118 protein-coding genes and 2 tRNA genes (2 of these 120 running past the window's edge) are annotated in these 110,352 nt (G+C 68.3%); 57 read left to right on the top strand and 63 right to left on the bottom strand.

Annotated features, from left to right (window positions below; genetic code table 11):
- Window positions 1-415 carry the end of a methionine--tRNA ligase gene (gene metG, locus LT970_RS02515; RefSeq protein WP_232687395.1) on the top strand. 1,673 nt of this gene lie to the left of the window's left edge, so only the last 415 of its 2,088 coding nucleotides appear in the window; the start codon falls outside the window, past its left edge; its stop codon occupies window positions 413-415.
- Between the two features lie 408 nt (window positions 416-823).
- On the opposite strand, the gene LT970_RS02510 is transcribed toward metG, so the two are convergent.
- Entirely contained in the window at window positions 824-1,111 is a 288-nt protein-coding gene (locus LT970_RS02510) for a GYD domain-containing protein (protein ID WP_232687394.1), read from the bottom strand.
- 99 nt (window positions 1,112-1,210) lie between these two features.
- On the opposite strand from LT970_RS02510, the gene pyk reads away from it, so the two are divergent.
- The 5 genes from pyk (at window position 1,211) to LT970_RS02485 (ending at window position 5,940) form a co-directional block, all read left to right on the top strand.
- Window positions 1,211-2,944 (top strand): pyruvate kinase, encoded by a 1,734-nt coding sequence (gene pyk, locus LT970_RS02505; RefSeq protein ID WP_232687393.1) that lies wholly within the window; start codon window positions 1,211-1,213, stop codon window positions 2,942-2,944.
- A 59-nt stretch (window positions 2,945-3,003) separates the two neighbouring features.
- Window positions 3,004-3,192, top strand: coding sequence for a DUF7312 domain-containing protein (locus LT970_RS02500; protein ID WP_232687392.1), 189 nt, complete (start codon window positions 3,004-3,006; stop codon window positions 3,190-3,192).
- 50 nt (window positions 3,193-3,242) lie between these two features.
- Entirely contained in the window at window positions 3,243-3,884 is a 642-nt protein-coding gene (locus LT970_RS02495; RefSeq protein WP_232687391.1) for an NfeD family protein, read from the top strand.
- Between the two features lie 114 nt (window positions 3,885-3,998).
- Window positions 3,999-5,123: an SPFH domain-containing protein gene (locus LT970_RS02490; protein ID WP_232687390.1), complete on the top strand. Its 1,125-nt coding sequence runs from the start codon at window positions 3,999-4,001 to the stop codon at window positions 5,121-5,123.
- Between the two features lie 217 nt (window positions 5,124-5,340).
- A complete protein-coding gene (locus LT970_RS02485) occupies window positions 5,341-5,940 on the top strand; it encodes a winged helix-turn-helix transcriptional regulator (protein ID WP_232687389.1) in 600 nt (199 codons plus the stop codon).
- A 244-nt stretch (window positions 5,941-6,184) separates the two neighbouring features.
- Here the strand turns inward: LT970_RS02485 and LT970_RS02480 are convergent, their stop codons facing one another.
- On the bottom strand, window positions 6,185-6,424 hold the full coding sequence (locus LT970_RS02480; protein WP_232687388.1) for a DUF7123 family protein: 240 nt from the start codon (window positions 6,422-6,424) through the stop codon (window positions 6,185-6,187).
- Window positions 6,425-6,748: 324 nt separating this feature from the next.
- On the opposite strand from LT970_RS02480, the gene LT970_RS02475 reads away from it, so the two are divergent.
- The gene (locus tag LT970_RS02475) at window positions 6,749-8,608 is read left to right on the top strand and encodes a flippase-like domain-containing protein (RefSeq protein ID WP_232687387.1); all 1,860 of its coding nucleotides are present in this window, start codon (window positions 6,749-6,751) and stop codon (window positions 8,606-8,608) included.
- A 49-nt stretch (window positions 8,609-8,657) separates the two neighbouring features.
- Here the strand turns inward: LT970_RS02475 and LT970_RS02470 are convergent, their stop codons facing one another.
- Both LT970_RS02470 and LT970_RS02465 read right to left on the bottom strand, forming a co-directional pair.
- Window positions 8,658-9,170, bottom strand: coding sequence for a DUF84 family protein (locus tag LT970_RS02470; RefSeq protein ID WP_232687386.1), 513 nt, complete (start codon window positions 9,168-9,170; stop codon window positions 8,658-8,660).
- Window positions 9,171-9,737: 567 nt separating this feature from the next.
- A complete protein-coding gene (locus LT970_RS02465; protein WP_232687385.1) occupies window positions 9,738-10,463 on the bottom strand; it encodes a cobalamin-binding protein in 726 nt (241 codons plus the stop codon).
- A 174-nt stretch (window positions 10,464-10,637) separates the two neighbouring features.
- Here LT970_RS02465 and LT970_RS02460 point away from each other — a divergent pair, with 174 nt between their 5' ends.
- From LT970_RS02460 to LT970_RS02445, 4 genes are all read left to right on the top strand, one after another.
- Window positions 10,638-11,597, top strand: coding sequence for a transcription initiation factor IIB (locus tag LT970_RS02460; protein WP_232687384.1), 960 nt, complete (start codon window positions 10,638-10,640; stop codon window positions 11,595-11,597).
- A 514-nt stretch (window positions 11,598-12,111) separates the two neighbouring features.
- Window positions 12,112-12,780: a type I 3-dehydroquinate dehydratase gene (locus tag LT970_RS02455; protein WP_232687383.1), complete on the top strand. Its 669-nt coding sequence runs from the start codon at window positions 12,112-12,114 to the stop codon at window positions 12,778-12,780.
- 77 nt (window positions 12,781-12,857) lie between these two features.
- Window positions 12,858-13,421 (top strand): hypothetical protein, encoded by a 564-nt coding sequence (locus LT970_RS02450; protein ID WP_232687382.1) that lies wholly within the window; start codon window positions 12,858-12,860, stop codon window positions 13,419-13,421.
- Between the two features lie 142 nt (window positions 13,422-13,563).
- Window positions 13,564-13,992 carry a zinc ribbon domain-containing protein gene (locus LT970_RS02445; protein ID WP_232687381.1) on the top strand — a complete coding sequence of 143 codons (429 nt, stop codon included), beginning with the start codon at window positions 13,564-13,566 and terminating at the stop codon, window positions 13,990-13,992.
- A 28-nt stretch (window positions 13,993-14,020) separates the two neighbouring features.
- Here LT970_RS02445 and LT970_RS02440 read toward each other — a convergent pair whose 3' ends face one another.
- Window positions 14,021-15,196, bottom strand: coding sequence for a 3-dehydroquinate synthase II (locus tag LT970_RS02440; protein WP_232687380.1), 1,176 nt, complete (start codon window positions 15,194-15,196; stop codon window positions 14,021-14,023).
- 138 nt (window positions 15,197-15,334) lie between these two features.
- Between LT970_RS02440 and LT970_RS02435 the strand changes: the two genes are divergently transcribed.
- Window positions 15,335-15,637 carry a hypothetical protein gene (locus LT970_RS02435; protein WP_232687379.1) on the top strand — a complete coding sequence of 101 codons (303 nt, stop codon included), beginning with the start codon at window positions 15,335-15,337 and terminating at the stop codon, window positions 15,635-15,637.
- A gap of 116 nt (window positions 15,638-15,753) precedes the next feature.
- Complete coding sequence (locus LT970_RS02430; RefSeq protein WP_232687378.1) at window positions 15,754-16,176, top strand: zinc ribbon domain-containing protein; 423 nt, start codon at window positions 15,754-15,756, stop codon at window positions 16,174-16,176.
- Window positions 16,177-16,196: 20 nt separating this feature from the next.
- Here LT970_RS02430 and LT970_RS02425 read toward each other — a convergent pair whose 3' ends face one another.
- From LT970_RS02425 to trpC, 4 genes are read right to left on the bottom strand one after another with little or no spacing between them, the layout of a single operon-like run.
- Entirely contained in the window at window positions 16,197-16,991 is a 795-nt protein-coding gene (locus tag LT970_RS02425; protein ID WP_232687377.1) for a 2-amino-3,7-dideoxy-D-threo-hept-6-ulosonate synthase, read from the bottom strand.
- Between the two features lie 24 nt (window positions 16,992-17,015).
- Window positions 17,016-17,948, bottom strand: coding sequence for a tryptophan synthase subunit alpha (gene trpA, locus LT970_RS02420; RefSeq protein ID WP_232687376.1), 933 nt, complete (start codon window positions 17,946-17,948; stop codon window positions 17,016-17,018).
- Window positions 17,945-19,225, bottom strand: a complete 1,281-nt coding sequence (trpB, locus tag LT970_RS02415; RefSeq protein WP_232687375.1) for a tryptophan synthase subunit beta — start codon at window positions 19,223-19,225, stop codon at window positions 17,945-17,947. The genes trpA and trpB overlap by 4 nt, the downstream gene beginning before the upstream one ends.
- The gene (gene trpC / locus LT970_RS02410) at window positions 19,222-20,007 is read right to left on the bottom strand and encodes an indole-3-glycerol phosphate synthase (RefSeq protein WP_232687374.1); all 786 of its coding nucleotides are present in this window, start codon (window positions 20,005-20,007) and stop codon (window positions 19,222-19,224) included. Before trpC ends, trpB begins: the two co-directional genes overlap by 4 nt.
- A gap of 83 nt (window positions 20,008-20,090) precedes the next feature.
- Between trpC and LT970_RS02405 the strand changes: the two genes are divergently transcribed.
- Window positions 20,091-20,549 (top strand): MGMT family protein, encoded by a 459-nt coding sequence (locus tag LT970_RS02405; RefSeq protein WP_232687373.1) that lies wholly within the window; start codon window positions 20,091-20,093, stop codon window positions 20,547-20,549.
- A 29-nt stretch (window positions 20,550-20,578) separates the two neighbouring features.
- On the opposite strand, the gene LT970_RS02400 is transcribed toward LT970_RS02405, so the two are convergent.
- The 3 genes from LT970_RS02400 to lonB all read right to left on the bottom strand — a co-directional run bounded on the left by LT970_RS02400 (window position 20,579) and on the right by lonB (window position 25,006).
- Entirely contained in the window at window positions 20,579-21,256 is a 678-nt protein-coding gene (locus LT970_RS02400; protein ID WP_232687372.1) for a CPBP family intramembrane glutamic endopeptidase, read from the bottom strand.
- A gap of 39 nt (window positions 21,257-21,295) precedes the next feature.
- The gene (locus LT970_RS02395; protein ID WP_232687371.1) at window positions 21,296-22,543 is read right to left on the bottom strand and encodes an MFS transporter; all 1,248 of its coding nucleotides are present in this window, start codon (window positions 22,541-22,543) and stop codon (window positions 21,296-21,298) included.
- A gap of 318 nt (window positions 22,544-22,861) precedes the next feature.
- Entirely contained in the window at window positions 22,862-25,006 is a 2,145-nt protein-coding gene (gene lonB, locus LT970_RS02390; RefSeq protein ID WP_232687370.1) for an ATP-dependent protease LonB, read from the bottom strand.
- 227 nt (window positions 25,007-25,233) lie between these two features.
- On the opposite strand from lonB, the gene LT970_RS02385 reads away from it, so the two are divergent.
- From LT970_RS02385 to LT970_RS02375, 3 genes are all read left to right on the top strand, one after another.
- Window positions 25,234-25,752, top strand: a complete 519-nt coding sequence (locus LT970_RS02385; RefSeq protein WP_232687369.1) for a nicotinamide-nucleotide adenylyltransferase — start codon at window positions 25,234-25,236, stop codon at window positions 25,750-25,752.
- A gap of 61 nt (window positions 25,753-25,813) precedes the next feature.
- A complete protein-coding gene (locus tag LT970_RS02380) occupies window positions 25,814-26,623 on the top strand; it encodes an SAM hydrolase/SAM-dependent halogenase family protein (RefSeq protein ID WP_232687368.1) in 810 nt (269 codons plus the stop codon).
- A gap of 52 nt (window positions 26,624-26,675) precedes the next feature.
- On the top strand, window positions 26,676-27,302 hold the full coding sequence (locus LT970_RS02375) for a trimeric intracellular cation channel family protein (protein ID WP_232687367.1): 627 nt from the start codon (window positions 26,676-26,678) through the stop codon (window positions 27,300-27,302).
- Here the strand turns inward: LT970_RS02375 and LT970_RS02370 are convergent.
- From LT970_RS02370 to LT970_RS02360, 3 genes are all read right to left on the bottom strand, one after another.
- Entirely contained in the window at window positions 27,286-28,632 is a 1,347-nt protein-coding gene (locus LT970_RS02370; RefSeq protein ID WP_232687366.1) for an APC family permease, read from the bottom strand. The genes LT970_RS02375 and LT970_RS02370 overlap by 17 nt on opposite strands.
- Before the next feature lie 79 nt (window positions 28,633-28,711).
- Entirely contained in the window at window positions 28,712-30,031 is a 1,320-nt protein-coding gene (locus tag LT970_RS02365) for an MFS transporter (protein ID WP_232687365.1), read from the bottom strand.
- The gene (locus tag LT970_RS02360; protein WP_232687364.1) at window positions 30,031-30,657 is read right to left on the bottom strand and encodes a TetR/AcrR family transcriptional regulator; all 627 of its coding nucleotides are present in this window, start codon (window positions 30,655-30,657) and stop codon (window positions 30,031-30,033) included. Before LT970_RS02360 ends, LT970_RS02365 begins: the two co-directional genes overlap by 1 nt.
- An 84-nt stretch (window positions 30,658-30,741) precedes the next feature.
- Between LT970_RS02360 and LT970_RS02355 the strand changes: the two genes are divergently transcribed.
- Window positions 30,742-31,560, top strand: a complete 819-nt coding sequence (locus LT970_RS02355) for an amidohydrolase family protein (RefSeq protein ID WP_232687363.1) — start codon at window positions 30,742-30,744, stop codon at window positions 31,558-31,560.
- 37 nt (window positions 31,561-31,597) lie between these two features.
- Here LT970_RS02355 and LT970_RS02350 read toward each other — a convergent pair whose 3' ends face one another.
- Together LT970_RS02350 and LT970_RS02345 are read right to left on the bottom strand one after the other, a co-directional pair.
- Window positions 31,598-32,518 carry a glycosyltransferase family 2 protein gene (locus LT970_RS02350; protein WP_232687362.1) on the bottom strand — a complete coding sequence of 307 codons (921 nt, stop codon included), beginning with the start codon at window positions 32,516-32,518 and terminating at the stop codon, window positions 31,598-31,600.
- 146 nt (window positions 32,519-32,664) lie between these two features.
- A complete protein-coding gene (locus tag LT970_RS02345; protein WP_232688668.1) occupies window positions 32,665-33,369 on the bottom strand; it encodes a class I SAM-dependent methyltransferase in 705 nt (234 codons plus the stop codon).
- Window positions 33,370-33,494: 125 nt separating this feature from the next.
- Here LT970_RS02345 and LT970_RS02340 point away from each other — a divergent pair, with 125 nt between their 5' ends.
- Window positions 33,495-33,632, top strand: coding sequence for a hypothetical protein (locus tag LT970_RS02340; protein WP_232687361.1), 138 nt, complete (start codon window positions 33,495-33,497; stop codon window positions 33,630-33,632).
- Between the two features lie 42 nt (window positions 33,633-33,674).
- Here the strand turns inward: LT970_RS02340 and LT970_RS02335 are convergent, their stop codons facing one another.
- Complete coding sequence (locus LT970_RS02335) at window positions 33,675-34,067, bottom strand: PPOX class F420-dependent oxidoreductase (protein WP_232687360.1); 393 nt, start codon at window positions 34,065-34,067, stop codon at window positions 33,675-33,677.
- A gap of 123 nt (window positions 34,068-34,190) precedes the next feature.
- On the opposite strand from LT970_RS02335, the gene LT970_RS02330 reads away from it, so the two are divergent.
- The 4 genes from LT970_RS02330 to LT970_RS02315 all read left to right on the top strand — a co-directional run bounded on the left by LT970_RS02330 (window position 34,191) and on the right by LT970_RS02315 (window position 36,839).
- Window positions 34,191-34,460, top strand: coding sequence for a MarR family transcriptional regulator (locus LT970_RS02330; RefSeq protein ID WP_232687359.1), 270 nt, complete (start codon window positions 34,191-34,193; stop codon window positions 34,458-34,460).
- Between the two features lie 143 nt (window positions 34,461-34,603).
- Entirely contained in the window at window positions 34,604-35,425 is an 822-nt protein-coding gene (locus LT970_RS02325; protein WP_349292230.1) for an MBL fold metallo-hydrolase, read from the top strand.
- 40 nt (window positions 35,426-35,465) lie between these two features.
- Window positions 35,466-36,185, top strand: coding sequence for a YkgJ family cysteine cluster protein (locus tag LT970_RS02320; RefSeq protein WP_232687358.1), 720 nt, complete (start codon window positions 35,466-35,468; stop codon window positions 36,183-36,185).
- Between the two features lie 234 nt (window positions 36,186-36,419).
- A complete protein-coding gene (locus LT970_RS02315) occupies window positions 36,420-36,839 on the top strand; it encodes a TRAM domain-containing protein (protein WP_232687357.1) in 420 nt (139 codons plus the stop codon).
- Between the two features lie 123 nt (window positions 36,840-36,962).
- Here the strand turns inward: LT970_RS02315 and LT970_RS02310 are convergent, their stop codons facing one another.
- The 4 genes from LT970_RS02310 to LT970_RS02295 form a co-directional block, all read right to left on the bottom strand.
- Window positions 36,963-38,717: a site-2 protease family protein gene (locus tag LT970_RS02310; RefSeq protein WP_232687356.1), complete on the bottom strand. Its 1,755-nt coding sequence runs from the start codon at window positions 38,715-38,717 to the stop codon at window positions 36,963-36,965.
- A gap of 118 nt (window positions 38,718-38,835) precedes the next feature.
- Entirely contained in the window at window positions 38,836-40,530 is a 1,695-nt protein-coding gene (locus LT970_RS02305) for a radical SAM protein (protein ID WP_232687355.1), read from the bottom strand.
- Window positions 40,531-40,564: 34 nt separating this feature from the next.
- Window positions 40,565-41,815: a glycosyltransferase family 87 protein gene (locus LT970_RS02300; RefSeq protein ID WP_232687354.1), complete on the bottom strand. Its 1,251-nt coding sequence runs from the start codon at window positions 41,813-41,815 to the stop codon at window positions 40,565-40,567.
- Between the two features lie 57 nt (window positions 41,816-41,872).
- A complete protein-coding gene (locus LT970_RS02295) occupies window positions 41,873-42,961 on the bottom strand; it encodes an AI-2E family transporter (protein ID WP_232687353.1) in 1,089 nt (362 codons plus the stop codon).
- Between the two features lie 219 nt (window positions 42,962-43,180).
- Between LT970_RS02295 and LT970_RS02290 the strand changes: the two genes are divergently transcribed.
- Together LT970_RS02290 and LT970_RS02285 are read left to right on the top strand one after the other, a co-directional pair.
- On the top strand, window positions 43,181-43,339 hold the full coding sequence (locus LT970_RS02290) for a DUF7559 family protein (RefSeq protein WP_232687352.1): 159 nt from the start codon (window positions 43,181-43,183) through the stop codon (window positions 43,337-43,339).
- Entirely contained in the window at window positions 43,336-43,803 is a 468-nt protein-coding gene (locus LT970_RS02285) for an Hsp20/alpha crystallin family protein (protein ID WP_232687351.1), read from the top strand. The genes LT970_RS02290 and LT970_RS02285 overlap by 4 nt, the downstream gene beginning before the upstream one ends.
- Here the strand turns inward: LT970_RS02285 and LT970_RS02280 are convergent, their stop codons facing one another.
- On the bottom strand, window positions 43,804-44,946 hold the full coding sequence (locus LT970_RS02280) for an NAD(P)/FAD-dependent oxidoreductase (protein ID WP_232687350.1): 1,143 nt from the start codon (window positions 44,944-44,946) through the stop codon (window positions 43,804-43,806).
- 169 nt (window positions 44,947-45,115) lie between these two features.
- On the opposite strand from LT970_RS02280, the gene LT970_RS02275 reads away from it, so the two are divergent.
- Window positions 45,116-45,289 (top strand): hypothetical protein, encoded by a 174-nt coding sequence (locus LT970_RS02275; protein ID WP_232687349.1) that lies wholly within the window; start codon window positions 45,116-45,118, stop codon window positions 45,287-45,289.
- 28 nt (window positions 45,290-45,317) lie between these two features.
- Here LT970_RS02275 and LT970_RS02270 read toward each other — a convergent pair whose 3' ends face one another.
- The 5 genes from LT970_RS02270 to LT970_RS02250 all read right to left on the bottom strand — a co-directional run bounded on the left by LT970_RS02270 (window position 45,318) and on the right by LT970_RS02250 (window position 49,833).
- On the bottom strand, window positions 45,318-46,103 hold the full coding sequence (locus tag LT970_RS02270; RefSeq protein ID WP_232687348.1) for a DUF7388 family protein: 786 nt from the start codon (window positions 46,101-46,103) through the stop codon (window positions 45,318-45,320).
- Between the two features lie 191 nt (window positions 46,104-46,294).
- Window positions 46,295-46,888, bottom strand: coding sequence for an NUDIX hydrolase (locus tag LT970_RS02265; protein WP_232687347.1), 594 nt, complete (start codon window positions 46,886-46,888; stop codon window positions 46,295-46,297).
- A gap of 122 nt (window positions 46,889-47,010) precedes the next feature.
- Entirely contained in the window at window positions 47,011-47,448 is a 438-nt protein-coding gene (locus tag LT970_RS02260; protein ID WP_232687346.1) for a DUF7109 family protein, read from the bottom strand.
- Window positions 47,449-47,554: 106 nt separating this feature from the next.
- On the bottom strand, window positions 47,555-48,649 hold the full coding sequence (locus tag LT970_RS02255) for a glycosyltransferase family protein (RefSeq protein ID WP_232687345.1): 1,095 nt from the start codon (window positions 48,647-48,649) through the stop codon (window positions 47,555-47,557).
- A gap of 26 nt (window positions 48,650-48,675) precedes the next feature.
- Window positions 48,676-49,833, bottom strand: a complete 1,158-nt coding sequence (locus LT970_RS02250; RefSeq protein WP_232688666.1) for an MFS transporter — start codon at window positions 49,831-49,833, stop codon at window positions 48,676-48,678.
- Between the two features lie 122 nt (window positions 49,834-49,955).
- Here LT970_RS02250 and LT970_RS02245 point away from each other — a divergent pair, with 122 nt between their 5' ends.
- Entirely contained in the window at window positions 49,956-50,123 is a 168-nt protein-coding gene (locus LT970_RS02245) for an HVO_0758 family zinc finger protein (protein ID WP_232687344.1), read from the top strand.
- 104 nt (window positions 50,124-50,227) lie between these two features.
- Here LT970_RS02245 and LT970_RS02240 read toward each other — a convergent pair whose 3' ends face one another.
- From LT970_RS02240 to LT970_RS02190, 11 genes are all read right to left on the bottom strand, one after another.
- Entirely contained in the window at window positions 50,228-51,316 is a 1,089-nt protein-coding gene (locus LT970_RS02240; RefSeq protein WP_232687343.1) for an aldo/keto reductase, read from the bottom strand.
- 91 nt (window positions 51,317-51,407) lie between these two features.
- A complete protein-coding gene (locus tag LT970_RS02235) occupies window positions 51,408-52,301 on the bottom strand; it encodes an SDR family oxidoreductase (RefSeq protein WP_232688665.1) in 894 nt (297 codons plus the stop codon).
- Between the two features lie 28 nt (window positions 52,302-52,329).
- Entirely contained in the window at window positions 52,330-52,761 is a 432-nt protein-coding gene (locus tag LT970_RS02230) for a DUF5791 family protein (protein ID WP_232687342.1), read from the bottom strand.
- A 67-nt stretch (window positions 52,762-52,828) separates the two neighbouring features.
- A complete protein-coding gene (locus LT970_RS02225; RefSeq protein ID WP_232687341.1) occupies window positions 52,829-55,903 on the bottom strand; it encodes a DUF7286 family protein in 3,075 nt (1,024 codons plus the stop codon).
- Window positions 55,900-56,358 (bottom strand): DUF7284 family protein, encoded by a 459-nt coding sequence (locus LT970_RS02220; RefSeq protein ID WP_232687340.1) that lies wholly within the window; start codon window positions 56,356-56,358, stop codon window positions 55,900-55,902. The genes LT970_RS02225 and LT970_RS02220 overlap by 4 nt, the downstream gene beginning before the upstream one ends.
- Complete coding sequence (locus tag LT970_RS02215; protein WP_232687339.1) at window positions 56,355-56,753, bottom strand: DUF7285 family protein; 399 nt, start codon at window positions 56,751-56,753, stop codon at window positions 56,355-56,357. Before LT970_RS02215 ends, LT970_RS02220 begins: the two co-directional genes overlap by 4 nt.
- Window positions 56,731-57,201, bottom strand: coding sequence for a DUF7283 family protein (locus LT970_RS02210; protein WP_232687338.1), 471 nt, complete (start codon window positions 57,199-57,201; stop codon window positions 56,731-56,733). The genes LT970_RS02215 and LT970_RS02210 overlap by 23 nt, the downstream gene beginning before the upstream one ends.
- A 32-nt stretch (window positions 57,202-57,233) precedes the next feature.
- Window positions 57,234-58,883: a type II secretion system protein gene (locus tag LT970_RS02205; protein WP_232687337.1), complete on the bottom strand. Its 1,650-nt coding sequence runs from the start codon at window positions 58,881-58,883 to the stop codon at window positions 57,234-57,236.
- Entirely contained in the window at window positions 58,880-60,709 is a 1,830-nt protein-coding gene (locus tag LT970_RS02200) for a type II/IV secretion system ATPase subunit (protein ID WP_232687336.1), read from the bottom strand. The genes LT970_RS02205 and LT970_RS02200 overlap by 4 nt, the downstream gene beginning before the upstream one ends.
- On the bottom strand, window positions 60,675-61,145 hold the full coding sequence (locus LT970_RS02195) for a DUF7311 family protein (protein WP_232687335.1): 471 nt from the start codon (window positions 61,143-61,145) through the stop codon (window positions 60,675-60,677). The genes LT970_RS02200 and LT970_RS02195 overlap by 35 nt, the downstream gene beginning before the upstream one ends.
- Window positions 61,142-61,612, bottom strand: a complete 471-nt coding sequence (locus tag LT970_RS02190; RefSeq protein WP_232687334.1) for a DUF7310 family coiled-coil domain-containing protein — start codon at window positions 61,610-61,612, stop codon at window positions 61,142-61,144. Before LT970_RS02190 ends, LT970_RS02195 begins: the two co-directional genes overlap by 4 nt.
- Window positions 61,613-61,691: 79 nt before the next feature.
- Here LT970_RS02190 and LT970_RS02185 point away from each other — a divergent pair, with 79 nt between their 5' ends.
- Window positions 61,692-62,765, top strand: a complete 1,074-nt coding sequence (locus LT970_RS02185; RefSeq protein ID WP_232687333.1) for a tubulin/FtsZ family protein — start codon at window positions 61,692-61,694, stop codon at window positions 62,763-62,765.
- 256 nt (window positions 62,766-63,021) lie between these two features.
- On the opposite strand, the gene LT970_RS02180 is transcribed toward LT970_RS02185, so the two are convergent.
- Entirely contained in the window at window positions 63,022-64,368 is a 1,347-nt protein-coding gene (locus tag LT970_RS02180; protein ID WP_232687332.1) for an alkaline phosphatase family protein, read from the bottom strand.
- A 185-nt stretch (window positions 64,369-64,553) separates the two neighbouring features.
- On the opposite strand from LT970_RS02180, the gene LT970_RS02175 reads away from it, so the two are divergent.
- The 5 genes from LT970_RS02175 (at window position 64,554) to LT970_RS02155 (ending at window position 66,148) form a co-directional block, all read left to right on the top strand.
- Entirely contained in the window at window positions 64,554-64,844 is a 291-nt protein-coding gene (locus tag LT970_RS02175) for a 50S ribosomal protein L37ae (protein ID WP_232687331.1), read from the top strand.
- Between the two features lie 2 nt (window positions 64,845-64,846).
- Entirely contained in the window at window positions 64,847-64,981 is a 135-nt protein-coding gene (locus tag LT970_RS02170; RefSeq protein WP_232687330.1) for a DNA-directed RNA polymerase subunit P, read from the top strand.
- 22 nt (window positions 64,982-65,003) lie between these two features.
- Complete coding sequence (locus LT970_RS02165) at window positions 65,004-65,270, top strand: KEOPS complex subunit Pcc1 (RefSeq protein ID WP_232687329.1); 267 nt, start codon at window positions 65,004-65,006, stop codon at window positions 65,268-65,270.
- Window positions 65,271-65,518: 248 nt separating this feature from the next.
- Window positions 65,519-65,896 (top strand): prefoldin subunit beta, encoded by a 378-nt coding sequence (locus LT970_RS02160; protein WP_232687328.1) that lies wholly within the window; start codon window positions 65,519-65,521, stop codon window positions 65,894-65,896.
- Between the two features lie 3 nt (window positions 65,897-65,899).
- On the top strand, window positions 65,900-66,148 hold the full coding sequence (locus tag LT970_RS02155; protein ID WP_232687327.1) for a DUF3194 domain-containing protein: 249 nt from the start codon (window positions 65,900-65,902) through the stop codon (window positions 66,146-66,148).
- A gap of 87 nt (window positions 66,149-66,235) precedes the next feature.
- Here LT970_RS02155 and LT970_RS02150 read toward each other — a convergent pair whose 3' ends face one another.
- The 5 genes from LT970_RS02150 to LT970_RS02130 form a co-directional block, all read right to left on the bottom strand.
- Window positions 66,236-68,098 (bottom strand): DUF2070 family protein, encoded by a 1,863-nt coding sequence (locus LT970_RS02150; protein ID WP_232687326.1) that lies wholly within the window; start codon window positions 68,096-68,098, stop codon window positions 66,236-66,238.
- Window positions 68,099-68,102: 4 nt separating this feature from the next.
- Window positions 68,103-68,654, bottom strand: coding sequence for a GMP synthase subunit A (locus tag LT970_RS02145; RefSeq protein WP_232687325.1), 552 nt, complete (start codon window positions 68,652-68,654; stop codon window positions 68,103-68,105).
- A gap of 95 nt (window positions 68,655-68,749) precedes the next feature.
- A complete protein-coding gene (locus LT970_RS02140) occupies window positions 68,750-69,187 on the bottom strand; it encodes a VOC family protein (protein ID WP_232687324.1) in 438 nt (145 codons plus the stop codon).
- Window positions 69,188-69,245: 58 nt separating this feature from the next.
- Window positions 69,246-69,761: a DUF7097 family protein gene (locus LT970_RS02135; protein ID WP_232687323.1), complete on the bottom strand. Its 516-nt coding sequence runs from the start codon at window positions 69,759-69,761 to the stop codon at window positions 69,246-69,248.
- A 108-nt stretch (window positions 69,762-69,869) separates the two neighbouring features.
- The gene (locus tag LT970_RS02130; protein WP_232687322.1) at window positions 69,870-71,918 is read right to left on the bottom strand and encodes an immune inhibitor A domain-containing protein; all 2,049 of its coding nucleotides are present in this window, start codon (window positions 71,916-71,918) and stop codon (window positions 69,870-69,872) included.
- A 178-nt stretch (window positions 71,919-72,096) separates the two neighbouring features.
- Between LT970_RS02130 and LT970_RS02125 the strand changes: the two genes are divergently transcribed.
- A complete protein-coding gene (locus LT970_RS02125; RefSeq protein WP_232687321.1) occupies window positions 72,097-72,444 on the top strand; it encodes a DUF192 domain-containing protein in 348 nt (115 codons plus the stop codon).
- A gap of 480 nt (window positions 72,445-72,924) precedes the next feature.
- On the opposite strand, the gene LT970_RS02120 is transcribed toward LT970_RS02125, so the two are convergent.
- Window positions 72,925-73,009: transfer RNA gene (locus tag LT970_RS02120), tRNA-Ser, on the bottom strand.
- Between the two features lie 103 nt (window positions 73,010-73,112).
- On the opposite strand from LT970_RS02120, the gene LT970_RS02115 reads away from it, so the two are divergent.
- Complete coding sequence (locus LT970_RS02115) at window positions 73,113-74,081, top strand: AAA family ATPase (RefSeq protein WP_232687320.1); 969 nt, start codon at window positions 73,113-73,115, stop codon at window positions 74,079-74,081.
- Window positions 74,082-74,133: 52 nt separating this feature from the next.
- Here LT970_RS02115 and LT970_RS02110 read toward each other — a convergent pair whose 3' ends face one another.
- Genes LT970_RS02110 through LT970_RS02095 form a run of 4 tightly spaced genes read right to left on the bottom strand, consistent with a single transcriptional unit; the run spans window position 74,134 to window position 77,435 of the window.
- Window positions 74,134-74,631 carry a DUF7519 family protein gene (locus tag LT970_RS02110; RefSeq protein ID WP_232687319.1) on the bottom strand — a complete coding sequence of 166 codons (498 nt, stop codon included), beginning with the start codon at window positions 74,629-74,631 and terminating at the stop codon, window positions 74,134-74,136.
- Entirely contained in the window at window positions 74,628-75,890 is a 1,263-nt protein-coding gene (locus LT970_RS02105) for a DUF58 domain-containing protein (RefSeq protein ID WP_232687318.1), read from the bottom strand. Before LT970_RS02105 ends, LT970_RS02110 begins: the two co-directional genes overlap by 4 nt.
- Window position 75,891: 1 nt before the next feature.
- Window positions 75,892-76,467, bottom strand: coding sequence for a DUF7269 family protein (locus tag LT970_RS02100; RefSeq protein WP_232687317.1), 576 nt, complete (start codon window positions 76,465-76,467; stop codon window positions 75,892-75,894).
- Window positions 76,467-77,435, bottom strand: coding sequence for a DUF4129 domain-containing protein (locus LT970_RS02095; RefSeq protein ID WP_232687316.1), 969 nt, complete (start codon window positions 77,433-77,435; stop codon window positions 76,467-76,469). The genes LT970_RS02100 and LT970_RS02095 overlap by 1 nt, the downstream gene beginning before the upstream one ends.
- 137 nt (window positions 77,436-77,572) lie before the next feature.
- Between LT970_RS02095 and LT970_RS02090 the strand changes: the two genes are divergently transcribed.
- Genes LT970_RS02090 through LT970_RS02060 form a run of 7 tightly spaced genes read left to right on the top strand, consistent with a single transcriptional unit; the run spans window position 77,573 to window position 84,360 of the window.
- Window positions 77,573-79,735, top strand: a complete 2,163-nt coding sequence (locus LT970_RS02090) for a type II/IV secretion system ATPase subunit (protein WP_232687315.1) — start codon at window positions 77,573-77,575, stop codon at window positions 79,733-79,735.
- On the top strand, window positions 79,732-81,573 hold the full coding sequence (locus tag LT970_RS02085) for a type II secretion system F family protein (protein ID WP_232687314.1): 1,842 nt from the start codon (window positions 79,732-79,734) through the stop codon (window positions 81,571-81,573). Before LT970_RS02090 ends, LT970_RS02085 begins: the two co-directional genes overlap by 4 nt.
- Window positions 81,570-82,310 carry a DUF7289 family protein gene (locus LT970_RS02080; protein ID WP_232687313.1) on the top strand — a complete coding sequence of 247 codons (741 nt, stop codon included), beginning with the start codon at window positions 81,570-81,572 and terminating at the stop codon, window positions 82,308-82,310. The genes LT970_RS02085 and LT970_RS02080 overlap by 4 nt, the downstream gene beginning before the upstream one ends.
- Complete coding sequence (locus tag LT970_RS02075; protein WP_232687312.1) at window positions 82,307-82,756, top strand: DUF7266 family protein; 450 nt, start codon at window positions 82,307-82,309, stop codon at window positions 82,754-82,756. Before LT970_RS02080 ends, LT970_RS02075 begins: the two co-directional genes overlap by 4 nt.
- Complete coding sequence (locus tag LT970_RS02070; RefSeq protein ID WP_232687311.1) at window positions 82,753-83,439, top strand: DUF7263 family protein; 687 nt, start codon at window positions 82,753-82,755, stop codon at window positions 83,437-83,439. The genes LT970_RS02075 and LT970_RS02070 overlap by 4 nt, the downstream gene beginning before the upstream one ends.
- Complete coding sequence (locus LT970_RS02065) at window positions 83,432-83,845, top strand: DUF7262 family protein (protein WP_232687310.1); 414 nt, start codon at window positions 83,432-83,434, stop codon at window positions 83,843-83,845. The genes LT970_RS02070 and LT970_RS02065 overlap by 8 nt, the downstream gene beginning before the upstream one ends.
- Entirely contained in the window at window positions 83,842-84,360 is a 519-nt protein-coding gene (locus LT970_RS02060; RefSeq protein ID WP_232687309.1) for a DUF7261 family protein, read from the top strand. Before LT970_RS02065 ends, LT970_RS02060 begins: the two co-directional genes overlap by 4 nt.
- A gap of 52 nt (window positions 84,361-84,412) precedes the next feature.
- Here LT970_RS02060 and LT970_RS02055 read toward each other — a convergent pair whose 3' ends face one another.
- From LT970_RS02055 to LT970_RS02035, 5 genes are all read right to left on the bottom strand, one after another.
- A complete protein-coding gene (locus LT970_RS02055; RefSeq protein ID WP_232687308.1) occupies window positions 84,413-84,976 on the bottom strand; it encodes an NAD(P)/FAD-dependent oxidoreductase in 564 nt (187 codons plus the stop codon).
- Window positions 84,977-85,053: 77 nt separating this feature from the next.
- Window positions 85,054-85,626 (bottom strand): DUF8054 family protein, encoded by a 573-nt coding sequence (locus tag LT970_RS02050; protein WP_232687307.1) that lies wholly within the window; start codon window positions 85,624-85,626, stop codon window positions 85,054-85,056.
- Window positions 85,623-86,396, bottom strand: a complete 774-nt coding sequence (locus LT970_RS02045; protein WP_232687306.1) for a nucleotide-binding protein — start codon at window positions 86,394-86,396, stop codon at window positions 85,623-85,625. The genes LT970_RS02050 and LT970_RS02045 overlap by 4 nt, the downstream gene beginning before the upstream one ends.
- Entirely contained in the window at window positions 86,389-86,871 is a 483-nt protein-coding gene (locus LT970_RS02040) for a hypothetical protein (RefSeq protein WP_232687305.1), read from the bottom strand. Before LT970_RS02040 ends, LT970_RS02045 begins: the two co-directional genes overlap by 8 nt.
- 252 nt (window positions 86,872-87,123) lie before the next feature.
- A tRNA-Tyr gene (locus LT970_RS02035) sits at window positions 87,124-87,197 on the bottom strand.
- 112 nt (window positions 87,198-87,309) lie between these two features.
- Between LT970_RS02035 and LT970_RS02030 the strand changes: the two genes are divergently transcribed.
- From LT970_RS02030 to ftsZ, 3 genes are all read left to right on the top strand, one after another.
- Window positions 87,310-87,828: a double zinc ribbon domain-containing protein gene (locus LT970_RS02030; RefSeq protein WP_232687304.1), complete on the top strand. Its 519-nt coding sequence runs from the start codon at window positions 87,310-87,312 to the stop codon at window positions 87,826-87,828.
- 179 nt (window positions 87,829-88,007) lie between these two features.
- The gene (gene cdrS / locus LT970_RS02025; protein ID WP_232687303.1) at window positions 88,008-88,175 is read left to right on the top strand and encodes a transcriptional regulator CdrS; all 168 of its coding nucleotides are present in this window, start codon (window positions 88,008-88,010) and stop codon (window positions 88,173-88,175) included.
- A 3-nt stretch (window positions 88,176-88,178) separates the two neighbouring features.
- The gene (gene ftsZ, locus LT970_RS02020) at window positions 88,179-89,354 is read left to right on the top strand and encodes a cell division protein FtsZ (RefSeq protein WP_232687302.1); all 1,176 of its coding nucleotides are present in this window, start codon (window positions 88,179-88,181) and stop codon (window positions 89,352-89,354) included.
- 85 nt (window positions 89,355-89,439) lie between these two features.
- Here the strand turns inward: ftsZ and ncsA are convergent, their stop codons facing one another.
- On the bottom strand, window positions 89,440-90,408 hold the full coding sequence (gene ncsA, locus LT970_RS02015; protein WP_232687301.1) for a tRNA 2-thiolation protein NcsA: 969 nt from the start codon (window positions 90,406-90,408) through the stop codon (window positions 89,440-89,442).
- A 198-nt stretch (window positions 90,409-90,606) separates the two neighbouring features.
- Between ncsA and LT970_RS02010 the strand changes: the two genes are divergently transcribed.
- Window positions 90,607-90,987 (top strand): hypothetical protein, encoded by a 381-nt coding sequence (locus tag LT970_RS02010; RefSeq protein ID WP_232687300.1) that lies wholly within the window; start codon window positions 90,607-90,609, stop codon window positions 90,985-90,987.
- 494 nt (window positions 90,988-91,481) lie between these two features.
- Here the strand turns inward: LT970_RS02010 and LT970_RS02005 are convergent, their stop codons facing one another.
- Window positions 91,482-92,855, bottom strand: a complete 1,374-nt coding sequence (locus LT970_RS02005) for an HD domain-containing protein (RefSeq protein WP_232687299.1) — start codon at window positions 92,853-92,855, stop codon at window positions 91,482-91,484.
- A gap of 72 nt (window positions 92,856-92,927) precedes the next feature.
- Complete coding sequence (locus LT970_RS02000) at window positions 92,928-94,325, bottom strand: MFS transporter (RefSeq protein ID WP_232687298.1); 1,398 nt, start codon at window positions 94,323-94,325, stop codon at window positions 92,928-92,930.
- A 99-nt stretch (window positions 94,326-94,424) separates the two neighbouring features.
- Here LT970_RS02000 and LT970_RS01995 point away from each other — a divergent pair, with 99 nt between their 5' ends.
- Window positions 94,425-95,072 carry a DUF7095 family protein gene (locus LT970_RS01995; protein ID WP_232687297.1) on the top strand — a complete coding sequence of 216 codons (648 nt, stop codon included), beginning with the start codon at window positions 94,425-94,427 and terminating at the stop codon, window positions 95,070-95,072.
- A gap of 88 nt (window positions 95,073-95,160) precedes the next feature.
- Here LT970_RS01995 and LT970_RS01990 read toward each other — a convergent pair whose 3' ends face one another.
- Complete coding sequence (locus tag LT970_RS01990) at window positions 95,161-96,252, bottom strand: aminopeptidase (protein WP_232687296.1); 1,092 nt, start codon at window positions 96,250-96,252, stop codon at window positions 95,161-95,163.
- A gap of 168 nt (window positions 96,253-96,420) precedes the next feature.
- On the opposite strand from LT970_RS01990, the gene LT970_RS01985 reads away from it, so the two are divergent.
- A complete protein-coding gene (locus LT970_RS01985; protein ID WP_232687295.1) occupies window positions 96,421-97,362 on the top strand; it encodes a hypothetical protein in 942 nt (313 codons plus the stop codon).
- Between the two features lie 30 nt (window positions 97,363-97,392).
- Here the strand turns inward: LT970_RS01985 and LT970_RS01980 are convergent, their stop codons facing one another.
- The 3 genes from LT970_RS01980 to LT970_RS01970 form a co-directional block, all read right to left on the bottom strand.
- On the bottom strand, window positions 97,393-98,247 hold the full coding sequence (locus LT970_RS01980) for a winged helix-turn-helix domain-containing protein (protein ID WP_232687294.1): 855 nt from the start codon (window positions 98,245-98,247) through the stop codon (window positions 97,393-97,395).
- A gap of 78 nt (window positions 98,248-98,325) precedes the next feature.
- Entirely contained in the window at window positions 98,326-99,117 is a 792-nt protein-coding gene (locus LT970_RS01975; protein WP_232687293.1) for a class I SAM-dependent methyltransferase, read from the bottom strand.
- A gap of 527 nt (window positions 99,118-99,644) precedes the next feature.
- Entirely contained in the window at window positions 99,645-100,481 is an 837-nt protein-coding gene (locus LT970_RS01970; protein ID WP_232687292.1) for a deoxyribonuclease IV, read from the bottom strand.
- A gap of 84 nt (window positions 100,482-100,565) precedes the next feature.
- Between LT970_RS01970 and LT970_RS01965 the strand changes: the two genes are divergently transcribed.
- On the top strand, window positions 100,566-101,093 hold the full coding sequence (locus LT970_RS01965; protein ID WP_232687291.1) for a redoxin domain-containing protein: 528 nt from the start codon (window positions 100,566-100,568) through the stop codon (window positions 101,091-101,093).
- Window positions 101,094-101,102: 9 nt separating this feature from the next.
- On the opposite strand, the gene LT970_RS01960 is transcribed toward LT970_RS01965, so the two are convergent.
- Window positions 101,103-101,903, bottom strand: a complete 801-nt coding sequence (locus LT970_RS01960) for a lipoate--protein ligase family protein (RefSeq protein ID WP_232687290.1) — start codon at window positions 101,901-101,903, stop codon at window positions 101,103-101,105.
- A 317-nt stretch (window positions 101,904-102,220) separates the two neighbouring features.
- Here LT970_RS01960 and LT970_RS01955 point away from each other — a divergent pair, with 317 nt between their 5' ends.
- From LT970_RS01955 to LT970_RS01920, 8 genes are all read left to right on the top strand, one after another.
- Window positions 102,221-103,123: a serine/threonine-protein kinase RIO2 gene (locus LT970_RS01955; RefSeq protein ID WP_232687289.1), complete on the top strand. Its 903-nt coding sequence runs from the start codon at window positions 102,221-102,223 to the stop codon at window positions 103,121-103,123.
- Between the two features lie 345 nt (window positions 103,124-103,468).
- On the top strand, window positions 103,469-105,205 hold the full coding sequence (locus LT970_RS01950) for a DUF7282 domain-containing protein (RefSeq protein ID WP_232687288.1): 1,737 nt from the start codon (window positions 103,469-103,471) through the stop codon (window positions 105,203-105,205).
- A 118-nt stretch (window positions 105,206-105,323) separates the two neighbouring features.
- Window positions 105,324-106,304, top strand: coding sequence for a restriction endonuclease (locus LT970_RS01945; protein WP_232687287.1), 981 nt, complete (start codon window positions 105,324-105,326; stop codon window positions 106,302-106,304).
- A gap of 219 nt (window positions 106,305-106,523) precedes the next feature.
- Window positions 106,524-107,111, top strand: a complete 588-nt coding sequence (locus LT970_RS01940; RefSeq protein ID WP_232687286.1) for a 50S ribosomal protein L15e — start codon at window positions 106,524-106,526, stop codon at window positions 107,109-107,111.
- A 171-nt stretch (window positions 107,112-107,282) separates the two neighbouring features.
- The gene (locus tag LT970_RS01935) at window positions 107,283-107,447 is read left to right on the top strand and encodes a DUF1059 domain-containing protein (protein ID WP_232687285.1); all 165 of its coding nucleotides are present in this window, start codon (window positions 107,283-107,285) and stop codon (window positions 107,445-107,447) included.
- A 104-nt stretch (window positions 107,448-107,551) separates the two neighbouring features.
- A complete protein-coding gene (locus LT970_RS01930) occupies window positions 107,552-107,881 on the top strand; it encodes a 4Fe-4S dicluster domain-containing protein (RefSeq protein ID WP_232687284.1) in 330 nt (109 codons plus the stop codon).
- A gap of 3 nt (window positions 107,882-107,884) precedes the next feature.
- Window positions 107,885-108,739, top strand: a complete 855-nt coding sequence (locus LT970_RS01925) for an electron transfer flavoprotein subunit beta/FixA family protein (protein WP_232687283.1) — start codon at window positions 107,885-107,887, stop codon at window positions 108,737-108,739.
- 2 nt (window positions 108,740-108,741) lie between these two features.
- Window positions 108,742-110,352, top strand: the 5' portion of a protein-coding gene (locus LT970_RS01920) for an electron transfer flavoprotein subunit alpha/FixB family protein (RefSeq protein WP_232687282.1). It continues 48 nt past the right edge of the window; the window shows 1,611 of its 1,659 coding nt (coding positions 1-1,611); it begins with the start codon at window positions 108,742-108,744; the stop codon falls past the right edge of the window.

Genomic DNA, 110,352 nt, shown 5'->3' with positions numbered 1-110,352 from the left:
GGAGGCGAAGATCGAATCGTCCAGTAGCGATGGTGACGCTGACGGGGACGACGCCGACGCTGACGGCTCCGCCATCGAACTCGAACCGCTCGTCGAGGACCGCATCGGTTTCGAGGAGTTCCAGGCCCTCGACCTCCGCGTCGGCCGTGTCGAGTCGGCCGAAGGAATCGAGGGCGCGGACGACCTCGCGCGCCTCGAGGTCGACATCGGCCACGAGGTTCGACAGATCGTCGCCGGCATCAAGCAACTTCACGACCTCGACGACCTCCCGGGAACGAAGGTCGTCGTCGTGGCAAACCTCGAGAAAGCGGAGCTGTTCGGCGTAGAATCCAACGGCATGGTGCTCGCCGCTGGCGAGGATGCGGACCTGCTGACGACACACGGCGACAGCGTCCCGGGCACTCGCGTCAAGTAGTCCTGCGTCTGCTCGGCGTCGAATAGGGGCTTGCAGGCGGCGAACTGCTCCGGCGCGCGTCGCCGCGCTCACATCATCCGAGCGCACCGGACGATTTTCACGTCACGCACCGGGTTGGTCCCGGCTTGCTATTTGAATCTACGCAGCCAGGGGTATCGGCAGTTGAATCAGCAGACAGCCACTAGCATTCGCGGTGCGAACGGCTCGGAGAGCCTGAGCACCGCGATTCACCGCGAGCCAAGGCTCGCGGGCCGACGACTGAACGGAGTGCCGGAGGCACGAAGTGAGGGAGGAGTGCTTTTTCCGCAAATTTTTGCCAGAGCGCGCCGGAGTCCTCGTGAGCGAAGCGAACGAGGGCACGGGAGACCGTCGGTCTCCCGGAGGCGCGCTCGCAGCAAAAAGTGCGTGTTAGAGTTCGTCGACGAGTTCGCCGAGTCGGTCGACGTTCATGGCTTCCATGGTGTCCATGCTGATGCCGTATCGCTGGACGGCGATGGAGGCCTGGAGGGCGTCCTCGCGGCTGTCGGCTTCGAACAGGAGGAGGACGTCGCGTTCGCCGAGGAGGACGTAGGCGTCGATGAGGTGGCAGTTCTTGTCCTCGAGGTCGGTCTGGACGTCTCCCCAGATGGAGGCGAGTTCCTGGGCGTTCTGGAACCGTCCCGTTTCGACCGTGGCGATTGCGGCATACGTTGGCATGACACGAGATACGCACGGGGGGTGGAAAATGGCTGTGGCCGGTCGGGTGCCGCGGTCACTCACCTGGGTTTTTGATGCGTGACTGCGTACCCCGGCGCAATGAGGAATGCGAAGATCGTCTGCACGCTCGGGCCGGCGACGTCTGACGTCGATTCGGTGCGCGCGCTAGCGGACGCTGGGATGACGGTTGCTCGCATCAATTCGAGTCACGGAACGCTTTCGGACCGAGCGGACCTCGTCGACACGGCGCGGCGCGTGGACGACGCTACGGAGAAACCGGTCGCGGTGATGCTGGACATGCAGGGGCCGGAGGTCCGGACCGCAGAGACCGATGGTTCCGTCCATCTGGCCGAGGGAAGCGTGGTTCGGTTCGAGCCGGGCGAGACGTCTGACGCGGAAACGGTCGGACTGTCGACGAGTATCGCGGCGGCCGAACCCGGTGACGACGTCCTTCTGGACGACGGGCGCATCGAGGCGGTGGTGGTGGACGTGGAGGGCGACGCAGTGCTCGGTCGGGTGGAGTCCGGCGGCGACCTCGGCAGTCGGAAGGGCGTGAACGTGCCGGGCGTGGAACTCGGCCTCGACGTGGTGACCGAGAAGGACCGCCGGGACCTGGAACTCGCCGCGGAGAAGGGCGTGGATTACGTCGCTGCGAGTTTCGTGCGGAACGCCGAGGACGTCCTGGAGGTCGGTCGCGTGCTGGAGTCCTTCGGCGCGGACATCCCCATCGTGGCGAAAATCGAGCGCGCGGGAGCGGTGGAGAACCTCGAGGGCATCGTAGAGGCGGCCAGCGGCGTGATGGTGGCTCGCGGCGACCTGGGCGTGGAGTGCCCACTGGAGGACGTCCCGATGATCCAGAAGCGTATCATTCGGCGGTGTCAGCGCGCGGGCGTGCCGGTCATCACGGCGACGGAGATGCTGGATTCGATGGTACACTCGCGGCGGCCGACGCGCGCGGAGGCCTCCGACGTGGCGAACGCGGTGCTCGACGGCACCGACGCGGTGATGCTCTCTGGGGAGACGGCGATCGGCGACCATCCGCCGCGGGTCGTGGACGCGATGGACAGCATCGTCCGGGAGGCCGAAGAGAGCGAGGAGTACGCGGAGTTGCGCGAGCAGCGCGTCCCGGAGGCCGACGGCGAGGCGAAGACGGACGCGCTCGCGCGGTCGGCGCGGTATCTCGCCCGGGACATCGATGCGAGCGCGGTTGTGGTGGCCTCGGAGTCCGGCTACACCGCGCGCAAGGCCGCGAAGTTCCGGCCGGGCGTACCGGTGATGTGCGCGACGCCGAGTCACCGCGTTCGCCGCCAGTTGGCGATGAACTGGGGCGTCCACGCGGAGCACGTGGAGGTCTCAGAGGGGGACGCGACGCAGGTCGTGGAGCGGGCGGTGCGGGCCGCGGTGGACTCGGGCGTGGTCGCGAGCGGGGACACCGTGGTCGTACTGGTCGGCATGATGGCCGACCTGAAGGGCGCGAGCACCACGAACACGCTGAAGGTCCACGTCGCCGCGGAGACCCTTGCTGTCGGTCGGTCGGTGGTGGCCGGGCGCGCGGTCGGCCCGGCCAGGGTACTGACTGACGGCGACCTCTCGGACGTGCCCGAGGGGAGCGTGCTAGTGCTCCCCGAGGAGTTCGACGACGAATTCAGCGGCGACCTCGACCTGATCGCGGGCATCGTGACCGAGCAGTCCGGGATGACGGGGTATCCGGCGATGATAGCACGCGAACTCGACGTGCCGCTGGTGGGCGACGCGGACATCTCCGACATCGAGACGGGGGACGAAGTGACCGTGGACGGCGAGCGCGGGGTCGTGTACGCGGGCAGCCTCTGAGGACGCGATCCAGCGAGTGCGACCCACGGACTTTTGCCCGTCAGCCCCGAACACATCGTATGAGCGAGAACCGCGAGCAGGGAGACGAGTCCGAGTGGCGGTTCGACGTCGACGAGGTCGGGGAGGACGGCGAACGCGTCGAGACGCACTCCATCGAACCGGGGTCACCGCGATTCGAGAACGTCGCGTTCTTCGCGCTCGGCGTCTGTGCGATGCTGGGCGTGATTGGGCTACTGATCTTCGGGTGAGCGTCGCGCTTCGGGTAATGGTTTAGACCCCACCGCCCCAAGTTCCGCATATGATCGAGGTGTTCGGGCTGTCGCTGTCGCTACTGCTCGTCGTCGCCGGCACCGCGCTCTGCGTGCTGGAGGCGTTCGCGCCGGGTGCGCACTTCGTCGTCATCGGTGTGTCGTTGTTCGTCGCGGGTCTCGTCGGCCTGTTCGTGCCGGGCGCGGCGACGCCGTTCGTGCTCGCAGGCCTGGTGTTCGCCACGGGTTTCGGCGCGCTGTACGTCTACCGTCGCTTCGACTTCTACGCGGGGAGCGGGCGCGGCCAGACCAGCACCTCGAGTGACCTCCGGGGGGTCCGCGGCTACGTCCTCGAGCGCGTCACGGAGCGCTCCGGGAAGGTGAAACTCGAGGCCGGCGGCTTCGACCCGACGTACGCCGCGCGAACCATCTCGGGATCCATCGACGAAGGGGAGGAGGTGGTCGTCGTGGACCCGGGCGGTGGGAACGTGGTGACAGTGGAGGCTGTGGACGGCGTGGACGACATCGACCGCGCGCTGGCGCGGGAGCGCGAGCGCAGGACGGAGAGTGACGCCGGAACGCCGTCGTCTCCGGACGCCAGGTCGAGTGAGGACGTCGAGTCGAACGCGGACACCGAGTCGACCCTGGACGACGAGTCGGACACGGAGTCGGAGGCCGACGAAACCGCGTGAGACGAAGCGAATCCCGATAGCCGAGGCAGCACGCAGACACGGGTAGACAACCAGTCCGCAGAGACTGATAGACGCGGCAACACTTATTGTCCGCCTGTCGAAACGTCAAGTAGGATGTTCACTCCCCTCCAGGTAGCTGGTCCCGTGGTGACGTTCGTGGGACTGCTGTTGTTGCTGTTGCTCGCCGTCGTCGTCTATCAGACGGTGGAGATCGTCGACGCGTACGAGAAGAAGGCGTTGACGGTGTTCGGCGAGTACCGCGGCCTGCTCGAACCCGGCATCAACGTCATCCCGCCGTTCGTCTCGCGGACGTACACCTTCGACATGCGCACCCAGACCATCGACGTCCCCCGGCAGGAGGCCATCACGCGGGACAACTCCCCGGTGACGGCGGACGCCGTCGTTTACATCCGCGTGCGGGACGCCCGGCGCGCGTTCCTCGAGGTGGACGACTACAAGCCCGCGGTGTCGAACCTCGCGCAGACGACGCTGCGCGCGGTGCTAGGCGACATGGAACTCGACGACACGCTGAACAAGCGCCAGGAGATCAACGCCCGCATCCGCACGGAACTCGACGAACCCACGGACGAGTGGGGCATCCGCGTGGAGAGCGTGGAAGTTCGGGAGGTCAACCCCTCCCAGGAGGTCCAGAAGGCGATGGAACAACAGACCAGCGCGGAGCGGCGTCGCCGCGCGATGATTCTGGAGGCACAAGGGGAACGCCAGTCCGCCATCGAGAACGCCCAGGGTGACAAGCAGTCGAACATCATCCGCGCGCAGGGCGAGAAGCAGTCTCAGATCCTGGAGGCCCAGGGTGACGCCATCTCGACGGTGCTCCGCGCGAAGTCCGCCGAGTCGATGGGCGAGCGCGCCATCATCGAGAAGGGCATGGAGACCCTCGAGGGCATCGGCGAGGGCGAGTCGAACACGTTCGTGCTCCCACAGGAACTCTCCAGTCTCGTCGGCCGGTACGGCAAGCACCTCGCTGGCAGCGACGTGGCCGACGACGGCACGCAACTCGACAGCCTGGAGTTCGACGCGGAGACCCGCGAGCTCATCGGCCTCGACGACATCGACGAGATACTCAACCAGATCAGCGAGGAGGCCGACGTCGACCCGTCGAAACTCGAGGAGCAGGCGAAGGCCGTCCAGGAGGGCGCCGACCCCGGGATGAAGTCCGCGGACGAAGTCATCGAAAAGATGGACGCGGAACTCGACAGCGACGACGACGAGAACTGAGTCGCCCGAAGAGCGACTCCGAACCGACCGCCGAGTAGCATCCTCCTCGGCTCGCCGTTCCAGATCCACCCCAGTTGTTCTTCTTGTTGTTCTGTGTCTCCGCCGATGCTAGTCGCCCGCCACAAAACCCGTTCAGTAGCTCTGAACGTCCTCTTCCCGCCCGTATCGGTCGACCGAAGCGAGGGTTTTTCCCGGCTCGCGTCGTACGTTCCCCCGAATGGGTATCGACGAGGACAAGCGCGCGACGCTCCGGCGGTTCGCCGCCGTCGGCGCGGCGAGTCCGCTCGCCCGGTTCGCGGGCGACGAGGACGGCGGGGAGAGCGAGGTCCGCGAAGCCATCGCGGGCTACCTCGCGACGACGCCGGGAGCGCACTTCTCGAAGGTCCGTGACGACCTCAAACTCGGCACGGGCGAGACCCAGCACCACCTCCGGAGGCTCCTCGACGAGGACGCCGTCGAGGGCGCGCGCGACGGCGACTACCGTCGGTTCTACCCCGCGGACGAGTTCACGTCGTTCGAACAGCGTGCGCTGGGCTACCTGCGCCGGGACACGCCCCGCGGGATGGTGCTCGCGCTGCTCCGCGACCCGGACGCCACGGGCAGCGACCTCGCCGACGAACTCGGCGTGTCGCCGGCCACGGTGAGCAAGTACGCCGCCCAACTAGAGGAGGTCGGCGTGCTCTCCCGGGAGAACGGCTACGAGGTCGAGCGCCCGGAGACCATCGTCACGCTGCTCGTTCGGTACGCAGACTCCTTCGACGCGAACACCGTGGCGTTCGCCGCGGAGGCAGCGGAGTTGCTCTCTTACGACCCCTGAGTCCGTTGCTCTCCCGCGAGGTGGGACAGCCAGGGGATCGCAGTGCGCGTTCGGTGCCGGTGGACGCCTAGTGACGAGCGTTCACTGAGCGTGGCCAATGAGCGCGACACGGCCGAACGGGCGAGTTCCTCGCGAACGATTCGGGTTGTACGAGCCATTACGCGTGGTCTTCTGGTCGGACGAGGAACACGCGAGCAGAAAAGGTGGATGACGGACCGATCTGACGACAAACCGAGCGCGCCCCTTACGCGGTGACCTTCCAGGTGGTGCTCGAGGAGTAGCCCCAGCGCTCCACGCTCAGGTCGTGGTCGCCGTCCTCGATGGCGGGCATGTTCGCGCCGACCTCCTTCGCGGAGAGGTCGAGTTCGTCGCCGATGAGCCTGGACTTGAAGTACGTCTGCTGGCCCGCGTGCTGCCGGAGGAACTCGAGGATGCGGTGTTGTTTGGGGGTGAGAGCGTCAGTCGATGCGGCGGTCGCGCTCATACATCACTGTTGGTCTATCACAGTAAGAGGGGTTTGGTACGGGAAGTAAATCGGCCGCCCTCGTGCGGTTATCGTTGCTCCCGCGCCGGCGTGGTCCGGGTGGTAGATAGCAGTTGGTAGGCGCGGTTAACACGCGATTACCGCGAGCGATACACCCAACTTGTTGTCGTTCTGTCGAGGTCCATTTCCAGATTTGCACCCAATTGATTGTCGACTCGATGTGGGTTAGGGCCAGTCGATTCCCGCGGAAAAACCGCCCCACGAGAACGTCGCGAGCCAGTGAGTCAGAAGGTACTTACGATTCGCAAGCGCAGTTTTCCGGCAATGAGCGACCGCGGCGTCGAGGTGAGTGTCGTCCTCCCGGCCTACGACGAGGCGGACACCATCGAGGGGACGGTGCGGACCACACTCGACGCGCTGGCGGCGTTTCTCCCCGAGGACTCCTACGAGGTCGTCGTCGCGGAGGACGGCTGTACCGACGACACGCCCGCCATCGCGGAGCGACTCGCTGCCGAGGACGAGCGCGTACGGCACTTCCACAGCGACGAACGCCTGGGGCGTGGCGGCGCACTGAACGCGGCGTTCCGGGACGCGCGCGGGGACACGCTCGTCTACTTCGACACCGACCTCGCGACGGACATGCGCCACCTCGAAGAGCTCGTCGAGAGCGTCCGCTCGGAGGGGTACGACGTCGCCACCGGGTCGCGCTGGATGCCCGGGCGCGCCGCCGAACGCCCCGTCAGGCGCGGCGTCCCGTCGAAAGCATTCAATCTCGCCGTGCGTGGCCTGCTGGGCTCCGAGTTGCGCGACCACCAGTGCGGATTCAAGGCGTTCAGCCGCGACGCCTTCGAGACGCTCGTGGACGACGTCCAGGACGAACACTGGTTCTGGGACACCGAGATGCTCGTGCGCGCCCAGCGCCGCGGCCTCCGCGTGACGGAGTTCGCGGTCGACTGGACGCCGAAGGGCGACTCGAAGGTCGACCTCGTTCGGGACGTGTTCGGGATGGGGAGCCAGATACTTCGCTGCGTCTGGGAGTTCAACGTGAGTCCGTACGCGAACCGTCGGACGGGGATGCTCGTCGGCACGCTGCTCTCGCTGACGGCGTTCGCGCTGATGTTCGTCTACGTCGACGTGGAGGCGTTCGTCCAGGCGGTATCGAACGCCGACCCCGTGCTCGTCGCCGCCGGCGCGGTCGTCTACCTGTTCTCGTGGCCGATCCGTGGCCTCCGATACCGCGACATTCTCGCGGAACTCGGGTACAGGGAGAGTGTAGGCTTCCTCACGGGTGCGGTGTTCATCAGCCAGACCGGGAACCTCGTCATCCCGGCGCGGGCAGGCGACGCTATCCGCGCGTACGTCGTGAAGGCGCGCCGCGGCGTGCCGTACACCACCGGGTTCGCGTCGCTCGCCGTCGAGCGCGTCTTCGACCTGCTCACCATCACGGTCCTCGCCGGCGGCGTGCTCGTGGCGCTCGCCGTGTTCGCGCCCTCGAGTGTCACCGAACTCGCCGCGACCGCCTCGGGGAGCGGCCTGAGCGGCCAGGAGTCAGCGGCCGTCCGGCAGGCCGTCGTCGTCGCGTCTGTCGTCGGCGTGCTCGCCGTCGGCGCAGTGGTGGCTATCGTCGTCTCCGCTCGCTCGGAGTCGAACTACGTCCGGAGCATCGTGGAGTACACGAGCGACGACTCCTACGTGGAGTACGTCGCCTCCATCGTCGAGCGGTTCGTGGGCGACGTCCAACGCGTCGCCGCGAACGGCCGCGCGTTCGCCGGCATCGGCGGCACGAGCGCGCTCATCTGGACCATCGACGTGGCGACGGCGCTGCTCGTGTTCCTCGCGTTCGGCCTCGACCTCCCACTCCCGCAACTGCTCGCGGTGGGTTTCTTCGCGGTGAGCGTCGGCAACCTCGCGAAAGTGATTCCCGGACCGCCCGGCGGCATCGGTATCTACGAGGCGGCGTTCGCGGCCATCGTCTCGACGCTCCTGCCCGTCGGGTTCGCGACCGCGGTGGGCGTCGCCATCGTCGACCACATCGTGAAGAACGTCGTCACGGTCGCGGGCGGCGCGGTGTCGATGCTCTCGCTGAACGTCTCCCTCACGGAGGCCGTCGAGGGCGCCGACGCCGACGAGATGGTCGACGGTGACAGCGACGCCCCCGCGGAGACGTCGCCGGTCGAGGACTGAACGCGGCCAGAACAGTCGGCAGTCGAACTGTCGGCGAGTCGGCCGACCGTCAGTAGTACTCCGTGACGAACGGGCCGAGCGCGCCCGCCGCAGCGGTTCGGAGTGCTTCCGTTCGGTCCGTGATGGTGCCTGTCAGCACGCCCGCGGCGCCCTGGTTCTCCGCGACAGCTGAGGTATCCAGCAGGTCGTCCATCACGGGACCGAGTTCCGCGCCGTCCTGGAGGCGCGCGGCCACCTCGTCGGGGAGGCGCATCCGCGGACCCCCGCCGACTTCGACGTGCTCGCCGTCCGTCGCGGCCGCCCACATAATCAGGAACAGGTCACCGTTTCGTTCTGCCACCCCGCCCTCCAGTCCGACCCCGAGGTCGTACTCGGCCGCATTGGCGCCGCTCGCCAGCGCGCGCTCGGCGCGGTTCGTCGCGCCCTCGACCGTCTCGTCGTCGCCCCACGGTTGCTCGCTGACGCCGCTTTCGACCGGGACGGCCTCGACCACGGCGTCCGGCAGTGCTGCGGCGATGGCGTCGCGCTTCACGGGGTTTCCGGAGCCGACTGCAACGTGCATACCGAGTGCAGACGCTCGCGGATATTAGTCGTCGCGGAGTAGTCATGGGTGTCAGAAGTCCCTATCAGCGGGGCCTGGCAGGAAGCCCCGGCAGCGAACAATCAACTCACGTCTACGGACACCCAGAAAGCCCCGGCCGTCCTCAGAACGGCTTCGCCGTTCTGATGGGCTGCACGAGACGCCGCAGGCGTCTCGTGAACGTCTGGACTCGGGAGGCTCGCTGCGCGCTTCGCCCTTCGGCCTGCAGTGCTTACGTCGCCTGCCGTCGTCCAGACGGCCGCCCCTTTCAGTCCCACCCTGCCGACTGACCAACTGGCATGGGTGGGACTGAAAGGGGCGGGGTCATCGGGCGCGTAGCGCCCGATTGCTCGGGAGACCGGAGGTCTCCCCCAGCGCTCGCGCATGGCTTGTTCGCTCGCGACGCCAGCACCGCAGGCCGCGAAGTGGCCGAGGAGCGCAGCAAGCGAGCGGACGCGAGCGCCCCGGGGCTTTCTGGGTGTCCGTAGAAGCAGTTCAGTTTACTCCAGTCGGGACTTTCTGGCGGGTCTCATAGAGGAAGTCCTGAACCTAAACGTCTCGAATCACACTCGCCAGTCGTTCCACGCCGTCGAGCAGACGCGGACTCGGCTGGTTCAACAGCGAGTCGTCGAGCACGTGGACGTCCGCGTCTAGACTCCAGCGCGCCGCGGGGTCGACGTCGACGCGGTCGCCCTTCCCGCAGACGTGGACGAAAACGTGGTCCGGGTCGGCGTCCCGAACCGCCTCGGCGTCGACCTGCCGGGAGCGCTCGCCGGGGTCGACGAACGGGTAGCGGCCGCCCGCGGCGCGGACGGCGTCGGCCACCCAGTTGCCGGCGGCCATCGGCGGGTCGTCCCACTCCTCGCAGTAGACAACGGGACGGTCATCCGAAGCGGCATCGCGGCCGGCGGCGTCGCGGACAGCGTCGAGGCGCTCGCGGCTCTGGACTTCCAGTTCGCGTCCGGCGTCCGGCCGGCCAATAGCGTCGCCGACGGCGGCGAACGACGAGAGCGCGTCGTCCAGCGTCGCCGGTTCGGTGTGCGTGACGTCGACGCCGCGGTCGCGGAGGTCGTCCCGGATCTCGCGCTGGAGCGCGTCACTGGTGAGGACAACGTCGGGGTCGTGGTCGAGGACGCGCTCGTAGTCGGGGTTCAGCCAGCCGCCGACCGCGGGCGCGTCGACATCACAGTGGTGCGTGACCCCGTCGAGACGGTCCGACGCGCCGAGCGCGTCGACCGTTGCAGTCGCGGACGGGGCGAGCGAGACGACGTTCACGCGTTCGACTATGGAGGGCGCGGTGAAAGTTCCGGTGGTCAAGAAACCAGTTATCGTGGTATGCCCACCCATGGTACGGTGTTCCTCCCTCGTCGGAGGTTCGGAACGGTTAAGTAACTTTTCTTCCAATGTGTTGCCTACGACTCGTCCGGTTTTCCGGGGGGACTCACGCCGATGACAGACGCACGCATACAATCGAGAGAGCGCGAGCAGGAGCGCACGGAGGAAGAGGAATCAACCGACGGCTGCCCAGAGTGTGGCGGGCTCGTCGTGCAAGACGAAGAGCACGGCGAATCCGTCTGCGCGGACTGTGGGCTCGTCGTCGAAGAAGACGGCATCGACCGCGGCCCCGAGTGGCGCGCGTTCGACTCCGCCGAGAAGGACAAGAAATCCCGCGTCGGTGCACCGACGACGAACACGATGCACGACAAGGGGCTGTCCACGAACATCGACTGGCGCGACAAGGACGCCTACGGCAACTCCCTGTCCTCGAACCAGCGCCAGAAGATGCAACGGCTCCGGAAGTGGAACGAGCGATTCCGAACCCGGGACGCGAAAGAACGCAACCTCAAGCAGGCCCTCGGCGAGATCGACCGCATGGCCAGCGCGCTCGGACTGCCGGACAACGTCCGGGAGACCGCGTCGGTCATCTACCGCCGCGCGCTCGAGGACGACCTGCTGCCCGGCCGCTCCATCGAGGGCGTCGCGACGTCCTGCGTGTACGCCGCCGCGCGCCAGGCCGGCGTGCCGCGCTCCCTCGACGAGATCGCGGACGTCAGCCGCGTCGAGAAGGCCGAGATCGCGCGCACGTACCGCTACGTCGTGCGCGAACTCGGCCTCGAGGTCGCGCCCGCTGACCCCGAGAGCTACGTGCCGCGGTTCGCGTCCTCGCTGGAACTCTCCGACGAGGCCCAGCACCGCGCCCGCGAACTGCTCCAGACCGCCAAGGAGAAGGGCGTCCACTCCGGCAAGTCGCCGGTCGGCCTCGCCGCCGCGTCCGTGTACGCCGCGGCGCTCCTGACGAACGAGAAGACCACGCAGGCGAAGGTCTCGGAGGTCGCGGACATCTCCGAGGTCACCATCCGGAACCGCTACCACGAACTCCTCGAAGCCGAGGACACGATTCCCGTTTAAACGGTATCTCGTTTCTCGACGACTCGTTCTCGCGGTTCTGACGTGGTTTCTCGAGCAGCTTACTGCGAGCAGACCGAGTACAACACCTCGAAAGCCCCCGTTCTCTCGGCTCCCGCGGCTCGCTGCGCGCCTCACTCGCTGCGCTCGTTTCGGTGCTTGCTTCGTCCTCAGAACGCTTCGCGTTCTGATGGGCTGCGGAAGACGCGTAGCGTCTTCCGAACGCCGGGGTTCGCCGAGAGAACGGCCCCTTTCAGTCCCAGCCGATGCCGGCTGACCAACCGGCTGGGTGGGACTGAAAGGGGCTGGCCGTCTCGCGGGCGAAGCCCCTGTTCACTCTGCATCAGGGTTCCCGCGAGAGAGCGGAGCGAACGAGCGGGATGGTGCAGAGCGAACGCGAGACGGTCAGGGGCTTTCGAGGCCACGGGATTCCAACAGCTACTCTCGGGCGTGTACCCTTCCCCCACGTATCACGCACTCCGAAACGGTATTGCGGGAGGCACTCCCAGGACACGCCATGAACTTCGACGACTTCGTGCTCGCGGCGAGCGTGAGCGACCTCGCCGACGAGCGCGAGGCGCGTGAGCACGCCGACGCCGTGGAGCTCCGGATGGACCTCGCGGTCGACCCGCTCGCGGCGCTCGAGTCCTACGAGGGTGAACTACCCGTCATCGCGACGAACCGCGCGGCGTCGGAGGGTGGCGAAGCGGACGACGCGGGGCGCATCGACGCGCTCTCGGAGGCCGCCGGTGTAGACACCGTAGCCGCGATAGACGTCGAACTCGCGGCGCTCACGGACGGCGACGGCGCGGAGGCGCTGGCGGCGGCGCGCGCGAGCGACACCGCGACCATCGTGTCGGCACACGACTTCGAGGGGACGCCGTCGCTCTCCGAGATGGCGAGCACGCTCGGGGAAGCGTGCTCGCTCGGTGACGTGGGGAAACTCGCGGTCACGGCGACCGACCGCGGGGAGGCACTCGACCTGCTGCGCGTCACCCACGAGTACGCGGCAGCGGGCCACACCGTCGCCACCGTGTCGATGGGTGAACTCGGCAGTCACACGCGGTGTGTCGCGCCGCTGTACGGATCCCGCATCGGGTACGCGCCACTGGACGCGAGCGACGCCACCGCGCCGGGCCAGTACGACGCGACGACGCTGCGGCGACTCGTGGACGACCTGCGGTAGTCCGAGGGAGTGGTGCTGCGGAATCGGTCGAGGGGCGTGGGGAATACGTATCCACGTGGCCCTCGTAGAGGGTGACAATGACAGACATGGAGAGCCGTCTGAACACACCCCGGTGGCTCCGTCAGCGACTGGGACCGTGGGTCGACCGGGCCGCCAAGACGCTCGGCCAGCCGACCACGCAGGTGTACCCGAGGGGGTACGTCGCGACCGTCCACCTCCCGATCGGTGACCTCGAAGCGGAACTCCGCGACGGCGGGTTCGCGTGGGACCCGCTGAGTATGTACCACTACACGCCCGAGGGAAGCAGCACAGACGGCAGTTGGGTGTACCGGTCCCGGTGGCTCGGCGACAGACAACTCCACGTCGTGCTGTTCGCACAGCAGTCAGACCGGACTCAGGTGTACGCCCACGACGAGTTCAACTGGCGACGCCACCCCGTCAAACACGCCAGGGAGGTGGGCATCCGGCGAAACGAGGGGGTGGCGGAGGTGCGGCGATGGCTCGCAGAGCGTGGACTGGAGCACGAACGGAACTCGTTGCCCCAGCGAAAGCTCGGCCACGTCGTGGACCGGGCCCGGGAACGCATCCGCGGACGAATCTCGGAGCACGTCGGGGAACGGGGCGGACGTTCTCGGTCGTGATCTGTCGGTTCGCGCAAGGAACACCGCCAGAACCACCGGTTGCGTCCCCGTCCAGTTCCGGGTGAAGCGACTGCGCGACGACGCCCGTCCGGAACGACACTCCGGTGGGTTTAGTAGCGCGGGGTTCCGATACTCGACAACAGTGGTCAATCGACGTGGCGCTCTCGCGGCCGTGCTTGGCTTCCTCTACCCGGGACTCGGACACGTCTACCTCCGAAAGTGGGTGCGCGCGCTGTCGTGGTTCGCGCTCGCGCTCGCCGTCGCGGCGGTCGTCGTGCCGCCGTCCGCCTACGAGGCGTTCCAGTCCGGTGGCCTGGACGGCCTCATCGCTGCGAGCGAGTCGTTCGGACTGGAGGTGACGCTGAGCCTGTTCGTCGTTCGCCTGCTGAACGTCGCTGATGCGTACCTGGTCGCGGTGCGGGAGGCCGCGGCCTCCGCCGCCGAGCGCGTTCCGACCGGCGGCGCACAGGAGACCTGCCCGAACTGCGGAGGCGAACTCGACGACGACATCGACTTCTGTCCGTGGTGTACGGAGCGCCTGGACACCGGGGAGTCGGCAGACGCCAACTGACCAGCAGCGGAGAATCCAGTGGCCGTGCTTACTTCTCGATGATGCGCTCCTCGATGGATTCGCCGAAGTGCCGCGCACCGGACTCCAGATAGACGAGGAGTTCGTCGCCCGCTTCGAGGTCGGTAACGGCGGTACGGCCCTCGCTGGTGGCGACCTTGATGGTCTCTGCGTTCTGGAGTAGCGTCTCGATTCTGTCGCCTGCCTCCGTCTCGGCTTCGACGCGGAACATCGGGCGTTTCTCGATCTTCGCTCGGCCGACCACCGCGCTTCGCGTGTGGCCGTCACGGTCGGCGACCTGCACCTCGTCGCCGCTCTGGAGCTCCGAGAGGTACTTCGTGCCGCCGTCGGGCGTGCGGACGTAGGCGTGGACAGCGCCCGCGTTCACGCGGAACGGACGGGCGGCGACGTACGGCGACTCGGCCGTCTCGGCGTGGACGAAGAAGAGACCTCGCGACATCGACCCGACGAGCATCCCCTCGTCGTCCTCGAGCAGGCTGCCGGTGTCGACGCAGACGCGGTCGGCGCTCCCGGCTTCCTCCACCTCGGTGACCGTCGCCCACGCGAGGTCGAGTCGCTCGCGGTCGGCGGCGTCCCGGACGTTCACCGTGCGCCGGATCTCGTCGGGGTCGTCGCTGTCCAGCAGGACGGCGTCCGCGCCGACGTCCAGCGTCTCGAAGGCCGTCTCGGCTTCGGCCGCGGAGTCGACGCCCGCGACGAGCGTGGTCTCCTCGCCGATGCGCGCGATTAGGTTCTCCAGCGGGATGATCGTCCAGTCCTCGCCCGCGACGAGCGTGAACTCGGCGTTCTCGGCGGCCTGTTCGGCGAACGATTCGTACTCGGGGTCGAGGACGCGGACGTAGGCGGCGTTCGCGTGGCCGCGCCGGAGCGCGGAGAGGTCGGCGCTCCCGGAGAGGTCCGAGGGCAGTTCGACTGTACCGTCCCCCTCGCCGCCCTTGCCGGCGACGTACGCGTCGGGCATCGCGTCGTCGTTCGCCGCGTCGGGGTCGGCTTCCTCGATGACGTCCGCGTCGTCGGATCCGAACGCGGCGACGTTCACGGACCCGAGTTCGCGCACGCGCTCGACGTCTCCCTCGTCCACGAGCACCCAGTCGACGCCCGCTTCCAGTCCCGCGGTGATGCGGCGCTTGCGGGCGTCCCAATCGCCGACGGAGTCGTCGGCCTTCAGCCAGACGGACCGTGTCATTGCCGGATGGTGGCGTGGCGCGGCCTTGAACGTACCGAAGGCGCGGGCTTCTGCCGCCCACCGTCGGCATCGGCGGCTGTGACCCCGCGGCGTGCAGGAACGACACGATTTATGTCCCGGAGCCACCGTCGGTGTGGTATGGCAACACGCGAGCAGGGGCGCATTCTCGCCGACCGCGTCCCGCTCCCGACGGACGACGCACAACGCCTGAGCTGGGACCTGGGCACCGAACTCGCGGGCCGGAAGCCGGAACGCGCGCGCCTCGAACATACGGAGGGCGCGCGTTCGCTCACCGTCTTCGAGGCGACCTCCCACACCGTCATCGCGCGGTTCCGGAGCGCCGTTGGCCGCGAATCCTTCTTCGGACTGGCGACCGATGACCTCCGCGACGCCCTCGAGTCGCTGCCGGCCAGGTGGCGGGTCACGCGCTCTGAGTTCTGACGGCGGTCCGTCCTCCCACGCGACTGGTCAGTTCCCCTCCGACAGGCCCGATTCCGACCGAGTCCTTACCAGTTGATGCTAACAACTATACCAGAGGGAGATAGTCTTCGAGTAGAATGGCCTACTGCAGTAACTGCGGCACGGAACTCGCCACCGAACAGCCGTCGTGTCCAGACTGTGACACGAGGGCCGAAACAGAGGCAGCAACCGATACCGAAACGTCCGAGAAAATCGTCTACGCGGGGGGTGCGCTGAGCATCGTCGGTGCGTTCCTTCCATGGAAGACGCTCCTCGGAGTGACCGTCAGCGGCATCGACGGCAACGGCATCATCACGCTCGTCCTCGGTATCGCAGCAATTGGCGTCGCCTACGGTCGCGAGTGGGACCAGACGACGAACATCGGACTCGCCTCGATAGGTGGTCTCATCGCCTTCGTAGGGCTCGTCTCGATGGGAAGTTTCGCATCAATAGGTGTTTACGTCACGATTCTCGGCGGTATCCTCGTCGCGGCCCCGGCCGCGAAGCAACTGGCGAGTTGAGGTCGACGCCTCGACGCCACCTACACTTCTATCGGCAATCCAGCAACGCGCAGCGCCTCGTCCGGCGTGGCGCCGTCGTGGACGACTGCGACGACCGCCCGGGTCATCGCCTCGGGGTCGTCGTGCTGGAATATGGTGCGACCCATCGAGACGCCTGCCGCGCCCGCGTCCACCGCGTCCCGAACGGTCGCGAGCGTCTCGCGCTCGCTCCTCGGACTGCCGCCCGCGATGATGACGGGGTTGCTCGTCGACTCGACGACGCGCTCGAAACTCTCCGTGCTGCCAGAATACGCAGTCTTCACGAGATCGGCGCCCGCTTCTTCAGCGAATCGGACGGCGTGGCCGAGGTTCTCGGCGTCATGCTCGTCGACGCCGTGGCCTCGCGCGTACGCCATCGCAAGCACGGGCATCCCGAGACGCTCGGCCTCACGAGTGGCCTCGGCGAGGTCCTCCAGTTGCTCGGGTTCGTGCTCGCTCCCGACGTTGACGTGGAGCGAGACGGCGTCAGCGCCCGCCCGGACGGCCTCCTCGACGGTGCCGGTCATGCGCTTGTCGTTCTCGTCCGGGCCGATAGTCGTCGACGCGTTGAGGTGGACGACGTAGCCCGCGTCGTTCTTGTTCGGGTGGACGCGCTCGGCGATGCCCTTCTGCGTGAGAACGGCGTCGGCGCCGCCTCGCGTCACTGCGTCGATTGTCGATTCGATGTCTACGAGACCGTCTACGGCCCCGAGCGTGATACCGTGGTCCATCGGGACTGTCACGAATCGGCCGTCTCGGCTGATTCGTTCCAGTCGCGCTGTCTTCCCTGTGGTCATTGCGAATGAGTAGCAAGCGGGTGTCTATTTGCGTTGCGGTTCGGGCGAATCGTGGTCGGCGGTCGTCCCGCCTTCGCCGTCGGCAGACGCGCCGCGCTCTGCGCCGGTCTTCAGTTCTCGCGCGAGCGACTCGAGTCGGGCCGCGACGTCGGCAGTCGGTTCGTCGTTCTCGACACCGTCGGCTATCTCGTCGACGTACGCGCTCCCGACGATGACGCCGTCCGCACCGCCCGCCACAACCTCCCGGGCGTGCTCGCCCGCGGAGATGCCGAAGCCGACGGCCTTCGGCACGTTGGCCTCAGCGAGGCGGTCGAGGCTGCCGTGGGCGGCCGCGCTGACGTCGTCGCGCGCGCCGGTAGTGCCGACTCGACCCTGCACGTAGACGAACCCCGTCGTCCGGTCGAGCATGCGCTCGAGGCGTTCGTCAGTCGTCGTCGGCGCCACGATGAACACGAGATCGACGCCGTGCTCGCGGCACGCCGCCGCCATCCGCTCGGACTCGTTCACCGGGAGGTCGGGCACCACGAACCCCGAGACGCCGGCGTCCGCGGCCGCCTCCACGAACGCCTCGGGCCCGGGTTCGGAGGCGTCACGCCCCTCGCTGCTTCCGTACCGAAGTATCAGGTTGTAGTACGTCATGCAGACGACCGGCACGTCGACGTCGAGGTCCCGGACGAGGTCGAGGTAGGCGTCGGGCGTCATCCCGGCGTCGAGCGCGCGCTGGAGTGCGCGCTGGATGGTCGGTCCCTCCGCGACGGGTTCGCTGAACGGAAGTCCGAGTTCCAGCACGTCGGTGCCGCCCGCGACGAGCGCTTCGGCGTACTCCTTCGTCGCCGCCGCGCTCGGGTCGCCCGCCGCGACGTACGAGACCAGAGCGTCACCGTCCGCGAACGCGTCTGCGAGGTCGCTCCTGCTCGCGTCGTCGCGCCCCGCGTCCGCGCCGTCGTCTCGGGTCACTGTTCGAACACCTCCATCGACGGCGCCACGTCGAGGTCGCGTTCCGCGGACTCCTCGATGACAGTGTCGAGGTCCTTGTCGCCGCGCCCGGAGACGTTGACGACGACCGGTCCCTCGCCCTCGTACTCCTCCAGGTACGCGATCGCGTGACTGGATTCGAGCGCGGGGATGATGCCCTCCTCGCGGGAGAGGCAGTGGAACGCCTCGAGGGCTGCGTCGTCGCCGACGGAGACGGGCGTGACCCGGCCCTCGTCGACGAGATGCGCGAGCTCGGGGCCGACGCCCGCGTAGTCGAGGCCCGCGCTCACCGAGTGGGATTCGACGATCTGACCCTCGTCGGTCTGGAGCAGTTTGGTGCGCGCGCCGTGGAGCACGCCCTCGCTCCCGGTGGTGAGACTCGCGGAGTTCGGCGCGTACCCCTCGTCGGCGTCGACGCCGAGTTCGGCGCCGCCGGCCTCGACGGCGAGCAGGTCGACGTCCGGCGCTGGCTCGTGTGCGCCAGTCGGCGCACCGAATAGTTCGGCACTCCCGATGAACGCCGAGAACGCACCCATCGTGTTCGACCCACCGCCAGCGCACGCGATTACGGCCTCCGGCAACTGACCCAGTTGCTCCCGTGACTGCTCGCGCAGTTCCTCGCTGATGACCGACTGGAAGTCCCGGACCATCGCCGGGAATGGGTGCGGGCCGACGACGCTTCCGACGACGTAGTGGGTGTCCTCGACGTTCGTCGCCCAGTCCCGCATCGTCTCGTTGATGGCCTCCTTCAGGGTTCCCGACCCCGCATCGACGGGGTTCACCTCGGCGTCGTGGATGCGCATCCGGAAGACGTTCGGCCGCTGCCGGTTCACGTCCGTACGGCCCATGTAGATCTCGCAGGGCATGTCGAGGTACGCACACGCCATCGCGGTGGCGGTGCCGTGCTGGCCCGCGCCGGTCTCTGCGACGACGCGTTCCTTGCCCATGTACTTCGCGAGCAACACCTGCCCGAGCGCGTTGTTGAGTTTGTGCGCGCCGCCGTGGAGCAGGTCCTCACGCTTCAGGTAGACCTCAGTTCCGTATCGCTCGGAGAGGTTCGCGGCGTGTGAGAGCGGCGTCGGCCGCCCGCCGAACTCCCGGAGGTGGCGGCGGAACTCGTCGACGAACCCGTCCTCGTTCTCGAGGACGTAGCGCTCGTAGGCGTCCGCGAGTTCCTCGACTGCCGGCATCAACACTTCGGGAACGTACTGGCCGCCGTAGTCGCCGAACTTCCCGGATCTGACTGGGTCTTCGCTCATGCCTCGACCAGCCTCCGGGTGTTCGCGCGAACGCTTCCCTGGCCGCCGTCTACCACTGCGTTCCCGACGAGCAAGCCGTCGGCGCCCGCCTCACGCATCCGTCGGACGTCCGCCGGCGATCCGATGCCGCTCTCGGCGACGAGCGTGACGTCCTCGGGGACGGCCGGCGCGACCGACTCGAACGTGTCGAGGTCGACGGTGAGTTCCGCGAGGTCGCGGTTGTTCACGCCGACGAGTGTCGCACCGGCGTCGACGGCGCGAGCGAGTTCGTCGCCGTCGTGGACCTCCACGAGCGCCCGAAACCCCCGGTCGCGGGCGGCCTCGAGCATCGGTTCGAGGTCGTCGCCGAGGAAGCGCGCGATGAGGAGGACAACGTCGGCCTCGACGGCGTCGAGGTGGCCCTCCTCGAGCAGGAAGTCCTTCCGGAGCACGGGCACGTCGACGGCGTCGCGGACCGCACGCAGCGCGGCAAGCGACCCGCCGAAGTGCTCCGGTTCGGTGAGCACGGAGACGGCCGCCGCGCCGCCGGCGACCATCTCGCGGGCGGCCGTCGCGGGGTCGTCGATTCGGGTTTCCGAGTCGTCTCGTCGTCCACCACTGGTCGACGGGCTCGTCGGTTTCACCTCCGCGACGACCGGCGTGCGTCCGTCTCGCTCGGCCGATTCGAGCGCGGTAGGAAGCGACCGCGGGGCAACCGACAGGCGCTCTGTGTCGTGGGTTCGGTCGCGCGCGGCGGCCAGGATGGACTGGACCGCCGGCGCGAGCGCGTTCGACTCACTCATTGTTGTACGTTAATGCACTAATCTGTACATAAGACTTGCGTCGGCGGGCGAACGTACAAGACCCTGAGTCGCCACCATTCGGTATGGACGCGGCGGGCATCTACGCGCGCGAATCGAACTACCTCGAACGGTACGTCCAACTCGGCGTCGCTGGCGACCGCATCATCAGCGTCTCCTTCCCCGACGCCGAGCCCGCGGACGCGAGCGCCGACCACGAACTCCTCGAACGCATCGACGCCTACCTCGAAGGCGTCGAGGACGACTTCGCGGACGTCGACGTCGGACTCACCCTCCCAACCAACCAGCGAGCGGTACTCGAGGCCGTCCGGAAGATACCCTACGGCGACCAGATCACCGTCAGGACGCTCACTTCGACGGTGTCCGGACTGGACAGCGACGACGACGAAGACCTCGACCTCGCACGCGAGGCACTCGCAGACAATCCCGTCCCCCTCCTGATTCCCGACCACCGCGTGCGCGACGGGCCCAGCGGCGCGCCGCCCCCCGTCGAGCAGCGACTCCGCTCGCTCGAAGGACTGTAGTCGGGGCGAGCGCTGCTGACCGACGACCACTACCGGCCGTGGACAGCGAACTCCAGGGCGTTCACGACGTAGTGGGCGAGTATCACGGCGAGCAGGCTATCGGTGAGGACGAACACTGCGGCAAGCGCGAACCCGAGCAGCGTCGCGAGCAACACGCCCACGCCGCCCTGCGCGGAGTGCGCGAGCCCGAACGCGACACTCGACACGGCTGCGAGTAGCCACGGCGAGACGCCGAACCCGACGGAGAGCGCGCCGACGAGCGCCCCGCGGAACAGGAGTTCCTCGAACCCCGCGACCAGCGGCAGCGCGACGGCCAGGAGCGCCGCCCATCCGCCGAGCGAGTCCGGCGAGAGCGCGTCGCGCATCGCCTCGTCGTACCCCAGGCCCGCCGCGTCGAGCACCCGCGCGAACCCCTCGTTCGCGGCGTAGAGCACGACGCCGATGGTCAGACCGGCGCCGGCGACGGCCACGGTCGACGTTGCCGTCGTCACGCCCAGCGCATCGAGGGGGATCCGCGTGAGCCACACCGCAGCGACCACGAGCACGCCGAACCCGCCCTGGGTCACGACGACGTTCGCCAGCAGTTCGCCAGTCGTCATCGCGCGAACGTCGTCGCCCGCGAGCGCCGCCGACGCCCGCGCGAGCGCGACGAGTCCGACCGTCAGCAACGCGACTGCGCCGGCGAACAGCGTCCAGCGGGGCTCCATCGAGCGTGAGAACGCGAGGAGACGGGAGAAAACTGGCGGTCAGTCGGTGGCGGGACTCGGCGTGGTCCCCACCGGGGAGTCGGCGTCCTCGCGGACCGGGTCGACGGCGACCCACAGCACGCCCGCGGCAGTCGCGGCGGCAACGCCGGCGCCAGCGAGGAATCGGAACGGCCCGAACGCGTCGATGAGCGGGCCGCTGAACAGGTTCGCCGTGCCGGCGGCCACCGAGAGCAGCATCGACACGCCCGAGAGCACGGTGGCGCGCCCGACGTCTTCGAGGCGGTCGTTTACGTACTGGTTCCGGATGGGGCCCAGCACCGTCTTGAGCCCGCGGTTCAGGAAGAACACCGGGAGGACGAACAGCGGAACGAACGCGACGCTGGCGAACGCGACCCCGTAGACGGGGACGAGAAGCGCCAGCACGCCCCGCGTGCCGAACGCGTCCCGGACCCACCCGGCGCTGGCGGCGGCGCCGGCCGAGACCAGTTTGAATCCCGCGAACAGCGCGCCGAGCGCGGCGACGGGCACGCCCACCTGCTCCGCAATCGGCGACTCGTAGGGCCGCGTCACGGCGAACAACACGTAGAACAGTCCGACGTACACCACCAGCCACCGGATCTCGGGGCGCCGGGCCTGCACGCGGAGCATCCGCACGGCGTCCCGGACGCCGAATACGTCGGCGTCTCCGGGTTTGGGGTCGCCCGCTGGCGGGTCGTCAGCGTCGTTCTCAGTGGTCGCGCCGACGGCGGGAAGCGAGAGCAAAATTGGAACGCCGAGTGCGGACAGCGCGGCGTTCACGAACAGCGGGACGCCCCACCCGAACGTGACGAGGACGCCCGCGAGTACCGCGCCTGCGGCGGACACCAACAGTCGAACGGTTCTCGCGCGCCCGTCGAGGCGCGTGTACGACTCGGTGTCGCCCCGGGACGCCAGGAACTCGTACAGCCACGCTTCGCTCGTTCCCGAGCGGAACCCCCACCCGAGCGCCCACACCGCGTACAGCGCGCAGTACTCCAGGGGCGAATCGAGGAAGACGAACGCGCCGAGCGCGCCCGTCGAAATGACGTTGCCGAGCGCGAGACTGGCGCGCCGCCCGATTCGGTCGCCGACGTACCCGGTGGGAATCTCGGCGGCGACGAGCGCGAAGGAGAACACGCCCTGCGTGAGGCCGACGACCACCCACCCGTACTGCTGTTCGAGGTAGAGCAGCCCCACGGGCAGGTAAAAGCCGTACGCGGTGGTCGCGAGGTACGCGTAGTAGCGGCGGACAGCGTTGAATCCCGCCATCAAGTGAACCGACACACACCCGCCTAAAGGCGGTTTCCGGCAGCGAATTTTGGTAGAATATCCATCAGTTCCGTAGCGGTGCAGTAGCGGTTGCTACGCGGAAGCAGTCGCTGGGCAGTAGCGGTCACTGGACGGAAGCGGAAGCAGTCGCTGGGCAGTAGCGGAAGCGGAAAGAAGCACACTCACCGCGAAGCGAACGCAGTGAGCGAGCGGGCCGAGCGGCGACCACCGCGCCCGGAGGGCGCGACGGGAGCCGCGACGGCTTTTTAGCGTAGCTTTTTGCCAGAGCGGGCGAAGCCCGCTCGCAGCAAAAAGGTACTATTGCGGACTCGGGTTGCCGGTCGCGCCCGAATCCACTTTGCCTTCGAAGGCTTTGCCGGTGATGGATTTGAGGCGGTCGACCAGAGAGTCCTTCTCGGGTTCGCCGACGAGCGCGACGTCGAGGACTTCGCTGATGTGGGAGACGGGGATGATCTCGATCTGGTCCTCGTACTCCTCCTCGATCATGACGTCCTGCTCGTTGGATTTCGGGATGATGACGCGGTCGCAGCCGGCCTTGGCGGCGGCTTCGATCTTGTGGGTGACGCCGCCGACCGGGAGCACGTCGCCCCGGACCGAGAGGCTGCCCGTCATCGCGAGGTTCTGCGAGATGGGCGCGTTCTCGAGTGCGGAGATGACCGCGGTGGCGACGGTGATGGACGCGGAGTCGCCGTCGACGCCCTGCGTCTGCACGAACTGCACGTGGATGTCCTTCTCGGAGATGTCCTCGTCGGAGAACTTCTTGATGATCGCGGAGACGTTGTCGACGGCCTCCTGTGCGTTCTCCTTGAGCTGGCCGGTGGCGATGACTTCGCCGCCTTCGCCCTGGCGGGGCGTGACTTCGGCCATCACGGGGAGGACGATGCCGGAGTCCCCGCCCATGACGGCGAGCCCGTTGACGCGGCCGACGGCTTCGCCGTCCGAGACCTTGAGCTCGTAGTCCTTCCGGCGCTCGATGTAGTCGTCCGCGAACTGCTGTTCGATGGAACGCGAGCGCTTCTTCGCCTGCATCACGGCGTCCCGCGTGGTGAGATCGTCACCGCGAGAGCGGGCGACGTCGCCGGCGACGCGGACGAGTCCGCCGAGCTCCCGGAGTTTCAGCGAGAGCTGTTCCTTGCGGCCGGCGCGGCGCTTGGCTTCGAGGATGACCGCGCGGATGGCGTCCGGTTCGAAGTGCGGGAGTCGGCCGTCCTTCTCGACCTCCTGGGCGACGAAGCGCGCGTACTTGCGGCGCATCTCCGGGGTGTCCTCGATGGTGTCGTCCATGTACACCTCGTACCCGAAGCCCTTGATGCGGGAGCGCAGCGCAGGGTGCATGTTCTCGACGGCGTCCATGTTCCCGGCGGCGACCATGATGAAGTCCGTCGGGACGGGTTCGGTCTGCACCATCGCGCCCGAGGAGCGCTCGGACTGGCCGGTGATGGAGAACTCGCCCTCCTGGATCGCCGTCATGAGTTTCTGCTGGCTGCGGATGTCGAGCGTGTTGATCTCGTCGAGGAACAGCACGCCCTTGTGGGATTTGTGGATGGCGCCGGCCTCGACGCGGTCGTGGCTCGGCGTCTCCATGCCGCCGCTCTGGAACGGGTCGTGGCGGACGTCACCGAGCAGCGCGCCGGCGTGTGCGCCGGTCGCGTCCTCGAACGGCGCGACCTGACGGTCGGCGTTGTTGATGAGGAGCTTTGGCACCATCGAGTCGCTGCCGCGACTGGTGTACCGGAAGCCGAGGTAGATGATACCGGCGGCGAGGATGCCCAGGAGCGGTCGGCTGGCCATCAGGAAGGCGTAGCCGACGACGATGAGGATGATGATCCACATCAGGAACGAGCGCATCTGGTTGCGCTTGCGGGCTTCCTCCTTGTGGGCGCCGACGATCTGTTCGCCCTTTCCGGCGGGGACCGTACGAACCTTCGGTTCGTTAGAGTCGTCGGGGTTGTGGTAGACGAGAACGTCCTGGAGGCGTTCCTTCGGCAGGAGGTGGCTCATCGCCTTCCCGAGCAGGGATTTCCCCGTCCCCGGGGAGCCGATCATCATCACGTGGCGGTGCTGTTTCGCGGCACGGATGATGATGTCGCGGGCTTCCTCCTGACCGATCACCTGGTCGACCAGGCGGTCGGGGACCTCGATGTCCGACGTGTCGTCGATCTCGAGGCCGCCGAGCAGGTCGTCCTCGGCGATGTCTTCGTTGATAGACACGTCGCCCTCTACGCCGACCTCGCTGCCGAGATCTTCGAGATCGCGGTCGCCAGACTCCTCGCTCTCGGGGTCGTCCCGGGGGCGGGGCTCCTGCGGAGCGTCGGTCTGCTCCGAGGAGCTGTCACCGTGGGGGCCGCCAGAGCCACCGTTCTGGGGCTCGTCGCGGGTCTGGACGTCCTCGGATTCGGAGGCGTCGTCGAGGTGCGTGTCCGTGTTCGATTCGTTGCTCATTGAACTGTCTGAACAGTGTAAACCACGGGTGGGCGACTGATATACTTTCTCCCCTTGTCCGATGGCTAATCGGCTATATTCTCCGCTTTCAGCACCTGTACGCCTTGTGTAGCAGATGGGTTCGTGGAGCGGTCTGTGAGCGTAGGGCTGGTCTGAGGGCGTCGTACTGGCGTCACGGCGCGTCTCGCCATTCTTATGGTGGCTGCAAGGGTCAATAGGGGTAAGGAATGACCCGCGGATTCTACATCGGCCGGTTCCAGCCGTACCACAACGGCCACCACCGGGTCGTCGAGCAGATCGCCACGGAGGTCGACGAACTCGTCGTCGGCATCGGGAGCGCGGGCGACTCCCACTCGACCCGGAATCCGTTCACGGCGGGCGAACGCATCATGATGATAACGAAGGCCCTCGTGGACTTCGACCTGGTGACGTACGTGGTTCCCATCGAGGACCTGGAGCGCAACGCGGTGTGGGTGAGCCACGTGCAGTCGATGAGTCCGAACTTCGACGTGGCGTACTCGAACAACCCGCTCGTCATCCGCCTGTTCGGCGAGGCGGGCGTAGAGGTCAGGCAGTCTCCGATGTTCGACCGCGACGTCCTGGAGGGGACCGAGATCCGCGACCGGATGGTGGCCGACGACGACTGGCAGGACCTCGTGCCGCCGTCCGTGGTGGAGGTCATCGAGGAGAGCGACGGCATCGACCGCATCCAGCAGGTCAGCGACACGGACACGAACGGCGAGTGAGGGCTGGCGACCCGGGGACAGCAGGGAGGATTTTTCACCGACGCGCGTCGAGTCTCCATCGATGATAACGCTGAGTTCGGACTTCGGGACGCCGTATCCGGCGTCGATGAAGGGCGTGATACTCCAGCACGCGGACGCCCGACTCGTCGACGTCGCCCACGACTTCCCCCGGCAGGACGTACACGCGGCGGCGTTCTGGCTCCGCGAGGTGCTGCCCCACTTCCCACCGGCGGTCCACCTCGCGGTGGTCGACCCGGGTGTGGGCACCGACAGGAAGGCGGTGGTCGTTCGCGCTGGCGAGCACGCCATCGTCGCGCCCGATAACGGCGTGGCGATGCCGGCCGCTCGCGCGCTCGCAGACGCTGCAACCGGCGCTGCCGACGCCGGGGACGAGGGTGACAGGGAGGACCCGCCGGACGTCGAGGTGTTCGAGATCCGCGTCGAGGACCCCGCGAGTTCGACGTTCCACGGCCGGGACGTGTTCGCGCCTGCGGCGGCGGACGTCCACGAGCGCGGCGTCCGCGTGCTCCACGAGCACGACCGCTACGCGCCGGTGTCCGACCCCGTCGAGTTGTCGTTCCCGGAGCCGTCGCTGGCGAGCGACGTCGCGCGCGGCAAGGTGCTCGTCGTCGACGGGTTCGGGAACGCGGTCACGAATCTGCCGGGCAACCTGCTCGCCGACCGGTTCGGGGAGTACGTCGAGGTAAACGGCGACCGCGTGCCCGTCGAACACACGTACGCCGCCGTGAACCCCGACGAGCGACTCGTCACCGTCGGAAGCCACGGGAACGTCGAACTCGCGGCGAACCGCGGGCGCGGCGACGAAGCGTTCGGCGTGACGTCCAGAAGCCAGGTGGAACTGACGTGGTGAGCACCGCCCCGAGCGTCCGTGGAGCGCGAACGCCACCCGGGGTGACTCACCCGTGGTGACGGCCTTCGACGCGATGAACGCAGTCGGTCTCGTCGCGTTCGCCATGGTCGGGTCACTGAAGGCCGCCGAACGCGAGTTCGACGTCCTCGGCGTCGCCGTGCTCGGCGTGTTGACCGCGCTCGGCGGTGGCGCGACGCGGGACGTGCTCGTCGGGCGAGTGCCCGCCGTGTTGCAGTCCACGGCTGACGTCGGCTTCGCGCTGCTCGGTGTCGTCGTCGCCGTGTTGCTCGCGCGGCAGGTCGGCGGCGGCCTGCTCGACCACCCAGCCGTGATGCTCCCGGACGCAGTCGGACTGGCAGCGTTCGCGACAACCGGTGCGCTCGTCGGGCACAGCGCCGGCGTGTCGCCGTTCGGCGTGGTCGTGCTCGCCACCGTCACGGGCGTCGGGGGCGGCCTGATTTCGGACGTGCTCCTCCAGCGGGTCCCGTTCGTGCTCGCCGAGGACTTCTACGCGACGTGTGCCGTCGCCGGGAGTACAGCGTTCTGGGTGGTCGTCACGGCTGGCTACGGTACTGCAGTCGCAGCGGCCGTCTGTGGCGGTCTCACGCTTTCGCTACGCGTGCTCGCCATCCGGTACGAGTGGCGACTGCCGACGGTGCGGCTCAGAGCCGCGAGTTGACGCGCTCCTCGAACTCGCCGAGTTCTCGCTCGATGTCCCCGCGCTCGAAGTACAGCAGTTCGACGGCGACGGCGACGACAGTGAGCACGACGACCAGCCAGAACGTGTTGGGCTGGTTTGTGTACAGATTGTACAGCATCAGCGGTGCGAATCCGAGCGCACCGATTGCGCCGACTGCGGGCGGCGCGGGATGAATGTCGGCCTGGTCTCGCTCGCGGAACGCGAGAACGCTGACGCCGCCGAAGACGACGATGAACGCGAGTGACGCGAACGACGTGATGGCGCCGAGACTGCCGTAGGCGGTGAACAGAGCGGTGACGGCGCCGAGTGCGAGCACCGTCTTCGAGGGAAGGCCCTGAGCGTCGGCGTCGCCCAATCGGTCTGGAAGCAGGTCGCCGCTGATGAGGCGTTTGGCGAAGTGCCCCGCGGAGAACAGCGTGGCGTTGATGGCGCTCCCCGTGGAGAACAGCGCGGACAGCGAGATGACGACGAACCCGAGACTGGAGAGACCGAACACGGTGAGCATCGCGGAGGCGGCGTCCGCGAGCGCGACGTGCGGGTGCTGTTTGAGCGCCTGCGGCGCGAGGTTCACGGTGACGACGGCGACGAGCACGTAGATGACGACGGCGGCAGGGATGGAGACGTACACCGCCTTCCGAATCGTGTCGACGCTGTCCGTGATGCTCTCCTGGTCGTAGAACAGCAGTTGCCACCCCTGGAACGCGACGAAGGAGATGGCGGCGGCCACGATGGGACCGACGGAGGTGAACTGTCCGAAGCCGTAGGACATCGTGGTGTCGGAGAGCATCGTCGCGTACACCATCCCGAACACGCCGAACGAGAGCAGGACGGCAACCTTCACGACGACCAGTACGTTCTCCGCGGAACCGGTGGTTCGCGCGCCGAGCAGGTTCATCGCGACGAACAGCGTTACTGCGAGGACGGAGACGACCGGGCGAATCGGCAACCCGAGCAACTGGTGTGGGACGAACGAGAAGCCGATGGCGAACTCCGCGAACGCGAACGCGTACATCGCCATCGAACCGACGTAGCCGAACAGCAGCGTCCAGCCGACCATGCCAGCGAGCGTCGAGTTGCCGACGAACTGTTGGACGAACGAGACGGACCCGCCTCGCCGGTCACCGAGTGCGTTCAGCCTGATGTACGAGTAACCCGCACAGAGGGCGACGATGCCCGCGAGCACGAACGCGAACCACGTCGCACCCATCGTTATCCGGGCGGTGACGCCGAGCACGGCATAGATGCCACCGCCGATCATTCCCCCGAGCGCCATCGAGACACATTCAGTGAGCCCCAGTTGCTCACCCATAGTCGCACAGAAACATCGGAGCCCCGTAAGTTTTCGACGAACCATCGAGCGTTGCCGGTGACCGCTCGGCGTCGACACCTCAGTCGGTGTCCACCGTCGATTCGCCGGGAGACGAGCCGTGGTCGCTCGTGCTGGCCTCGTGGTGCGCGCGGCCGAGTGGCTGGAAGGCGGCGACGACGCCGGTGACCGCGACGAACGCGCCGACCCCGATGAGCGTGTGTTGGGCGCTGACCAGACTCACGAGCGGTCCCGTCAGGAGGAGTCCGACGACGAACGCGCCCGACCCAAGCGTGCTCGCGACGGCGGTGTAGCGCCCGCGGCGTTCGTCGGGGACGAGTAACTGGGCGAGCGTCCGCCCCGGAGCGGTCGCGGCGGCGAACCCGAGACCGGCGACGGCGAACAGGCCGACGACGCCAGCGACGGCGACCAGCGACGCGGGAATCACCAGGACGGCGGCGGCGAGACTGACACCGAATCCGAGCATGCCGGCGACGAGGACGTGCCCCCGCGACTCGTCGATGGCGTCCTCGAACCGTCCGATGCCGAGCATGCCAGCCGTCATTCCCGTGAAGAACGCCGAGTACAGCACGCCGAGTGCGAGGCTATCGCGTATCGGAAGGCTGGGGGCGTACACCGGCAGCGCGACGTTCACCGGCGCGACGGCAAACTGTAGGACGACACTCAACACGAGTACGTTCCGGAGCAGGGGTCGTTTCCGAACGAATCCGAGGACGTCGCGAACGTCGTCGACCAGTCGGGACGCGCCGTCGCGCATCACGTCGACGACGTCGTCAGCGTCTCCGCTCTCCTCGCGGTCGGGGACGCCGTACTCGCTCGAGATGGTGGCGACGAACAGCGCTGAGACGAGGAACGTCCCGGCGTCCACGTAGAACGCGGCGAACGACCCGAACGCCGCGACGACGACGCCGCCCGCCGCGAACAACACCTGGGAGAGCGAGCGGGTCATCCCGACGAGCGAGTTCGCGCCGTCGAGGTCCTCGTCGGGGACGAGTCGCGGGACGAACGCGCCCCGAGCGGGGCCGTCCACGGCGTCCGCAACGCCGGTGAAGACTGCGACGGCGAGCACCGTCGGGATGAGCAGGGGGCCGCGCCCGACCAGCGGAATCGCCAGCACGGCAGCGGCGCGCGCGAGGTCGGAGCCGACGAGCACGTACTTTCGGTTCACGCGGTCCACGACCACGCCCGCGGGCAGTGAGAGTAGTACGGTCGGGACAAAACTCGCGGCGAAGGTCAGCGACAGGAGCATCGGGTCGCCGGTCACCTCGTAGACGACCCAGATGAGCGCTATCTCGTGGATGCTGTCGCCGATGCGGGACGCGAGTTGCCCGAACCAGAGTCGGCGGAACGCGCGGTGCGAGAGAGTGCGTTTGAGCGCCATCAGGACTCCTCCGCGAATCCGCGCCACTGTTCGCGCGCGTCGTCGGTGAGGAGGACGTTAGTGACGTACTGTTCGGCGCCCGCTCGGAACAGTGCGGCGTCGTCGTCGCGGCGGAGCGAGACGGTTCGGAGGAGCGCGCCGTCGCTCGCCGACAGGACGAACAGCGCGGCGGCCTCGGGGTCGACGTCGCGGAACGTCCCGTCCTCGATGCCGTCACGGATGGCGTCCTCGACGAACTCGCGGCCGTCCGCCTCGAAGTCGTTCAGCGCGGCGCGGTAGCGGTCGTTGTGTGGCGCCTCGCCGTGGAGGTCGTAGAGCACGTTGACCTGCTGTGAGCCGTCCGGCTGGTGCTCGAAGTCGTCGGTGACGAGCCACTCGATGCGGGCGAGCGGTGGGTCGTCGTCTCGCTCGACGTACTCGCTGCGGACGCCGTCGCGGAGGTACTCGACGTACGCGACGATGAGGTCCTCCTTGGTGTCGTAGTAGTAGTGGACGAGGGACTGCGTGCGCCCCCACTCGTCGGCGATCTTCTGCGTGGTCACGCCCGCGACACCGTGCTTGGCGAGCGCGTCGCCCGTCGCTTCGATCAGTTCTCGTTCCGTGTCGGTCAGATCGACGCCACCCATTGTTGATTGATTACTTAATCAAATAGTGTAAGTGTTTCCCCACTCGACCGTCAGGACGATATACCGGGGCGCGGAGTATGGCGTATGCTCGAACTGGAGCACGGGTTCCGCGTCGTGGACACGCACGCCCGCCTCCACGCCGGCCCCGGGCGACCCATCCGAGGTCGCACCATCGACGGCGAGGACCTCGAACGCGAGATGCACCAGGCGGGCGTGGTGCGTTCGGTCGTGTTCCCCGGCCCGCAGAAGGGCGAACAGGGGTACTTGCGCGCGAACAACGCAGTCGCACGGCAGGCAGTCGAGCGGTCGTTCATCGCGTTCGCGCGCATCGACGGCCCCCGCACGCCCGGCGACGGCGCGACCTCGCGTCTGCGGAACATCCGGAGTTCCCGCCACGAGTGGCAGACCTCGCCGGAGGACATCGAACAGTACGCGTACGACGACCGGTTCCACGGCTTCAAACTCGACCCCGTACAGGACGGGGTACCGGACGACGACGTGCTCGCGGTTCTCGAGGACGTCGACCTGCCGGTGCTGGTCCACGGCGGACGGGGGTTCACGCCGGACGAACTCGCGTCGTCGCTGCTGGAACGCGAGTTCCCCGTCGTGCTCGCGCACTTCGGCGGTCACCCGCTCGAACGTGAGTTGATGCACGAGGCCATCGGCCTGCTCGACGCCCACGACGACCTCTACCTCGACACCGCGACGGTGCGCTACCGCGAACTCCTGGAGCGCGCCATCACGGAGCACCCGGACCGCGTGCTGTTCGGGAGCGGCGCGCCCGCCACGCACCCGAACGTCGCGGCCATGGAGATGCTGACCCTGGACGTTACGGAGGACGCCATGCGGAAGGTGTTCGGGAAGAATGCTGCGCGCGTAATTCCGGGACTCGACCACGAGTAGGACGCTCGAACACTGGCGGTTCAGCAGTCGTCTCGGTTCAGCAGTCGTAGCGGACCATCGCGCGGTCCATGCGCGAGGAGACGCCGTTCGGGTTCCGTCGCGGACTCCGGTCGGCCATCCGGGCGTTCATGCCGTCCTGCGCGCCGAACCACGTCCCCGGAACGATAGTGGCGGCGGCGGCGGCCCACGCCGAAAGTTTCGCGCTCCCGCGGAGCACGTCCGCGCCCAGCGACGCCGCGTCCCCCACTGCGAGTCGCGCGGCGCGGAACGCGACGCGCGCGCTCATCCCGTAGTTCTTCGCGAGCCGGTAGCCGAGCGCGCGGTACTTCAACCCCCACGCGGACTCGTCCGCGTCCTCCGGGAGACGGTGGACGATGTCGTCTTTCTCCTCGCGGAGCACCACCGCGTCGGGTTCCCAGACGACCGACCGACCCATCCCGGCGAGGCGGTGGGCGGCGTCGCGGGCCGCACCCGTCTGGAGGTACTCGTCGAAGCCGTCGAGCGCGTCGACGGCCTGACGCGTGAACGCGACGTTGCCGCCGTCGAAGTACGTCACGTCCCGTCCGCAGATGGTCGACTGCTCGAGCGACTCGGTGGTAACCCCGCCCTCGACGCGCCGGTGGACCGGACCGGTAACCGCGTCCGCGCCGGCCGCGAGAGTGTCCTCGACGCTCTCGAGCCAGCCGTCGCGAACCCGGGAGTCGTGGCCGACGAACGCCACGACGTCGCCGGACGTTACGCCGATGCCCGCGTTCCGGGAGGCGTTGAGGTTGCGCTCGGAAAGTTCCAGAAGGACGTCGGTCGCGTCGTGGTCGCGGGCCAACCCCGACGTGCCGTCCGCCGACGGTCCGTTGGCGACGATGACCTCGGCGTCGGGGGCGTTGGCCGCGAGCGCGTCGAGTGACGCGGCGAGTGCGTCGCGGCCGTTGAGCGTCGGCACCACCACCGAGACATCCATGGTCACCACAAACCAGTTCCCCGGTAAAAACGTCTCGGGTCCCGTACCCCGGTAATTCGTCGGCATAGCAACATAATTTCCGCACGCCGTCAGACGAACGAAATGCGGCCGTCAGTCGGCTCGGGAACGTCCCCCGACTCGAAAGTCTACACCCGCGCGTCCCAGTACGACACCGACGCGAGCGCGTTCCCAGCGAACGACCTCCCGATGGTGATGTCGGCGTTCCGCACCGGATCGGCCACCCAGTCGGGCACCTTCCGGTAGAACCCGTAGGGGACGACGAAGTCGTGGTCGTCGTCCGCGAGGTGGAGACCTGCACCCTCGACGAGTCGCTCGACCTCGCCGGCCGAGTAGAGCCGCGACCCCATCGGCAGCAGCCAGTTGTACAGCGAACGCGTGCTGAACCGGTTGAACGTGTCGAAGAACACCTGGTCCTTGGAGACGCGGGCCATCTCGGAGAGGAACTTCGCCGGGGTGTCTGCGAGGTGGAAGAACCGCATCGCGAACACGGTGTCGAAGTGATCGTCCGGGAACGGCAGGCGGGCGGCGTCGCCGCGCATGAACTCGAGGTGGTCCGCGACGCCCGACTGGTGGGCCTTCTGACGGCCCTCCTGGAGCATCGGCCCCGAGATGTCGAGTCCCGTGACGTTCGCGTCTCGCTCGGCGAGCATCACCGTGAACCGGCCCGTCCCGCACGCAATCTCGAGCACTCGCTTCCCCGCCACTGGCTCGAGGGCGTCCAGCACGGCCTCTTTCTCCCGTCGGTCGATGAGCCGGCCGCCGCGGGAGAATCGCTTCTCGTCGTACTCCTCGGCGACCTCGGAAGCCTGGTACCACTCCTGTCCCTTCACGCTTCTCACGCTCACTACTCGGCGGGGTGATTAAAACCGTACTGGAACAGAGAGACGAGTTCGTGACAGCCTAGCCACATCTTCTGGCGGGAACGCCTATGGACTGTCGCGCCGAAGCGGACAGTATGCCGACGTGCAAGCGCTGTGGCGGGGTGTTCGAAGCGGGGGAGTTGAAACGCCACGAGGTAGCGGGGATGGTGCGCGTTCACTGCCCGAACTGTGGGTTCGCCCTCGGGGAGTACAACTCCCACGTCCACCGATAGAACGCGTTCGCTGATAGGGGACCGCGCGACACGGCCCGCTCGCTACCCGAACACGCGAGTCGGTTCGATCCGAACGAGCACCCGCTCACCGCCTTCCTCGCCGTGGTGGGGGTACTCCTCGACGTCCATGTACCGACGCGCGAGTTCGTCGATGTGCTCGACCGCGCCGTCAGTGGTGAGTTCGACGACGTCGCCCTGGAAACCGACGTACCGGTACGGGTCATCAGGGTCGAGGATGCACCCGCCGACGTCGGCGTTCTGGCGGAGGTTCTTCTCCTTACGCCGACCCCGCGCCGTGTTCACAAGCAGATGCTCGCCGTCGTAGTCGACCCAGACCGGCGTGACGTGGGGGACACCATCCGGCGTGAGCGTGCCGAGACTGAGAAACGACTGCTTCTCGAAGAGGTCGTGGTACTCCGCTGGAATCTCGACCATACCGGCCGAACGCGCCGAGGGGGAATAAACCGCAGGCCGAGCACGCCGCCCCCTAAGGTTGTATTAGGTGTTTAGTCTGATGGGTAGACAACGTTTACCTTCACGGGTATGAGATTACATCGCATGAGTACGTCTCTCTCGGAGAACCGCTCGCTCATCCAGGACGACCAGGAGTTCCGTGACCAACTCCGCGACCTCCCGCCCAGCGCGAAACTCGTCGCGAAGGTCCTCGAAGCCGACGCGCCGCTCTCTCAGGGCGACCTCGCCGAGGAGTCTCTCCTCCCCGACCGGACGGTCCGCTACGCACTCAACCGTCTCGAGGACGTCGGCCTCGTCGCCTCCCGGTACAGTTTCGAGGACGCGCGCAAGCAAGTGTACTACCTCGACGGCTGAGAGCTCTTCCTCAACAGCTGAGAGCCCCTCCTCGATAGCTAAGAACCACCCCACGACCCGGAATCGACTCGGGTCGGCGGTCTGCTGTGCCCGACGGTCCGCGTGCCGGCCCGCTTTTGTCTCGCCCTTCCGTTTGCCGAATCGTGCCCGAACGCTACCCCGTGTCGGTGGAGTCGCGTGCGCCGACTGGCGAGACGAACGCCTACATCGTCGGTGACGCTGAACGCCTACTCGTCGATCCCGCAGGCCACACGCCGGACCTCGACGCCGCCGTCGAATCCGACGTCGGCGGGGAGGGGTGTGCCGTGCAGGCCCCACCCGTCGAACACGTCGCTGTCACGCACACCCACCCCGACCACGTCGGCGCGGTCGCCGCGTACGCCGCCGAAACAGACGCGACCGTGTGGGCGCACACCGCGTTCACCGACCGGTTCGAGCGCGCGACCGGCGTCACACCTGACCGCACATTCCGACCGGGTGACGCCATCGGTGACACTGGCATCACTGTGATGGACACGCCCGGACACGCTCCCGACCACGTCGCGTTCGTCGTCGACGCCGGGGACGGTGGCGGCACCCACGCCGTCACGGGCGACCTGGCGTTCGCGTCGGGCAGCGTGTTCATCGGCGCCGACGAGGGCGACATGCGCGCCTACCTCGCGTCGCTCCGCCGTGCGCTCGCACGGGACTTCGACCGTCTTCACCCCGGCCACGGTCCCGTCGTCGAGAACCCGGGCGAGCGCCTGCGCTGGCTGTACGGCCACCGGCGCGACCGCGAACGTAGCGTCCGCCGCGCGGTCGAGTCCGGCGCGGCGACGGTGCCCGAAATCCTCGACGCGGCCTACGAGAAGGACCTGGACGGCGTCCGGGACCTCGCGGCGGAAACCGTGCGCGCGCACCTCGAGAAACTGCGCGTCGAGGGCAAAGTCGAGTGGGACGGCTCTCGGGTGACTCCCAGAGACTGACCCCGCGGAGCTTTTCCGCTCGCGCGCCGAACCCCGGAGCATGGAGGAACTCGAAGCCGAACTCGCTCGCGCCCGAGATCTGGACGTGAGTGACCTCGCGGACGCCATCGAGACCATCGGCTTCGAGTGTACGCGCTGCGGGAAGTGCTGCAAGTCGGAGGACGACGACCCGCACACGGCGACTGTGTTCCCCGACGAGGTTCGGGAACTGGAGGACTCGGGCGGACAGAAGGACGACGATTCACGAGACGTCCGGAACGGCGAAGCCGCTCCGACGTCCCCCTCGCAGAGCTCGCGGGACTGGCGAGACGTCGCGCGCCCGATGCCGTACGGCCTCGACGAGGACGGGTCCGGAGAGACGTTCGAGTGGGCGCTCCAGACCGATAGCTGTGGGGACTGCACGTTCTACGAAGAAGGCGAGGACGGGACGGGCGCGTGTACGGTCCACGACGACCGCCCGTTGATCTGCCGGACGTACCCGTTCAGCGTGGCGCTCGGCGGCACCAGCCAGCCGATGGGCGAAGCAGTCGACGAGGCTGGAATGGTGCGCGCCCACGAGTGCGAAGGGCTCGGCCGCGACATCACCCGGGAGGACGCCGAAACTCTCGCCGAAGCGCTCAAGGAGCGCGCCGTGACGGAACTCGAGGAAGCCATCGACGTCCGGGACAACTTCTCGCCCGCGAACCCCGGGCCCGGTGAGACAGTCGTCCACGACTCCGAGGGCGCGAAACACCCCGACGGAACGGCCTACGAGGGGTAGCCGATGCGGCGCGAAATGCAGTAGTGGCGCGGAATGCAGTAGCGGCGCGAAACGCGGTCAGCAGCGAGCATCAGCGCGCGGAGCGCGCTGTTCACCGAGCGCCGGAGGCGCTCGGGTCTTTTTTGGTGGAGATTTTTTGCCGGAGCGGTGCGCGAAGCGCACCCGACGGCAAAAAAGGTCCGTGGATAACGATTAAGGCAGATGGTTCCGACGCTGTGTGTGGAGGCTGTCACATTGGAAATCTCTGATAAACTCCTCTGTCTGTTCAACGCTGAAGTGACCGTGAAGGACGACGAGTACGTGGTTGAGGTGCCGCGCTCGGAGGTCGAGTCGGGGTCCGTCGACCCCGGTGAGGTGTACCGCGTGGCGCTCATCGCGCAGGGCGGTGAGACGTCCGAGACGACGGAGTCGTCGTCGAACGTGTCGTCGACGAACACGAGCGGGTCCTCGGAGCCACAGCCGCCGGTCGAGTCCGGCGAGGTGCGGTACGTGGAAATCGAGGACATCGGCAAGCAGGGCGACGGCATCGCGCGCGTGGAGCGCGGGTACGTCATCATCGTGCCGGACGCGGAGATCGGCGAGCGCGTGAAGATCGAGGTGACGGAGGTGAAGTCGAACTTCGCCGTCGGTGAAATCATCGAGGAGTCGGTGTAGACCGCGTCGCTCGCGGTCTTTCTTCACGCCGAGTGACGACGCGGGCGGCGAGATGACGGGTGTGGCGTGCAGTCGACCACCGAGTGACAACAAGGTGGCGACCGACGACTGGTAACGGGAGAGTTAGCTGAGGAGTGGCAACGCAAGCGTGACGGCGAGCGAGACGAGGACGACCGCGGTGACGGCGAGCGTGAGTGTCTCCGGAAGCGTGTCCCGCTCAGGGAGCCACCGCGAACCGACGCTGTCGGCGGCGGCATGGACGAGTCGGCCCCCGTCGAGCGGGAGGGTGGGGATGCAGTTGAACAGGCCGATGTTGAGGTTGACCCACGCCACCCAGAAGAGCACGGTAGCGAGGACGAAGACGCCTCCGCCGAGCGCGGACAGCGGTCCGGAGACCTCGTAGAAGCCGGTGACGTGGCCGGTGAATCCGGGGAAGTCGGAGGGCGCTATGCCGACGACGCCCGCCAGCGGCAGGAGGACGAAAGAGGCCACGCGGTCGAGGACCGAATCGCCGCCGAAGCCGCTGTGGAGGCCGACGGCGTCGAGGTACTCGGCGGCGGGGTAGGTCTCGATGCCGAAATCCGAGAGCACGAGTCCGCTGATGCCGGGGCGGTAGAACACCCCAATTCGGGGGTTGCCGTCGACGCCCGCTCGGAGTTCGACGTCGTACGTCTGGACGTCGCCGTCGACGAACACGCGAACCGGGACCGTGTCGCCGACGTCGTGGTTCTCGAGCACGTTCGCGAGGGCGTCTGGGTCGAGGGTGCGCTGGCCGTCGACGGCGAGGATGGTGATCGGTTCGTCGGGCGGCGCGCCGGCGGCGGTGAGCGCGCCGGTGCGCGCGGCGCGTGAGACGCGCACCCCGACCGGGATGGTGAACGTGCCGTTCGACGTAGTGACGGTGGCGGTCGGGTCCTCGCGGACGGCGGCGCGGAATCCGGCGACAGTGTGGACGGGGTCACCGCCGACGGCGAGAATCTCCGTGTTCGGGTCGAAGCCGACGGGGGCGCCGGGATTGACTGCTGCGACGTGGAGCGAACGCTGGACGTACGCGGTTTCGCCGTCGCCGAGTTGCGCGGTGACGACGCGGTCGCGGTCGTCGAGTGCGCGGTCGAGGTCCGCGCGACTCTGCACGCGGAGGCCGTCGACGCGTTCGATGACGTCACCGGGTTGGATGCCGGCGTCGGCCGCGGGGCCGTCCTCGACGACGCCGCCGACGGGGACGCCGCTGGCGACGCCGATGGACCCGACGACCGGCCCGGCGAGCAGCGCGACTGCGACCACGGTGACGGCGAAGTTGGCGGTGACGCCTCCGGCGAGCATGCGGGCGCGGGAGAGCGGGGACCCGGCGTTCAGGTCGTCTCGGTCGTGTTCGACGTACGCGCCGAACGGGAGCAGACCGAGGAACGTGGCGCCGACCGCGGTGACGTCGATGCCGTCGGCGTGCGAGGCGGCGGCGTGGCCGACTTCGTGGGCGAACAGCGCGACGGCGAGCGCGGCGACGACGGCGGGGACGATGGCGAGCGGGAGGAAGCCATTGATGCCGGGTTCGAGGAACACCGACTGGGGGGCGGACACTTCGCCGACCGCGGGTTCGAGGACCGTGGCTGCGGCCGCGACGACGACAGCGAGTAGGCCGAGGGCGGCGGCGGTGAGTGCGAGCACGACGCCGCCGGTCCAGAGCGCGCGCCAGAGCCGCTGGGGGCGCGCGAGGCGGTCGAAGACGGCGGCCGGGTCGTCGCTCCACCGGAGCGAGAGGAACGGACCGGTGACCGAGAGCCACTCCGGGAGGTCGCCGCGGGCACCGAGAACGAGCGGGAGCGCGGCGCTCACGACGAGTACGACGAGCAGCCAGCCGTCGGTGGCGAGCGCCGCCATCGTGGTCCTAGAGCGGGGCGGCGACTATGAATGTGTTGTCAGTGGCAGCGACGCGGGTCGGGCCGTGGCCGAGGCGTTCACTCGGTCTGGCCTGGGACGTTCACTCGGCCGGACGGTTTCACCGCGTGAACCGCGCGAGTTCCGCGTCGTCTATCGTCGGCGTGGCGTCGTGCGGGCGGTCGATGACGATGTCACCCGCGGTGCGCTGGCCGACGCCGGGAATCGCGGTGAGTTCGTCCATCGTGGCCTCGTCGAGGTCGAGGGGGTAGGGGACGCCGGTGACCGAGCGGTAGCCGTGGTCGGTGACGGCGACGTCCGTCGTCCGGCCGAGTTCGCGCTCGCCGGGGACGGCGACGAGCAGCGAGTACGTGCCGAGTTGCCGGCCGAACGTCTTGCCGTCCTGGTGGTACTCGAAGTGGACGTCCTCGAGGACGGTTCCGGGCGGCACGACGCGCTGGAGCATCGGGTTGTCTATCTCCTCGCGGACCTCGGACTTGTAGCGCTTGAACTGCTGTTTGTGGTCGTCCGCGAGGTCCGCGCCGGTTTCGGCCATCTCGGTGCCCTCGAAGGCCATCACCTGCCGGATGTTGATGCGCCGGAGCATCAGGCCCTCGTCGAGCACGCGCTGGAGGAACCGCTTGTTGTGCTCGAACGTCTCCTCGCGCTCGCCGGTGAGGCCGTGCACGAGGTTGATGCCGGGCAGAAGCTTGGGGAGGCGGTTCGCGGCGCCGTCGCCCCAGGACGGCGCGTCACTCGGGTCGTCGCCGGGTCGCCAGCCTGCGACCTCGTTCACCACGCGAACTGCTTCGAGGCACTCGTCGGCGGTCACGAGGAGGTTGTTCTCCTCGGCCACGACGGGGTCCGCGGATTCGAGGCCGAACGCGGCGGTGTCCCCGGGCGTGTTGTGCTCCGCGATGACGCGGATGGCCTCCCGCGACTTCTCGGGGTAGTCCACGATGGTCACGGGGTTCATGTTGTCGAGGTGGAGCGTCTCGAGGTCGGGCGCGACCTCCCGGATACCGCCGTAGAGTCGGCGGAGCGCGTCCGGGTTCGGGGCCTCGCCGTCGCCACCGAACGCGAGGATGTCGGCCTGCCGGCCGATGCGGAAATGCTTCGCGCCGTGGTCCGAGAGGTTCTCGACCTCCCGGACGACGCTCTCGGCGGTCCGGAACGACGGGTCGCCGTACATCGGTTCCGTGCAGAAGGAACACCGGTACGCACACCCCCGCGAGGTCTCCATCTCGCAGATGAGGTACTCCGGGTAGTTGGGGTGTTGTTCGACGACGAACGCGCCCTTCGCCGCCCAGCGGTCGATCTCCTCGTTGTCCCGGTAGCGGTCCTCGAACCCCTCCAGACCGCTGGCGACGAGGTCGTGGGCCGCGGACTCGACGTCCGCCATCGCGAGGAAGTCGAAGTCGAGGTCCGAACGCTCCATCTCTTGAGCGCCCGCGTTCTCCTCGCCGACGCCGAATCGGACGGGGCCGCCCATCACGCTCGTCCCCTCCGCGAGCCACGCCAGTTTCTGCACCTCGTCGGGTTCCGCGGGCGTCCCGCCGACGTACTTCCCGGGGACAGTCATGCCGCCGACGTAGACGAACAGGTCGGCGTCCGCGACGTCGTTGTACTTCGCCTTGTCCTCCCGGAGTTCGTCGATGGTGTGGTAGGTCACCTGGTCGGCCGGAACCCCGGCGTCGACCAGCGCGCCCGCCGTGTACCGCGGGTACGTGGAGATGTACGGCGGCACGCCGAAGTGCGCCGGCTCGTCGACGTAGCCGTCCACGAGCGTCACGTCGAGGTCCGCGGGGTCGGTCATGGGGGTCGTTGGGCATCGAGGCCTAAGAACGTGACTACACGGCGTCGTTCGGTGGGCCGGACCGAGCGGCGTCCTCGGGCGAGTGCGTGACCGTCGCTGCGCGGTGCTGGACGAGTAGGCACGCCGCGAGCACGAGCCACACGCCGACCATCGACGGAAGCGCGAACGCGAACAGCGAGCGCGCGGCCTCGCGGACGGCGGCGCCGACACCTAGCGGCACGACCGACGCGGCGGTGGCGACGGCCACCGTGTCGTAGGTGACGGGCACGGACAGCAGGAGCGCACCGGCGAGGAACAGACGGCGCGGGACGCCGCTATCGAGGAGGTACAGCAGCGGGACGAGCGGGAAGACGGTGAGCGCGACGTAGAACCCCTCGAGCGGGAACGCGACGAGCGTGGCGAGCAGCGTCCCCTGGAGCGCGACGAGTCGGCTCCGGAGCGTGTCGACGGTGCGGTTCACGCCGACGAGGACGGGCGCGACGGCGAGCAGGCTCGCGGGGAGCACCGCCCATCCGGGCAGCCACGGCGCGAGCACGCCGAGCTGGCGGCGAACCGTCACGTAGGGCGCGGTCGGGTCGGGACCGTGCTGGAACGCCCCGACGGCCATCTCGCCAGTCAACGTGTGCGTGATGTACGCCTCGTACGCAGGCACGCCGAACGCGAGCGCGCCCACAGCCAGCAGGCCGACGCCGGTCGCCGTCGCGGCGGCGATGGCCGTCCACGCGCGCCGCCGGAGCAACCACACGCCGACGAGCGCGGGGAACAGTTTGACGAGCGCGGCCAGGCCGAACGCCACGCCGCTCGCTCTCGGGCGGTTGCGTTCGAGGAGTACGGCGCCGCCCGCAATGGCGAGCGCCAGCACGGGGTTGACCTGCCCCATGAGGAGGTTCGCGACGACCGGCAGCGACGCGAGCGCGTACCCCGCGACGAGCACGCGGTCGACGCGGGACAGGTCGACGCCCGCTCGCTCGGTGACGGCGACGAGCAGCGCCGCGAGCACGGCGAGCGCGACGAGGTCGAGGGCGACCTGGAGGGCGAACGCGCCCGCGGGGTCGCCGAGCAGCGCGAGCGGGTAGAACGCGACGACGACCGGCGGCGGGTAGAGGAATCCCACATTGCCGGCGTAGATGTCGGCGTTCAGCAGCGCGGCGCGCGCCCCGCGGTAGTAGTGGTCGGACGCGAGGGCCACCTGCTCGGGGTGGACCACCGGGAGCGAGACGCCAGTCAGGACGCCCGCGAGCACGCCGACGGCGAGGACCAGGCGGGGGCCGCGGTGGGACGCCATGGCGGACGAGGAGACGCCCGATACTTCCCATTTCCGGACCAGCCGGGGATCAGAACGCTACCCGAGTCCGTACTCCTCGACCAGCCACGGGAATATCGAGCGCGCGAAGTGGACCATGACGACGACCACAAGCGGCCCGAGGAACAGCCCCATCCACCCGAACGCCATCACGCCGAGAACGTACCCGAGGAGGATGAGTCCGACGTGGAGGTTGCCGCGCGCGGAGAGGAACGACCGGACGAAGAAGTCCGGAATCGTGTCCACGACGAAGAAGGTGACGACGAAGAACGCGACCGGGTGCCACAGCGGCGTCGGCGTCGTCGCGGCGAGCGCGACGAGGAACAACCCGTAGGGGACGTAGACGATCTTCATCCCGACGATGGGGATCATCGTCCCGATGCCGATGAGCAACCCGAGGAGGACGGGGATGCCGACGACGGTGCCGCCGGCGACGAAGTTGAGGAGGTAGTACGTGACGACGGCGATGGCGGCGCTCGCGACGATGATGGCGAGGTTGCCGAAGAACACCGTCTCGAGGTCGTCATCGACGTTCGACGTGTACGAGACGACGCGCTCGTCGTAGTTCACGCTGTCGTAGAACCACCGCCGCAGTTTGTAGTCGTCTCGCAGGAGGTAGAAGAGGAAGACACTCATCAGGAACAGGCGCGTGAGAACAGTGAACAGCAGGCCGGCGACGGTGAGGAGCCCACCGAACGCTCGCTGGAAAGCCGCGCGAGCGGCCGGACTGAGCGGTTGTCCGGGGTTGGTCACCAGTGAGTCCCAGAGCTGCTGGAAGTGCCCCTCGCGGACGAGCGCGAGGTACGGCTGGAAGAACGAGCGGTACCCCTGGATCGAGTGCGTCGCGAGGAACTGGTTGAGTTCCTGTAGCGCGACGAACGAGGCGTACACGACGACCGCAAGCAGCGGGAGCACGACGGCGAGCAACGTGAGCGTCACCGTGACGTCCGGGTGGTCGATGTACTCGTCGAGTCGCCGGTACAGCGGGCGGGTGGCGTAGTAGAGGAAGACGGCGAACAGGAGTGACCCGAGGAACGTGTACAGCGCGGTCCCGACGACGAACGCCACTGCGATGCCGAAGAGCAGCCACACGAGCGGCCACCCGAGGAAGTCCCTGGAGCGCGCCATACAGAATCCACGACGTTCAGATTGTTGTGCGTGTCGGCCGAGTGAAGGGTTCGGCAGACGAGAGAGCCGACTGCGGCAGGAAGCCAACTACGGCGCAGAGCCGACTGCAGCGGGGAGCCAACTGCAGTGGAGATCCCGGCTGGTGGAACGACGTCCGAGAACGTCGCGGAACCTGCGGAGGCCGAAAACGGTTTGCCCGCTACGGGTGTACGTGTAGGTATGCCCGCCACGCTCGAGGTTCGCTGCACGAACGACGACTGCGAACTCGACATGTTCCAGCTCCACTACACGTACGACATGCCCGACAGCGTCGGCGTCGACGACTTCTCGTGTCCGTACTGCGGAGAGACAGAGCCCCTGGAGGAGATCGACGTATGAGGGGCAGGGAGTTCGCAGAGGCGGTGGGCGGTGCGGTCGCGCGCCGCGTCGGTCGCGCCGCGGGTCGGTTCCAGGAGGAGGCGCCACTCGCCGTGGACGTTCTGGAGAGCGACGACGAGTACCTCGTGGTGTTCGACGCGCCGGGCGTGACGGCGAGCGACGTGCAGGTGAACTACGTGGGGAACACGGTCCGGGTCCGGATCGACCGCTTTCGGCAGTACCGGGAGGGGTTCGAGATGCAGTTCCCGGGGCGCGGACTGTCGATGGACGGCGAGGCGACGCTCCCCGCGGACGCCGTGGTGGACGCCGAGCACGCGCGCGCGGAACTCCAGTCAGATGGCACGCTACACGTGTACCTGCCGAAGGGCGAGGACGACGGCACCACCGGCGTGCCCGTGACCGAACACGACGAATCCGGCCAGACGAGCGAGAGCCAAGCGACGGACGACCAGTCCGACGCGTAGTCAGTCGACGACCATCCCCTCGACGACGTCGAACGCCTCGTCGCCGTCGAACCGCGTCGGGTCGAACGCCGGGATTCCCTCGCCGCCGAGCACCTGTTCTGCAATCGCTTCCCCCGTCGCCGGCGCGCGCATGAAGCCGTGGCCTTGCCACCCGGCGGCCACGAAGACGCCGTCCGCGAGTTCCCCGAGTAGCGGGTCGCGGTCCGGCGTGGCGACGCAGAGACCTGCCCACGCGCGATTCACGTCGGCGTCGTAGCCCCGCAGGCGGTCCTCCAGGCGACCGGTCGTGTCCGCGACGAACCACTCGTCGCCCGCGCGGTCGTAAGCTTCGGGGTCGGCTTCGACGGGTTCGGTGCCGTCGCCCGCGAGCAACCCCTCGGGGTGGGGGCGGGCGTAGTACCCCTCCGTCGCGTCGTAGAACGTCGGCATCGGCCGGGTGGTGTCGGATGAAACACTGTCGACGCCGTTCGCAGTGAGCGCCTGCACGCGGTACGGCTTCAGTGGAACGGAGAGGCCGGCGTCGGCGAGCACGCGCTTCGTGTGCGCACCGGCGGCAACTACGACGGCGTCGTACGCCGTGCCGTTCACGCACGGCGGGTCGAGCGTGACACTCGCAGAGGTGTCCTCCCGCACGTCGACGCCCTCGTTGGCGGCGTTCGCGGCCATCAGGTCGGCGTACGCGCCCGTGTCGGCGACGCCGGCGTCCCACGCGACGGCGGCTTCCACCACGTCGTCCGCGCGCACCGCGGGGAACTCCGCGGCGAGTTCCTCGCCGGTGAGCCGTTCGACGTCGCGCCCGTGGCGCTGCATGCCCGCGACCTGCTCGCGGATGGCGTCGGCTTTCGCGCCGGACTCGGTGACGAACCAGACGTAGGGGGACGGTTCGAACGTGAACTCGCTGTCGCCGGAGATCGAGCGGAACCGCTCGATGGCGCGCTCGCCGACGCGGGCGTCCACGTCCTCCGCGTAGGCGTCGTAGAGGATACCGGCGGCGCGACCCGTGCTCGCTCCGCCGACCTCGTCGCGTTCGTACAGCGTGACTGCGGTTCCGTGTGCGGCGAGGTCGCGGGCCGCGGTGAGGCCGACTGCGCCGCCACCCACGACCGCGACGCGCCGACCGGTTCCGTCGAGCGTGTCGTCCATGGAGGAGCGTGCGCTGACAGCCCCATAACTGCCGCGGACGCGAACAGTCGCGGCTCCACCGCGAGCGCTTCCGCGAACACGTCCGCGCCGTCGACACCGACGCACTCCCACAGTTTCACTTTCACCTCGCACGGGTGACGTTAAAGCAGGTGGGGGAGGACGTGAGTGTATGGTCACGCAGCACGCTCGACAGCATCCGAGACTCGACGCACCGAGTGGCGAGCGGCGCATCGAGGTGTCCGAGATGAGCGCGGAAGGCGTCGCCTCCTACGTGGACGCTCGCGGCGACGAGACGTACATCGAGCGACGCGGCGGCAAGACGTTCCTCGTCACCACCGAGTGAGCGTCTGTCACCGGCGAATATGCGCTGCTCACGCGAACAGCGTTTTCACTCCCTGCGCGGGGTACGCGACGACCCTGTCCGCGCCGGCGCGCTCCAGTTCCGTCACGCGTTCGGCGACCGTTCGTTCGGTACCGACCAGCGCGTAGTCCCGGACCGCCTGCGAGAGTACCTCGCGGGCGCGACCCGACGCGGCACCGTCGGTGGGCGCGCTGTCGGGGAGCGCGCGCTGCACGGGCTTGCGTCGAGCAGTGTACGCGCCCACAGCGTCCAGAATCTCGTTCTCGTCGTCCGCGAGCACCGTCGGGGCGTAGACCACGATACCACCGTCGAAGCCGGCGGCGCGGAGTGCGCGTACGCTCCGCTCGGTGTCACGCGAGAGCAACTCGAACTGGGTCGCACCGGTCGCGAGCGCCGCGCGCTCGACGCCCTCCGTCCCTACCCAGGCACCCCCGTTCGCGCTGGTGGCGGCGCCGATGCGGGGCGCGATAGCCCGCTCGACCTCCTCTTCGGAGAGGTACGCGCCGTGCCCCGCAACCACCACGCGGCCCACGTCGTCGGGGAGCGCGGCGGCGAGCGAGTCGTCACCCAGGGGGTCGAAGCCATCCGCTCGAACCGGCGTCGTCACGCGAACCTCGCGGTCCGCCGCGAGCGCCTCGAGTGTCTCTGCACTGGGTAGGTGTTCGCGTCCCTCGTAGTCGATGGTGACCGTACGCACCGACTCGGGGAGGTCGATTCGTGAGACGTCGCACTCGGTGGGCTTGAGCGCGACGGCGTCGATGCCCGCGACCGCGGCGCGGCCGTCGCTGTTCAACACGACGAACCACCCCGGGGCGCAAGACGCTGGTGTGACTTAGAACAGGTGCGGAACGCACTCAATCGTCTCTTCGACCATACGCCAACTGGGCCGCGTGAACGCAAAAGGGTGTCGGCCTCGACAGTACTCCGAGCGCGACCCCCGGTGGCGCTGCCGCGGCTCGCGACCGCGTCGGCGACGGCCCACAGCGCTCACCGCTCTGGGTCCATCTCCACGACCTCCGGGTCGCGGTCGGGCGGCGTCCACCCGCACGCCAGTTCGAGGAACTGCACGAGGATGCGCGCGGTCGCCCCCCACACCGTGTAGCCGTCGACGTGGAAGAAGTGCACGAGCGCGTCGCCGTACTCGGGATGCACGCGCTTCTCGAGTTCGTAGTTCGCGTCGTCGGTCAGCCCCGACAGCGGGAGCACCGCGATTTCATCGACCTCGCGCTCGTCGGGGACGTACTCGCGGTCCGGAACGCGCGCGACGAACGGCGTCACCGCGTAGCTCGTGATCGTGTGGATATCGTCGAGTTGCCCGACGAACGAGAACTCCTCGCGTCGAAGCCCGATCTCCTCGTCGGCCTCCCGCGTCGCCGTCTCCCGCAGGTCGGCGTCGCTCGGCTCGCGGCCCCCGCCCGGAAAACTCATCTGTCCCGGGTGCTCGCCGAGGTGGTCGGCGCGCTTCGTGAACAGCAACGCCGGGCCGGACGCGCGCTCGACGACGGGCGCGAGCACCGCCGCGTCCCGCTCAGCGTCGGTGACGCGTACGGGCTGGTGGGCGGCCACCCGCGACAGGTCCATGCGACCAGCCAGGGTCGGGACGGCCTTAACTCACGCGCTAGCGTTCCTTCGTCGTCTCGAGGACGCGGAACCGATCCAGTTCGGGACTGCCCAGGAGTCGAGAAGAAGACCCGAAGAGGTAGTCACGAATCCACAGCCAAATCCTCACGCACGTCGTCCAGGTCGAGGGGTGCCCAGGCTTCCGCGTCGTAGGTCACGTCGAGCAGATACTCCGCGCGGTCACCGTCCGCCTCCGCCACTTCGGACTCCAGACGCTCCCGAACGGCCGCAGCGAGTACCTCGCGGTCGACGTCGCGGCGCTCCACGTCCAGGATGTGCGGGAGGTCGGGGCCGTACTCGGGGAGTTCCGGGAACGCCACGGGGCCGGGCGCGAGCAGTGTCGCATCCTCGTACTCGACTTCGACGAGGTAGTACTCGTGGAGCGCCGCGTCCACGCCCTCGCCCGGGTCGTCCGGTTCGTCGCCGCGCTTGAACGCAAGTTCGTCGAGCGCGCGTTCGAGTTCCGAGCGCGTGAGACCGCCAAACAGGTCCACAATGCCGGCAAGTTCGTCACCGTCCATGTCGTGGCGTGCCGCCCGCGGGTGCTTGAATGCTCCGCGTCCGGTTCAGGTGACGGCGAGGGCGCGTCGGTCCACGCCTGGGCGTCACTCCGCTGCGTCCCGCGCGTCACTCTGCCGCATCCCGCGCGTCCGCGGCGGCGGCCGCCGCGACCTCCTCGGGGTCGAACGGGGCGTCCGTCCACGCCGGTAGTCGGTCGTCGTCACCCGGCGGCGCGATAGCGTCGACGTACGTCGCGGTCTGGTCGCGCTCGTCCTCCGCGTCGTAGTCGAACCCGTTGAACGCCGCGTCGGTGCCGTAGGACTCGACGAGTCGGTTCGCGTGGTCGAGATACTGCTCCGCGAGCGCGTCGTAGTCGGGGCCGACGCCGGCGTCCTCTACGGCGCGGAACAGCGCGCGGCCGACACCCTCGCTCATCTCGGAGAGCCCAGTCGGGCCGGAGACGGCGCGGTGGTCGTGTTCGTAGCGCCCGAGGTCGACCTGCGCCGCGCCGTCCAGACCGGCGAGCCGGTAGGCTTCGCCGAGCGTGCCGACCTCCAGCCCCCAGCGGCGCTGCACGCGCAGGCGCCGAGCGACGTCGCTCGTCATCGCGCACTCGCCCGCGAGCGCGTACCGGAACGCGCCGAGGAAATCCAGTACCTCGTTGTCGTGGGCGTCCGCGAGCGCGGCGACGAGCGGTTCGTAGAACAGGCGGAACAGCCGGCCGTACAGGCGGTTGTTCTCGACGCGGGCGTAGTACCCCTTCGAGAAGTCGGCGCCGCGTTCGAGCGGGAACAGCAGTTTCCGGACATCCCGGGCCTCGTAGGTCGTCGTGTCGGCGTCGTGGACGACGACGTAGTCCGACTCGGCGGCGACGCCGAGCGCCAGCCAGACGTCCCGGCCCTTGCCGCGCTCGCCGTCGAGGCCGGCGTCCGCGAGCAGTTCCTCCACTCGGGGGCCGTCACACCACAGCACCGACAGCGAGAGGTCGAACGCCGAGAGCCACTCGCGGAACGCGGACACGCGCTCGGCGGGCGCGCGGAGCGGCACGACGACCTCCGCCGGGTCGACGCGCTCGAGTTCCGAGAACACGCGCTCGGGGGCGAGTCCGGCGTACTCGCGGTCGGTCATCGGCACCACCACGGACGCGCGGCCCGTCGGCGCGTCCGGGTCCGCGCCGCCGTAGTCGTGGAGCGTCGCCACGCGCTCCTGCGTGTACTCCATACCCCCTCTCGGAACGCCGCCCAGAACTAGCTTGCGCCCTCGGGGAGCAGGCCCGCCTGGTAGAACGCCACGAGTCCCGCGAGCAACCCGACGAGCGCGAGGCCGCCCACCCGGAACAGCAGGTCGTAGGCGTACCCGAGTCCGAGGAGGGTGCCGATGGCGACGCTCCCGAGGGCCTGCACGATCATCATTGCCGCGCTGTACGCGGCGTACGCGCTCGCCCGCTCGGAGTCCGGGAGGCTGTCCAGCAGGAACGTGTCGATGGCGGGGAAGAGGCTGTGTATCGAGTAGCCGAGCAGGGCGGAGACGGCAGTCACAGCGAGCACGCCCTCGACGAACGTCATCGCGACGAGCGTGGTTGCGAACCCGCCGAGCACCACGAGCATCAGGGGGACGTGTCGGAACCGGTCGGCGAGCCGCCCCGTGTACCAGAACGCCGGCACGCCCGCCGCGAACACCACGGTGAGCAGCGTCTGGGCGGTCCCCTGGGCGATGTCCTTCGTCTCGGTGAGGTACTTGATGTAGAAGTTGAAGAAGCCGTTCCAGACGAGGCCCGTGACGCCGACGATGACGACGCCGAGCAGCACGACCCGCCACTGCCGGCGCACGCCGCGAGCGAGGTTGCGGTCGGCGGCGCCCGCATCGGGGAGTTCCGCCCGTCGCGACGTCACGTACAGCACGCCCGTGACGACGAGCGCCGCCACCGTGAGCAGGTAGAACGGCGCCCGCCACGACCACCGCGCGAGGAGCGCGCCGACGAACACGGGCGCGATGGCCGCCGCCAACTGCGAGGCGGTGCCGTGGACGCCGATGACGCGGCCGACGCGCTCCGGAAACAGTTCGCTCACGAGCGGATTCGCGGCGACGAAGTAGACGCCCGAGGAGACGCCGACGAGCAGCGCCCCCGCCATCACGTACTCGATGGTGGGCGCGAACGCGGTGCCGAGCGAGGACGCCGCGAGTACGAGACCCGTCCCGAGGACGACGCGGTGGCGTTCGACGCGCGTGAGCAGGTAGCCTGTCGGTAATCGGGGGAGCGCGCTGCCGAGCCACGCCAGCGTCGCCACCAGCCCGATGGTCGCGTCCGACACCCCGAAGTCGGCCTGGAGCGGGCCGACGAGCGGCGCGAACACGACGCGACCGAAGTTCACGAGGAAGACCAGCGCGCACAGCGAACCGAACATGCGAACGCGCCGGTCCTCGACAGTGCTGGACACGACCACGCTTCTCGGGGCACCCCCTCAACAGTTGTGATACCGGCCGTAGGCGGCGACTACTTAATGAGTAGGTCGTGCAAGAGGTTGACATGAGTTCCGTGCGAAAGGCGCTCCGGGCGGGGAACGTACGCAAAGACACCTACGAGCGACTCCTGTGCAACGACTGCGGTGTCCCGTTGAACACGGCGAGCCGCGGCGGTGTCGGCTGGACGCGTTCCTGCCCCGAGTGCGGCCGCGAGTGGCGCCAGCTGAAGTGAGCGTCCGCCCGTAAACTCGATTGATAGGTCGGGGAACGGCAGCGGATAGTTCGAGGAGGAGAGCGGCGGCGCGCCGGGAGGGGCGCGTGGTCGCCAGAGAACGCTTACTCGAACACCGCGTCGAACTCGTCGGCGCCAAGCGGCTCGAACGTCCCCGCGGCGGCGTTCTCCGAGACGTGCTCGGGGGTCGACGCGCCCGCGAGCGCGCTCGTCACCCCTGGCGCGCTCCGCGCGAAGTTCAGCCCACGCTGAGCGAGCGTGTCGCCACCGAGTTTCTCGTCCACGTCGTCCGGGATGCCCGAGAGCACGTCGCCCTGGGCGAGACTCGCGGACGTGAACACGTTCAGTCCCGCCTCGTGGGCGAACCAGAGCACGCTCTGGTCACCCTCCGGTCCCGATTGCGAATCCTGCGTGAACGCGTCCGCCATGTAGACGTTGAACGGTAACTGAATGGCGCGCAGGTGGGTCGCGGTGTTCCCGACGGTCTTCGCCGCGGCGCGCGCCCGCGAGACGAGTTCCCCGAGGTCGAGGTAGTGGTCGTGGTCGCGGGCCACCCGGAACGCGTCCCACGTCGCCACGCCGTAGTGCGTGATGTCGCCCGCCGCTGCGCGCTCCTCCAGGCGCTCGAAGGTCGCTTCGAGCTGGTCGTAGAGCGCGTCCGGCGAGCGCACGTCGAGTTGCGTCTCCGGGTTGTGTACGTAGTAGAGGTCGAGGCTGTCGACGCCGAGGTTCTTGAGCGACTGGTCGAGCTGGTGGTCGATGTAGTCCGGCGCGACGCAGTGGCTGCCGTGGGCGAACTCCTCTCGGGTCGCGACGCCCGAATCGACGTACTCCTCGGTGACGTACTCACCCGGGTCCTCGGGTCGCTCGCCGTCGAACGCGACGAACCCGCCCTTCGACGCGAGGAACACCTCGTCGCGCTCGGCGTCGGCGTCCGCGAGCGCCCGCCCGACCACGCGCTCGCTGCGCTGGTGGCGGTAGTTGATGGCGGTGTCGACGACGTTGATCCCGGAGTCAAGGGCCGTCCGCACGGATTCGTAGTACGCGTCGTCGACCTCGTCGGTCGGGTCGCCGAGGTACGTGCCGAGGCCGGCGCTCGACACGGCGCGGTCTCCGACGCGCCGGAAGTACGTGCGCGCCATCCCGTCCCCGAAGCGTTCCTTGTACCGGAACGTCCCGTCAGCCGTGGCCATACCGGGGGTAGGCGGTGGCGTCACTTGTACTCCCCGCGACGGCGCGCAGTTCGTCCGAGAACAGTGCGCGCTACCCGTCAGCCTTCGTGTGCTACTCGTCAGCCTGCGCGCGGAACGCGTCGACGGCGTCCCGGTACCCCTCGCGGAACGTCGGGTACGCGTACTCGTAGCCAAGTCCGCGAAGCAACTCGTTCGAGCAGCGCTTGCTCGTGCGGAGGCGCCGCTGTGCGGGCGTCGAGAGGTCGCCCGCTGCGAGGCGCTCCTCGACGGTTCGCTTCTCGGGGTGGTCGACCCCACATTCGTCGGCTAGCCAGTCCGCGAACGCCCACTTCGAGACGGGTTCGTCGTCCACCGCGAGCAACACGTCCTCGTCCGCCTCTTCAAGCGCGAATCGGACGGCTCCGGCGGCGTCGTCGCGGTGGATCATGTTCAGGTAGCCCTCCGTCACGGGTCCGTCGACGTACCGCGAGAGCCGGTATCGGTCGGGGCCGTACAGTCCCGCGAACCGAACGACGGTCGGGTTAATTCCGTGTTTCGGCGCCTCCTCGAGGGCGACGCGTTCAGCCTCGACGAGCACGCGGGTCTTCTCGGTCGTCGGGTCGAGAGGCGTCTCCTCGTCCACCCAGCCGCCGTCGTGGTCGCCGTACACGCCCGTACTCGACGTGTAGACGAGTTTCTCGGGCGGATTCTCGCGCCCACCGAACGCCCGAACCGCCGTCCGTAGACCCTCGACGTACACGTTCCGCGCCGCGTCCGCGCCCCGGCCACCGGAACTCGCGGCGAACACGATGGCGTCCACGTCGGGCACCGCTGACAGCGAGTCAGCGTCGGTTACGTCCGCCCGGACCGCTTGGAAGCCGGCGTCACGGATCGCCGCCACACCCGCCTCCGAGCGCCGGACGCCGACCGGGTCGTGGCCCGCGGCAACCAGCTGCCGGCCGAGTTCCAGCCCGACGTAGCCACAGCCGAGGATGGCGACGCGCATCATCAGTTCCCCTCGCTCGTCGCAGCCATCAGTACGGGTTCTCGCTGGCGACGTGCTGGTGGATGCGCGCGTACTCCGCGAGCGTCATCGGCTGTCTCCCCTCGATCTTCTGCTGTATCTCCTTCGGGCCGAGGTCGGTGTCGATGCCCGCGGCCAGCGAGTCGACGTCCATCACCGCGGAACTCATCTGAAGCATCAGGTTGTCCCGGACCTCCAGGACGATGCCCTCCGCGTCGGGCCACTCCTCGGAGAGCGCGAGCACGGACGCCGCCTCCTCGACGGTGAACTCGGGTGACTCCCCCGCCACGAGCGCGTCGAGTCGCTCGGCGTCCACGCCGGACGCCTCCGCGGCGGCCTCGACGCCCTCGCGCTCCACGACGGACGCCAGCGCCGCCTCGTACTCTGTGCGGAGTTCCTCCGGTGTCACGTCTTCTGGGTCTGCGATCTCGTCGGCGAGCATGTCCGGCCGTACGCGTTCGGTGCTCAAGGGGGCTACGCTTGCCGCCGGCAACCGACCTCGGCCTCGCTCACCACCCCGAAGACGTCTCCGTCCGCTGGCCGTCCACGTCACCGACGCCCTGTGGCCCCGGCGGCACGACGATGGCGACGGTCGTCGTCACCTCGAAGGAGAGGCGCTCGTTCCGCCCGACGCGCTCCGGGTCGCCGTCGCCGTTCACGTCGAACGCCACGGGTTCTTCCTCGCGCACGTACGCGGTTCCCTCCCCCGGTCCGACCGGGGAGCCACCTCGAGCGCGGACCGCGAACCGCGCCCACGACCCGCGGACCGACACCGACCAGGCGTTGAACGTCGCGTACCAGTACCCCGGCACCGGCACGAGCGGCAGTCCCGCCGGCGTCACGCTCGCGTACGACCGCCGTGCGCGCGCCACGACTCGCTCGGCCGCCGCGCCGGTCGCCTCCGTGAGCGCTTCCCGTGCCAGCGCGCGGCCGACCGACCGAACCGACCGCGCGGCCGCCCCGACGAGTTCCGCCTCCACTTCGACCGAGGAGCGCGCGACGACAGTCGGCGCCGCGGCGCGCAGGCGCGCCAGCAACACGTCCCGACGAGTGCCCGTCACGTCCGCGACGCGCACGGCCGCTACGCCGACGGCGCGCGCCGCCGACCCGTTCGCCACCGCTTTCGCTCTCGCGGCGAGCGTCGGCCACCGGTCGAGCGCGCGGCGCGTCACCGCCCGACGCTCTGCCACGGTGAACGAGACGTTCGACGCGTAGAGGACGCTCCGGTACGCGCTCCCTGCGGCCGTCAGGCTCTCGGCGACGGCGCCGCGGAGGCGGTCACGGCGGTCCCGAAGCGTCTCGTTCTCGGCCACCGACAGCGTCCGGTTCGCCGCCCGCAGCGACTGCCCGGCGGTCCCCAGACCGACCGTCCGCGGCGGGTCGTCGAACACCCGGGAGAGCACGGCGTCCGCCGCGTCGCCGTGGGGGAGCGTGAACCAGTTCGTGTTCCTCGCCGCGAGCGGGTGGTACGAGGTCTCCACCGCGGGGGCGAGCGACGAGTCCACCTCGGCGAGTGTGAGATACGCAGGTGAACCATCGACCGACGCGACCGACCCGGCGTCCACCTTCGTGGGTGACGCCCGCGGAACGTCCTCGATGGCGTGGGCACCCAGCGCGGCCCCGGATCCGGATAGCGCGGCGTTCGCCTGGCGACTCCGGAGCCGCTCGGCGACCGCCTCGAGGTACGCCACGCGGACCGCGGCGACCGCGCGACCGCCGGCCGTCGCGTGGGTTCCGGGAGCACCGTACAGCCCGTCCACCCGGTTCCGGAGTTCATCGGCGGGCGTATCGCCGGAAGCCAGCTCCGCCATCGAGACGTTCGCCGACACGTTCCACGCGCGGTCCCGGAGCGCCGACGCCGCGGCGAGCGCGCGTTCGCGGACCGCGTCAGACGGGGCGAGTCGAAGCAATACGTCCCGGTTCACCTGCTCGCCGGCGACGGCCCGCCGCGCGAGCGAGTCCACGCCGCCCGCGCGCTTGACGAGTTGGCGGGTCGCGCGCGCCGAGATGCGTTCGCGGAGCGCTTGCGTGACGCGCGCTACTGGATTCGCCAGGACGGACTCCACGTCGCTCCCCGCTGGAACGCCGGCCGGTTGCTGGAACCGGAACCCGACGGCGACGGTGACACGGTACGTCCGCCGGCGCGTCTCCGTGACGGTCCGCTCCTTACCGTCGCGGACGTACCTGCGGACCGTCTCCTCGGTCACGACGACGCGCCGACCGTGGCGAGACGTCCGGCGGTAGTCACCCGGGAGCGGACTCGACGCTGGCGGCTGGCCCGAGACGCGAGTGGTCCGGTCGGTCGTGGTTTCCGCGAGCGACCAGTTCTCGGGCGCGCGGCCACTCCGGTCGACGGCAGTATCGACGCGCGAGACCGTGACGGTACGTCGGCCGACAGCGGTGTACGCGGCGCGGAGCAGCCTGTCGAGTGAGAACCGACCGCTTCCGTCGACGAGGCCGACGAACGCGCGGTCCGCGGTGACGTTCACGCCGACGGGAACCGACCGATGACCGCTCCCGGTAGCGCCGAGGCGTGACAACGGACCGGTACTCACCGCCCCACCGAGGCCCCGGTTCGACTGTTCGTCTGTGTCACCTGCGTCCGTATCGGCGTCACCACTACCGCGAGCAGACCCGTCTGCACCCCCGTAGCCGTCGCGGGTGCGCGAGTCCGCTCGTGCGGAGCGATGGCCCCCGAGTGCAGCGGTCGCGCGGTCCGTCGCGGCCCTCTCCGTCGCGGCGACTACGTCCGTGACGCCGACGCGAGCGCGAGCGCTCCGGTACGCCTCGCTTCCATCGCCGTCCACGCGCCCGAACGCCGAACGCTGTAGCGAGAGCAGCGCACGGTTCGTCATCAACTCGACGTGACGGTTGGCGAGCACGTTCGCTATCGGCAGTCCGGCGTACTGCATCGGCCCACGGAGCCAGACGACGCGGTGAAGGAAGTCCGTGAGTCGTCGGTCGAGCCCAGGGCCAGCGAGCGCACCGCGGTCGAGGAGCGCCTCGAACCGGGAGACGCGCGATGCAAGTTCCAGCGTCGCGCTCTCGACGGTCACGGAGACGTTGGTTCGCGACCGCGACACGACGCGGCCGTTCCGCCGGAGCGTGACGCGAACGTCCTCTACGGTGACGCGGACGAGCGAGTCGTTAACCTGCTCGACGGCGACGCGGTCGATCGCACGTTCGGCGTCCGCGGGGGAACGGATGCGCGTGAGCGAGACGCTTGCTCGGACGTTGCCAGCCGTCGCGGTCACGTTCCCGAGCGCGCGTTCGGCGCGCGCGTAGATGCGGAGCGCGAGCGCGTCCCGGAACGGGCTGTCGGCCGAGAGTGCCGCGCCGTACCTGCTGTCCGCCGGGGAGACGACGGGGTTCCGGGCGGCGGCGCGGAGCGCGGTTCGGGCCGCACCCGCCACCGCGACGGACGCCCCCGTCTCGACTCGGTCGGCAGCGCGGTCGGCGCGAGTCCGCGTCGGCGCGGGGTCCTGTCCGGCAAGCGACGCGGTGGTCGTCGCGCTCGCGACGAGCAGGAGGACGCCGACCAGCGCGAACGGGACGCGCCCGCGCTCGTCGTCCGCGACGTTCACGCTGACCACGTCCTGACGGACACGAACGCGGTGGTGTTGCCGACGGCGACGCGGTGTGTCACCGCGGCGACGGACGCGCTCGGCGGCGGACGCGAACCCACGGTGACCTGCGTGCCGTTCGCCGTCGCGGTGACGGCGACCGGACCGTTCAGTTCCGCGAGAACCGCAGCCACTGCCGACTCGACCGCGCTGACGAACCGGGGGTTCGTGCCGCGGTGCGCCGCGACGGCGGCGTGACCGAGCAGCGTGGCGACGCACCCGGACGCCGACCGCCTGCGGCCCGACTGCGCGTGGTAGGTTGCGTTCGCAGTACTCGCGAGCACGGCGCGCGCCGTGGCGTCGGGGTCCGCCGGACGCGGACTGTCGCCGGGAATCGAGACGAGCGCCACCGCCGCCGCGCTCACCAGCAACACCGCCATCGAGGCGTCGAGAACGGTGCTGATAGCGCGCGTCACGCCCACACCTCCACGACGAAGCGCCCCGGAACGACGCGGCCCGAGCGCGTCCGAATCGGGACTGGTCTGCTCGCAGTGGCCGCTCCGGACGGTGGATTCGATGCGCCCGCGGTCCACTCTCGACCGCTCGCGGTGACGGTCACGGCGACCGCGTACCCCCGGGGCGTGACCGCCTGGGACTCAAGTCGTGACGGGTCGACGACTACGTCGCCGTCGGCGGTCGCCGCGTCCACGGCGTCGACGAGCACCTGCTCGGCGGGCGCACCATTCTCGCTCTCGGGGAGGACGTCGAGGCGAACCGCGCCGTACGCGCCCACCGCGAGACAGACCACGGCGACCGCGGCGAGCGCCGGCAGCGGTTCGACCTGCGCCCTACGCGCCGACGAGCGTGACATCGACACCCCTCCAGGAGACGCGGCGGACGGTCAGTCGGTCGGCGTTGGTGCGCCACACCGGGTCGCGGCCGCGGGCCGCCGCGGCCGCGGTGGCAAGTCCAACCGGTGTGTCGAAGACCGCGTCCGGCGGTGTGCCACGGAGCACGCGCCAGAGCGCGGTGTCCCGTCTCACTGGGACCACGGGTCCGTACGACAGCGAAGCGTGTGCGGTTCCACCCGGACCGCGGACGGCGAGTTCGTGCTCACCGATCTTCACGGCCAGAGCGCCTATCTGTGTGGTCTCGGCGCCGGAGTGGTCCGCCGCAGCGACGGCGTCGACGGTGGCGGCGAGCGGTTGCACGCGCGGCACGGGCGACGGCCGGACCGCGAGCGCGACACCGAACAGCGTCGTGCTGACGAGCGAGAGCGCGACCAGTACCGGCGGAACGTCGGCGGGAACGTCGAGCATGACCGGGGTTGGTCCCGTCTTCTGCCTTAAAGTTAGAGCACGCGTCCCGCGAACGTCGCCGTGAGTGGATAGACAGTGGCGGCGGCGACGAGCGCGACGCCGGCGTGGTAGCCGACCAGCGTGCGGTCGAGGCCGCGGTCGAGACCGACGGCGAGCGCGGGCAGCACCGCCGCGAGCCAGAGCACGTAGCCGCCGACGGCGAGCGCTAGCGGGGCCGTTGGGAGCGCGGTCGCGCCGTCGAGACCGGTCAGTCGTGCGGCGAGCGCGACCGTGACGCCGGCGATGAGCGGCGCGTACACGAGACCCGTGTGGCGGAGCGTCCGGGTCGTCGCGGCGAACTCCCGGCGTACCGCGCGGTCGAGTTCGCCGAGGTCGTCGAACAGGCCTGCGACGTCGACGAGCACGCGCCCGCCCGCCGGGCCGGCGTCGGCGGCGTGCACGACCAGCGGCACAACGGCGCGGGCACGGGCGCTCGGCGCGTCCGCGAGCGGGCCGTGTTCACCGAGGAACGATTCGTGCACGCCGACGCCGAGTCGGCGCATGCGGCGTGCGGCGGCCGCGAACACCGCGCCCGTCTCGCCGTCCAACGAATCGCCGGCGTCCGCGACGCCGGATTCGACGGCCTCCCCCTGGCGGAGTCGGTGCCCGAGCACCGGGAGCGCGTCAGCGAGGCCGGATTCGACGTCTCGAGCGCGCTCGCGGACACGGCACGCGGGCAGACACCAGAACGCGAGTGCGCCGCCGACCGGCCACCCGACCGCGACGACGGGGAACGCCCACGGCGGCAACAGCGGGGTGGCGACGGCGCCGACGGCCGCCGCGAGACCGACGGCCGCCGCGAGCACCGCGTTCCGCTCGCGGCCGTCGAGTTCGGGGTGGTCTGACGGAATCGAGGTCGGCGGGAACGCGACAGGGCGACGCGCGAGCACCCAGCAGACCGCCGCGAGCACGGCGAGCGGGAGCACGACACCGTACACCAGCGCGAACGCGCCGACGGTGAGCGGAAGACCAGCGCTCGCGGCGGCGGGAACGACGCCGACGAGCGCGAGCGGCAGCACCACGCCGAACGCGTAGACGGCCATCGTCGGGCCGTGGACCGCGTCCGCGTACTCGCTCGTCCGCTCGCGCGCGCCCTCGACCACGACGTCGAGCGTGCGGTCGAGGAGGCGCTCGCGGTCGCCCTCCGGGGCGTCCACCGCCGCGTCAGCGAGCGCTGCGGCCCGGCGGAGCGCGGGGAAAGCGTCGGCCCACGTCGCGGCGAAGGCGTCGAAGCCGGCTCCCGACCGGCCGCGGGCCTCCCGGGCGTGCGCTGCGAGGCTGTCTGCGAGACGGCCCGTCGCGTGGTCGCCAGCGAACCGCGTCGCGCGTTCGAGCGCCGGTTCGAGGCGGAGCGACAGCACGACGAAGCAGACGACGTCGGGGGCCGCTCCGAGCGCGCGAGAGCGACGCGCGAGTTCGCGAACGGCGGAGCCGTACGCGACTGCGGCGGCGATCGCGAGCGTGAGGCAGCCGATCGCGGCCCCGACGTACGGGAGAAAGACGCCGGTCGCCAGTGCGGCGGCGGAGCCGACAGCCGCGATTCCGGCCGCTCGGTCTCGGACGCTGTTTCCGCTTCCGGACGACAGGCTAGCGGCGTCCGCGCCACCTGTCGGCGGCCGGCTATCGTCCGTCGGACTCCTCATCGGCCACCCCGGAATCGGCTGGTTCGTTCGTCAATCGCGTCCCGGACGTCGGCGTACGTCTCACTCGGCCCCGCGAGGGATGCGACGACGGTGCTGTTGCCGCGGTCGAGGCGGCCGGTCGGCGTCGCGCCGCGTCCATCGTCCACGAACAGTTGGGCTGACCCGTTCTCGGTCACGGATGCGATCTCCGTGACGCGCCTGCCGCGTCCGGTGTCGGCGAGCGTGACCACCAGGTCGGTTGCAGCGAACGACGACTCGGGTACGCCGAGGTCCGAGACGACGCGCTCGCGGACGGCCGCTACGCCGTCACCGTGGATCGTGCCGAGGACCGCGTCGTCGCTCGCGCCGACGCGCATCGCCTCGTAGAGCACGCGGGCCTCCTCGCCGCGGACCTCCCCCACGGCGAGCGCGCCGTCGCCGAGGCGGAGCGCGGTGTGGAGCGCGTCGCTCATCGAGACGTCCGCGCCAGCGCCGTCCGCGCTCGCGTACAGCGCCTGGACGTCCCGGTCGTCCTCACGGAGCGCGCGCGTCGGCAGTTCTGGGGTGTCCTCGATGGTGACGAGGCGGACGCTCCGGGGGAGCGACCACAGCGTCGCGCGGAGCGCGGTGGTCTTGCCCGCGCCCCTCGCGCCGGCGAACAACACGGCTGCACCGCGGCTGACAGCTTCCGCGACGAACCCGGCGGCTTCGGGGGTGAACGTCCCGTTTTCCACGAGGTCGGAGAGCCGGAACGGGTCGGCGTCGTGCGCGCGGAGGGCGAACCCGGTGCCGTCGCTCACGGGGTCGGTGACGCCCGCGACGCGGACACGCCCCGTCGCGCCGAGTCCCTCGACGGTGGTGTCGAGCGTGGGGTTCGCGCGCGAGAACGGGCGACCGCTCTCCGCGCGCAACCGGGACGCGAGACGGGCCGCACCGTCGTCCGTGAACCGAACGTTCGTGCGCGCCTGCTCGCCGTCGACGGTGACCCGGAGTGGGCCGTCGGCGACTGGCGCGCTGGCGAACGCGTCGGTGACCCCAGGGTCCGCGAACACGTCCTCGAGGACGCCGAAGTTGCGGGTGTGCTTCCGGAGCGCGGCCGCGACGTCCGGCCGGTGTTCGCCGGCGGCAGCCTGAACCGCTCGCTCGGGCGCGTCCTCGCCGTCCGGAATCGACCCGTCGGCGAGCAGTCGGCGTGCGTCGGCGAGCACGCGACACTCCGAGGGACCGAACTCGTACTCGGGCGGGACGACGTGGTAGACTGGAACGCCGTCGGGCACGGTGTACTTCCGGACTGTCGCGCCGGTCTCCACGGTTCGGGTGTCGCGCAGGCGACCGTCCGGCGGCGGACCGACGGCGACGCGAGCACCGGCGAGCGCGGGGCCGACGCGCGGTCGGAGCGCGTCGTACGCCGGTATCTCACTGGCGACTGCCCCGAATCCGGTCTCGGCTGCGAGTGTGGCGGCCGGACCCGCGCGTCCGCTTGCCTCCGCGGCGGCGGCCAGCGGGTCGGTTCGGGCGCGTTCCGCGAGACGGGCGTCCCGGTCAGTGACGCGCGCGGCGAACCGTCCGGCGGCGGTGAACAGCGCCGCTGTTCGTTCCCCGTACTCCCGGCGGAACCCCGCATCATCCACCACGATTCGGTCGGGGGCGACGCGAGCGCAGGCGTCAGCGAGCGTCGCACGGCACGCGGGCCGAGCGGTCGGATCGTCGTCCGTGCACGCAGTCGCGTCGACGGACAGCGCGTCGACCGACGAGGCCGCGTCGCGTTGCTGGTGGCCGGCCGTCGAGACGTCGCAGGCGCAGTCCGCCGCGTCACCGCGCTTGAACCGTCGAAGGAGCGCACGCATGGACGCCGATGGACGCGTTCCCCCTGATAAACCCTCGCAGCGCGAAGACGACCGGACCGCTGGCCGTCCGGACGTACGCGAGCGTCGTCGGCCCCTCGAGTGTGCCATCGTCAGTGCAGGTGACGACGCGCGTGGCGAGGGAGCGCCGGTGCGCTGGAGCGCCGTCGAGTCGGGTGACGAGTCTCGCCGGCTCGCCCCTGACCGCGAGTGTCGCACCGTCGGGAACCACGAGGTCGAGCGTCCGTCGGGGCGCCGTGGCGAGCGTCCGCCCCGGGTCGCTGCGGCGGGCGAGCGCACGCACGCTGTCCGCGAACTCGTCCGCGTTCGTGCGGAGTGCGGCAGCGTCACGGGTTCGCGTGGCGTGGTGGACCGCTGGCTGGGCGGCCGCGACGAGCGCGAGCGCCGCGAGCACGGCGAGCACTGTGCGGACGATCACAGCGCGTCCCGCACCCGACCGAGCAACGACTCGTCGGCGCGTCGGCGCCTGTCTGCGGACCGAGGACGGCCGTGATGCGACTCGTCGTCCGCGAGGGCGGTCTCGGACGCCCGCTTCCCGCCCTCACCTCGCTCGTCGCCCCCGCGCTGTCCGTCGTCGCCGGTCGAATCGCTCGCTTCTCCGGGTGCCGTTCGGCGCTCCTCGAATCGCTCCACGGCGGCGCGCGCGGCGTCCGCCCGCCGTTCCACGCGGTCGTTGACGTGCTCGAGTTCGCCCACGTAGCCGTGCAAGGACTGCACCGTCGCGTCCAGCGCGTCCACCCGCTCCGCGAGCGCCTCCATCTCGGACTCCAGCGCGTCGAGGCGCCGCTCGGCGTCCGCCGCAGCCGAGAGGTCGGGAAGCTCCTCACCGTCGGTCACCGCCCGCTCCACCGTTCGGAGACGCGCAGACAGGTCTTCGTCGGTCACGCACCGGGGTGGCCCCGGAATCCTACTTAAAGTTGAACGTGGCACAACGTTCATAGCCGGTCGCTGAGACACGTGGTGTATGAAAGCGGCCCTCATCGGTATCGGTCAAGCCGGCGGCAAGCTCTCGGAGGCCCTCCTCGCCGAGGACCGCCGCGCCGGCTACGACGCCATCCGCGGCGCGCTCGCCGTCAACACCGCCAGGACAGACCTCGAACCGCTCGACATCGACACCATGCTCGTCGGCCAGGAACGCGTGAAAGGCCACGGCGTCGGCGCCGACAACGAACTCGGCGCCGAAGTCATGCAGTCCGACGCCCGAGAAGTCATGGGCGAACTCGACGGCGTCGTCGACCCCAAAACGGAGGCCATCTTCGTCGTCGCCGGCCTCGGCGGCGGCACCGGCTCCGGCGGCGCCCCGGTCATCGTCGACGAACTCCAGCAGGTGTACGAGATTCCCGTCTACGCGCTCGGAATCCTCCCCGGACGCGACGAAGGCGGCATCTACCAGGCCAACGCCGGCCGCTCCCTCAAAACCCTGCTCGGCGAAGCCGACTCCGTCCTCCTCGTCGACAACGACGCGTGGCGCAAGAGCGGCGAGAGCGTCACCGAAGCCTACGACGCCATCAACGAACGCATCGCTCGCCGCGTCGGCATCGTGCTCGCCGCCGGTGAAAACATCGAGGGTGTCGGCGAGAGCGTCGTCGACTCCAGCGAAGTCATCAACACCCTGAAATCCGGGGACATGTCCGCGCTTGGCTTCGCCAACGCCGACGCCGCCCCAGACGCCGGCGAGAACATCAACGTCATCACCTCCACCACTCGGAAAGCGCTCCTCACCGGCATGAGCGTCCCCGAAACCACGGAAGCCGGCGCCGCCCTCGTCGTCGTCGCCGGCGACACCGACCGCATCCCCAGGAAGGGCGTCGAGAAAGCCCGCTCCTGGGTCGAGGAGGAAACGCGCAGCATGCAGGTCCGTGGCGGCGACTTCCCCGTCGACTCCGAGAAAATCGCCACCACCGTTCTCCTCTCCGGCATCGCGCGCTCCCCCCGCATCGAGGACTTCATGGAACGCGCCAAAGAAGCCAACAAGGAAGTCCAGGCCGAAGAGGAGCACGAAGCCTTCCAGAACGACGACCTCGACGGGTTGTTTTAACGAGGACCTTTTTACTTCGGCGGGTTTCCTCGCTCACTGCGTTCGCTGCGGGAACCCACCTCGCAAAAAGCTACGCTAAAAACCTCCTCGCACTCGCTCCGCTCGTGCGAGTGAATCGCGGCCTCCGGCCGCGAATGCTTGCCGCGCTGCAATCGCGCCGCAAACGGCAACCGCCGACCGAAACCGCTGACCGCTACCACAGACCGCGGACAGCTACCGTAGACCGCTGACCGCTACCGTACTGTAACTGCTCCGTTCAGACGAGGCTGGCGCCGTCGAACTCGCGGCCGTCGTACTCCACCTCGAGCATGTCGAGGAGCGTCGGCGCAATGTCGAAGAGGTCCGTTCCGTCCGGAATCTCGACGTCGGGGTCGTCCGTGACGAACGTCGCGTTTTCGAAGGAGTGCATGCCGTTCCGGGGCCCGTGGTCGAACACCTCGCCGTGGCCCGAGAACCCCGCCTTCAGGTCGAAACCGTGGTTCGGGATGGCGACCAGGTCGGGCGCGATCTCGTCGTGTGCGCCTTCGAAGGCGTCCTCCTTCACGACGACGCGCTCGCAGACCGGGCGACCGTCGGGCGCCTCGAGGTTCTCCAGTTTCTCCTTGAGGTCCGCGCGAACCGACTCGTACTCGGACTCCGGGACGCTCCCGCGTGGCTCGCGGCCCTCCAGATTCAGGTAGAACCGACCCGGGATGAACGAGTACGCCTTCGCGTCGTCGTCGATGTCGGCGAGAGCGTCGTGGTCGTCGTCCTCGTAGGAGAGCCAGCCCTCCTGCTCGAGCCACTCGTTCAGGTGGACCTCGTAGTCCTCGCTCGTGAACCCGTGGTCCGACGCGACGACCAGCGTCACGTCGTCCGCGAGACGCTCGCGCAACTGGCCGATGTAGTCGTCGACCTTCGCGTAGAACTCCAGGAACTCCTCGCGGTACTCGCCGTCGTGCTCGTAATCCCTGAACAGGAAGTGGTTGAGACGGTCGGTCGTCATGAACACGCCGAAAAACAGGTCCCAGTCGTCCTCCGAGAGGTAGTGCTCGAACGCCTCGTAGCGCGCGTCGAGGGTCTCGTGGGCGTTCTCCACGAACTCCGTCTTGTCGTCGTCGTGCCCGAGTTTCACGTTCGCGTCGATGCGGTAGTCGATGGAGTCGAGGTACTCGCCGACCTCCGGCGGATGCGACGCCTTCTCCAGACCCGGCGAGAGGAACCCCGAGACCATGCGCTGGACGTTCCGCTGGGGCGGGAACGTCACCGGCACGTTCAGCACGGTCGCCTCGCGTCCCGCGTCGGTCACGCGGTCCCAGAGGCGCGTCGCCTGCACGTCCTGGCCCATCGGCACGTACGTGTCGTAGCTCCCGGATTCGCGGTCCTGGAACCCGTACACGCCGGTCTCGCCGGGGTTCACACCGGTCGTGAGCGACGGCCAGCACGCGCTCGACTCCGGGGGCACGATGCTGTCGATCTCGCCGCCCGACCCCTCCTCGATGAGCGCGTGGAGGTTCGGGAACGTCTCGGGTTCGTCAGCAATCAGACTGAACGGGACGCCGTCGATACCGACGAACGCGACCCGGCCAGCGTCACTTCCGCGAAGACGGTCGAACAGACCCATACCGGGCCGGACCACGCAAGCGCACAAAAGGTTGGCCCCTTCGACGTGTGCTTGCACCGAACCGAATGCTGATCTGTCTCAGCCGACGGCGGCGTCTGCGTCGGTCCGGCGACGCCTGTACTGGCCCGGCGTGGCTGCTCTGACTCGTAGCGTTTATGTGCGCGCCAGCGATAGACACGTCTACTATGGCTGAGAATAGCACCACCGGCAGTGCCGGTCGGTTCGGCGCGCGGTACGGTCGCGTCGCGCGTCGCCGCGTCGCGGACATCGAGAGCGACACGAACGACGACCACACCTGCCCCGAGTGCGGTTCCGACGCCGTCTCCCGCCAGGGGACCGGCATCTGGCAGTGTGGCAAGTGCGAGTACAAGTACGCCGGCGGCGCGTACCGCCCGCAGACGCCCGGCGGGAAGTCCGTCGCGCGCTCCATCCGGACCGCGCTCTCCGAGGGCGAGGGCGACGAGGAAGAGGCCTGAAGATGGCGTACAAGTGCTCCCGCTGTAAGCGAGACGTCCAACTCGACGAGTACGGCGGCGTGCGCTGTCCCTACTGTGGCCACCGCGTGCTCCTGAAGGAGCGCAGCCGCGACGTGAAGGAAGTCGACGTGAAGTAACCCGGGCGACTGTTTCTCGACCGTGCACCCGACGCCCGGCGCTCACACCGCGACGCTCGTCTTCGAGTACGATTCGACCGCGCGCGCTCGCATCGTCGAGCGGAGCGTCGCCGTGGAAGCCGGCGACATCGACGGCGACCGGAGCACGGCCACCGTCTCCCGGGACGGCGCGAAGGTCACGGTCACCGTGGAGGCCAGTGACCTGACCGCGTTGCGGGCGGGACACAACACGTGGGCGACGCTCGTCGAGGTAGCAGAGAGCGTGGTTCGGAACGAGCGTAGCGAGTGAGAACCACGAAAACGCGAGCGCGGAGCGCAGCGATGCGCGAGCCGCGTGGTTCGGAGGGAGTGAGCGTAGTTCTCGTGAGCCGAAGGCGAACGAGAGCTCGTCAGAGCAACGCTCTGACGGTGGGAACGACTGAGAACCACGAAAACGCGAGCGCGGAGCGCAGCGATGCGCGAGCCGCGTGACTCGGAGTGAGTGAACGAGCGAGCACAAAGCAGGGGTTTTTCTGTCGGGCACGCATCTCTGCGAGTATGCAGGGCAATCTGCCACCGGAAGCACAGGAGAAACTCGAGGAACTGCAGGACCTCCAGGAGAAGGCCCAAACGGTCTCCGCGCAGAAACAGCAGGCCGAGACCCAGCTCAACGAGTCCCAGACGGCCCTCGAAGCGCTCGAGGACATCGACTCGGGCGCGACGATGTACCGCGAGGTCGGCGAGCTGCTCGTCGAGACGGGGTACGACGAGGCCGCCGACGACCTCGAGGAGAAGGTCGACAATCTCGAGGTTCGCGTCGAGACCCTCGAGAAGCAGGAGGAGCGCGTGCAGGAGCAGTTCGAGAGCCTGCAGGAGGAGCTCCAGAACATGCTCGGCGGCGCCGGCGGTGCGATGGGCGGCGGTCCGAGCGCCTGATCGATGCCGACCGACGAGGAGGTCGTCGAGACGGCCGCGGAGGCCGCCGAGGGGCTCGTTCTCGCGCGGTTACAGAACAGCGACGTCGACGACCTCGACATCACGGTGTCCTTCGAGGACGGCGTGCTCGACGTTGACGTGTACGTGAACGCGCCGGAAGCCGACGCGGACGTCGAGCAGGTCGCGGACGACGCGGCGCTCGCGGCACAGGGCGCGGTCGACGACCTGTTCGCGACCGAGGACGACGCGTAGGCCGGCGCGGGACGGCATCGAGCCACGAACTCGTTTCTCAGTATCCCAGCGCGAGAGCGGCGCGTCTCGCGTTCGACGAACGACCCGCTACGTCAGGAAGAACACGAGCACGCTGACCGCCACCGTGAACAGGATCGACACCACGGCGAACGCGCCGCCCATCGCGATGACGGCGTTCGCGTGGCTGGCGAGCGTCTCCGTGCGGTCGTTCCCGAAGACGGTGACCTCCGCGCGCTCGGTCGCCATGCCCGCCTCGACGGGTTCGAGGTCGCCCTCGGCGCGTTCGACGAGGTCCGCGACGAGCTCCGCGAGGGCGTCGCCGTCGATGGCCGCGCCGACCTGGTTCGAGGACTCGACGGTGTTCACGATGTGCGTGTCCGTCGTCATCACCTCGGCGTGGTCGACGTCGAGGCCGTCGATGATGTGCTCGCGCAGGCCGGGCTCCATGTTGTTGCCGTCGACGAGCACGTACGCGGTGCGCTGGCCGTCACTGTCGAGGACGGCGACGCGGACGCCGAGCGGACCGATGCCGTCCTCGGGTCGCCACGGCGTGCGGTCCCACGCGACGCCGAGTTCGAGGGCGTGTTCGTCGGCGTCGTCGAGGCGGCTCGCGATTCCGCCGGCCGCCTGGATCATGTCGAACGAGCGCTTGCTTCCCGGGTAGACGTGCCCGAGGTCGTCGCCCCTGAGGCCGTTGTTGCAGTTGTGGGCGTCCGCGAGCAACACGTCGCCCATCCCCTCGACGCGGGCCTCGGCGGACGCCGACAGCCCGACCGCGTACTCGATGTCGTCGGCGAACTCGGGGGCGTACGTGGAGACGAGGAAGGCGTCGCCGCCGAACGCCTGGCCGAGCAGTTTCGCCTCGTTCTCCTGAACGCGGACGGCGGCGGTCGCCGTGTCCGTGTACTCGATGCGCTCGTGGGCGCGGTCCGCGGCCTCCATGAGGGTGTCGACCTCGCGTTCTGTGACGAGATTGAAGTCGTGGCCGGCGGTGGCGTGGGGCGGGAACGCCAGCCCCGACGTGGTCTCTGCGACGCGCTGCGGGAGGTTCCCGCCGCCGATTTCGCCCATCGGCCCGGGATGAATCATCGGCAACACGACGCGGGCTTTCTCCTGGTGGTCGTTCGTCCGCCGGAAGGAGAGCACCGTGACTGGGACGACCGCCTCCTCGCCGATCTGCTCGAAGAAATCCTCGAGTTCGCGGGTCCCCTCCGCGATGTGGCCGATGAACCCCTGCAGGAAGTCGAGAACGCTCACGTCCAGGCTCCGCTTCCACGGGCGGTCCACGACGACGAGGAACACGTACGCGCCGAGCCCGTAGAACCCCGTCATCAGGGAGAGCAGTGCGAAGTCCTCGGGCGTGAACGCGTACTGGATTTCGGGGGGCGCGTGGCCCGGCCGGGAGAACAGCGCACCGATGTACGACCCACCCTCCGCGAGGTAGTTCATCGTTCCCGAGTAGACGAACAGGAGGAGGCCGGCGGTCGCGGTCTGCACGCTCGCCGGAATCGCGGCGAGCCACAGCGAGTTCCGGGACACCGCAAGGACGACCAGCAGGCGGATGGCGAACACGAGCGCGAGCGCTGCGATGAGCGCGTCGAACACGAAGTTCTGTCCGAACTGGGCCGACAGCGTTGCGACGATGCCCGCGAGCACGAGCACTGTCACCACGATCACCTCGCAGGCGACCGCGAGCAGCGACGACCGATTGTACGTGAGTTGGCCGTCGAGCCGTCGGTCGATCGGGGTGGTGACGAGGCTCGCCACCACCGTCGGCACGCCGATGAAGAAGACGCCCTGCCAGGCGTCCTCGAGGACGTAGACGCTGTTGAACGCGGCGACGCCCGCGAGCGCGGCGACGACGAGCGAGAGCGCGACGCTCGTGTACCACCGCGGCGCGCGGAAGATGTACTTCGAGAGGCTGGCGAGTTCACCCTGGGTCTCCGTCATGGGCCTACTCGCAGACCCGCGCGAAGTTCTCGAACAGTTCCTCGCCGCGCTCCGTGTGTGCCACCTCGGGGTGGAACTGTACGCCGTAGAGGTCTCGGTCCGTGTTCGACATCGCCTCCACCGCACAGATGTCGCTCTCGGCGGTCCGCTCGAACCCCTCGGGCAGAGCCACCACCTCGTCCGCGTGGCTCGCCCACACGCGCATGCCGGGCGCGAGCGACCCGAGGAGCGGGTCTTCGTCGTCCAGAATCTCGACGTCGACGTCCGCGTAGCCGCCGTACTCGCCGGACTCGACGCGCCCGCCGAGTTCCACGGCCATGAACTGCATGCCGAGACAGATGCCGAGCACGGGCACGTCGAGTTCGAGGTACTCCGCACAGCGCCCGACGTCGTCGATGTCGGGGCCGCCGGAGAGTACGAGACCGTCCGCGTCGAGGTCCTCGGGGGGCGTCGTGTTGTCCACGAGGTCGGTCTCCACCCCGTCGAGGTCCCGGAGCAGGCGGTGCTCCAGGTGGGTGAACTGCCCGTGGTTGTCGACGACGAGGATGCGAGTCATTGCGAGGTGGTAGACGACTGACGACTAAAAACCCAACCGTTCGGTCCTGCGGACGGAACGACGCGATTCGCGGCGGAGCGCGTTGGGCGACACCGTCAGAGCGCTTCCGGGTCGAAACGCCGGTTCGTCCCTTCCCACTCCGGACCGTGTTCGTCGCGCGTGTCGACGTACACCTCCAGACCGTTCCCGGCCGGGTCGTCGAAGTACAGCGCCTTGCTGATGCCGTGGTCGACCGGTGAGACGCCGACGCCGCGCTCCCGGAGGCGCTGGTACACCTCCCGCAGGCGCGCGGGCGTGTCGACTTCGAAAGCGGCGTGGTAGAGGCCGACGCCCCGACCCGGCCCGGGCGCGTTATCGCCGACGCCCTGCAACGCGACGTCGTGGTGGTGCTCGCCGAACGTCAGGAACGCATAGTTCCCCGGGCGCTCGGAGACCTCGAGGTCGAGTACGCCCTGATAGAAGTCGAGTGCGCGCTCCACGTCGCGTACCTTCAGGTGAACGTGCCCGAGGTGGACGGACGAGTCTGTGGCCATACACCGCCTACGCGTGGTACCGAAGTTACTCCCGGGGTCGCGCCGACCGTCTCCGAGTTCACTCCTCCTCCCGTCGCTCTGCTGCCGTCTCGAACCCCAACTCCGCCCGCTCGTCGCTCCGGCGGGCTTCCGCCGCCGCGATGGCCTCCGCGTCCGGGCCGACGTCGTCGTCGATGCGCCCCCACGACCCGTGGACCTTGGCGTGACACCACCGGCAGAGGTAGACGGTTATCTCGTGGCCGACGTCCGCCTCGTCGGCGTACGCGAGGTGGTGTTCCTCCAGGAGCGGGCGGTCGTCGCTGTGGGCGTCGCGGCGCTCCTCGAGACCGCAACGCACGCACTCGCGGTCGCGCTGCCGGCACCGGTAGTGTGGACAGTCCGCCCACTCCCAGTCGCCCTCGGCGACAGGGCACGCGAAGTCGTCGGCGCGGCGCGCTTCCGCGAACTCCGGGTCGTGTTCGGCGTGCTCGAAGGCGTACCGGCAGTTCCCGTCGTCCGTGACGTGGTCGCAGACGCCGGCGTGCTCGTACGGGTCGTCGACCCCCACGGTCGTCCCGGTCGGCGTCTTCTTCATCGGCCCGTCGTAGTGGCTGCTCGCCGTTGAACGTTACCGTTGGCGACGAACTGTTCGAGCAGTCGACCAGGCGCGGAAAAGAAAAACGAGGTATCGAGTACGCGGGCGTCAGTTATCGTTTCCGTTACCGCGCTTCTCGTTCGCGAACGTGAACTCGACGCCAACCGGCACGCGGCCGCTCTCACCGGACCCGGCGGCCCACGTGCTGCCGACGATGACCTTCTCGAAGTTCCCGTTGTGGAGGAACTGCTCGAGTTCGCGCTCGCCGTCGCCGTCGAACGTCCGCATGTCCAGTTGCTTGATCTGGTAGTTGCCGTTGTGCTTCACGCCGATGAACGTGAACTGGTACTCGACGTGGTTGTTGGTCGCCTGGCGGAGACTCTGGTAGGACTCGATGGAGTCCGTCTCGACGGACTCGCCCGCGACGGAGACGTTCTTCACCCACCAGCCGGGCGAGACGACCGCCCAGTCGGTGACGTAGTGGAAGGACACGAGCACGCTCTCGTTGCCCTCGTAGGCCGAGAGGTCGAGCGTCTGGTGCTCCCAGCCGTCGGTGCTCCCGGTGAACCCGGGCAGGTTCGCCTTCACGCGCGGATGCGCGCCGGCGGCCGGCGAGTCGTCCGTGTTCGCGTTCCCGAGGCTCTGCCACGTCTCGCCGCCATCCGTGGACACCTGCACGAAGCCGTAGTCCCAGTTCGACTCGATGCGTTGGAAGGAGTCGAAGGACAGCGTCGGGTTCTCGGTGCCCGAGAGGTTCACTCGAGTGATTGCGTGGCGGTTCAGGAGGTTGCCCGACCCGCTGTACAGCACCTCGCCCTCACCGGTCACCGGGTCGGTCGCGGTCGACCACTCGGTGTCCGTGAAGTCGGTGCCCGAGACAGTGACGTCCGTAATCGGGGCCTTCTCGGACGTGTCGATGGTGCGGTAGTCCGTCCCCCACACGCCCGCGGTCTGCACGCCGTTGGACGTGTTCACGTTCAGGTCGAGGCTCTCGAACGTGTACTTGTCCTTCGGCGGGGTGCCGTACTTGTCGGTCACCACGGCCGTGGAGAAGTCCTGGTAGAGGCCGTAGAAGTCGGTCTTCGCGCCGACCTCGTCGAGAGTGGTCTCCACGCCCGCGATACCGTTTCCGTCCTCCTCTGCGAGGTTGCTGATGAAGTCCTGTCCGTACCGGTCCTCGAGGTACGTCGTCCACGTGAACGCGACGCCGTAGTCAGCAAGCACGTTGATGGCGCCCTGGTCCTCCCAGTTCGTCAGGGAGTTCGACGGCATCTGCTCGTACGCGTTCAAGTGGCCCTGGGGGGTGCCGTAGCCCGTGACCACTTCGGCGTAGTCGGACATCCCCTCGTTCACCCAGGACGTCTCGTCGCTGTCGAGGTCGGCGTGGATGAGGTGCTGGTACTCGTGGGCGAGCGTCCCCTCGTAGCCGACCATCGGGTCCTCCTCGGTGACGTTCGACCAGCCGTAGGCGTCGATGTTGATGACGTTCCGGTCGGAGTACTGCTGGACCGTCGGCGAGTAGTAGCCCGCGATGTACAGCGGGTAGTCCGGGTTGTAGAAGTTCTTGTCGCGGATGTTCTGGATCAGCAACACCGTCTTGTTGCCGGCGTTCCGCGTGGTGTTGTAGTAGCCCTCGGGGCCGAGGAGCGCGTTACTCCCGTCCCGCGGGTTGGGCGTGCCGAACACCTCCGACTCCTTCGGGTAGATGTTCTCGTCGAACTCGTCGGCGAGATGTTCGGCCTGTTCGTCGCTGATCGACGGCGTCGGCCGGTCGCCCGCGACGCCCCACGAGAGGTTCGCGGCCACCCACACCTCGACGTTCTCCCCGACCTCCCGGAGTTCGAACGTCCGCAGCGTGTACCCCTGCGGGCCCGAGGTGAGGAACTGCCGGGTCATCTGGGCGTCGGTCGCCGACCCGGAGGACGACCCCGAGTCGCTCGTGGACGCGCCGTCACCGGAGACGTCGGTCTCCAGGACCGGCTTGTCCGTCCAGTTCTGTGATGGTTCGATTCCCCGGTACTCCGTCGTCGAGTTGTTCGCGGTGTCCGGTTCGGGCGCGAGTGCCTGGTCGCTCGGTGCTGTCGTTGCTGTTCCCGGCGCCGCCACGGCGCTGCCGACCCCGGCGGCGATACTGGCCACCAGGAGTACGGTTACCATGAGTGTGGTTCGCAATTTCATTCCAGTTACCAGCGTGCGGCTGAGGACCCTTAGTATTACCTCGCTAACCGAAAATGAATCCCGGGTAGCCAGGGAATAATCCGGTCGGTCGGTGGCCTCCCGAACCGCAAATCCAGCCAACACAACGCTTAACGCGCCCGCGTCGAATCCGGGGAACGTGCACCTCCGCCACGAACACGACGGCGAGACGCGGACGCTCGCCACCGACGTCGACACCGCCGACTCGTTTCTCGCGCAGGCCCGGGGCCTGATGTTCCGGCGGTCGATCCCCGAGGACTACGCGCTCGTCTTCGACTTCGACGGCGTCGACTCGCGAGACGCCCACATGGTGTTCGTGCCCTTCGACATCGACGCGCTCTGGGTGGAGGACGGCGAAGTCCAGCGCGCAAAGCGCCTCGCGGCGTGGACGGGCCGCGGCGAAGCGCGCTGTGACACGCTCGTCGAACTCCCCGCGGGCGCGGCGGACGGCGTCGAAATCGGCGACCGCGTGTGGACGGAGGACTGACCGACCGGTAGCGGACTTCTGACCAACCAACCGCTGAGTTCCTGCCGACGAACCAACCACCGCGTTTCTCCCGGCTGACCAACCGGTAGTACGGGTGGGAATGAAAGGGGCGGGCCGCTCGCGCATCGTTCAGTCGTCTCGGCAACCCCTATCTGCGAACGAGCGCAGCGAGTGAGCAGATATGTTGTCCTCAGAACGCGAAGCGTTCTGATGGATTGCACGAGAGCTTTGCTCTCGTGAATGGCGAGCGACCGCGAGCGGCCCGGGGCTTTCGAGGAAGCCAAAGCACTGACGAGCGGAGCAGTCGCTCATCAGCGTAGTGCTCGGAGAAGCGCCGAGGCGGAGATTTGAACCAGAGCCAGACGTGCTCGCTCACTTCGTTCGCTGCGCGCGACTGGCAGGGCTCAAATCTCCTCACGTCGTTTCCGCCTACGCACGGTCAGCGACACACGCGTCGCTGACCGTGCGGTTCCTGAAAAGCGCCGAGGAGGAGATTTGAACTCCTGAGTCCGTGTGGACAGTTGCTTTCGAGGCAACCGCCTTGGCCAGGCTAGGCTACCTCGGCTCGTTCGAATCGACGCCATCATCGACTTTAGTGGTTTCGGTTCGGGAAAATCTTCATCGTGCCAACCGGTAACGCTAAACCCGGTCAGTCGCACTTGAGGCGTATGGACGTCACCAGCGCGCGTGACGAATGCGAAGCCGTCCTGAACGAGATCGAAAGCGCGGTCATCAGCGACCGCGAGTTCCTCGAAACGGTTCTTGTGGGTTTGCTCGCCGACGGCCACGTCCTCCTCGAAGACGTTCCCGGCACCGGAAAGACCCTCACCGCGCGGAGTTTCGCGACCGCCCTCGGCCTCGAGTTTAGCCGCGTCCAGTTCACCCCGGACCTCCTGCCAGCGGACGTACTCGGGACGCACGTGTTCAACGAGAAGAGCCGTGAGTTCGAGTTCAACCCCGGCCCCATCTTCGCGAACGTGGTGCTGGCCGACGAGATCAATCGCGCCCCGCCGAAGACGCAGGCCGCGCTCCTCGAAGCAATGGAGGAGGGGCAGGCGACCGTGGACGGCGAGACGATGGAACTCCCCAAGCCGTTCTTCGTCATCGCCACGCAGAACCCCGTCGAGCAGGAGGGGACGTTCCCGCTCCCGGAGGCGCAGATGGACCGCTTCGTCGCGAAGACGGGCATCGGCTACCCCGACGAGGCCGGCGAACTCGACCTACTGCGGCGGCGCGCGGGCCGCTCCACGCGGAGTCCGACCGTCGAACCGGCACTCGACGACGAACGCGTCGCCGAACTCCGGAACGTCCCCGAGGACGTGCGCGTCGAGGGCGACCTCCTCCAGTACGTCGTCTCGCTCGCGCGCGAGACCCGGGAGGACCGCCGCGTCGAGGTCGGCGTCAGTCCGCGCGGGACCCAGCGACTGTTCGAGGCGGCGCGCGCCCGGGCCGTCGTCCACGGCCGCGAGTACGTCGTCCCCGAGGACGTCAAGCGGATGGCCCAGGACGTGCTCGCGCACCGACTCGTGCTCACGCCCGACGCCGCGGTGGAGAACACGGACAAGCGAGAGATCATAGACGACGTCCTCGACGGCGTCGCGGTGCCGACCGTCGGCGGGCAGTCACAGACCGCGTAACCCTCTTCTCGCTCGGACGGCCATCCAGGCTGTCGGACAGCCGTCTCGGCGGTCAGTCACCGAGCGCGTACGCGAGGAACACGGCCGCGACGAGCAACGCGACCAGCCCCGTGACCGGGAGGTTGCCCGGCCCGACGGCGTAGAGCGCGTAGCCGACACCGCCCGCGACCGAACCGACCACGAGAGTCGACGCGGTGTGCACGAGGACGGACTGGGTCACGTTCGCGTCCGCGCCGACGTCGACGCCGAGGCTGACCGCGTGCTCGCCGGTGTCGTACGCGACGAGCGCGCCGATGCCGGCGAACAGCGCGAGCGACAGCGGGAGTCCCGTCGCCCCGGCGACGACGGCGCCGACGAACGCAAGTGCACCGCCGAGCGTGACCAGTCGGCGGTTCCCGGTGTGTGCGCCGTACACCGCGCTCGCCGCGCCGGGGCCAGTGAGCGCCAGACCGACCGTCGAACCGAGGACCACAGCGAGCACGGACGCCGCAGCGGCGACCGCCGTCGGCAGCACGGCGACAGTGGGCGGTCTGGCCTCGAACTCCGTCACTTCGACCACCCCCGTTCGGCGGTCGCGACAGCCAGCGGCAGAGAGTCGTCGGGCGACCAGTCCACCACGCGGATGCCGCTCTTCCGGAGCGACCGGAGGCGCGTCGCGCGCTCGATGCGCGCGACCTGCTGGCCGAGTGTCTCGGTGCCCGTGGCGTTCGGCGAGACGACCGTCACGGGGTTGCCCCCGGCCTCCAGGCGGCGGGCGTACTCCACGGCGTCGTCGTCCACCAGCGGCGTGCAGAACACCACCTGGGCGTCCGCCGAGAGGTGTTTCTGGAGGCGCCGGAAGACGAGCGCGCCGAGGAACCGCCGGTCGGGGTCGAGCGCGGCGAACCCGCGGTGTCGAGCGAGCGTGTCCTCCACGCGGACGCGATGTTCACGGCCGAGGTCCGGCGCGAGCCACGCCCAGTGCGGGCCGAAGGACACCAGCCCGACGCGGTCCCCCGAGTCGAGGAGCGCCGACGTAGCTCCGCCCGCCGCGGTGACTGCGTGCTCCACGGCGTCCTCGCCATCGTCGTCGGCGACGTGGGCCTCCGCGCGCGTGTCGACGACGACGACCACCGTCGCCGCGCGCTCCTCGCGGTACTGGACCGTCGAGAGCTCACCCGTGCGCGCGAGTCGATTCCAGTCGACGCGGGAGAGCGGGTCACCCGACCGGTACTCCCGCGTCGCGTGGAACTCCACGCCCGTGCCGCCCGTCGACGTCGGGACGCGCCCGACGCGCTGGACGGTCTGGCTCCGCAGCGGGAACGACTCGAGTGTCGGTAACGGCGGAATCGACGCGACGACCGACGCCGTCGAGAGCGTCGTCTCGGTTTCGTACGCCCCGCTCAGGTCGCGGGCGACGACGTCGACGCCCTCGAAGGTGTGCTCGCCGCGGCGCATCTCGACGGTGTACGTCACGGCCGCCCGTTTGCCAGGCCGGAGTGACGTGGCGGTCCGCGGCGACCCCTCGACCACCTCCAGGGACTCCGGGACGCCGTCGGTGACCCGGAGGTCGGGGACGAACGATCCCTGGTTCGTGAGCGCGAGCGTGACCTCCACCTCGTCGCCGGGTTGCGGGTCGTCGGCGTGAATCGTTCGCTCGACGTCGATAGTGGCCTCCGGCGGCCTGAACAGTTGCCCGTACGCGGCGTAGCCGACACCGAGCACCGCAAGCAAGAGCGCAGCAGGCCGCGACGTAGCGGCGCCAGCGGCGGCCGCGAACAGGGAGAGCGCGGTGACGCCGCGCCACCGGTTGGTCTCACTCGTCGCCACGTCACTCACCCCCCGTGTCGACGCCAGACATCTGTTTCAGTTCGTCGAGCGCGTGTCGAATCTCACGCTCGTACAGCGTCTCGAAGCCCGCGACTTCCGCGACGAGGCCCTGTGCGGGCGGCGTGACTTCGTCCGAGAACAGCGATGCTGCGAGCCGGTCGTCTGTCCACGACCCGTCGTCGAGGCGCCGGTGAGCCTCGCGCTCCGAACACCCCTCGGCGTCCACGAGGACCCGCACCGCGAGCACGCGGAGGCGTTCGCGAAGGCGCGCGTCGTCGACGTCCGAGTCGTCGTTCGAGCGCGCGGCAAACGCCGTGTCGATGGCCGTTCCCGGGCGCTCGGGTTCGAAGCGACCCTCGAGGCGGGCGGCGTCGACCGACGCGTCCTCGGCGCTCCGGAACTCGACGCGCTTGCGCGCCGTCTGTGCGGACAGACCGAGGACGACGGCGAGCGCGGTGACGACCACCATCGGCACGTTCGGGAGGCCGAGGAACTGCGCCACGGACGGCGACGCCGCCACGGCCACACCGAGGGCGGTGAACGCGAGGCCGAACACGAGCAGCACGCGGCGCAACATCACCGCTCACCCCCGTAGGAGGACTCGATGGCGCGGAGCGCGTCGACGGCGCGTTCCTCTCGGTCCTCGGTGGCCTCCGCGCCGCCGTAGCGGACGTCCTGGAAGAGGCGCGTCAGCGTGTCGACGTGCGCGTCGTCCATGCCGGCGTCCCGGGCGGCCGCCGCGAACTCCGTCGGCGTGCTGGCCTGCGGGTTGCCGACGTCGAGGTGCGTCGTCATCTCGTGCCACGCGCGGTACACCTCGTTCTCGACGTCCACCGACCTCTCGATGCGGTCGGCCGCCTCGCCCGCGACGTCACCGATGGCCGCGAGCGTCTCCTCGTCCTCCACGACTGCCTCGTCCGGGTCCGTATCTGGTCCTGGCTCGATGGGGTCTCCCTCACCCCTGCTGCCGTGGTAGACGACCGCCGCGAGCGCGAGCGCGACGACGAACAGGCCGACGAGGATCATCGGAGCAGAGAAGTTGGTCGCTTGCTCCGCGCCGCCACCGCCGCCGTCGCCGCCTTCGGAGGGCCCGCTGGCGATCGGTGGGATGAGGTCGGAGCCGGGCCGTTTGGCGTTCGCATCGCCGCAGTCGGTGAGCATCAGCCACCCGGGAATCATCACGGTAGACAGGACGAACAGGATGACGATGGCGGGCGCTAATCCCTGTCGCCGATACCCAGCGTATCCGAGGACGAGCACGAAACCGCCCAGTCCGAGCAGGAACAGTGGCGACATGAGTATCGGTATGCACGCTCCGGAGAGAAGAGTCGCCGACCCCCCTCTTTCACTCGGTTTCGGGTTGTCCATGCCGTCGTCGTTGCTCGTTCCGTCCCGCTGGTCGGTGCCACCACCACCCACCTGGGACCCGCCAGAGCCGTCCCCCGCACCCGGTGGTTGTTGGGGGTTGGCGAGCGTCGCCGCGGCGAGGGACACCGCGAGCACGCAGAGGAGGGCGATGGTCAGGGCGCGTACGTTCCGGTCCACTGTCCTCCGGTTACGAGGATGATAGTATATGTCTTGCGAACAGTTCGCTCGGTTCTCTGTGGCACGGTGCCCGCGTGGCCACATCTTTCTCTCATAGATTGTGAAATTTTAAATCAAATAGCGAAACATCAACGAGTATGCTCGCGCACGCAGACCTCGTCCCGGCCCCGGTGTCGCCGGATGACGCGGACGCCTGGTACGCGCCGGACGTCCGCGCCCAGTACGAGGTCCATCCGGGCGTCGTCGTCACCGTCACCGAACGCCCCGACGGCTTCCGCTACGACGCGCGTCCCCCAATCCTCGGCACCGCCGGCGAAGCCGCACTCGAGAAGGTCACCGGCTATTTCGCAGACGCGCAACTCTCCCGGCCACGCACACGAGAGGGAACCCGAGAGCGCGTGGCCGCCGGCCTCGGCCAGAAACACCGGCGCGTGGTCGCCCGCCTCACCGACCAGACGCGGGCGGGTCGCCGCCGCATCGAGTTCCACGCGCTCTGCGAACTGCGCGGCCTCGGCGCGCTCACACCGCTCGCGCTCGACGACGGCGTCGAAGTCGCGGACGCCACCGCCGACTCACTGGTCGTGCACACCGCGGACTACGCGCCAGCGGTCACCGACCTGCCCGCCGACCCGCCCCACCTCGACCGATTCCTCTCCGAGCGCCTCGCGCGCTACACCGTCCCGTTCCGGGAGTTCGACGTGCCAGTCGTCGTCTACCGCGAACGCGTGCTCGGCCGGGACGCCTTCGACACGAAGTACGCCGTCCGCGAACCCGACCGGCTCCCCGGCGACGACGAACTCATCGCCGAATGCAAGGACAGGATCTGGGAGACGAACGTCGACGGCGTCCTCGAGGACGCAAGCGACCGCACCGCGTTCGTCGCCGAGCGCGCCCGCGACTTCCTCTCACGGCGGCTCACCGTCCGAAACACGCGGGCGTGGCTGGACGCCACCAGGTACCGGGTTCGCTCCGCGCTCGCGGAGTACGACCTCGCCGTCCCGCCCGTCGGCAGACGATTCTCCGCCGACCGCCTCGAAGACCTGACGTACTACGTGCTCCGGGACTTCGTCGGCGACGGCGAACTCACGGTCCCCATCCGCGACGACCACCTGGAGGACGTGGAGGCCAACCGCGTCGGCCAGCGCGTGAAAGTCGTGCCACGCGGCCGACTGCGCGCGCACGGCGAGCGACTCCCGACGAACCTCTCGCTCGACGACGAGCAGCGCTTCGTCAATCTCGTCACCCAGCTCGCCGCCCGCGACGGCGTCGAGTTGAACGCCTCGAACCCGTCCGCGAAGGTGAATCTGCGGCCAGCGGAGGTGAGCGACGACGTGACCATCCGGTGTGCCGTCGCGCTCCCGGTCATCTCCGAGGACGGCCCGCACGTCTCCATCCGCAAACAGGCCGCCGACGCGCTCACCCCGGTCGACCTGCTCGACCAGGATGGGCTCTCGGCGGACGTCGTCGCGCTGCTCTGGATGGCCTACGAGCACCACGGAGTCGTTCTGTTCTCGGGCCCGACGGGAGTTGGCAAAACGACGCTGATGAACGCCCATATGCCGTTCATCCCGTTCGACGACCGGCCCATCAGCATCGACGAGGGAAGCCGGGAGGTCCGACTGCCACACGAGACCAGCGTCTCGCTCACCACCCGCGACCACGAGCGCGAGTTCAAGCGCGTGACGATGGCGGACCTGATGACCGAAACCAATTATCTCAATCCCGACGTGGAGGTCATCGCCGAAATCAACACCCGAGAGAGCTTCGAGAGCCTCGCGCAGGTCCTGAACACGGGCCACGGCGTGGTCGGCACCACGCACGCCGAGGACGTCGAGACGCTCGTCAACCGCGCCATCGAACAGGGCGTCCCCGCCTACCTCCTCCGCGAGGTCGACCTCGTGGTGTTCCCGCGGCACGTCGACGGCGAGCGCTACGTCGGAGAAGTCGTGGAACTCGTCGGCGACCCGGACGCGCCGGCGGACGAACCGGACAGCACCCCAGTCGAAACCGTCGAGAAGAACGGCAGCGAGATCGGGTTCCGTCGAGTCGTCGAGCGAACGCCCGGTGGTGGCTTCGCCTTCGCGGGGGCGGACGATGTCCGTTTCCTCGACCGCCTCGCCGCGCGAACCGACCGGCCTGTCGATGACGTGCGCGACGAGTTCGAGCGCAAGCGGCGGTACGTCAAACACCTCGAACGCGAGGGCGTCTCGGACTTCGATGAGCTGTTCGGCCTGCTGTCGGACCTCCGCACGGACGAGGCGGCGACCGTCGAGCGCCTCCGCCGGAGGGCCGGCGAGTGACGGCGACGCTGGGCGTTCTCGACAGCGCGCTGTACGCGCTGTTCGCGCGGCAGGCCGACCGCTCGCGCCACGATGCCGACCGCAAGCGATACCGCGCGAGCCACCTCGACGTGAGCTTCGACGTGTTCCTCGCGCGCGTCTACGCCGCGTCGTGGCTCGGCTTCGTCGCCGCCGCCACACTCAGCACCGGCGCAGTGTTGCTCATCGGGGTGCGAGCGCCCGCGAGCGTCGTCGGCGTCTCCCCGCTTCCACCGACAGCGACCACTGCACTCCTCACGGGCGTTCCGCTCGGCCTGCTCGCCAAACACGCGACCGTCCGCGCCAGCGGTCGCTACCTCGGCTGGCGCGCCCGCAGTCGGCGCTCGGACATCCAGAGCACGCTCCCCGGCGCGGTCCGGTATCTCTCCGTGCTCGCGTCCGGCACCACCGACGAGCGCGAACTGCTCGGGCGCGTCGCCGCCCGACCCGAGGCCTACGGCGAGACGGCGGTGGCGTTCCGGGATGTGCTCAACACCGCCGAACTCACAGGGAGCGTCGACCGCGGACTGCGCGTCGTCGCCCGCGACACGCCCAGCCGAGAATTGCTCGCGCCGTTCCTCCTGAAGTTGCGCGAGCACGCCGCCCAGGGCCCCGACGCCGTCGCACAGTATCTCGAACTCGAATCTCGGATGCTGGCGAACCGCCGCGACCGCACCCGCGAGCAGGCCGCCGGCTTCCTCGAACTCGTCGCGGAACTGTTCATCGTCCTGCTCGTGCTCCCCGCACTGCTCGTCATCGTCGCCACCGTGTTGAGCGTGCTCGCACCGGGGCTCGGCCGCACAATCGCGACGCCGCTCGGTCCGGTCACGGTGCGCGAACTGCTCGTGTTCGGGAGCGGCGGGTTCGTGCTCGTCGTCGGCGCGCTCGCCGCGTGGCTCGTGGAGTCGATGCGCCCGCGCGGGTTCGCCTGGAACGGACACGAGCGCTCGCAGGGACTCGACGTGCTACGGAACGCCGCGCGGAACCCGGCGGACGCCGCAATCGTCCTCGCGCTGCCGGCCATCGCCGCCGGTGGACTGCTGTGGGATGCCGGCCTCCGGCCCTCGAACGTCGCCCTGCTCGCGTACGTTGTGTTCGCCGTCCCGGTGGGACTCGTCGGCGTCCGTCGCGCGCGCCTCGACGACGCGAAGGACCGCGAGATACAGGATTTCGTCCACGCCGTCTCCGGGCACGTCAGCCTCGGCCGTCCGTTCGGCGACGCCGTCGAGCGCGTCGCGCGAGACGTCGACCTCGGCCCGCTCGCGCCCGACGTGGAGAATCTGGCGTTCAACCTCGGCGTCACCACCCGCGAGGACGACGTGCGCGCCTCCGCGCTCCGGTCGTTCGTCGACCGGGTCGACACGCCGCTTGCCGCCCAGACCGTCGGCCTCGTCTCCGGCGCGCTCGACGCCGGCAGCGACGCCGACGCCGCCTTCGAGGCGCTACAGGCGGAGGTCGGCCGCCTCTACCACGAGAAGCGCGCGCTCCGCTCCCGGTTGCTCGTCTACGTCGCCGTCGGGTGGACGACCGCGGTGCTCGTCGTCGGCATCACCATCGCCGTCAACGTCGCCGTGCTCGACAGTTTGGCGCAGCTCTCGGCGGTGTCGAACACCGCGAGTGCGAGCGGCCTCTCCATCAACCCGGGCGCCGTGGACCTCGAACGCGACCGGTACCGGTTCTACCTGGTGACGCAGGCGACGATGCTGGCCTGCGGGTGGTTCGCGGGCGCGGCGAGTCGCGGACGCTACGACGCGCTGCTCCACTCCGGACTGCTCGTCGCGTTCGCGTACGCCGTCTTCGCGGGGGTGGGGATGCTATGAACAGTCGCAGTGTGACCACACCCGACTGCACGACGACCACTCGCGCCCAGTCGAACGTCGTCGGCGTGGCGCTCCTGCTCGGTATCACCGTCGTCGCGCTCGGCACGCTCACTGCGAGCGTCGGCACCGTCGTCGATCAGCACGCCGCAGCCACCGACTCGCGGCGGGTCGCGGCCGACCTGGACGAGGCGCTGCGCCCGGTCGAAACCACGGGCGTCCGTCGCGGAACGGTGGCCTTCTCGAGCGGCGACCTGGAACTGGTCGACCGGGACGTCCACGTGTTGAACAGCAGTGGCATCGTCGAACGCATCGACGCGAACGCGCTCCGGTTCACCGCGGGCAGTCGCGGCGCGACGTTCCTCGCGGGGAGCGTGCTCGTTCACGGAAACGGCTGGTCGCGGACCCGCACCCGGATGCCCGTCACCGCCGACGCGGACGTGCTCGTCGTGAGCGTTCCCGTGCTCCGCGGTAGTGTTTCGCGTTCGGCCTCCGGTGGTGCCGTGTACACACTCCGATCGAACGTCACCCACGAGCGCCAGCACCTGGAGCGTGAGAGCTACCGCGTCGCCATCGAGACCACGCATCCGGCCGCCTGGAAGCGCCAGTTCGAGCGCACGAACGCGACCATCGACCAGCGAGATGTCGACGGCGACGGCATCTCGAGCGTGGTCGTCCACTTCGAGGGGTCGCGCACCGCGTACCTCGTCGTCCACGAGATGGAGGTGTCCCTGTCGTGACCTCACGGGCCGTCGTTCCATCCGTCGGCAAGGCACTCGAGGCCGGCATCGTCGTGCTGTTCATCGCGCTGCTCACGACGGCGCTGTACGGCGGCGTCGTGCCGGACGCGCGCTCCGCCGCCGCCGACGAGGTCGGCGAGCGCACGCTCCAGCACGCCGCCAACAGCATAGAGTCCGCGGTGCCGGCGGTCGGCAGGAGCGTTTCTGTCGAGCGCCGCGTCGACCTGCCCGAGACGATCCACAACCGAGGGTACGAGATAGCCGCGAACGGGTCGTCGCTCGTGTTGACCCACGCCCACTCCCGCGTGGGCGGCGAGACACCGCTGGTGCTCCCGGACCGCGTTCGGGACGTGCGCGGGAACTGGACCGACGACGACGCGGTCGTCCGAGTGCGGCCACACCCAGACGGTGGCGTCGTCGTCGTGCTCGCGGAGGGATCGGCGTGAGCCGAGCGCGTGCCGGTGGTGCCCGTTCGACGCGCGGCCAGGCGAACCTGCCCGCGCTCGCCGTCGCGCTCCTGCTCGTCGGCGGTAGCGTCGGCGTTGCCGTCGGGCTCGCGGGCAGCGCGTTCGCGAGCGCGAACACGGACCCGGAGGACGCGCGTCTCGCGGCGAGCATCGCGGACCGACTCGTCGCCGCAGATGGGCCGTTCTCCGTACGCGCGAACGTGCTGTCGAAGGCCGCGACGCAGAACGCTAGCGCGGACTGGCTCCCCGCCGACGCCGACGCCCGCGTCACGCTCGACGGGCGGACGGTCGTCTCGCGGGGCGACCCAGTGGGAGGGGCGACGATGCGTCGGATCGTGCTCGTCGCCGAACCCACAACTCGGCGGTTCGAGCCGACGATGGAGGGACCGGACGTGGCAACGCTCCCGCGGCGCGCGACGAGCGCCACGCTCGCGCTCGACCCGCCGGCCGGCGTCACCATCACCACCGTTCGGGCAGACGACCGCGTCGTACTACACGACCCGAACGGACTGGACGGCGCGTACGACGTGGCGCTCGCGCGCTACGACACCGTCAGGTTCCAGTTCGACGCGAGCAGCGACCTTCCCGCGGGGAGCGTGGAGATCGCGTACCGCGTGGAAACCACGACCAAGGCCGTCCTGGCGGTGACCGTCGATGCGTAGCCGCGGGCAGGTCTCGCTGACCGTCGTGGAGGCGGGCGTCGGAGTGCTGTTCGTCGTCGCCGTCGCGAGTGCGTTCGCGTTCGGCGCACCCGGAACCGGCGTGACGAGGAACGCACAACTCGACGCGTACGCGAGCGACGCCGCCACCGTGCTGGCGAACGAACCGCCGCGGCACGACGGCGCGACGCGACTCGCGGAGGTCGCGGCCCCGAACGACGAGTTCGACCGCGGTGAACGGGACGCCCTCGAGCGCCGCGTCGACCGGATTCTCCCGGACAATCTCCTGTTTCGGGTGTCGACGCCGAACGGCGCCGTCGGGCACGTCCGGCCGTCGAACGCGCGCGTCGGCGTCGCTCGCGTTCCGACCGGGTACGGCGTCGTCACAATCTGGGTGTGGTACGCGTGAACCTGTTCGACGTAAACGCCGGCGAGCGCGGCCAACTCGTGCTCGTCGCCGCCGCTCTCGCGGCGCTCGCACTGGTCCCGGTCGTCGCGGCGTACCTCCAGTTCGGCTACGCGCCCGCGGTCGCCGACACCGACGTCGACCACGAGTCCCGCACGGTGCGAGTGCTACAGCGGATCGTCGACGACGCGGCGGAGGTTGGAACCGGGACTCCGTGGGGCGAGCGCGAGGCGGCCGTCGAGGACGTTCGACAGTCACTCGCTCCGCGGATTCGCCAACTCGAGACATCCCGGCTGAACGACAACGTCGTCGTAAACGTCACGTACGACGAGGCGCTCGCCGCGTCCGTCGACTGCCCAGGCGGACGGGGGCACGCGTTCGGCGACTGCGAGAACCGCGGCGGCGTCGTCGTCCAGAACCGGACCGGCGAGACGGTCGTGGTCGCCGTGGCGTTCCACGTCCGCGTGACGACACCCGGGGGCGTGGCCCGGTTCGGTCGAGTGGTTCGACCGGCGTGACGCGGGGCGTACGAACAGAAGATAGGGGCGACGACCGGAAGCGAGAGCGCGGTTACAGCGTCGGCACGTCCTCGGGCGTGTCGAAGTCGTGGAAGTGCTCGCCCTCCTCCTTCGAGAGGACGTTCAGCGCAGCAGCACCGCCGTCGCCCGCCGAGATGATGGCCTCGTACTCGCCCGTCCGCACCATCGCTCCGGTTGCATAGGCGTCCTCGACGCTGGTCTCCATGGTCACGGCCACGTCGACGACGTCCTCGTCGGTGAACGCACAGCCGAGGTCCGCCGCCAGGTCCGTGTTGTCGCCCGTCGCGAGCACGACGTAATCCGCCTCGTACTCGCCGTCCGCGGTTGTGACCGCAAACCCATCACTGTCTACCTCGACGCCCGTCACGGCCTCGTCGTCGTTGATGGTGACACCGCGGTCAGTAGCCTGCCCGCGTGCGACGTTCATGAACTCCTCGCCGCTGATGCTCCGGATGCCGAGGTAGTTGAACAGGTGGGCCATCGACATCCACGTCTCGCCCGTGTCGAAGACCGTGGTGTCGAGGCCGTTCTTCGCCGTAAACAGTGCGGCACTCAGGCCGGCGGGACCGCCGCCGACGACTGCTACGTCTGGCATGTAACTCGAGATTCGGCGGTGGAAGGACTAAAGCGCTCTCTGCAACCAGATAGCGTTACCAGACTGATAGGTCGAGCCTACGTCTCGTCTTCGAACGTCTCGAAACCCCACTCGTCGGCGCGCTGGGCGGCCTCCTCGCGGGCGCGCTCCCGGATGGCCTCGACCTTCTCCTCGTCCGCGAGGAACGCCTCGACCGCATCCAAGTCGTCCGATTCGTCGTCCCCATCGTGGGCAACACCCGCCGCGGAGCGGGTGCGGTCGGCCAGCGCCTCGTCGCCCGCCAGTCGCTCCGCCGGGGTGCCGGGGGCGACGGCGTACTGGTCAGTCCGGGGAACGTCGCCAGTGTCGTCGGACTCCGTCCGACCGCTCGGTGAACTTGGCTCACCGGCGTCGTCGGCGTAACACTCCACGCGGAGCGGCCCGGGGACCGCGAGGTCCGCGAGCGCCGCCGCACCGCCGCGGTCGGTGTCCGTGTGGCGAACGTGCGTCGGAACGCCGTCGTCGAACGCCACGACGCCAGCCCCGTCCACGCCGAGTAACAACGCGTCCTGTGGCGTAAACACGGCGTGACCCGTGAGTTCGCGGTCGAGAACGAGCGCGAGTGCCTCCGCTGGCTCCGTCACGACTTTGGCGAACGTCAGGTCGCTCATGGCTGGTCGGGGACGACCGCGCTCCGGAAGCGCTCGGCCACCTGGTCAGCGTCGGTCTCACGCACGTCGATCGCGGCCGCCGCTCGTCGGTACGCCTCGGCAGCGTCGCTCTCCGGCGCGTAGGACAACAGCGGTTCTCCCGCGCGCCGGGCGTCGCGGGCGGCGTCCGAATCCGGCACCGTGGCGAGCGTCGGCCCCTCGAAGTAGCGCTGGGCCTGTTCGGTCACGCGCTCGACGTTCGACGGGTCCTGAACCTTGTTGAACAGAACGCCAGCCACACCCGTCCCGTACGACGTCGCGTACTCCTGTACCTTCAGGCCGTCCGAGAGCGCAGGAATCGTCGGCTGCACGACGAGCAGTGCGCGGTCGGCAAGCACCACCGGGAGCACCGCGCTACGACTCGCGAGCGTCGCCGGTGAGTCGAGCAACAGGACGTCCGTGTCCGCCGCGAGTTCGGCCATCACGTCTCGAAGCTGCACCGGGTCGGCAGCGCGAAAGTCCGCGAGACTCGTCCCACAGGGCACCACGCGCATCCCGAAGCGCTCGTACACGGCGTCCGCGACCGTAGCCGCCGAGTCGGCGAGCAGGAGGTCGTGGAGCGTCACGTCCACGTCCGCGAGGCCCGCGTGGAACAGCAGATTCGCCATCCCGGTGTCCGCGTCGACCACCGTCACGTCGTGGTCCTCGGCGAGCGCCATCCCGAGCGCGAGCGTACTCGTCGTCTTTCCGGTGCCGCCCTTGCCGCTGGCGACCGCGAACGCCTCAACCATCGTCATCCTCCGGGGCGTCCCCATCGGTCGACCGCAGCGCCGCCGCGAACGTCTCGTCGTCCTCGGGTAACTCCTCGAACAGCGCGTCGGCCTCCCGGCGGCGCTCGCGAACGTCGCGGTCGTCACCAAGAGCGTGCTCCCGGCAGGCCGCGTACAGTTCCGAGACCGAGTCTCGGTACGCGGCCACTCGGCGAGCGCGCTCGCAGGCTCCGGGAAGTTCGTCGGCATCGGCCGCCGTCGCGTCTGCGTTCACTACCACGTCACCGACCGCCACGACTGCTACGTGTGGTGCAGCAATCCGAACCGCCTCGACGACGTCACCCGGCGCGAGGACCGCTTCGGTCGCCACGACGACGACCTCGTGGTCGCCACTCGCGGCTGCCGCCGGGGCGTCGTCTGCGGGCACCGTCGCCGCGCCCGACGGGAGCGCGTCGACGATGGCTGGTCGGTCTGCGTCCGCGACCAGGAGTGTCACGGAGAGAATATGCATCGTACACGGCAAAATATTTTCGGAAGTTAGAGTGGTGATTCATACCGGGCGGCCCCGTGGTGCTCCGACGACCGCTTCATGTCATATACCCTATCTAAGGTCGTTTTCCCTCGGTTCTCGAGGGGCGTAAACGCCGCCACTGGTCGAGTGTGACCACTGATGCGAGCGGCTCACAGTCGGCGTCAATCGGCTCGGTTGGACGTGCTTACCGCTCACCTCTTGGTCTTGGAAAAGCAGTCCGCCCTCCCCGATTTGAACGGGGGGCAAGCCGATCTACAGTCGGCTGCTCTACCAGTCTGAGCTAAGGGCGGGCGCACTCGTGTATACTTCGCCGTCAGGATTTAAGGGTTATTATTCAGGGTGGGACGTGGCCGCCGGGGGAGAGTTGATAAGGGTTCGTATGGTACCTGGTAACGAAGTGGCATGTCGAAAATCACGTTCCGGGCCGACAGCGATCTCGTGGACGCCGTCGAAGCGATGGACGCGTCCAAGAGCGAGGTGATGCGGGACGCCTTGCGCGCATACCTCGAACGGTCGACGGCAGGCGCACACGCGAGTCCGCTCGACGCCGTCCTCACCGGATCGAGTGACGCGCGAGTCGACCACCGGTTCGACGAGGAAGGACCGTCGACGCGCGACGTAAACGTGCGCGTGATGGTGGAGTCATCACGCGACCAGGCCGCGACTGGCGCGGACAGACCGAGCCACCAACGCGCGTCGTCCAGTGAACGCCACAGGGCGACGAACGCGCGCGGTGAGCGGGAGCAGACGTGCACGCAATGCGGGAACACCGTCGCGCCAGACCACGCGTACTGCCCGAGCTGCGGCGAGAAAGCCACACGTCGAGTGTTCTGTGAGTGCGGCGACGAGGTCCGCGCTGACTGGGCGTTCTGTCCGCACTGCGGGCGACGGACGACCACCGGGAAAGCATTCGACAAGTAAGACGCACGTTTTACGTCGCCGTTAATTATATACCACGCCGGTTTATGGTAATGAGTACGTAAGACGATTGTCTTACAGCAAACCGCACCACGGCGCGGCGATCGGCCGCCGCAACTATGCTGTAAGACGCCAGCACGGGAGCGTGCTTCGTCTTACCACAGCAAACGGGGATACAATACATGGAGCGTGTGACACTCCGAATTCCGAAGCAACAGATCGAGGAGGTCGAAGAGATGGTCGAAACGGGAAAGTTCCCGAATCGAAGCGAAGCCATCCGCTCGGCCGTCCGGGAAATGATAGACGAACAGACTGACCAGGCCAGTCCAAACAGCTGGGCGAAGGTGTAAAATATGCAAGATATCGTTCAGGACGCCCTCGACAACGCAGAAGCAGAGCAGCGAGATATGAGCGACGCCTCGTCCGACGGCGACGAGTTCGGGGAACCTCGAATCGTCATCGTCGGCTGTGGCGGTGCCGGCAACAACACGGTCAACCGGCTCTACAACATCGGCGTCGAGGGCGCCGACACGGTCGCCATCAACACCGACAAGCAGCACCTCAAGATGGTCGAGGCCGACACCAAGATCCTCGTCGGCAAGTCCCTGACGAACGGCCTCGGCGCCGGTGGCGACCCCTCGATGGGCGAGCGCGCCACCGAGATGGCCCAGGGCACCATCAAGGAAGTGCTGGGCGACGCGGACCTCGTGTTCGTGACCGCCGGCATGGGTGGCGGTACGGGGACGGGCGCGGCGCCCGTCGTCTCGAAGATCGCCAAAGAGCAGGGCGCAATCGTCGTCGGCATGGTGTCGACGCCGTTCAACGTCGAGCGCGCCCGCACGGTGAAAGCCGAGGAAGGACTGGAGAAGCTCCGCGACGAAGCGGACTCCATCATCGTCCTCGACAACAACCGCCTGCTCGACTACGTGCCCAACCTCCCGATCGGGAAGGCGTTCTCCGTCATGGACCAGATCATCGCGGAGACCGTCAAGGGCATCAGCGAGACCATCACCCAGCCGAGCCTCATCAACCTCGACTACGCCGACATGACCGCCATCATGAACCAGGGCGGCGTCGCGGTGATGCTCGTGGGTGAGACCCAGGACAAGAACAAGACCAACGAGGTCGTGAAGGACGCGATGAACCACCCGCTGCTCGACGTGGACTACCGCGGCGCGAGCGGTGGCCTCGTCCACATCACTGGTGGTCCGGACCTCACGCTCAAAGAGGCCGAGGGCATCGCAGACAACATCACCGAACGCCTGGACGCCAGCGCGAACGTCATCTGGGGCGCGCGCATCCAGGAGAACTACAAGGGCAAGGTCCGCGTCATGGCCATCATGACCGGCGTGCAGTCCGCGCAGGTGCTCGGCCCGAGCACGCAGAAGCAGGCGGACAAGTCCCGCCAGGAACTCCAGGACGTGGATTCCCAGCAGGCGACGAGTGCCGACGCCGACAGCTTCGGGGTTCACTCCGACGGCGGCACGGACGAAGTCGAGCAGAACAACGGCCTCGACGTCATCCGGTAGTCCGCCCGGTCTTCTCTCCGCCCTCTTCGGTGCCGAGTGGCGACGCTACGCGACGGTTACAGCGACGTTCGAAGCAAGGAGCGGGTCAGACCGCGTTTACGGCATCGAGCAGCGCGCACTTCCGGCATCTGTCTCTTGCGGTCGGTGCCCCACACTCCTCGCACGAGCCGACCGGCTGTTCGTCCTCGTCGCCCCCGTACTCGTCGGCGGCGAGACTCGCCAACTCCTCGTAGCCAGCCATGATGGAGTGGCGCGTTCCGGGGTGGTCCTCCTCGAGGCTCAACAGGAGGTCCTGGATCTCGCCGCGGAACGCCTCACTGGAGTGCGGGCATTCGGCCATGTGCACGGGTAGCTCCCGGAGCTGGGCGTACAACGCGACCTCCTTCTCGGGGACGTCCCGGAGCGGTTTCGCGCGCGGAATCATGTCCTCCTTCTCGCGGCGCTCGTCGAAAGGACCGAGGCTCGCGTCGAAGTGCTTGGCGACCTGCTCGACGTTCCCCTCGAAGATGTTCATCAGGGCGGTCTCGGCCTCGTCGTCTAAGTTGTGGCCGGTGAGGAGTTTGTCCGCGTCGAGTTCCTCCGCGTACCGTGCGAGCGCGTCCCGGCGGAACACCCCGCAGTACGCGCAGGGCGCCATGTCCAGCGGGTCGTCCTCGGCGACGTCGTCCATTTGCACGTCGAACTCCTCGGAGTACGTGACGACTTCGTGGGGGATGTCGCGGTCGTCTGCGAGTTCCTCGCAGGCGTCGAGGCTGGCGTCCCGGTACCCCTCGATGCCCTCGTGGATGGTGAGCGCGACGAGTTCGACGCGCGGGTCCTCCTCGAAGGTCTCGTGGATGATGTCGGTGAGGACGACGCTGTCCTTCCCGCCGGAGAGGCCGATGACCCACGTTTCGGGGTCCTCGGGCGTGGCGTCCGCGGGCAGCATGTCGTCCTCCCGGACGCGGTGGCGGACGCGGCGCTCGACGCTCTCGAAGAGATGCGCCTCACAGAGGTACGTCCCGGAGTACGCCGCGTGCATCACCGCCTCGCGGTCGCACTTGGTGCAGTCCATTGCCAGTGAGTTTGCTCGCGGCCCGAATCAGGGTTTCGTCTCGGCCAACTCGCCGAACTCGTAAAGCGAATGCTAGGATAGCAAACCGGCCGTCTGATGTCAGGCACGTCAAGAATAATCGCTTGGATTATTTGACAGAGAGTGAGTGTCCTGACCTTGTTACGAAGCTCTTATAATTAATGTCAAAATATGTAATATATGAACCGACGAGCCCTCCTCTCAACGATTGCGTGCGGAACATCAATTCTTCTCGCTGGATGTGGTTCTCAGGCTCCCGAAAACGAAGTAGAAATCACTGTCCGAAACGATAGCCAGAAATTCATCTCGATGGACATCTTCTTCACGCAGGGTGACTCTGAGACTGTCTTTTCAGCCCACTACTCTCTAGATGCAGAGAAGGCTAATGAGGCAAAGAGTTTCACCGGCTCTGCCGACCGAGCATACGTTATCGTAAATGAATCGCAGGCTAAAGTGATAGACTTCGTTAATAAACCGTGTTCTGGGACGAATACCGTCCCCTTTGGAGTTGCATATAGTGAAACCGAGGGTATTCAGGTAGGAACCGCTTGTTCTGAATAACATGCCGCATAAAGAGCTATCTGCACACGATTACACGGTTCTTCAAGATACATACAGTTATATACTGTATTTCTCGTGCTAACGGGTAGTGTCAGTTTATCAACCTACTGAATCACCGTTTGACCACGACAGGTACTTCATCTTCAGCTACTTCCTTCGCTCATTCCCCAATATCTGCGGTGACTTCGGTTTCCCAGTCGCAAACGACCGCGATACAAGCGGTGTGCCGAGCCAGTCACGTCTCTGGGAGATGTGGAATAAGGAGTTCACCGAGGTACAGCGCGAGTTCGTGCGGACGACCACCGAGGAAGCCCTCGCCTTCGCTCGTGAGCAAGGCATTCCCGTTCGGCGGGACACCTGGCCACAGATTCCGGGTCGGAACCGCAGTTCTGGTGGCGTCCAACCAGCAGCACCGAATCAGCGGCGTTGAACTGGCGGCAGCGCTACCAGAACAGCGAACGGCAGCGAGAAGTCGAGTGGTCGCCGTGTGCCGGTCAGTGCTCGTCGTGGAACCACTCGACGAGCGTGCTCGTGGCGTTCTTCTCCGTGCCGTGGGGCACGAAGACGAACGGAATCGGGCTGTCGAACGCTCGGTCGCCGTACAGCCCCCAGTCGCCCACCGAGCGCGTGGTGCCGCCGTACGCGATGGGGATGTCCTCGAGGGCCTGGGGCTCGTACTCGGGGACGTAGGAGCGCTCGATCCACACCTCGTGTTCCGGGACGCCGAGTTCGCCGGCGAGGTCGGCCTCGAGAGCGGCGTCGTTCTCGACGAGCCACGACCCGAACGCGTCGAGATCCGCGTCCACGCGGTCGGCGTACGCGATGCGGTGTTTCCAGCACGTCTCGGGGAAGCGCCGCGAGCGGAAACGGTCGTAGAGCGCGGCGAGCGTCGAGTCGGGGTTGTCGCGCGCGGCGACGCGGAGTCGCTCCATTAGCGTGTTGTCGTCGACGTGGCCGTCGAGCACGCCGTCGACGGTGATGGGTGGATCGTCCACGACGCCGGTGAGTTCCTCGAGGAGTTCCCCGAGCAGGACGTTCGCGTAGACGGACTTGTGGTGCTGGGTCACCCACATGTAGACGGCGATGCGGCCCTCGAGGTAGTTTCCGATAGTGCTGAGGGCCTTATCGGAGAGCGCGAGGCCCTCCTCGGGGTGGGCGGTGTAGGCGTCGACCATGCGCGCGGTGTCGAAACTCAGCACGTCCGCGCCGGTCATCTGGTTGTCCCGCGTGATGTAATCGAGGCGGTCGACGTCGATGGGGGAGTGCAGTATCTGGGCGGCGACGCCGTGCTGCCAGCGCCCGCCGCGTTCGTACTCGAGGCTGTACCCGAGGACGTGTGCGCAGACGTCGAACGGGTCGACGCCCATCGACTCGAGGCCGTCGCTGAACTCCCGGAGCGTTATCAGACAGCCCAGCAGTTCGTGCGGACTGGCGCCCCGGAGCGGCGCGTCGCCGACGCCTGCCTCGTGGAACGCGGCCTGCAGGCCGCGGTCGTCAAGGCGCGCGCGGAGGTCCTCGGTGTCGAGGAAGCGCTCCCCGAGGTGCGAGAACGGCGGGTGACCGACGTCGTGGAGCAACGCGGCGCACTCCAGTGTTCGCTGGATGTCGTCGAGTTCCGCGGCGGTGGCGTCCCGGTAGAAGTACGACTGCTCGCGGAGGTTCTCGAAGACGGTGCGCGCGAGGTGGTAGACGCCCAGGGAGTGTTCGAAGCGCGTGTGGTTCGCGCCTGGGTAGACGAGATTCGTCGCCGAAAGCTGGCGGACGCCGCGGAGCCGCTGGAACGCCCGCGTGTCCAGAATCTCGTCGACGAGGGGCTGGTCGAGTTCGACGTACCCGTGGACGGGGTCCTTGATCTTCGTGGCCGGCATAGAGAGATGAGTTGTGGGGATGAGGGGCGCGAGGCGGGTCCGTCTTTCGGTCCAGGGCTGCCGACCGGCAACCTACGACCGCGCGTAGGCCTCGAACTCCCGGCCGAACACCGCGAAGTACGCGACGCCGAGCAGGCCGACGGCGGTGGCGGCGGTGAACGCCAGTTCCGGGCCAGCGGTGAGCGTAAACGCCGGAATGGCGTCGACGGCGGCGCCGAGCGTGACCGTCCAGTCGCCACCGTACAGCAGTCCGCCGAGCGCGGCGCTCGGGATGACGACCGTGTTCCGGACCAGGTAGTACGTCCCCGTGACGCGCCCGCCCGTGTCCTGTTCGGCGGGCCCGACGATGAGCGCCTTGTGCGCGGGCAGACCGGCGAAGCGCAGGCCGGAGAACGCGAACAGCGCGACGAGCACCCACTGGTCGGCGGGCGCGTGGATGAGGAGAACGGGGAAGACGGCGTACACCAGGAAGCCGAGGCCGACGACGGGCTTGAGACCGGTCTGCTCGGCGAGTTTCGAGACGGGGACCTTGGTGAGGATGGCGACGAGCATCTCCACGGCGAGCAGCACGCCGAAGAACGCTGCGGGGGTCAGGGTGACGCCGAATCCCGTGAAACCGACCTCGAGGAATCGCGTGACGACGACCACGAAGAAGACGTACACCATGCCGTTGGCGAACCGGATGAGCGTGTCCGCGACGAGCAGCGGACGGAGCGTGTCGGGGAGGTCACGGAGGTCCCGGCGGACGCCCGCGATGCCCTCGAAGGACTTCCCGATGGTGTCCTCGCTCGCCTCGTAGAGGACGTGCTGGGCGACCGTGGCGACCACCGCGACGGCCGCGCCGAGGAGGAGGACGTACTGGAAGCCGGTCTGGAAGTCCGCGCTGACCGCGAGCACCGCCGCGGCGAGCAGCGGACCGAGCAGGAACCCGACGCGCCGGAATATCTCCGTGCTCGCAAAACCCATCGCGAGGTGGTTCGGCGGGACGCTCTGCTTGACGATGGCGAACGTCGCGCCGAGGCCGAAGGACTTCCACGCCTGCGTGAGCAGCAGGCCGGCGAAAATCCAGATCCACGGCCCGAGGTAGCCCCCGAGTTCGACGCCGGCGACCTCGACGACCGGGAGCGTCACGCCCGGGAGCGAGGGCGCAGCGGCCCACACCACGAACCCGACTGTCGTGACGACGGCGAACCCGGTGAGCGCGCGCCGGGAGCCGATTCGGTCCGAGAGCGCACCGCCCGGGTACGGGTACACCGCCGAGACGAGGTTGCCGACGCTGCCGTAGAGGCCGACGACGCCAGCGCCCGCACCGAGCGCGTACATGTACTCGGGGACGTACCGCGACGTCATCTGGAAGACGAGACTGAACGCCAACATCGCCACGGAGAGCACGAGCACGTCGGGTTCGAGCGCGAAGAACTGCCGGTAGGAATCGAGGGCGTCCACCGACTCCGCTTCCTCCGCTTCCATGCGCGTGTCGTCGAACCGAGGAACCGAATACTCCCGGGTTCCAGCACCCGGGCGGTTCGTGCGGAACGTTCATCGGCATGCGTCGGCTACCCCGACGCGATGGACCGCGAGGCAGCAGTCGAGCGCGTGACCGAACTCGTCGACACCGTCGAGGACGAGGAGATGCCGGTGCCGGTGCGCGAGGTGTGGGTGTACGGCGACGTCGCGCTCGGCCTCGACCCGGTCGAGCGCCTGGACGTCTACCTGACGAAGGACATCCTCATGCGCGGCGACGACGCCGACCGCGCCGACGAGTTCGAAGCGGAGTACGGCGTGAAAGGCGTCGGGAAGACGGTCCGCGCGTCGTGGGCGGACGACCACCCCCAGTTACTGCGCGCGAACGACAACGGGCACGTCGCGCCCGAACGATGCCTCGGTTCGCACCTCGTCGGCGACGACGAACCGATACACCTCGAGGTGTGTAACTCGGGCTTCGAGGACAACGTCACGCAGCGCCTGAAGGGCGCGAGAGCACGCGAGAACTACGAACAGGTGCTCGACCCGCGGGGGGTCTGCCTCTGGGCCGACGGCCAGCGCAGCGAGGACGCCTTCCAGAAACTCCGCGAGGGCGACCTCGTCTTCCCGACGCTCTCGGGCGCCCTCGAGATGCTCGGCATGGACGAATCCGAGGCCGAGACCGCTGCCGACGCGGTCGAAGCGCGCCGCGAGCGCTCGGAAGGACGGACGGTTCGCGGCGACGTGGTGTAGGTCAGCTTTCCAGCGTACCTTTTTGCGGGCCTCGCTGCGCTCGGCCCGCAAAAATCTACGCTAAAAAGACTGCACCGCTACGCTAAATCTACTCCTCGAACCCGTCCTCGAATCGGAACGTGCCATTGCGCTGCACGACCTCGCCGTCGACCTCGATGCGCGAGTCCTCCGCCATGTCGACGATCATGTCGACGTGGGTGGCGGACTCGTTGAACGGCATGTCCCCGGGGACGCACTCCTCGATGGCGCCGCCGACAGCGAGGTGGACGGTGTCGCCCATCTTCTCGTCGAACAGCATGTTGTACGTGAATCGGTCGATGCCGCGGTTCATCCCGATGCCGAGTTCGCCGAGGCGGCGCGCGCCCTCGTCGGTGTCCAGAATCGACTCCAGGGCGTCCTCGCTCTGCTCGGCGGCGAAATCCACGACCTCACCGCCCTCGAACTCGAGGTAGGCGCCCCTGATTTCACGGCCCTGCCGGATGAGCGGCTTATCGAAGAGCACCTCGCCCTCGACGCTATCGGGGACCGGGCAGGTGAACGCCTCGCCCGCGGGCATGTTCTGGCGGCCGTACTCGTTCGCCGCGTCCATTCCGGCGACGCTCATCGTGATGTCGGTGGTGTCACCGGAGACGATGCGGACCTCCTCTGCGGGGTCGAGAATCTCGACCATCTGGGCCTGGTGCTCGCGCTGGGCCGCCCAGTCCCTGTTCACGGCGTTCCAGACGAACTCCTCGTAGGCTTCCGTGGACATCTCCGCCTTCTGGGCTCCCGACGCCGTCGGGTGCGTCGTGATGACCCAGCGCGTCCCGAGGCGCTCCTCGAGAATCGGCTTGTTGGCGCGGCCCGCCGCCTGCCCCTTCGAGGGCGCCACGTCGCTGGTCTCGTACGCGTTCCCGCCGCCGGATATCAGGAACACCACGTCCGTCTCCTCCATCGCCGCGAGGTCGTGTTCCTTCGTCGTGTAGTCGTTCTCGTCCATCGCCTGGCTGTACGCCCGGACGGCGGGGCCGAGCCGCCAGTTCAGCGACGGTCTCGCGCCGACCTCTCCGAGTTTCTCGTACAGCGCGACCACCAGATCCTCGGCCTCCTTCGGGGCGCTCACCTGCACCATGTCCCCCTGTTCGACTCGGGTGCAGTGGTCGACGAGCACCTCCGCGTGTCGTCTGACGCGTTCGTCCATACCGCGTACACGGGACTTGGCGGGGATAAATCCTCACAGAACGACCGTTCTGTTTCGTATCGGATACGCCAGTTCGACGCCACAGGGCGGGAGAACCCTCGTCTACCACGTCGTTACGAGATATCATCCGAACAACTATATCATCTCGATAGAATCTGTCACCCGTCCATGTCATACGACACCACTAACCCAGACGACGTAGAGGAGGAGCAAACAGAACACAGAGTCGACGACGGCTATCAGTTCGAGGGCCTCGGAACCGCCGTCGGTTCGTTCCTCGTGCTCGGCGTCGGCTTCGTGTTCACGCTGTTCTTCGTCGGGCAGTTCACCGGACAGAGCGGCGGCATCGGTGCTGGCTCCGACATCTTGACCGGTTCCGGACTCGCGTTCGCGGTGCTACTGTCACCGCTGCTCGCGCTGTTCGTCGGCGTTCTATCCGGACGTAGCGACAACCCCAACGCCGTACGCGACGCCGGTGTCGGGAGTGCACTCGGCTTCGTCGTCATGTTCTTCGTCACGCTCGTCGTCGCCAGCAGCCTGCAGACACAGAGCGCTGGGGTCGGCGGCAACGTCATCGGCCCGCTCACCGGATACACGGTCGGCGTCGGCCTCACCAGCGCTGCGGCCGCCGCCGTCACGCGTTCCGACGCAGGTGTTTCGGGCTCGATCGCGGACCACTCGCTCGGCCGCCCGGTCACGTTCGGTGTTGGCATCTTCCTCGCGTTCGGTGTGGGCTACGCCGTCAGCGTGTTCCTCACGGACGCACTCGGCCCCGGCGCGGACGCCGGCAGTAGTTCCGGCCTGCTCGCCGGCGCGAACGTCTCGATGATGCTCGGAATCGGTCTCCTGCTCGCGCCCGTCGTCGGCCTGCTCGTCGGTACGCTCGTCTCGCGCGACGACGTCGAGGACGAGGTGGAGGCCGCCGTCGGCAGCGGCGTCGGCAGCGCGCTCGGTGCCGCCATCCTGGTCGTCGTGGCCTACGTTGCCATTCTCGTCGTCGAACCCGGCGGAATGCCCGCCGGCGACTTCCCGTTTGGTCTGCTCGTCGGCCTGCTCGTCGGCACCGGACTCACGGGCGCTGGCGCGGGTTACGTCAGCGCGAAGAACTGAGAACGGTAGTCCTTCTGCGGTTCGTTCTCTCTACGATTCGGTCTCGATTACGTGGGCGGAGTCGTCTACGATGGCCACGAACTCGTCGCCGTCCAGTTCCACGGTCACCCGCACCCGAAACGGGTCCTCTGAGAGCACGTCCGGGCTGAACTGCGGTGAGACGAAATCGAACTGCCAGGGGTACTGCTCGTCCAGATCGCGGTCGTGGGCCGCCAGAAAAGCAACGAACTCGGGGTGGTCGAACAGCGTGAGCGCGACCGTCGAGGAGTACCGCTCGCCGCAGCGCGAGCAGACCGCCTCGAACCCGTACACTGTCCGTCCCTCGTACTCGCGCTCCCGCAGCGTCGATTCCATGTGCCCGTAACACGACCCGCAAACGCCGCGTTTCGCCAGCGCGATGTCGTCGTAGGCGTTCTGGACGGCGACCGCGAGCACCGTCTCGATGTCGCGGTCCCGGACCAGCGTCGGCGCTGCGGGGATCTGCAAGATCCCGTGGTCGGCCTCGCACTCGACGCTGATGTACCCGTCCTCGTAGGACGCGTGCAGGGCGGCCCCACAGAACGAACAGTCGTCCTCGAGGGGTTCCGGCCCGAGTTCCGCGTCGTCCGCGACGGCGCCCGAGAGCACCGCCGTCGCCATCTGCTCGCCGGCGAACGTCAACGCGTAGCCGTCCTCGGACTTCTCCACGAACCGGTCGCGGAGCTTCCCGAGGTGGTAGTTGAAGCGCCCGGAGTCGCTCGCGCCGACGTGCTTCCGGAGCGCGGAGAACGAGAGGGCGGGGCTCTGGGGGTTCTCCCGGCGGTGTTCGACGAGTGCCTGGAGGATGGCGACGCGGGTCTCGTCGCCGAGCGCGTCGAACGCCGCGGCCGTGTCGGCGTCGGTCATGACGAGAACTCCGCCCGGGTCCCCCATATGCCTTCCCGTCAGAGCCGTCGGCGTCGACTCACGGGTTGTGTGGCCCCGTCACGGCGCGCGCCCGACCGTCACGAAAAAGGGCGTGGTCTCCCGGCGTTCGTAGTCGCCCTCGCGCATCTGCTCGACGGCGGTCCGCCCCATCTCGCGCCAGTCAGCGCGGAGTTCGTCGTACTCCCCGGAGTCGAGGTCGCCGGCGAGCATCGTCGCGCGCTGGTCGCCGAGTCTGTCGGCCGTCGCCTTCCGCGCCGCCGCCTCCAGGTCGCGCTCGTCGTACGGCGACTCCACGATCCGGACGTGGTCGTGGCGGGTGGTTGTGACGTCCTCGAATCCGGCGTCCGCGAGCAGGTCGGCAGCGGCCGCGCCGAGTGTCACGTCCGTCTCCACGCCGGCGATGTACGCCTCGCGTGCGCGACGCGCGAGGCGTGGTTCGGCGTCGACGGAAGACTCCACGCTCACCGCGGCGTTGTCCGGTTCGACGACGGCAACGAGGTCCGAGGAGACGCGGGCGAACTCACCGACCGCGGCGCCGGGGTCGGGGAGGTTGATGAGGAGCGCCTGGCAGACAACCAGGTCGAACGCGTCGTCGCGAACCGGGAGGCGGGTGGCGTCACCGAGCACTCGCTCGTGGGCGTCGACGTGCGCGAGCAGCGCGGGGTCCGCGTCCACGGCGACCACTTCTCCGGGCGTCTCCTCGCAGAGCACGCGCGTGAGTTCGCCCGTGCCACAGCCGACGTCGAGTACCCGCTCCAGCGAGGGCAACTGGAGGGACGCGAGCGCGCTGCGGTCCGCCCACATGCCGCGGCGCGTCTCTTCGAGGTAGTCCGCGGTGAAGCGACGCATACGCCACTAGCGGGAGGCGAACCGGAAAAACGGGTCGGAACACCGGGACGCCGCCGGACGGCGGCGCGGCCACTGGTTCCGATGTGGTCGTCGGGGAGACCACGACGAAGAACACTACGGCTCTACGGCTCGTAGGCGGAACACCGGCAGGCGTGCGCGAAAAACGAAATCGCGGTGGGGAGCCGCGAACACCCACCCCGTACTCCGTTGGGGTCGGGACGATGCGGAGCGGGGGAATCGGAGTGGGCGTACGTGAGTACTGTCCGCCGGGCACTTGACTCCGCGTGAAAGTCAAACGACCGTTTGTGTCACCAGGCTACACGACTCCCGAGCGTCGCGTAGCAACGGCTGCTCATTGGGCACACTCGCCGCGCAGTTCGCGGCTCACACGACTTCGTCGCTCGCGTTTCGCGGCGCGTACGCGCCACGCAACTCACGGCTCTCTCCGGTCGTCGTTCGCGTCCCCGAGATTCTACGAATCTCGCTGTTCACGGCTTCCACTGGTCGTCGCTCACCACAACGTGACGCTACGCGTCACGCAACTCCCGCACCTTCTGGATGTTCCACTCGAAGCCGCGTCCATCCTCGTGGGGCGTCTCCAGCACCAGCGGCACGTCGTACTCCACGACATCCTCGTGGTTGACGAACGCGTGCATGCCGTCCTCACCGATGTGGCCCTCCCCGATGTGCGCGTGCTCGTCCTTGTTGGTCCCACACTCGTGTTTCGAGTCGTTCAGGTGGACGCACGCGAGGTTCTCGAACCCGACGGCGTCGTCGAGTTCCGCGAGCGTGTCCGCGACGCCCTGCGGGGTCGAGAGGTCGTAGCCCGCGGCGAACGCGTGGGCGGTGTCCAGACAGATCTCGAGGTCCTGTTCGGACTCCTCGAGGACGTACGCCAGGTGGTCGATGTCGCCGCCGAGTTTCGTGCCGGAGCCGGCGTCGCTCTCCACGAGCACGGTGACGCTATCCGGAATCTCGAGTTCGTCGAGCGCGCTCACGGCGTTGTCGAGTCCCTGCTCGACGCCCGCGCCGGTGTGTGCGCCGAGGTGGACGTTCACGTACGGGATGTCGAGTTTCTCGGCAGCCTCGACCTCCTTCTGCATGCTGTCTACGGACTTCTCGCGGAGGTCGTCTTTCGGCGTACAGAGGTTCACGAGGTACGAGGAGTGAATCACCCACGGGCCGTCCAGCGATTCACTCGTATCATCCCGGAACGCTTCGGCCTCGTCGTCGTCGATGTTCGGGTCCTGCCAGACCTGCGGGGAGTGCGTGAATATCTGCCCGCAGTTCCCGCCGACGTCCAGTTCGTTCCCAACGGCGTTGTCGACGCCGCCCGCGATAGAGACGTGTGCGCCTACTCGCATACACGACGGTTACCGGGAGGGGACAAAGGGGCTTCGAACGCCGGCGTGAGAACAGTTATGCCAGTGAAGTACAACAACTCGGTCATGACTGCCGAGCTCGAAGTCGGGGACACAGCGCCCGAACTCGAAGCGACGCTCGTGCAACCGGACGGCACCGCCGGGGACGTGTCGCTCGCGGACCTCTGGGCCGACCGACCGCTGGTGCTGGCATTCTACACGAACGACTTCAGTCCGGACTGCGTGAAGGAGTGGTGTTCGTTTCGGGATTACGGCTGGTTCACCTCGGACGACCGCGTGCAGGTCGTCGGCGCGAGCAGTTCCCGCGTCGCCACGCACCGCAAGTTCATCGACTACCTCGACCTGGAATTCCCGCTGTACGCGGACACCGACCTCGCGCTCGCGGACGCCTTCGGCGTCACCTACCGGGCGTTCAAACTGTTCGAACGAGCGCGTCGCTCCGTATTCCTCGTGGACACCGACGGCACGATTCGCTACCGATGGCTCGGCGAGAGCCTCGTCGACCCGACGCGCGACCAACCGCCGCTGGGGGACGTCCGGTCGAAAATCGAGGGACTGGTCGGCGACAAGCGGGAGACGTTCGGCTTCAACTAGCCACTAGCGTCAGGCCGTCCGCTCTCGGACCCACGCGTCGGTCGCGTACTTCTCCGCGGCGAGTTCCCGCGCCGCCGTGAGTTCCTCGTCGGTCCACGACCCCTCCTCGGCCCCACACCAGTCGGCGAGCGCGTCCTCCAGTGCCTCGACCGTGTCACTGCGCGGAACCCCGGACTCCTCGCGGATGCTCGTCACGCGCTCCCTGAACGTCGATTCGTCCACGCCCGGGTCGGCGAACACGCCGAGGTGGTTGTCCACCGCCAGCGAGTACGACAGCGACCCGTGCTGGATGACCGCATCCCGCGTACGGTACTGGGCGTTCCCGCTTATCTTCCGCCCGTTCGCGGTGATGTCGTGGGCGGGGTGGAGCGCGCGCAGGTAGCAAGCGGGGTCGTGGAGCGCCGGATACTCCTCGGGGACGAACTCGGCGTCGACGCCCATCGCGTGGAACGCGTCGAGGATCGGCTCACACAGCTGGTCGTAACACTCCATCAGGTCACCCGGTAGCTCCTCGGCGGGCGCGACGATGCTGTAGGAGATGTCGCCGGTCTCGTCGTGGTAGATGCCACCCCCGCCGGTCTGCCGGCGGGTGACGTCGACGCCCTCGCGTTCGCAGAACTGCCAGTCGACGCTCTCGGAATCCTGCCCGTACCCCATCGAGAGCGTCGAGGGAGTCCACTGGTAGACGCGAACTGTACGCGGACCGCCGTCTGCAGCGGTCTGTGCGGCGATTTCCTCCAGCGCCATCTGCATCGGCCCGTCGCGGGCCTCCTCCCGAATCAGCCGCCAGTTCCGGTCCGCGAGTGCCATACGCGCCGGTTCGCGGCGGACTGGAAAAAAGTCGTCGTCCTCCCGACGCGAGCCACACCAGAAAATTTTGTATCCCACCATGGAGTTTATGACCATATTGGGACGACGCAACACTATATTTCCCATCTGCATAGAATCCCCTCCCTCAAGCCCCGATATTGATTTATTCTATTATTTTCCACTAATTTTAATCCATTTTCCCACCGTTTTCCTCTCCGGTGTCTGCATCGCCGGCAACGAAGCGAACCGCTGCGTCGAACGAGCGCGAGGCGGACGCTCCACGGGGCTTTTACCCGGGCGACGCCTACCTTTTAGCGATGGTTCGGAACGTCGCCGCCGAGATGGCGGACCTCGACCCCGAGGACTTCCACGTGCTGTCGGGCGTCGAGCACGGCATGCGCTTCTCGGAGTGGGTGAACCGGGAGAAGCTCCCGGAGTTCGCCCGCCTCACCGAGGAGGAGGTCGACTACCGACTCGACCGCATGCTCGACCTCGAATTTCTCGAGCGGAAGACGATCCAGTACGAGGGCATCAGCCTGACGTTCGCGGGGTACGACGCACTCGCGTTGAAGTCCTTCGCAGAGCGGGACACCGTCGAGGGCTTCGGCGCGCCGCTGGGCGTCGGGAAGGAATCCGACGTCTTCGAGGTGCAGTCGTTCCGCCCGATGGCGCTGAAGTTCCACCGCGAGGGGTACACGAACTTCCGGGAGGTCCACCGGGGGCGGGACTACACCAGCGAGAAGGAACACACGTCCTGGCTGTACACCGCACGGAAGGCCGCTGAACGAGAGTACGACGCCCTGGAGACGCTGTATCCCGACGTGAACGTCCCGCGACCCGTCGACCAGAACCGCCACGCCATCGTCATGGAGAAGATGACGGGAGCAGAACTCTCGAAGGCGCAACTCGAGGACGACCAGGCGAGCGGCGTCCTCGACCTGATCCTCCGGGAGGTCACGGCGGCCTACGACGCGGGCTACGTGCACGCGGACATCAGCGAATACAACGTCTTCGTCGACGAGGACGGCGTGACACTGTTCGACTGGCCGCAGGCGACGCCGACCGACCACGAGAACGCCCGAGAGTTATTGGACCGGGACGTGGGGAACATCCTCAACTACTTCCAGCGGAAGTACCCCGGGAGCGTTCCCGACCCCGAGGTCGACGCGATAGCGGACGCGGTGGCGGGTGACTCGTTCGAATCCGTGATGGAGTTCTGACCGACCGCTATTTTGCATATAGAGCCCCGTAGCCACGGCTCGTTCTCGCGGAATAAACCGTATTCGAGGATAGAAAACCGAGTGAAAGCGAACGACGGCGCAGGGAGAGTGGTCGTAGAGCGACGCGAGGGAGAGAGGGTTGTAGAGCGACGCGAGAGGGCGGTGTTTCGTGAAGCATGAGGGAGAGCGGTCCACACAGCGGTGTGAAGGAGATGGCCTGTGGAGGAGAGTGTCCGAGACGACTCGGCGATACTGCTGGTGACGGGGTAGTTACTAGAATTCCGACGCAACCCATCCAATTTTATACAGGGCACCGGCAAACAGGTGGTGAACGAACACCCGCTCATGTCACGAACGACCAGTCGAACGGCGCTGCTCGCGGCGCTCGTCGCGTTCGCAGCGCTCGCAGGCGCCGTCCCCGCCGGAGCAACAGCTGACTCCGCGTCCTTCCACGACCGCACGGTCACCGTCACGCGGGGGAACGCTGTCTCCATCGGCGTCAGCCACTCCGCCCGGGCGAACCTCACTATCGGGAGCGAGCAGTCCGGCTTCGAGGTGGTCGTTCCACTCGGCGGCGGCGGGTCGGACAAGATAACCCTCGACACGTACGAGACGGGCGGGAACAACGACGCAGGCGCGTTCATCTCCGGAAGCGGCGCGACGCTCACCACGCAGCGCCTCGAGCACGCCATCGAACCCGGCGTCTACGAGATGCGCGTCACCATCGACGGCACGACGCAGGCCGTCGGCCAACTCGAAGTGCTACCACGCCGAAACACGACCGGTAGCGTCGGCGTCGCGCCGGGCGCCATCGACCCCGGTGAGGCCGGCGCGGGCGGTGTGCTCGCCCGGACGACGAATCGCGGGACGGTGGCGCGGGGCGACTATACGGTGTTCACGGTGAACGAGAGCGGCCTCGGCTCGGCGTTCAACCCGGAGAATCTCAAGGGCGGTGAGAAAGCGGGCGGCATCGACGCGGAACTCGTTGCGCTTGACACGCCACCGAACGAAGCCCAGTCGACCGACTCCAGCGAGGAGATAACCGTGGTGTCACACGCGTCGACCGCGGGCGACGACGTGCGCGTGCTCTCACAGGTGGAGAAACACGACCGGTTCCTGGTCGTGTGGGACACCAGCGACGTGCCACTCGATTCCGGGTCGAATCACACCTACGAGTTTCGGTTGTCGTTGACGACGGCGAACAACCTCGTCGAGGAGCGCACCCACCTCGTCACGCAGCGAGTCCAGGTCGTCGAGCCATCCGTCGAGTTGACCGCAGACCCGGGGTTCGAGTTGTCGCCGTGGGACGGCGCGACGATGCGCGTGAGCGGAACGACGAATCTCGCGCCGACAACCGTCCTCGACGTGCGGGCGCGTCAGGGGAAGCCCAATCCCTTCCTCTGGAAGCACACGCCTACAGTCTCCGCGAACGGCACGTTCGGTACGATGTTCGACTTCGCGGCGGCGGACCGACCGACGTCCGTTCCCCTGTGGGTGCTCGGGCACCGCGAGCAGAGCGAGGAGACAGTGACGCTTGGGGTGGCGAACGCGTCACTCGTGTTCGACGACCAGCGGGCGAGCGCTGGCACCGTGACGATCCGTCGCGTGGTGCTCTCCCACGGCGGGTTCGTGCGCGTCACGCAGGACGCCGTGCCCGGGTCTGTGGGCAACACCACTGTCGGCGCGTCGGCGTATCTCGGCCCGGGCAGTCACGAGAACGTCTCGGTCGCCCTCGAAGGGACAGTCGGGGAGACGTACAATCTGACGGCCGTCGCGTTCGCGGACGCGAACCGCGACGGCGCGTTGAACAGCACGGACGCCCCGTACAACAGGTCGGGGTCGACCGTCTCGGACAACGCGACTGTTCGGCCGGCGGCGGACTCACAGCCGAACACGACCGCGCCGTCGACGAGTACGCAGTCCAGTTCCACGCAACGGACGGTCGACATCCAGGACGAACCGCCACTGACGCCGGTGGCGAACCAGATGAACGGCGGGTCTTCGGGCGGCAGCGTGCCGCTATCGCTATTCACGACGCTCGCCGCGTTCGCTGCGGCGGCGCTGCTCGCGGGGCGACGATGACCACCGGTCGCTCCGTCGACCCGACCGTTTATGACGAGGGCGTCGCTCTCGTTACGACACTGACTCGGAATCGCATGACGACACACCGCTATCGACCGGCCGCACGGAGGGATCGCTGATGTTCGAGGAGATGGACGAACCGGCGTTCCCGGAGTTCCTCGCGGCGTTCTGGGAGGAGAAAGACTGGGAGACGTCCGTCCAGCCCAACGACGACGGGACGTACCTGGTCGCGGGCGACAAGGAAAGCGGGACGCGCGGGCTCATCGGCGTCCGGCCGGGGAAGGACACCGAGATTGGCGCCTCGGAGGTCGAGCAGTTCGCGGCGTTCTGCGACGAGAAGGGCGTGGACGTGCGCGTGATGGCGACTCGCGGTCGGTTCACCACGGGCGCGCGGAGCGCCGCGGACGCGGGCGACGTCCACCTGCTCGACCCGAACGAACTCGCGTCCTCCGTGCGTGACGAGAAGGCGACGCACCTCGTCGACGAGTACTCGACCGGCGGGGGTGGTGGGTCGCTGTTCGACGGACTGCCGGCACTGCCGTTCCCGGTATCGGGTGGACTGCCGAGCGGTGTCCCGGTCGTCCCCGTGCTGGTCGTGGTCGTGGTGGTGCTCGCGGCGGTGTTCGCGGGCGGTACGCTCGCCAGCGTGGTTCCGTTCGTCGGCGGTGGGGGTGCGGGAGACAACCCAGGAGTTGCGGTCACGGCGCTGTCCCTGGGTGACACGGACAACGCGACGGTGGTGGTGGCGTGGGACGCTCGCCAGCAGGACGAAATCCGGACGAAGGCCGGCCAAGCGTACAGACCCCCTGAGAACGAGACGTTCGTGGTCGTACAGCTAGCGGCGTCGACGACGACGAACAGCACCGCGGTGCTTCGTGGCGGCCGATTCGCGCTCGCGGTGAACGGCACGAACTACGGCGTCCAGCGCCTCCGGAACGCGACTGGGATGCTGCCGATTCAGGTGGACGCAACCAACGAGACGCGCGCATTCGCGGTGTTCTCGGTGCCGGAGGGCACAGAGGCCGGTACGCTGGTTGCGACGGCCGGCGACCCGGGAGTCCGGTTTGAGCGCGAGCACCTCGCGTTCCAGGTGGAGTGAGCCAGAGGCCGCGGGTCGGACAGTTCGCGCCCGCAGGGCCGTTCCGAAGTTCTTAACCCCCGCGGCCGTGAAAAGCGCGTAACTCGCTGGCGAGCGGGCTCCAGCGGGCTCCCGAGACTATCGGGACGGAATGTGGCCTACGAGGCGTGACGCGCCTCGAACGCGACGCGGCGGACCCGCGTCGCCGGGCTGAACCACGCAACGCCCGCGGACAACACAATGGCACGAAGCTTCTACTCCCACATCAAGGAGGCCTGGCGGGACCCCGGTGACGGGAAGCTCGCCGAGCTCCAGTGGCAGCGCAAGCAGGACTGGCGCGAGCAGGGCGCCATCGAGCGAGTCGACCGACCGACGCGCCTGGACAAGGCCCGCGAACTCGGCTACAAGGCCAAGCAGGGCGTCGTCGTGGCGCGCGTCAGCGTCCGGAAGGGCACGGCGCGCAAGTCCCGCTTCAAGGCGGGCCGCCGCACGAAGCGCCAGGGCGTCAATCGCATCGGTCGCGCGAAGAACCTCCAGCGCATCGCAGAGGAGCGCGCGTCGCGGAAGTACAAGAACCTCCGCACGCTCGCGTCCTACTGGGTGGGCGAGGACGGTTCCCAGAAGTGGTTCGAGACGATTCTCCTCGACCCCGAGCACGGCGCCATCCAGAACGACGACGACCTGAACTGGATCTGCGACGACAGCCAGAAGAATCGCGCGTTCCGCGGCCTCACGGGCGCCGGGAAGCGCGGTCGTGGCCTGCGCAACCGCGGCACTGGCTCCGAGCACCTGCGTCCGAGCACGAGTTCGGGCAAGCAGAAGAACTAGCGGTTCTCGCGTTTTTCGCGTCTCCTTCCGTTGACTCCGGAGCTACTGCTTTCTCGGTCCGCGCCGAAACCAACGACAACAGTTACCATTTCTCATAGCGTACCCATTTGGTGCGCTCGTTGTGAGACCCAGTAGAGAGGCGTCGTCACAGAGCGCGCAGGGTGACCACCAATGGCCAAGGAAGTACGCTGTCGTGACGCGGGGTACGACTGCGATTTCGAGATCCAAGACGAGAACGAGGACGAACTCGTGCAGTTCGTTCAGGAACACTCCGAGCAGACCCACGGCACGTCCGTCTCCCGCGAGGACGTACAGGGGCTGATGCGAGGGAGCTGAACCGACTCATCCGCCTTTTTCCCGCGTCTCGGTGCTCCGTCGGATTCGAGTAAAACGCGTGATAGATTTAAGTGCGTGTGCTGCAACCACGGGAATGTATATCAATGGCCATAGACGTGAACTTCGAGGAAAACCGAGAGAAGGTGGACACCCACGAGGGCCACGACGTGTGGGGCCCGGTCGAGGAACCCGAGAAGTTGGGCATCCACGGCACCCACGTCGCCGTCGACTTCGACATCTGCATCGCCGACGGCGCCTGCCTCGAGGACTGTCCCGTCGACGTCTTCGAGTGGGTCGACTCCCCCGACCATCCTGAGTCGGAACTCAAGGCCGACCCCGCCAACGAAGCCCAGTGTATCGACTGCATGCTCTGTGTCGACGTCTGTCCGGTCGACGCCATCGACGTCGACGCCGGGCGCGCGGGGCGAACCTGAGCGATGTACAGCGTCGTACTGACGAAGGGCGTGCCGGACTTCCGCGAGGGGCAGGTGTCCTTCGACGAGGACGGCCACCTCGAGCGCGGGAATACGCCCACCGTCATGAACCCGAACGACGAGCACGCGCTCCGCGCCGCCCTCCAGACGAAGGTGCGACGGGGCGGCCGGATGAGCGTGATGAGCATGGGGCCGCCCGGCTACGGCGACATCCTCCGGGAGGCCATGGAGACGGTGTACGCGGACGACCTCTACCTGCTCTCGGACCGCGAACTCGCGGCCTCCGACACGTGGGCGACCGCGATCACGCTCGCCACCGGCCTCGAACATCTCGAGGAACAACCTGACCTCGTGTTCGCGGGATTCAAAACCGCGGACGGCGAGACGGGTCACACCGGTCCGCAGGCGTGCTGGTGTCTCGACTGGCCGATTCTCACGCACGTCGTCGCCCTCGACGTCGACGAGGACGACCGCACGGTGCGCGCGAAGCGACTCGTGGAGGGCGACCCGGACGAGATCGAGACGGTGGAAGCGCCGCTGCCAGCGTTCGTGGTCACGGACTCCGAGTTCGAGGCGAGTTATCGGCGCGCCGAGCACCGACTCGAACACAAGGACCTCCGCGAGGAGACCCAGACGCGCGCCGAGGACCACGAGGACCATCTGACGACGTGGGACCACGAGGCGCTGAACCTCGACCCCGACTACATCGGTCTGGACGGGTCGCCCACCATCGTCTCCTCCGTGGACCCGATTCCGCGGGCGCCCTCGGAGCGCGAGGCGACGATGGTCGACCCGACCGACGAGGGCGAGATGAACGAGCTCGTCGACGAGATGGCGCAGTTCGCGGGGGGTGACTGAGCGTGCCCGAAATCGACCCGAACGACCACGACATCTCCGAACTCGGACCGAAGATCCAGGAGGTAGAGGACCTCGACGAACTGGAGGCGATGCTCGAGGCCGAGAAAGCGGGGCAAGACCGCGTCGGCGCGAAGAAACTCATCGAGTCACGCATCGAGAAGTTCGCCGAGGACGAGGACGAAGCGGATGGCGACCTCGACCCCTCGGAGATGAGTCCCGCCGACCTCGGCAACGAACTCCCGAAGATCGACGACGTCGACGCGCTCGAGGACCTCCTCGAGCGAGAGGAGTCGGGCGAAGACCGGGATAGCGTGACACGCCTGATACGGAACCGCATCGACTCCGTGCAAGGCAGCGACGAGGACACCGGGGAGACGGTCGTCCAGTCCCCCGAGGAGAAGTACCCCGAACTCGACCACCCGACCGCCGACAAGCAGTACGTCGAGGACCTCGAGGGCGGTTCCTACGAGGACATGTGGGTGTTCTGCGAGACGCAGGACGGGGACCTCCTCGACGTCTCCCGGGAGATGCTCGGGAAGGCCCGGGAGTTGATGGACGACTACAACGAGCAGTACGGCTCTGAAGAACGCGTCGTCGCCGTGTTGCTCGGTGACGGCATCGACGACCTGACCGACGACGCCATCGCGTACGGCGCGGACGTCGTCGTCTATCAGGAGGACGCGGAACTCGAGCGGTTCCGCCACAAGTCCTACACGGAACTGTTCACGCGGATTGCGCGGGCGGGCGGTGAACTGGACGAGGAGACGGAGGCCGGCGACTCGTCGTGGCGAGACTACGACGAACCGCGGTACGTCCTGTTCCCGGCGACGAACAACGGCCGGGACCTCTCGGCGCAGGTGCAGGGCGAACTCGACAGCGGCCTCGCGAGCGACTGTTCCGGACTCTACATCGAGAACACCGTCATCTCGAACCCCGCGAAGACGGGCGGTGAGGGCGACCGGCAGTTCGAGCGCGTGCTCCACATGAAGCGCCCGGACTTCTCCGGGTTCGAGTACTCGACCATCCTCTGTCTGGACAACCCCACGCGGGAGTTCCACCCGCAGGGCGCGTCCGTGATTCCCGGCAGTTTCGACGCGCCGGACTTCGACCCCGAGCGCGAGGGCGAAGTGTACGAGTACGACGTGGACCTCGACGAGGACTGGTTCCGCGTCGACGTCACCGAACACGACCGCCTCGACGACGGCGTCGACCTCACGGGCCACAACGTCATCGTCGCGCTCGGACGCGGCATCGGGGACGACCCGACGGAGGGGATGGAACTCGGTCTCGACCTCGTGGACGCCTTCGAGGACGCCGACCTCGGAATCTCCCGGGGCATCGTCACGTCGTCGTACGACTTCGACGGCCACGTCGAACAGTACGCCAGCGAGGAGCGACAGATCGGTGAGACGGGACAGGTCGTCGCTCCCAAGTTGTACATCGCGGCGGGCATCAGCGGCGCCATCCAGCACAAGGTCGGGATGGACGAGTCCGAGACCATCGTCTCCGTCAACACCGACCCGGGCGCGGACATCCGGGAGTTCTCGGATTTCTTCGTGGAGGGCGACCTCTTCGACGTGCTACCGGCGCTGACCGACGCGCTCGAATCGGGC

This window comes from Halobacterium zhouii (assembly GCF_021249405.1).
Taxonomy (GTDB): Archaea; Halobacteriota; Halobacteria; order Halobacteriales; family Halobacteriaceae; genus Halobacterium; species Halobacterium zhouii.
The sequence above is the reverse complement of the archived record's forward strand: the minus strand, read 5'-3'. Positions and strand labels throughout refer to the sequence as shown.

Bases quoted from the DNA above. Each gene is read 5' to 3' on its own strand.
- LT970_RS02000 (WP_232687298.1), bottom strand. From the start codon at position 94,325: ATGGAAGCGGAGGAAGCGGAGTCGGTGGACGCCCTCGATTCCTACCGG.
- LT970_RS02205 (WP_232687337.1), bottom strand. From the start codon at position 58,883: ATGAGGAGTCCGACGGACGATAGCCGGCCGCCGACAGGTGGCGCGGAC.
- LT970_RS02230 (WP_232687342.1), bottom strand. From the start codon at position 52,761: ATGCTCGCCGACGAGATCGCAGACCCAGAAGACGTGACACCGGAGGAA.
- LT970_RS02140 (WP_232687324.1), bottom strand. From the start codon at position 69,187: ATGGCCACAGACTCGTCCGTCCACCTCGGGCACGTTCACCTGAAGGTA.
- LT970_RS02130 (WP_232687322.1), bottom strand. From the start codon at position 71,918: ATGGTAACCGTACTCCTGGTGGCCAGTATCGCCGCCGGGGTCGGCAGC.
- LT970_RS02185 (WP_232687333.1), top strand. From the start codon at position 61,692: ATGAAAGCGGCCCTCATCGGTATCGGTCAAGCCGGCGGCAAGCTCTCG.
- LT970_RS02500 (WP_232687392.1), top strand. From the start codon at position 3,004: ATGAGCGAGAACCGCGAGCAGGGAGACGAGTCCGAGTGGCGGTTCGAC.
- LT970_RS02155 (WP_232687327.1), top strand. From the start codon at position 65,900: ATGCCGACCGACGAGGAGGTCGTCGAGACGGCCGCGGAGGCCGCCGAG.
- LT970_RS02265 (WP_232687347.1), bottom strand. From the start codon at position 46,888: ATGGACCTGTCGCGGGTGGCCGCCCACCAGCCCGTACGCGTCACCGAC.
- LT970_RS02115 (WP_232687320.1), top strand. From the start codon at position 73,113: ATGGACGTCACCAGCGCGCGTGACGAATGCGAAGCCGTCCTGAACGAG.
- LT970_RS02355 (WP_232687363.1), top strand. From the start codon at position 30,742: ATGCTCGAACTGGAGCACGGGTTCCGCGTCGTGGACACGCACGCCCGC.
- LT970_RS01925 (WP_232687283.1), top strand. From the start codon at position 107,885: ATGTACAGCGTCGTACTGACGAAGGGCGTGCCGGACTTCCGCGAGGGG.
- LT970_RS01945 (WP_232687287.1), top strand. From the start codon at position 105,324: ATGTTCGAGGAGATGGACGAACCGGCGTTCCCGGAGTTCCTCGCGGCG.
- LT970_RS02380 (WP_232687368.1), top strand. From the start codon at position 25,814: ATGATAACGCTGAGTTCGGACTTCGGGACGCCGTATCCGGCGTCGATG.
- LT970_RS01965 (WP_232687291.1), top strand. From the start codon at position 100,566: ATGACTGCCGAGCTCGAAGTCGGGGACACAGCGCCCGAACTCGAAGCG.
- LT970_RS02310 (WP_232687356.1), bottom strand. From the start codon at position 38,717: ATGGCGGCGCTCGCCACCGACGGCTGGCTGCTCGTCGTACTCGTCGTG.
- LT970_RS02215 (WP_232687339.1), bottom strand. From the start codon at position 56,753: ATGTCACGCTCGTCGGCGCGTAGGGCGCAGGTCGAACCGCTGCCGGCG.
- LT970_RS02335 (WP_232687360.1), bottom strand. From the start codon at position 34,067: ATGGTCGAGATTCCAGCGGAGTACCACGACCTCTTCGAGAAGCAGTCG.
- LT970_RS02055 (WP_232687308.1), bottom strand. From the start codon at position 84,976: ATGCCAGACGTAGCAGTCGTCGGCGGCGGTCCCGCCGGCCTGAGTGCC.
- LT970_RS02250 (WP_232688666.1), bottom strand. From the start codon at position 49,833: ATGTTCGGTTCGCTGTGCGCGCTGGTCTTCCTCGTGAACTTCGGTCGC.
- LT970_RS02210 (WP_232687338.1), bottom strand. From the start codon at position 57,201: ATGCTCGACGTTCCCGCCGACGTTCCGCCGGTACTGGTCGCGCTCTCG.
- LT970_RS02435 (WP_232687379.1), top strand. From the start codon at position 15,335: ATGGCAACACGCGAGCAGGGGCGCATTCTCGCCGACCGCGTCCCGCTC.
- pyk (WP_232687393.1), top strand. From the start codon at position 1,211: ATGAGGAATGCGAAGATCGTCTGCACGCTCGGGCCGGCGACGTCTGAC.
- LT970_RS02245 (WP_232687344.1), top strand. From the start codon at position 49,956: ATGAGTTCCGTGCGAAAGGCGCTCCGGGCGGGGAACGTACGCAAAGAC.
- LT970_RS02455 (WP_232687383.1), top strand. From the start codon at position 12,112: ATGAACTTCGACGACTTCGTGCTCGCGGCGAGCGTGAGCGACCTCGCC.
- LT970_RS02295 (WP_232687353.1), bottom strand. From the start codon at position 42,961: ATGGCGCGCTCCAGGGACTTCCTCGGGTGGCCGCTCGTGTGGCTGCTC.
- LT970_RS01940 (WP_232687286.1), top strand. From the start codon at position 106,524: ATGGCACGAAGCTTCTACTCCCACATCAAGGAGGCCTGGCGGGACCCC.
- LT970_RS02240 (WP_232687343.1), bottom strand. From the start codon at position 51,316: ATGGCCACGGCTGACGGGACGTTCCGGTACAAGGAACGCTTCGGGGAC.
- LT970_RS02400 (WP_232687372.1), bottom strand. From the start codon at position 21,256: ATGGAGCCCCGCTGGACGCTGTTCGCCGGCGCAGTCGCGTTGCTGACG.
- LT970_RS02150 (WP_232687326.1), bottom strand. From the start codon at position 68,098: ATGACGGAGACCCAGGGTGAACTCGCCAGCCTCTCGAAGTACATCTTC.
- LT970_RS02365 (WP_232687365.1), bottom strand. From the start codon at position 30,031: ATGGCGCTCAAACGCACTCTCTCGCACCGCGCGTTCCGCCGACTCTGG.
- LT970_RS02360 (WP_232687364.1), bottom strand. From the start codon at position 30,657: ATGGGTGGCGTCGATCTGACCGACACGGAACGAGAACTGATCGAAGCG.
- LT970_RS02090 (WP_232687315.1), top strand. From the start codon at position 77,573: ATGCTCGCGCACGCAGACCTCGTCCCGGCCCCGGTGTCGCCGGATGAC.
- LT970_RS02450 (WP_232687382.1), top strand. From the start codon at position 12,858: ATGACAGACATGGAGAGCCGTCTGAACACACCCCGGTGGCTCCGTCAG.
- lonB (WP_232687370.1), bottom strand. From the start codon at position 25,006: ATGAGCAACGAATCGAACACGGACACGCACCTCGACGACGCCTCCGAA.
- LT970_RS02275 (WP_232687349.1), top strand. From the start codon at position 45,116: ATGGTCACGCAGCACGCTCGACAGCATCCGAGACTCGACGCACCGAGT.
- LT970_RS01935 (WP_232687285.1), top strand. From the start codon at position 107,283: ATGGCCAAGGAAGTACGCTGTCGTGACGCGGGGTACGACTGCGATTTC.
- LT970_RS02280 (WP_232687350.1), bottom strand. From the start codon at position 44,946: ATGGACGACACGCTCGACGGAACCGGTCGGCGCGTCGCGGTCGTGGGT.
- LT970_RS02475 (WP_232687387.1), top strand. From the start codon at position 6,749: ATGAGCGACCGCGGCGTCGAGGTGAGTGTCGTCCTCCCGGCCTACGAC.
- LT970_RS02385 (WP_232687369.1), top strand. From the start codon at position 25,234: ATGACCCGCGGATTCTACATCGGCCGGTTCCAGCCGTACCACAACGGC.
- LT970_RS02045 (WP_232687306.1), bottom strand. From the start codon at position 86,396: ATGGTTGAGGCGTTCGCGGTCGCCAGCGGCAAGGGCGGCACCGGAAAG.
- LT970_RS02370 (WP_232687366.1), bottom strand. From the start codon at position 28,632: ATGGGTGAGCAACTGGGGCTCACTGAATGTGTCTCGATGGCGCTCGGG.
- LT970_RS02080 (WP_232687313.1), top strand. From the start codon at position 81,570: ATGAACAGTCGCAGTGTGACCACACCCGACTGCACGACGACCACTCGC.
- LT970_RS02175 (WP_232687331.1), top strand. From the start codon at position 64,554: ATGGCTGAGAATAGCACCACCGGCAGTGCCGGTCGGTTCGGCGCGCGG.
- LT970_RS01975 (WP_232687293.1), bottom strand. From the start codon at position 99,117: ATGCGTCGCTTCACCGCGGACTACCTCGAAGAGACGCGCCGCGGCATG.
- LT970_RS02480 (WP_232687388.1), bottom strand. From the start codon at position 6,424: ATGAGCGCGACCGCCGCATCGACTGACGCTCTCACCCCCAAACAACAC.
- LT970_RS02350 (WP_232687362.1), bottom strand. From the start codon at position 32,518: ATGGATGTCTCGGTGGTGGTGCCGACGCTCAACGGCCGCGACGCACTC.
- LT970_RS02330 (WP_232687359.1), top strand. From the start codon at position 34,191: ATGAGTACGTCTCTCTCGGAGAACCGCTCGCTCATCCAGGACGACCAG.
- LT970_RS02300 (WP_232687354.1), bottom strand. From the start codon at position 41,815: ATGGCGTCCCACCGCGGCCCCCGCCTGGTCCTCGCCGTCGGCGTGCTC.
- LT970_RS02005 (WP_232687299.1), bottom strand. From the start codon at position 92,855: ATGCCGGCCACGAAGATCAAGGACCCCGTCCACGGGTACGTCGAACTC.
- ncsA (WP_232687301.1), bottom strand. From the start codon at position 90,408: ATGGACTGCACCAAGTGCGACCGCGAGGCGGTGATGCACGCGGCGTAC.
- LT970_RS01980 (WP_232687294.1), bottom strand. From the start codon at position 98,247: ATGACCGACGCCGACACGGCCGCGGCGTTCGACGCGCTCGGCGACGAG.
- LT970_RS02160 (WP_232687328.1), top strand. From the start codon at position 65,519: ATGCAGGGCAATCTGCCACCGGAAGCACAGGAGAAACTCGAGGAACTG.
- LT970_RS02050 (WP_232687307.1), bottom strand. From the start codon at position 85,626: ATGAGCGACCTGACGTTCGCCAAAGTCGTGACGGAGCCAGCGGAGGCA.
- LT970_RS02235 (WP_232688665.1), bottom strand. From the start codon at position 52,301: ATGCGCGTCGCCATCCTCGGCTGTGGCTACGTCGGGCTGGAACTCGGC.
- LT970_RS01930 (WP_232687284.1), top strand. From the start codon at position 107,552: ATGGCCATAGACGTGAACTTCGAGGAAAACCGAGAGAAGGTGGACACC.
- LT970_RS02285 (WP_232687351.1), top strand. From the start codon at position 43,336: ATGAGGGGCAGGGAGTTCGCAGAGGCGGTGGGCGGTGCGGTCGCGCGC.
- LT970_RS02170 (WP_232687330.1), top strand. From the start codon at position 64,847: ATGGCGTACAAGTGCTCCCGCTGTAAGCGAGACGTCCAACTCGACGAG.
- LT970_RS02320 (WP_232687358.1), top strand. From the start codon at position 35,466: ATGGAGGAACTCGAAGCCGAACTCGCTCGCGCCCGAGATCTGGACGTG.
- LT970_RS02405 (WP_232687373.1), top strand. From the start codon at position 20,091: ATGGACGCGGCGGGCATCTACGCGCGCGAATCGAACTACCTCGAACGG.
- LT970_RS02100 (WP_232687317.1), bottom strand. From the start codon at position 76,467: ATGTTGCGCCGCGTGCTGCTCGTGTTCGGCCTCGCGTTCACCGCCCTC.
- LT970_RS02200 (WP_232687336.1), bottom strand. From the start codon at position 60,709: ATGCGTGCGCTCCTTCGACGGTTCAAGCGCGGTGACGCGGCGGACTGC.
- LT970_RS02470 (WP_232687386.1), bottom strand. From the start codon at position 9,170: ATGCACGTTGCAGTCGGCTCCGGAAACCCCGTGAAGCGCGACGCCATC.
- LT970_RS01990 (WP_232687296.1), bottom strand. From the start codon at position 96,252: ATGGACGAACGCGTCAGACGACACGCGGAGGTGCTCGTCGACCACTGC.
- LT970_RS02425 (WP_232687377.1), bottom strand. From the start codon at position 16,991: ATGACCACAGGGAAGACAGCGCGACTGGAACGAATCAGCCGAGACGGC.
- LT970_RS02440 (WP_232687380.1), bottom strand. From the start codon at position 15,196: ATGACACGGTCCGTCTGGCTGAAGGCCGACGACTCCGTCGGCGATTGG.
- LT970_RS02495 (WP_232687391.1), top strand. From the start codon at position 3,243: ATGATCGAGGTGTTCGGGCTGTCGCTGTCGCTACTGCTCGTCGTCGCC.
- LT970_RS02180 (WP_232687332.1), bottom strand. From the start codon at position 64,368: ATGGGTCTGTTCGACCGTCTTCGCGGAAGTGACGCTGGCCGGGTCGCG.
- LT970_RS02510 (WP_232687394.1), bottom strand. From the start codon at position 1,111: ATGCCAACGTATGCCGCAATCGCCACGGTCGAAACGGGACGGTTCCAG.
- LT970_RS02255 (WP_232687345.1), bottom strand. From the start codon at position 48,649: ATGGAGTACACGCAGGAGCGCGTGGCGACGCTCCACGACTACGGCGGC.
- LT970_RS01970 (WP_232687292.1), bottom strand. From the start codon at position 100,481: ATGCGAGTAGGCGCACACGTCTCTATCGCGGGCGGCGTCGACAACGCC.
- LT970_RS01995 (WP_232687297.1), top strand. From the start codon at position 94,425: ATGGACCGCGAGGCAGCAGTCGAGCGCGTGACCGAACTCGTCGACACC.
- LT970_RS01960 (WP_232687290.1), bottom strand. From the start codon at position 101,903: ATGGCACTCGCGGACCGGAACTGGCGGCTGATTCGGGAGGAGGCCCGC.
- LT970_RS02490 (WP_232687390.1), top strand. From the start codon at position 3,999: ATGTTCACTCCCCTCCAGGTAGCTGGTCCCGTGGTGACGTTCGTGGGA.
- LT970_RS02430 (WP_232687378.1), top strand. From the start codon at position 15,754: ATGGCCTACTGCAGTAACTGCGGCACGGAACTCGCCACCGAACAGCCG.
- LT970_RS02135 (WP_232687323.1), bottom strand. From the start codon at position 69,761: ATGAAGAAGACGCCGACCGGGACGACCGTGGGGGTCGACGACCCGTAC.
- LT970_RS02485 (WP_232687389.1), top strand. From the start codon at position 5,341: ATGGGTATCGACGAGGACAAGCGCGCGACGCTCCGGCGGTTCGCCGCC.
- LT970_RS02030 (WP_232687304.1), top strand. From the start codon at position 87,310: ATGTCGAAAATCACGTTCCGGGCCGACAGCGATCTCGTGGACGCCGTC.
- LT970_RS01950 (WP_232687288.1), top strand. From the start codon at position 103,469: ATGTCACGAACGACCAGTCGAACGGCGCTGCTCGCGGCGCTCGTCGCG.
- LT970_RS02260 (WP_232687346.1), bottom strand. From the start codon at position 47,448: ATGGACGGTGACGAACTTGCCGGCATTGTGGACCTGTTTGGCGGTCTC.
- LT970_RS02305 (WP_232687355.1), bottom strand. From the start codon at position 40,530: ATGACCGACCCCGCGGACCTCGACGTGACGCTCGTGGACGGCTACGTC.
- LT970_RS02340 (WP_232687361.1), top strand. From the start codon at position 33,495: ATGCCGACGTGCAAGCGCTGTGGCGGGGTGTTCGAAGCGGGGGAGTTG.
- LT970_RS02290 (WP_232687352.1), top strand. From the start codon at position 43,181: ATGCCCGCCACGCTCGAGGTTCGCTGCACGAACGACGACTGCGAACTC.
- LT970_RS02010 (WP_232687300.1), top strand. From the start codon at position 90,607: ATGAACCGACGAGCCCTCCTCTCAACGATTGCGTGCGGAACATCAATT.
- LT970_RS01955 (WP_232687289.1), top strand. From the start codon at position 102,221: ATGGTTCGGAACGTCGCCGCCGAGATGGCGGACCTCGACCCCGAGGAC.
- LT970_RS02395 (WP_232687371.1), bottom strand. From the start codon at position 22,543: ATGGCGGGATTCAACGCTGTCCGCCGCTACTACGCGTACCTCGCGACC.
- trpC (WP_232687374.1), bottom strand. From the start codon at position 20,007: ATGAGTGAGTCGAACGCGCTCGCGCCGGCGGTCCAGTCCATCCTGGCC.
- LT970_RS02460 (WP_232687384.1), top strand. From the start codon at position 10,638: ATGACAGACGCACGCATACAATCGAGAGAGCGCGAGCAGGAGCGCACG.
- cdrS (WP_232687303.1), top strand. From the start codon at position 88,008: ATGGAGCGTGTGACACTCCGAATTCCGAAGCAACAGATCGAGGAGGTC.
- ftsZ (WP_232687302.1), top strand. From the start codon at position 88,179: ATGCAAGATATCGTTCAGGACGCCCTCGACAACGCAGAAGCAGAGCAG.
- LT970_RS01985 (WP_232687295.1), top strand. From the start codon at position 96,421: ATGTCATACGACACCACTAACCCAGACGACGTAGAGGAGGAGCAAACA.
- trpB (WP_232687375.1), bottom strand. From the start codon at position 19,225: ATGAGCGAAGACCCAGTCAGATCCGGGAAGTTCGGCGACTACGGCGGC.
- LT970_RS02145 (WP_232687325.1), bottom strand. From the start codon at position 68,654: ATGACTCGCATCCTCGTCGTCGACAACCACGGGCAGTTCACCCACCTG.
- LT970_RS02065 (WP_232687310.1), top strand. From the start codon at position 83,432: ATGCGTAGCCGCGGGCAGGTCTCGCTGACCGTCGTGGAGGCGGGCGTC.